This is a genomic window from Mesorhizobium sp. 10J20-29, from assembly GCF_054130485.1.
Genome location: NZ_CP199156.1, coordinates 1229951 through 1343861 on the forward strand (window position 1 = coordinate 1229951; position 113911 = coordinate 1343861).

103 protein-coding genes, 1 other RNA gene and 1 pseudogene (2 of these 105 cut by a window edge) are annotated in these 113911 nt (G+C 63.9%); 43 read left to right on the forward strand and 62 right to left on the reverse strand.

Annotated features, from left to right (window positions below; translation table 11 throughout):
• The 5 genes from ACT2BZ_RS05925 to ACT2BZ_RS05945 all read right to left on the reverse strand — a co-directional run.
• Positions 1-1019: the 5' portion of an ABC transporter substrate-binding protein gene (locus ACT2BZ_RS05925; RefSeq protein ID WP_457939923.1), read on the reverse strand. 16 nt of this gene lie to the left of the window's left edge; only the first 1019 of its 1035 coding nucleotides appear in the window; it begins with the start codon at positions 1017-1019; the stop codon falls past the left edge of the window.
• A 63-nt stretch (positions 1020-1082) separates the two neighbouring features.
• Positions 1083-1997 carry a sugar phosphate isomerase/epimerase family protein gene (locus ACT2BZ_RS05930; RefSeq protein WP_457939924.1) on the reverse strand — a complete coding sequence of 305 codons (915 nt, stop codon included), beginning with the start codon at positions 1995-1997 and terminating at the stop codon, positions 1083-1085.
• A gap of 42 nt (positions 1998-2039) precedes the next feature.
• Positions 2040-3509, reverse strand: a complete 1470-nt coding sequence (locus ACT2BZ_RS05935; protein ID WP_457941233.1) for a mannitol dehydrogenase family protein — start codon at positions 3507-3509, stop codon at positions 2040-2042.
• Positions 3510-3547: 38 nt separating this feature from the next.
• Positions 3548-4330: an SDR family oxidoreductase gene (locus ACT2BZ_RS05940; protein WP_457939925.1), complete on the reverse strand. Its 783-nt coding sequence runs from the start codon at positions 4328-4330 to the stop codon at positions 3548-3550.
• 64 nt (positions 4331-4394) lie between these two features.
• Positions 4395-5315, reverse strand: coding sequence for a MurR/RpiR family transcriptional regulator (locus tag ACT2BZ_RS05945; protein ID WP_457939926.1), 921 nt, complete (start codon positions 5313-5315; stop codon positions 4395-4397).
• 207 nt (positions 5316-5522) lie between these two features.
• On the opposite strand from ACT2BZ_RS05945, the pseudogene ACT2BZ_RS05950 reads away from it, so the two are divergent.
• Together ACT2BZ_RS05950 and ACT2BZ_RS05955 are read left to right on the forward strand one after the other, a co-directional pair.
• A pseudogene (locus ACT2BZ_RS05950) lies at positions 5523-6713 on the forward strand (Gfo/Idh/MocA family protein).
• Between the two features lie 120 nt (positions 6714-6833).
• Entirely contained in the window at positions 6834-8156 is a 1323-nt protein-coding gene (locus ACT2BZ_RS05955) for an NAD(P)H-dependent oxidoreductase (RefSeq protein WP_457939927.1), read from the forward strand.
• A gap of 2 nt (positions 8157-8158) precedes the next feature.
• Here the strand turns inward: ACT2BZ_RS05955 and ACT2BZ_RS05960 are convergent, their stop codons facing one another.
• From ACT2BZ_RS05960 to ACT2BZ_RS05980, 5 genes are all read right to left on the reverse strand, one after another.
• The gene (locus ACT2BZ_RS05960; protein ID WP_457939928.1) at positions 8159-9334 is read right to left on the reverse strand and encodes a serine hydrolase domain-containing protein; all 1176 of its coding nucleotides are present in this window, start codon (positions 9332-9334) and stop codon (positions 8159-8161) included.
• A gap of 95 nt (positions 9335-9429) precedes the next feature.
• Positions 9430-10464 carry an ABC transporter substrate-binding protein gene (locus tag ACT2BZ_RS05965; protein WP_457939929.1) on the reverse strand — a complete coding sequence of 345 codons (1035 nt, stop codon included), beginning with the start codon at positions 10462-10464 and terminating at the stop codon, positions 9430-9432.
• Positions 10465-10491: 27 nt separating this feature from the next.
• On the reverse strand, positions 10492-11241 hold the full coding sequence (locus ACT2BZ_RS05970) for an ABC transporter permease (RefSeq protein WP_457941234.1): 750 nt from the start codon (positions 11239-11241) through the stop codon (positions 10492-10494).
• Positions 11242-11290: 49 nt separating this feature from the next.
• Positions 11291-12214: an ABC transporter permease gene (locus tag ACT2BZ_RS05975; protein ID WP_457939930.1), complete on the reverse strand. Its 924-nt coding sequence runs from the start codon at positions 12212-12214 to the stop codon at positions 11291-11293.
• Between the two features lie 2 nt (positions 12215-12216).
• Positions 12217-13317, reverse strand: coding sequence for an ABC transporter ATP-binding protein (locus ACT2BZ_RS05980; RefSeq protein WP_457939931.1), 1101 nt, complete (start codon positions 13315-13317; stop codon positions 12217-12219).
• A gap of 216 nt (positions 13318-13533) precedes the next feature.
• Between ACT2BZ_RS05980 and ACT2BZ_RS05985 the strand changes: the two genes are divergently transcribed.
• Positions 13534-14565 (forward strand): histone deacetylase family protein, encoded by a 1032-nt coding sequence (locus ACT2BZ_RS05985; protein WP_457939932.1) that lies wholly within the window; start codon positions 13534-13536, stop codon positions 14563-14565.
• A gap of 67 nt (positions 14566-14632) precedes the next feature.
• Here the strand turns inward: ACT2BZ_RS05985 and ACT2BZ_RS05990 are convergent, their stop codons facing one another.
• The 8 genes from ACT2BZ_RS05990 to uxaC are packed head-to-tail and all read right to left on the reverse strand — an operon-like array spanning position 14633 to position 21734.
• On the reverse strand, positions 14633-14968 hold the full coding sequence (locus tag ACT2BZ_RS05990) for a cupin domain-containing protein (protein WP_457939933.1): 336 nt from the start codon (positions 14966-14968) through the stop codon (positions 14633-14635).
• Between the two features lie 9 nt (positions 14969-14977).
• Positions 14978-15742, reverse strand: coding sequence for a 2-dehydro-3-deoxy-D-gluconate 5-dehydrogenase KduD (kduD, locus tag ACT2BZ_RS05995; protein WP_457939934.1), 765 nt, complete (start codon positions 15740-15742; stop codon positions 14978-14980).
• A complete protein-coding gene (kduI, locus tag ACT2BZ_RS06000; RefSeq protein ID WP_457939935.1) occupies positions 15739-16590 on the reverse strand; it encodes a 5-dehydro-4-deoxy-D-glucuronate isomerase in 852 nt (283 codons plus the stop codon). The genes kduD and kduI overlap by 4 nt, the downstream gene beginning before the upstream one ends.
• A gap of 27 nt (positions 16591-16617) precedes the next feature.
• Positions 16618-17397 (reverse strand): FadR/GntR family transcriptional regulator, encoded by a 780-nt coding sequence (locus ACT2BZ_RS06005; RefSeq protein WP_457939936.1) that lies wholly within the window; start codon positions 17395-17397, stop codon positions 16618-16620.
• Between the two features lie 9 nt (positions 17398-17406).
• Positions 17407-18687: a TRAP transporter large permease gene (locus ACT2BZ_RS06010; protein ID WP_457939937.1), complete on the reverse strand. Its 1281-nt coding sequence runs from the start codon at positions 18685-18687 to the stop codon at positions 17407-17409.
• A gap of 1 nt (position 18688) precedes the next feature.
• On the reverse strand, positions 18689-19252 hold the full coding sequence (locus ACT2BZ_RS06015) for a TRAP transporter small permease (protein ID WP_457939938.1): 564 nt from the start codon (positions 19250-19252) through the stop codon (positions 18689-18691).
• A gap of 58 nt (positions 19253-19310) precedes the next feature.
• Complete coding sequence (locus ACT2BZ_RS06020; protein WP_457939939.1) at positions 19311-20288, reverse strand: TRAP transporter substrate-binding protein; 978 nt, start codon at positions 20286-20288, stop codon at positions 19311-19313.
• A 36-nt stretch (positions 20289-20324) separates the two neighbouring features.
• Entirely contained in the window at positions 20325-21734 is a 1410-nt protein-coding gene (gene uxaC / locus ACT2BZ_RS06025; RefSeq protein WP_457939940.1) for a glucuronate isomerase, read from the reverse strand.
• A 186-nt stretch (positions 21735-21920) separates the two neighbouring features.
• Here uxaC and ACT2BZ_RS06030 point away from each other — a divergent pair, with 186 nt between their 5' ends.
• From ACT2BZ_RS06030 to ACT2BZ_RS06040, 3 genes are read left to right on the forward strand one after another with little or no spacing between them, the layout of a single operon-like run.
• The gene (locus ACT2BZ_RS06030) at positions 21921-23405 is read left to right on the forward strand and encodes a mannitol dehydrogenase family protein (RefSeq protein WP_457939941.1); all 1485 of its coding nucleotides are present in this window, start codon (positions 21921-21923) and stop codon (positions 23403-23405) included.
• The gene (uxuA, locus tag ACT2BZ_RS06035; protein ID WP_457939942.1) at positions 23402-24580 is read left to right on the forward strand and encodes a mannonate dehydratase; all 1179 of its coding nucleotides are present in this window, start codon (positions 23402-23404) and stop codon (positions 24578-24580) included. Before ACT2BZ_RS06030 ends, uxuA begins: the two co-directional genes overlap by 4 nt.
• Before the next feature lie 6 nt (positions 24581-24586).
• The gene (locus ACT2BZ_RS06040; RefSeq protein ID WP_457939943.1) at positions 24587-25609 is read left to right on the forward strand and encodes a Gfo/Idh/MocA family protein; all 1023 of its coding nucleotides are present in this window, start codon (positions 24587-24589) and stop codon (positions 25607-25609) included.
• Between the two features lie 9 nt (positions 25610-25618).
• Here the strand turns inward: ACT2BZ_RS06040 and ACT2BZ_RS06045 are convergent, their stop codons facing one another.
• The 4 genes from ACT2BZ_RS06045 to ACT2BZ_RS06060 are packed head-to-tail and all read right to left on the reverse strand — an operon-like array spanning position 25619 to position 30280.
• The gene (locus ACT2BZ_RS06045) at positions 25619-25861 is read right to left on the reverse strand and encodes a hypothetical protein (RefSeq protein ID WP_457939944.1); all 243 of its coding nucleotides are present in this window, start codon (positions 25859-25861) and stop codon (positions 25619-25621) included.
• A 2-nt stretch (positions 25862-25863) separates the two neighbouring features.
• Entirely contained in the window at positions 25864-27105 is a 1242-nt protein-coding gene (locus tag ACT2BZ_RS06050) for an aminomethyltransferase family protein (RefSeq protein WP_457939945.1), read from the reverse strand.
• A gap of 3 nt (positions 27106-27108) precedes the next feature.
• Positions 27109-28674 (reverse strand): phytoene desaturase family protein, encoded by a 1566-nt coding sequence (locus tag ACT2BZ_RS06055; protein ID WP_457939946.1) that lies wholly within the window; start codon positions 28672-28674, stop codon positions 27109-27111.
• The gene (locus ACT2BZ_RS06060; protein ID WP_457939947.1) at positions 28661-30280 is read right to left on the reverse strand and encodes a phytoene desaturase family protein; all 1620 of its coding nucleotides are present in this window, start codon (positions 30278-30280) and stop codon (positions 28661-28663) included. Before ACT2BZ_RS06060 ends, ACT2BZ_RS06055 begins: the two co-directional genes overlap by 14 nt.
• A 235-nt stretch (positions 30281-30515) precedes the next feature.
• On the opposite strand from ACT2BZ_RS06060, the gene ACT2BZ_RS06065 reads away from it, so the two are divergent.
• The 6 genes from ACT2BZ_RS06065 (at position 30516) to gnd (ending at position 35769) form a co-directional block, all read left to right on the forward strand.
• Entirely contained in the window at positions 30516-31316 is an 801-nt protein-coding gene (locus tag ACT2BZ_RS06065) for a class I SAM-dependent methyltransferase (protein ID WP_457939948.1), read from the forward strand.
• Position 31317: 1 nt separating this feature from the next.
• A complete protein-coding gene (gene betI / locus ACT2BZ_RS06070) occupies positions 31318-32034 on the forward strand; it encodes a transcriptional regulator BetI (protein ID WP_457939949.1) in 717 nt (238 codons plus the stop codon).
• A gap of 28 nt (positions 32035-32062) precedes the next feature.
• Positions 32063-33145 (forward strand): substrate-binding domain-containing protein, encoded by a 1083-nt coding sequence (locus ACT2BZ_RS06075; RefSeq protein WP_457939950.1) that lies wholly within the window; start codon positions 32063-32065, stop codon positions 33143-33145.
• A complete protein-coding gene (locus tag ACT2BZ_RS06080) occupies positions 33142-34434 on the forward strand; it encodes a flavin monoamine oxidase family protein (protein WP_457939951.1) in 1293 nt (430 codons plus the stop codon). Before ACT2BZ_RS06075 ends, ACT2BZ_RS06080 begins: the two co-directional genes overlap by 4 nt.
• A gap of 4 nt (positions 34435-34438) precedes the next feature.
• Positions 34439-34678: an MFS transporter gene (locus ACT2BZ_RS06085; RefSeq protein ID WP_457939952.1), complete on the forward strand. Its 240-nt coding sequence runs from the start codon at positions 34439-34441 to the stop codon at positions 34676-34678.
• Positions 34679-34755: 77 nt separating this feature from the next.
• Complete coding sequence (gene gnd, locus ACT2BZ_RS06090; protein WP_457939953.1) at positions 34756-35769, forward strand: phosphogluconate dehydrogenase (NAD(+)-dependent, decarboxylating); 1014 nt, start codon at positions 34756-34758, stop codon at positions 35767-35769.
• Between the two features lie 18 nt (positions 35770-35787).
• On the opposite strand, the gene ACT2BZ_RS06095 is transcribed toward gnd, so the two are convergent.
• The 3 genes from ACT2BZ_RS06095 to ACT2BZ_RS06105 are packed head-to-tail and all read right to left on the reverse strand — an operon-like array spanning position 35788 to position 38598.
• Positions 35788-36861, reverse strand: coding sequence for an ABC transporter ATP-binding protein (locus ACT2BZ_RS06095; protein WP_457941235.1), 1074 nt, complete (start codon positions 36859-36861; stop codon positions 35788-35790).
• 7 nt (positions 36862-36868) lie between these two features.
• Positions 36869-37681 carry an ABC transporter permease gene (locus tag ACT2BZ_RS06100; RefSeq protein WP_457939954.1) on the reverse strand — a complete coding sequence of 271 codons (813 nt, stop codon included), beginning with the start codon at positions 37679-37681 and terminating at the stop codon, positions 36869-36871.
• Complete coding sequence (locus tag ACT2BZ_RS06105) at positions 37678-38598, reverse strand: ABC transporter permease (protein ID WP_457939955.1); 921 nt, start codon at positions 38596-38598, stop codon at positions 37678-37680. The genes ACT2BZ_RS06100 and ACT2BZ_RS06105 overlap by 4 nt, the downstream gene beginning before the upstream one ends.
• Before the next feature lie 247 nt (positions 38599-38845).
• Between ACT2BZ_RS06105 and ACT2BZ_RS06110 the strand changes: the two genes are divergently transcribed.
• A complete protein-coding gene (locus ACT2BZ_RS06110) occupies positions 38846-40264 on the forward strand; it encodes an aminotransferase (protein WP_457939956.1) in 1419 nt (472 codons plus the stop codon).
• A gap of 40 nt (positions 40265-40304) precedes the next feature.
• On the opposite strand, the gene ACT2BZ_RS06115 is transcribed toward ACT2BZ_RS06110, so the two are convergent.
• The 3 genes from ACT2BZ_RS06115 to ACT2BZ_RS06125 all read right to left on the reverse strand — a co-directional run bounded on the left by ACT2BZ_RS06115 (position 40305) and on the right by ACT2BZ_RS06125 (position 43218).
• The gene (locus tag ACT2BZ_RS06115; RefSeq protein ID WP_457939957.1) at positions 40305-40745 is read right to left on the reverse strand and encodes a YqaA family protein; all 441 of its coding nucleotides are present in this window, start codon (positions 40743-40745) and stop codon (positions 40305-40307) included.
• Between the two features lie 185 nt (positions 40746-40930).
• On the reverse strand, positions 40931-42130 hold the full coding sequence (locus ACT2BZ_RS06120; protein ID WP_457939958.1) for an aromatic ring-hydroxylating oxygenase subunit alpha: 1200 nt from the start codon (positions 42128-42130) through the stop codon (positions 40931-40933).
• Between the two features lie 206 nt (positions 42131-42336).
• Positions 42337-43218 carry a LysR family transcriptional regulator gene (locus tag ACT2BZ_RS06125; RefSeq protein ID WP_457939959.1) on the reverse strand — a complete coding sequence of 294 codons (882 nt, stop codon included), beginning with the start codon at positions 43216-43218 and terminating at the stop codon, positions 42337-42339.
• Positions 43219-43392: 174 nt separating this feature from the next.
• Here ACT2BZ_RS06125 and ACT2BZ_RS06130 point away from each other — a divergent pair, with 174 nt between their 5' ends.
• Positions 43393-44889, forward strand: a complete 1497-nt coding sequence (locus tag ACT2BZ_RS06130; protein ID WP_457939960.1) for a CoA-acylating methylmalonate-semialdehyde dehydrogenase — start codon at positions 43393-43395, stop codon at positions 44887-44889.
• 64 nt (positions 44890-44953) lie between these two features.
• On the opposite strand, the gene ACT2BZ_RS06135 is transcribed toward ACT2BZ_RS06130, so the two are convergent.
• On the reverse strand, positions 44954-45355 hold the full coding sequence (locus tag ACT2BZ_RS06135; RefSeq protein WP_457939961.1) for a DoxX family protein: 402 nt from the start codon (positions 45353-45355) through the stop codon (positions 44954-44956).
• A gap of 140 nt (positions 45356-45495) precedes the next feature.
• Between ACT2BZ_RS06135 and ACT2BZ_RS06140 the strand changes: the two genes are divergently transcribed.
• The 11 genes from ACT2BZ_RS06140 (at position 45496) to ACT2BZ_RS06190 (ending at position 60194) form a co-directional block, all read left to right on the forward strand.
• On the forward strand, positions 45496-46407 hold the full coding sequence (locus ACT2BZ_RS06140) for a dihydrodipicolinate synthase family protein (RefSeq protein WP_457939962.1): 912 nt from the start codon (positions 45496-45498) through the stop codon (positions 46405-46407).
• 39 nt (positions 46408-46446) lie between these two features.
• Positions 46447-47697, forward strand: coding sequence for an NAD(P)/FAD-dependent oxidoreductase (locus ACT2BZ_RS06145; protein WP_457939963.1), 1251 nt, complete (start codon positions 46447-46449; stop codon positions 47695-47697).
• 1 nt (position 47698) lies between these two features.
• Positions 47699-48700, forward strand: a complete 1002-nt coding sequence (locus ACT2BZ_RS06150; RefSeq protein ID WP_457939964.1) for a 4-hydroxyproline epimerase — start codon at positions 47699-47701, stop codon at positions 48698-48700.
• Positions 48701-49028: 328 nt separating this feature from the next.
• Entirely contained in the window at positions 49029-49931 is a 903-nt protein-coding gene (locus ACT2BZ_RS06155) for a branched-chain amino acid ABC transporter permease (protein ID WP_457939965.1), read from the forward strand.
• Between the two features lie 4 nt (positions 49932-49935).
• On the forward strand, positions 49936-51327 hold the full coding sequence (gene livM / locus ACT2BZ_RS06160; RefSeq protein ID WP_457939966.1) for a high-affinity branched-chain amino acid ABC transporter permease LivM: 1392 nt from the start codon (positions 49936-49938) through the stop codon (positions 51325-51327).
• The gene (locus ACT2BZ_RS06165) at positions 51327-52889 is read left to right on the forward strand and encodes an ATP-binding cassette domain-containing protein (RefSeq protein WP_457939967.1); all 1563 of its coding nucleotides are present in this window, start codon (positions 51327-51329) and stop codon (positions 52887-52889) included. The genes livM and ACT2BZ_RS06165 overlap by 1 nt, the downstream gene beginning before the upstream one ends.
• The gene (locus tag ACT2BZ_RS06170; protein WP_457939968.1) at positions 52889-53617 is read left to right on the forward strand and encodes an ABC transporter ATP-binding protein; all 729 of its coding nucleotides are present in this window, start codon (positions 52889-52891) and stop codon (positions 53615-53617) included. Before ACT2BZ_RS06165 ends, ACT2BZ_RS06170 begins: the two co-directional genes overlap by 1 nt.
• Positions 53618-53634: 17 nt before the next feature.
• Positions 53635-53982 carry a DUF6867 family protein gene (locus ACT2BZ_RS06175; protein ID WP_457939969.1) on the forward strand — a complete coding sequence of 116 codons (348 nt, stop codon included), beginning with the start codon at positions 53635-53637 and terminating at the stop codon, positions 53980-53982.
• Between the two features lie 133 nt (positions 53983-54115).
• Entirely contained in the window at positions 54116-55237 is a 1122-nt protein-coding gene (locus tag ACT2BZ_RS06180) for a branched-chain amino acid ABC transporter substrate-binding protein (RefSeq protein ID WP_457939970.1), read from the forward strand.
• Between the two features lie 168 nt (positions 55238-55405).
• Entirely contained in the window at positions 55406-58873 is a 3468-nt protein-coding gene (gene pyc, locus ACT2BZ_RS06185) for a pyruvate carboxylase (RefSeq protein ID WP_457939971.1), read from the forward strand.
• Positions 58874-59021: 148 nt separating this feature from the next.
• Positions 59022-60194, forward strand: a complete 1173-nt coding sequence (locus ACT2BZ_RS06190; RefSeq protein ID WP_457939972.1) for an MFS transporter — start codon at positions 59022-59024, stop codon at positions 60192-60194.
• 67 nt (positions 60195-60261) lie between these two features.
• Here the strand turns inward: ACT2BZ_RS06190 and ACT2BZ_RS06195 are convergent, their stop codons facing one another.
• Complete coding sequence (locus ACT2BZ_RS06195) at positions 60262-60420, reverse strand: DUF3309 family protein (protein ID WP_457939973.1); 159 nt, start codon at positions 60418-60420, stop codon at positions 60262-60264.
• A gap of 93 nt (positions 60421-60513) precedes the next feature.
• Positions 60514-61404 (reverse strand): LysR family transcriptional regulator, encoded by an 891-nt coding sequence (locus ACT2BZ_RS06200; protein WP_457939974.1) that lies wholly within the window; start codon positions 61402-61404, stop codon positions 60514-60516.
• Positions 61405-61502: 98 nt separating this feature from the next.
• Between ACT2BZ_RS06200 and ACT2BZ_RS06205 the strand changes: the two genes are divergently transcribed.
• Positions 61503-62462, forward strand: coding sequence for an NAD-dependent epimerase/dehydratase family protein (locus tag ACT2BZ_RS06205; RefSeq protein ID WP_457939975.1), 960 nt, complete (start codon positions 61503-61505; stop codon positions 62460-62462).
• 21 nt (positions 62463-62483) lie between these two features.
• Here ACT2BZ_RS06205 and ACT2BZ_RS06210 read toward each other — a convergent pair whose 3' ends face one another.
• The 16 genes from ACT2BZ_RS06210 to ACT2BZ_RS06285 all read right to left on the reverse strand — a co-directional run bounded on the left by ACT2BZ_RS06210 (position 62484) and on the right by ACT2BZ_RS06285 (position 80537).
• On the reverse strand, positions 62484-65654 hold the full coding sequence (locus ACT2BZ_RS06210; RefSeq protein WP_457939976.1) for an efflux RND transporter permease subunit: 3171 nt from the start codon (positions 65652-65654) through the stop codon (positions 62484-62486).
• A 6-nt stretch (positions 65655-65660) separates the two neighbouring features.
• The gene (locus ACT2BZ_RS06215) at positions 65661-66791 is read right to left on the reverse strand and encodes an efflux RND transporter periplasmic adaptor subunit (RefSeq protein WP_457939977.1); all 1131 of its coding nucleotides are present in this window, start codon (positions 66789-66791) and stop codon (positions 65661-65663) included.
• Positions 66792-67314: 523 nt separating this feature from the next.
• On the reverse strand, positions 67315-69249 hold the full coding sequence (ftsH, locus tag ACT2BZ_RS06220) for an ATP-dependent zinc metalloprotease FtsH (protein WP_457939978.1): 1935 nt from the start codon (positions 69247-69249) through the stop codon (positions 67315-67317).
• A gap of 94 nt (positions 69250-69343) precedes the next feature.
• Positions 69344-70672, reverse strand: a complete 1329-nt coding sequence (tilS, locus tag ACT2BZ_RS06225) for a tRNA lysidine(34) synthetase TilS (protein ID WP_457939979.1) — start codon at positions 70670-70672, stop codon at positions 69344-69346.
• Positions 70666-71727, reverse strand: coding sequence for a tol-pal system protein YbgF (ybgF, locus tag ACT2BZ_RS06230; protein ID WP_457939980.1), 1062 nt, complete (start codon positions 71725-71727; stop codon positions 70666-70668). The genes tilS and ybgF overlap by 7 nt, the downstream gene beginning before the upstream one ends.
• 158 nt (positions 71728-71885) lie before the next feature.
• Positions 71886-72386 (reverse strand): peptidoglycan-associated lipoprotein Pal, encoded by a 501-nt coding sequence (gene pal / locus ACT2BZ_RS06235; RefSeq protein WP_457939981.1) that lies wholly within the window; start codon positions 72384-72386, stop codon positions 71886-71888.
• Positions 72387-72599: 213 nt separating this feature from the next.
• Positions 72600-73916 (reverse strand): Tol-Pal system beta propeller repeat protein TolB, encoded by a 1317-nt coding sequence (tolB, locus tag ACT2BZ_RS06240; protein WP_457939982.1) that lies wholly within the window; start codon positions 73914-73916, stop codon positions 72600-72602.
• A 38-nt stretch (positions 73917-73954) separates the two neighbouring features.
• Positions 73955-75016, reverse strand: coding sequence for a hypothetical protein (locus ACT2BZ_RS06245; protein WP_457939983.1), 1062 nt, complete (start codon positions 75014-75016; stop codon positions 73955-73957).
• 3 nt (positions 75017-75019) lie between these two features.
• The gene (gene tolR, locus ACT2BZ_RS06250) at positions 75020-75475 is read right to left on the reverse strand and encodes a protein TolR (protein WP_457939984.1); all 456 of its coding nucleotides are present in this window, start codon (positions 75473-75475) and stop codon (positions 75020-75022) included.
• A gap of 9 nt (positions 75476-75484) precedes the next feature.
• Positions 75485-76195 carry a protein TolQ gene (gene tolQ / locus ACT2BZ_RS06255; protein WP_457939985.1) on the reverse strand — a complete coding sequence of 237 codons (711 nt, stop codon included), beginning with the start codon at positions 76193-76195 and terminating at the stop codon, positions 75485-75487.
• 228 nt (positions 76196-76423) lie between these two features.
• Positions 76424-76894: a tol-pal system-associated acyl-CoA thioesterase gene (gene ybgC / locus ACT2BZ_RS06260; RefSeq protein ID WP_457939986.1), complete on the reverse strand. Its 471-nt coding sequence runs from the start codon at positions 76892-76894 to the stop codon at positions 76424-76426.
• Positions 76895-76898: 4 nt separating this feature from the next.
• Positions 76899-77939 (reverse strand): Holliday junction branch migration DNA helicase RuvB, encoded by a 1041-nt coding sequence (gene ruvB, locus ACT2BZ_RS06265; RefSeq protein ID WP_457939987.1) that lies wholly within the window; start codon positions 77937-77939, stop codon positions 76899-76901.
• 43 nt (positions 77940-77982) lie between these two features.
• On the reverse strand, positions 77983-78603 hold the full coding sequence (gene ruvA / locus ACT2BZ_RS06270; protein WP_457939988.1) for a Holliday junction branch migration protein RuvA: 621 nt from the start codon (positions 78601-78603) through the stop codon (positions 77983-77985).
• Between the two features lie 13 nt (positions 78604-78616).
• Positions 78617-79126, reverse strand: a complete 510-nt coding sequence (gene ruvC / locus ACT2BZ_RS06275; protein ID WP_457939989.1) for a crossover junction endodeoxyribonuclease RuvC — start codon at positions 79124-79126, stop codon at positions 78617-78619.
• Between the two features lie 121 nt (positions 79127-79247).
• Complete coding sequence (gene rcdA, locus ACT2BZ_RS06280; protein WP_457939990.1) at positions 79248-79778, reverse strand: protease adaptor protein RcdA; 531 nt, start codon at positions 79776-79778, stop codon at positions 79248-79250.
• Positions 79779-80126: 348 nt separating this feature from the next.
• The gene (locus ACT2BZ_RS06285) at positions 80127-80537 is read right to left on the reverse strand and encodes a hypothetical protein (protein ID WP_457939991.1); all 411 of its coding nucleotides are present in this window, start codon (positions 80535-80537) and stop codon (positions 80127-80129) included.
• A 265-nt stretch (positions 80538-80802) separates the two neighbouring features.
• Between ACT2BZ_RS06285 and ACT2BZ_RS06290 the strand changes: the two genes are divergently transcribed.
• A complete protein-coding gene (locus ACT2BZ_RS06290) occupies positions 80803-81354 on the forward strand; it encodes a DUF2269 family protein (RefSeq protein WP_457939992.1) in 552 nt (183 codons plus the stop codon).
• Positions 81355-81383: 29 nt separating this feature from the next.
• Here the strand turns inward: ACT2BZ_RS06290 and ACT2BZ_RS06295 are convergent, their stop codons facing one another.
• Complete coding sequence (locus ACT2BZ_RS06295; RefSeq protein WP_457939993.1) at positions 81384-83024, reverse strand: acyl-CoA synthetase; 1641 nt, start codon at positions 83022-83024, stop codon at positions 81384-81386.
• A 50-nt stretch (positions 83025-83074) separates the two neighbouring features.
• Positions 83075-83848 carry a sulfite exporter TauE/SafE family protein gene (locus ACT2BZ_RS06300; RefSeq protein ID WP_457939994.1) on the reverse strand — a complete coding sequence of 258 codons (774 nt, stop codon included), beginning with the start codon at positions 83846-83848 and terminating at the stop codon, positions 83075-83077.
• Between the two features lie 179 nt (positions 83849-84027).
• On the opposite strand from ACT2BZ_RS06300, the gene ACT2BZ_RS06305 reads away from it, so the two are divergent.
• The 7 genes from ACT2BZ_RS06305 to ACT2BZ_RS06335 all read left to right on the forward strand — a co-directional run bounded on the left by ACT2BZ_RS06305 (position 84028) and on the right by ACT2BZ_RS06335 (position 90126).
• Positions 84028-84687: a thiamine phosphate synthase gene (locus tag ACT2BZ_RS06305; RefSeq protein WP_457939995.1), complete on the forward strand. Its 660-nt coding sequence runs from the start codon at positions 84028-84030 to the stop codon at positions 84685-84687.
• A complete protein-coding gene (locus ACT2BZ_RS06310) occupies positions 84684-85655 on the forward strand; it encodes a tetratricopeptide repeat protein (RefSeq protein WP_457941236.1) in 972 nt (323 codons plus the stop codon). Before ACT2BZ_RS06305 ends, ACT2BZ_RS06310 begins: the two co-directional genes overlap by 4 nt.
• A 129-nt stretch (positions 85656-85784) precedes the next feature.
• A complete protein-coding gene (gene efp / locus ACT2BZ_RS06315; RefSeq protein ID WP_457939996.1) occupies positions 85785-86351 on the forward strand; it encodes an elongation factor P in 567 nt (188 codons plus the stop codon).
• Between the two features lie 27 nt (positions 86352-86378).
• A complete protein-coding gene (locus ACT2BZ_RS06320) occupies positions 86379-87179 on the forward strand; it encodes an inositol monophosphatase family protein (RefSeq protein ID WP_457939997.1) in 801 nt (266 codons plus the stop codon).
• A 74-nt stretch (positions 87180-87253) separates the two neighbouring features.
• Positions 87254-87964, forward strand: a complete 711-nt coding sequence (trhA, locus tag ACT2BZ_RS06325; RefSeq protein ID WP_457939998.1) for a PAQR family membrane homeostasis protein TrhA — start codon at positions 87254-87256, stop codon at positions 87962-87964.
• A 107-nt stretch (positions 87965-88071) separates the two neighbouring features.
• Complete coding sequence (locus ACT2BZ_RS06330) at positions 88072-89094, forward strand: MotA/TolQ/ExbB proton channel family protein (RefSeq protein ID WP_457939999.1); 1023 nt, start codon at positions 88072-88074, stop codon at positions 89092-89094.
• Complete coding sequence (locus tag ACT2BZ_RS06335; protein ID WP_457940000.1) at positions 89095-90126, forward strand: peptidoglycan -binding protein; 1032 nt, start codon at positions 89095-89097, stop codon at positions 90124-90126.
• Here the strand turns inward: ACT2BZ_RS06335 and ACT2BZ_RS06340 are convergent, their stop codons facing one another.
• Positions 90127-90480 (reverse strand): DUF1304 domain-containing protein, encoded by a 354-nt coding sequence (locus ACT2BZ_RS06340; protein ID WP_457940001.1) that lies wholly within the window; start codon positions 90478-90480, stop codon positions 90127-90129.
• A gap of 98 nt (positions 90481-90578) precedes the next feature.
• Positions 90579-90800 carry a 50S ribosomal protein L31 gene (gene rpmE, locus ACT2BZ_RS06345; RefSeq protein ID WP_457940002.1) on the reverse strand — a complete coding sequence of 74 codons (222 nt, stop codon included), beginning with the start codon at positions 90798-90800 and terminating at the stop codon, positions 90579-90581.
• Between the two features lie 199 nt (positions 90801-90999).
• Here rpmE and ACT2BZ_RS06350 point away from each other — a divergent pair, with 199 nt between their 5' ends.
• The gene (locus ACT2BZ_RS06350) at positions 91000-92805 is read left to right on the forward strand and encodes an ABC transporter transmembrane domain-containing protein (protein WP_457940003.1); all 1806 of its coding nucleotides are present in this window, start codon (positions 91000-91002) and stop codon (positions 92803-92805) included.
• A 3-nt stretch (positions 92806-92808) separates the two neighbouring features.
• Here ACT2BZ_RS06350 and ACT2BZ_RS06355 read toward each other — a convergent pair whose 3' ends face one another.
• The 5 genes from ACT2BZ_RS06355 to ACT2BZ_RS06375 form a co-directional block, all read right to left on the reverse strand.
• Positions 92809-93957 carry an amidohydrolase gene (locus tag ACT2BZ_RS06355; protein WP_457940004.1) on the reverse strand — a complete coding sequence of 383 codons (1149 nt, stop codon included), beginning with the start codon at positions 93955-93957 and terminating at the stop codon, positions 92809-92811.
• A gap of 29 nt (positions 93958-93986) precedes the next feature.
• A complete protein-coding gene (locus tag ACT2BZ_RS06360; protein ID WP_457940005.1) occupies positions 93987-94676 on the reverse strand; it encodes a nitroreductase family protein in 690 nt (229 codons plus the stop codon).
• Positions 94677-94708: 32 nt separating this feature from the next.
• A complete protein-coding gene (locus ACT2BZ_RS06365; RefSeq protein ID WP_457940006.1) occupies positions 94709-96361 on the reverse strand; it encodes an FAD-binding dehydrogenase in 1653 nt (550 codons plus the stop codon).
• A 77-nt stretch (positions 96362-96438) separates the two neighbouring features.
• A complete protein-coding gene (locus tag ACT2BZ_RS06370) occupies positions 96439-97926 on the reverse strand; it encodes a carboxypeptidase M32 (RefSeq protein ID WP_457940007.1) in 1488 nt (495 codons plus the stop codon).
• Between the two features lie 110 nt (positions 97927-98036).
• A complete protein-coding gene (locus tag ACT2BZ_RS06375) occupies positions 98037-98786 on the reverse strand; it encodes a YebC/PmpR family DNA-binding transcriptional regulator (protein WP_457940008.1) in 750 nt (249 codons plus the stop codon).
• Positions 98787-98973: 187 nt separating this feature from the next.
• Here ACT2BZ_RS06375 and ACT2BZ_RS06380 point away from each other — a divergent pair, with 187 nt between their 5' ends.
• Positions 98974-99777, forward strand: coding sequence for an MBL fold metallo-hydrolase (locus tag ACT2BZ_RS06380; RefSeq protein WP_457940009.1), 804 nt, complete (start codon positions 98974-98976; stop codon positions 99775-99777).
• A gap of 15 nt (positions 99778-99792) precedes the next feature.
• Here the strand turns inward: ACT2BZ_RS06380 and ACT2BZ_RS06385 are convergent, their stop codons facing one another.
• The 4 genes from ACT2BZ_RS06385 to ssrS all read right to left on the reverse strand — a co-directional run bounded on the left by ACT2BZ_RS06385 (position 99793) and on the right by ssrS (position 102283).
• Entirely contained in the window at positions 99793-100545 is a 753-nt protein-coding gene (locus ACT2BZ_RS06385) for a TerC family protein (RefSeq protein ID WP_457940010.1), read from the reverse strand.
• A 70-nt stretch (positions 100546-100615) separates the two neighbouring features.
• The gene (locus ACT2BZ_RS06390; protein ID WP_457940011.1) at positions 100616-101440 is read right to left on the reverse strand and encodes a TIGR00282 family metallophosphoesterase; all 825 of its coding nucleotides are present in this window, start codon (positions 101438-101440) and stop codon (positions 100616-100618) included.
• Between the two features lie 7 nt (positions 101441-101447).
• Positions 101448-102035: a 5-formyltetrahydrofolate cyclo-ligase gene (locus tag ACT2BZ_RS06395; protein ID WP_457940012.1), complete on the reverse strand. Its 588-nt coding sequence runs from the start codon at positions 102033-102035 to the stop codon at positions 101448-101450.
• A 93-nt stretch (positions 102036-102128) separates the two neighbouring features.
• Positions 102129-102283, reverse strand: a non-coding RNA gene (gene ssrS / locus ACT2BZ_RS06400) — 6S RNA.
• 258 nt (positions 102284-102541) lie between these two features.
• On the opposite strand from ssrS, the gene ACT2BZ_RS06405 reads away from it, so the two are divergent.
• The 5 genes from ACT2BZ_RS06405 to ACT2BZ_RS06425 all read left to right on the forward strand — a co-directional run bounded on the left by ACT2BZ_RS06405 (position 102542) and on the right by ACT2BZ_RS06425 (position 108665).
• Entirely contained in the window at positions 102542-103318 is a 777-nt protein-coding gene (locus ACT2BZ_RS06405; protein ID WP_457940013.1) for an outer membrane protein, read from the forward strand.
• Between the two features lie 202 nt (positions 103319-103520).
• On the forward strand, positions 103521-104366 hold the full coding sequence (locus ACT2BZ_RS06410; protein WP_457940014.1) for an outer membrane protein: 846 nt from the start codon (positions 103521-103523) through the stop codon (positions 104364-104366).
• Between the two features lie 179 nt (positions 104367-104545).
• A complete protein-coding gene (locus tag ACT2BZ_RS06415) occupies positions 104546-105721 on the forward strand; it encodes a phosphoserine transaminase (RefSeq protein ID WP_457940015.1) in 1176 nt (391 codons plus the stop codon).
• A 120-nt stretch (positions 105722-105841) separates the two neighbouring features.
• Positions 105842-107440 (forward strand): phosphoglycerate dehydrogenase, encoded by a 1599-nt coding sequence (gene serA / locus ACT2BZ_RS06420; RefSeq protein ID WP_457940016.1) that lies wholly within the window; start codon positions 105842-105844, stop codon positions 107438-107440.
• A gap of 64 nt (positions 107441-107504) precedes the next feature.
• Positions 107505-108665 (forward strand): fumarylacetoacetate hydrolase family protein, encoded by a 1161-nt coding sequence (locus ACT2BZ_RS06425; protein WP_457940017.1) that lies wholly within the window; start codon positions 107505-107507, stop codon positions 108663-108665.
• Here ACT2BZ_RS06425 and ACT2BZ_RS06430 read toward each other — a convergent pair.
• Positions 108658-109569 carry a DMT family transporter gene (locus ACT2BZ_RS06430; RefSeq protein ID WP_457940018.1) on the reverse strand — a complete coding sequence of 304 codons (912 nt, stop codon included), beginning with the start codon at positions 109567-109569 and terminating at the stop codon, positions 108658-108660. The genes ACT2BZ_RS06425 and ACT2BZ_RS06430 overlap by 8 nt on opposite strands.
• 200 nt (positions 109570-109769) lie before the next feature.
• Between ACT2BZ_RS06430 and ACT2BZ_RS06435 the strand changes: the two genes are divergently transcribed.
• Both ACT2BZ_RS06435 and ACT2BZ_RS06440 read left to right on the forward strand, forming a co-directional pair.
• A complete protein-coding gene (locus ACT2BZ_RS06435; protein ID WP_457940019.1) occupies positions 109770-111065 on the forward strand; it encodes an adenylosuccinate synthase in 1296 nt (431 codons plus the stop codon).
• Positions 111066-111139: 74 nt separating this feature from the next.
• Positions 111140-112627 (forward strand): hypothetical protein, encoded by a 1488-nt coding sequence (locus ACT2BZ_RS06440; protein ID WP_457940020.1) that lies wholly within the window; start codon positions 111140-111142, stop codon positions 112625-112627.
• A 31-nt stretch (positions 112628-112658) separates the two neighbouring features.
• Here the strand turns inward: ACT2BZ_RS06440 and ACT2BZ_RS06445 are convergent, their stop codons facing one another.
• Positions 112659-113911 carry the 3' portion of an ABC-F family ATP-binding cassette domain-containing protein gene (locus ACT2BZ_RS06445; protein ID WP_457940021.1) on the reverse strand. The gene runs 568 nt beyond the window's last position, so the window shows 1253 of its 1821 coding nt (coding positions 569-1821); its start codon lies off the right edge, out of view; its stop codon occupies positions 112659-112661.

Genomic DNA, 113911 nt, shown 5'->3' on the forward strand with positions numbered 1-113911 from the left:
TTGCAGGCCACGATCTGTTCCTTGCTGTAGGTGGTCCAGTCCGGGATCGAGATGCTGACCGGCCATTCGGGGCTGAGCGACGGATCGGCGGCAGCCTTCAGCTGTGCCATGCCCTCGTCGGTGGTGTTTGCCCAGATCTGCGGATTGACCAGCACGGTCTGCTCGGCCGGCTTCTTGCCATTGAGAATCTGCAAGGCGAGCGTCACGCCGGCGCCGCCGATCGAACCCGGATTGGTGACCGCCGCGCCCTTGAGGCCCTCGACGGAGGTGAGCTGGCCAACGAAACCGGCGTTGTCGGCGCCGACGACCGGAACCAGCGGCGTTTGCGATTCAACCAGCGCGTCGACGATCACATTGTCGATGCCCGAGGTCCAGATACCGTCGAACGGCAGGCCGCTGGAAATGAAGTCCAGGATCTGCTGCTTGCCCTGGTCCTGCTGCCAGCCGGTGAAGACCTCATGCGCCACCGTGACATCCGGGAACTCGGCGAGGGCCCGCTTGAAGCCGGTATCGCGGTCGCTGTCTGCCGATGCACCGGCTGCGCCACGCATGTAGACCACGGATCCCTTGCCGCCGATCGTCTCGAACAGCCACTTGGCACCAAGATAAGCGTATTCCTCCTGGTTGTTGGAGATGATGTAGGCGGTCGGCTCGGTGACCGTCTGGTCAACCGCGACCACGACGATGCCGGCCTTGGTCGCTTCCTCGAGCGCCGCCTTGATGCCAGCCGGGTCGGCCGGGTTGACAACGATGGCATCGACACCGGCGCTGATCAGATTGCGCAGGTCCTCGAGCTGGCCCGAAGCATCGGTGTTGCGGTGCGCGATGTTCAGCTTGTCCACCTCGCCCGAGGCAAGCGCCTGGGCCTTGATCGCGCAGATCATTTCCTCGCGCCAGCCGTTGCCCTGGACGGTGTTCGAAACACCGATCGTATAGGGTCCCTCTGCATTCGAGGCGACGACCGAAGCCAGAAGTGCCGCGCCGCCGAGGTGCATTGCCAGATATCTTGAATTACGCATTGTCGTCTTCCTCCGAGTGTTGAACTGTTTGTTGTTCTTGGTCTTGGTTTCTCGTTTCCGCCGTCACTTGACGAAGGGGCGAAGAACGTCGCGGGCGAGGAGAAATCCACGCTTCACCTTATCATCGCTCCCTTCGAAACGCCGGTCCTCATGCTCGATGATGACAGGCCCGTCATAGCCGGCCCGGTAAAGGCCGGCGAAGAATCCGCTCCAGTCCACGTCGCCGAGACCCGGCATGCGCGGAACCTGCCATCCCATGCCGGCCGACAGGATGCCGCGTTCGTAGAGCCCGTCGCGGTCGATCATCAGGTCCTTGGCGTGGACATGCAGCATGCTCGCGCCGAACTCCCTGATGAACCTGTCCTGATCAATCATCTGCAGGACGAGGTGGGACGGGTCGAAGTTCATGCCGACATCGCCACCCCAGGCTTCGAGGATGCGGCGCCAGATGTAGGGCGCGTAGGCGATGTTGTGGCCTCCGGGCCATTCGTCGTAGCTGAAAATCATCGGGCAGTTTTCGAAGGCCAGCTTGACGCCGTTGTCGCGCGCGTGCGCGATCACCTCCGGCCAGACCTTGAGTGCGTCTTCCCAGTTTGCATCGACGGTCTTCGACGCGTCGCCGCCGCAGAAGGTGTTGACGACGCCGACACCCATGCGCGAGGCCAGGACGATGACCTTCTTGAGATGATCGATCACCGCCTGCCGGTGGTCTGCATCGGGATGCAGCGGATTGGGATAGAAGCCGAGGCCGGAGACAGTCACTCCCTTTTCCGACAGCGACGCAGCAATTTCCTTCGCCTGCGAAGCCGAAGTGCCGTCCGCGTCGATGTGACTGGTTCCGGCATAGCGGCGGCTCGCGCCGGAAGACTTCGGCCAGCACGCGATCTCCAACGCTTCGAAGCCGACTGAGATCGCCCAGTCGGCAACTTCGCCTAGCGATTGATCCGGGAACGGTGCGGTCAGCAGTCCTAGCTTCATATCCTCTCTTCCTCTTCGTAGTTCCAGATTGCTCCGGACGCTTCAACACGCCTGACGCGCGCAGATCCCCCTGATGAACTCAATGGGGTCGTCCGAGAGCAGTCCCTCCAGGCCCTCCGACACGCCGCGGCGAAATTTACCGTTCGCGGCTAGTCCGGGATCGAAGATCGTCTCGATCGACAAGATCCCTTCCGTCAGCGCCCTTACATCCTTGCCAGTCCGTTCAGCCAGCGCGGCTACCCTGTCCGCACAGGGATCCGAAACCTTCCATTTCGCGCCAAAACGCGCAGACGCCTTGATGAGATAGGCCATCCAGCCTGCGGCGGAAACGGAAAGAAGCGTGATGTCGCGTCCTGCCTGCAGACTTTCGCGGATCGGGTTGAGCAGCCTTTGCACGATCTTCTGCGAGCCGTCCGTCGCCACCTGGTGGTTGCGGTGGCGGATGGCGGTGTTCCTGAGACGCGCGAGGCTCTGCTCGACATAGGCCTCCGGCGAAACGCCGGGCACCGGCATCAGCGTCGGCAGCGTCCCTTCGACCAGCATGCGTCGCACGAAGGCTGCGAGCAGGGGATTGGCGATCGCGTCCGACGTGTGCTCGAGGCCGGCCAGGACGCCAAGGTAGCAAAGCGTCGTTTGCGCGCCGTTGAGCACGCGCATCTTGAGATGCTCGAACGGCGTGACATCGTTGACGAAGCTCGCGCCGACGAGATCCCAGCGCGGGAATCGGCCGGCGAATTTCTCTTCTATCACCCATTGGCGGAACGGCTCTCCGACGGCGACGGCATCGTCGCGATAGCCAAAGCGCCGCTCCACAGTCTCGATGTCGTCTGTCGAGGTTGCGGGCGCAATCCGGTCGACCATGGCCGACGGGAAGGTGGCGTTGTCCGCAATCCAGTCCATCAGCCCGGTGTCGCGACGGGCGGCGAGCGAACGCACGACATTGGCGAGCACCTTGCCGTTTGCCTGGATATTGTCACAGCTGAGCAGTGTGACAGGACGACCATGCGTCTTCCTGCGTTTGTCGAGTGCTTCCACCAATATGCCCGGCACGCTACGCGGTGCCCGGGGGTTGGCCATGTCGTGGACGATGTCGGGGTGGTCGAGATCGAGTTCGCCGCTCGATGGCCGGTGGCAATAGCCCTTCTCGGTGACGGTGAGCGTCACCACGTCGATATCGGATGTTGCCAGGGCATCAAGCGCCGGCTCGGCGCTCTCCTGGCTGTCGACGACCGACACGATGCTGCCGATGACACGCGCTTCCACGCGCTGGTCCTCTCGGATCAGTCGCGTGTAGAGACTGCCCTGGCCGCCCAGGGTCTTCGACAGGTTTGGCGGCCGGACATTGATGCCGACGACGCCCCAGCGGTCGAAGTGTCGAGCGAGGAGGTCGTCCGTGTATTCGGCCTGATGGCAGCGATGGAATGCGCCCACGCCGATATGTGCCATGCCTGGCTGCAGCTTCGCCCTGTCATAGGCTGGTCCCGCAATGCCGGCCGGCAGTCGCGCCAGCATGGCGGGGCCGAGCTTCTCGAGCGCTCCGGCGGGGGCGTTCACCGGTTTGCCCCCACCACCCATTGTTCCTGGTCGATCAGAGCGCCGGTCATAGGCCCGGCTGCATCCGAAAGCAGGAACACAGCGAGCCGAGCTACATTTTCGGCGGTAAACAGGCAACCGAAAGGCTGCGATGCCGATGCCTCGTCGAGCCAGCCCGGACCGTGGCCGAGCGTGTCGCCCTGCATGATGCGTTCGGCAGGCGTGTCGGTCCATCCGACATTGATGCCATTGACCCGGATGCGGTCGAAACGGTGTGCGTTGGCAGCGCTGCGTGTGAGTGTGGCGAGCGCACCCTTGCTTGCTGAATAGACGGCAAGCTCGGGAGTGCCGCAATGCGCGTTGATCGACTGGATGTTGACGATGGCGCCGCCCTCGCCCCGTTGGCGCATGGCCGTGATCGCCGCTTGCATGAGAAAGAAAGGCGCGCGCGCGTTGACCGTGAACAGCTTGTCCCAATCGTCGAGGTCGGCCTCGAGGAGGGAGACCCGGTCGGTCAGGCCCGCAGCATTGACCAGCCCATCGATGCGCCCGAACCGGTCGAGGCATGCTCGCACCAGACGGCCAGGCGCTCCCGCGTCCGAAAGGTCGGCGGCGACGAAGATCGACGGCGCCCCGACGTGCGAGAGTTCTTCAGCAACCGCCTGCCCCCGCACCTCGTCTCTGCCGGTGATCAGCAGGCCTCCGGCGCCGGAACGGGCGAGCGTCACGGCGATTGCTCGGCCGATGCCCTGCGTCGATCCCGTCACCAGAACCACCTTGCCGTCGAGTTTGATTTCCACCGGCCCTCCCAGAACACAGTTTCTATTTTTTAGAATATGGAATAACCATTCCGCTCCGTCAATCTCACTCCGGTCGCGATCCGCGGCGTGCGACGACGCCATGTACCAGCGCCATGCCGACGGCGAGCGACGCGGCAAGCGAACGGAACCCGGCAAAGTCCGACTCGACCACTTCCAGCCAGGTGTCCGACAACTTGACCAGCGGGCTGAAGGTGCTGTCGGTAATTGTGACGATACAGGCGTTGCGCTCGTTTGCGACGGCCACCAGGTCGGGCGTGATCGAATTGTACGGGCTGAAGGAGATCGCGAGCACGGCGTCCCGCCTGCCGATGCACGCAACCTGATCGAGCGCATTGGACCCGACATTGTCGACGAGCAGATTGCGCACGCCCTGCTGTGAAAGCGTCAGTGAGAGATAGGTCGCGACCGGGAAGGCCCGCTTGCTACCGATTACATAGATCAGTTCCGCCGCCGCCAGCTGCTCTACCATCGTATCGAAACTGTCGAAATCGAACTCGCTGTCCAGCCTGCCAAGCGAAGCGCGCGAAGCTCCCACCATGCCGGTAAGGAAATGGCCGTGCTCGCCGGTATCCGCAGTCCCCGGGCCGGCTCCTTCGCGGGCGGCCCCCTCTGGCCAGGATCCCTTGACGTGTTCCTTGAACAGGCCCTGGAAGTCGGAAAAGCCGGAATAACCGAAGGTCTTGGCGAAGCGCACCAGCGTCGAGGGCTGAACGCCAGCCTGCTCCGCCACCTGGACAATCGTGCCGAGAGCGACCTCGCTTGGGTGCTGCCAGAGGAAGATGGCGACCTGACGCAGCCGTTTCGGAAAATGCACGGTTCCGGACGACAGGACAGCGCGCAGTTCCTCGTAGGTCTGCGGCTTGGCGTGGCCAAGTGCTGCGAGTGATCGCGCCTTCTTGCCGCTCGCCGACTCTTCGCGACCACTGCCCGCCAGCTTTGCGGGGGTCTTGCGAGCGCCCCTCATGCTGCCGGCACGAGCGAGGTACCGCTTCTCGGACTGAAACTCACCCGAACCTCCTCCCGGCTCTTTCCGGCCCCGGCACTGCCGCAAGTTAGTCCCGCCATTCCAATTTACAAAATGAAAATTTGGAAATTGCGTTCGAAACTTTCGGATGCCACTTTATGATCGGTACAACGCTGCGCTGGCTACATGGGAAGGAGTACCGGGAGCATGGTCTATGCAACGACAGACAAGGTGGCGCATGATCGCCTGAGAGTTGGCATGGTCGGCGGCGGCCGCAATGCCTTCATCGGCGCCGTCCACCGGCTCGCCATTCGCCTTGACGACCGGATCTCGCTGGTTGCCGGGGCGCTGTCGTCCGATCCGACCAACGCCGCGGCCTCCGCCCAGGAAATCGGCATTGCGCCCGACCGCAGCTAGGCGGACTACCGCGAGATGGCACGTGCCGAGGCAGCCCGGGCGGACGGCATCGAGGCGGTCGTCATCGTCACGCCCAACCATCTGCATGCGCCGATCGCGACGGCCTTCCTAGAGGCTGGCATCGACGTCATCTGCGACAAGCCGCTGTCGGCGACGCTTGCCGATGCCGAGGCGCTCGTGGCGCTGGCCCGAGCGCGCAAGCGCCGTTTCGTCGTCACGCTGAACAACACGGGCTACGCCATGGTCAGGCAGGCGCGCGAGATGGTGGCGGCCGGCGAACTCGGCCGCATCGTTTCGCTGCATGCCGCCTACATCCAGGACTGGTTGACGTTGCCGATCGACGCGGAGGGCCAGAAGCAGGCAGAGTGGCGGACCGACCCGGCGCGAGCTGGCCAGTCGGCCGTGCTCGCCGACATCGGCGTGCATGCCTTCAACCTGGCGAGTTATATCTCCGGCTGCGAGGCCGAAGTGGTCGCAGCCGACCTTTTCACCGCCGTCCCGGGACGGCGCCTCGACGACAATGCCCATGTCATGGTGCGCTGGACCGGCGGCGCGCGCGGGACAATCCTGGCCAGTCAGACCTCGCCCGGCCACTACAACGATCTCTCGGTCCGCATTTTTGGCGACAAGGCCGGGCTCGAATGGTCGGGCGCGCGGCCGGAAGAACTGCGCTTCTCGGTCTATGGCGAGGAGACACGCACCATCGTGCGCGGCGGCCATGGCGCCTCCGCGGAGAGCCAGCGGGTCTCGCGCATGCCGGCCGCCCATCCGGAAGGCTATATCGAGGCCTTCGCCAACTTCTACTGTGACGCGGCCGAGATCATTCGTGCCCATCGCGGCGGCTTGGCGGTCGATCCAGCGCGGGCTGCCCAGGTACCTGACGTTGTCGACGGAGCCCGCGGCGTGAAATTCGTCGCTGCCGCGGTCGAATCCAGCCGGGCCGGCGGCACCTGGACACCGGCCCGGTTTCTGCCAGCCTGATCCGGACATCGGATTGAATCGCCAGGCGGAAGCTACAGAACTGTTGGAAATTTTCCCGGCTGCACATAGGAATGGCGGTTAAACGCCGGCGAAGGTTCGCCGGTCTGGGAGAGTTTACGCATGACGCATCTGCAATTTCCCGCCGAGCTGCAACAGCGCGCGGAACAACATGGCCCGATAACCATCGGCCTTGCCGGCGCGGGCCAGATGGGGACGGACCTTGTCGTGCAGGTTGCCCTGATGACGGGAATGCGGATCGGCGCGATCGCAGAGGTGCGCCCGCAGTCCGCCATCGACGCGGCGCTTCTGGCGGGCCATGAGCGATCGGACATCGTCCAGGCCGGTTCGGCAACCGACATCGACCGGGCGATAGAGGCGGGCAAGATCGCCGTGACGGAGGACCTGAAGGCGCTTGCCACGGCGGGGCGCATCGACGTCGTCATCGACGCCACCGGTAACCCCAACTCCGGGACACTGCTGGCACTCGAGGTCATCAGGAACGGCAAGCACATCGTCATGCTGAACGTCGAGGCCGACATCACCATCGGCCGGTTCCTGCATGAGGAAGCCCGCAAGGCTGGCGTCGTCTACACCGGTGCCGCAGGCGACGAACCGGCCTGCGCGCTGGAATTGATCGGCTTTGCCAGGACGCTCGGCTTCGGCATCGTCGCAGCGGGAAAGGGTAAGAACAATCCTCTCAGGATCGATGCCGTGCCGGCCGCCTACGAGAAAGAGGCGGCCGAACGCAACATGAATGCGCGCATGCTCGTCGAGTTCGTCGACGGCTCCAAGACGGCCGTCGAGATGGTCGCCATCGCCAACGCGACGGGCCTCGTTCCCGACGTGCCCGGAATGCACGGGCCGGCAGCGGGGCGGGACGAACTGGCGGACGTCCTATGCCCGCGCGAGGACGGCGGCATCCTCAACCGGAAGGGTGTCGTCGACTACTCGATCGGCAAGGGCGTCGCGCCCGGCGTGTTCTGCGTCATAGAGACGAAGCATCCGCGCGTGCTCGAACGGATGAGCGACCTGAAGGTCGGCAAGGGGCCCTATTTCACCCTCTTCAGGCCCTACCACCTGACCAGCCTTGAAGTGCCCCTCTCGGCTGCCCACGCGGTGATCTACAAGCGTGCCGATCTCGAGCCGCTTGACCGGCCTGTAGCCGAGGCCGTAGCTGTCGCCAAGCGCGATCTCGGCGCCGGCGACACGCTCGGCATGATCGGCGAGACCGACTACCGCGGCTTCGCGATGACCTGGGAAGATGCGCGTCGTGCCGGCGCGGTGCCGATCGGTCTCGCCGAGCGCGCCAAGGTTCTCCGGCCGCTCAAGACAGGCGAGTTCCTGACCTACGAAAACTGCGTGCCCGACGACTCCATGATCATTACGCAGATCCGTAAACGGCTTGACCAGGCCGACGGGCGCTTCGCAAGCAACGCTGCCTGAGCCTAGGAGAGCTCGGCGATCCGGGAAAACAGCGCGATGCACTCGAGATCCAGCGGGTCGTCGACAGGCTCCGGCTGGGACGAAAGGCGCACGACCACGACAGCCGCCTCGGGATCGACCCACAGCCATTGCCCATGGATGCCGATGGCGAAGAATGCGCCGTTTGCGAAGCCGGTCTGGTACCACTTGTTTCGGTAGCGGCCGTTCTCCAGCAGGTGCGCGAAGTCACCCTGTCGCCAGGCGTCTGCGTCGCCGCCGGTCAGCGTGTCCTGCACCCAGCTTTCCGGCAGAACGCGCTTGCCGCCCGTGACGCCGCCGTTGCGCATGAGTTCGCCGACGCGCGCAAGGTCCCGTGCCGTGACGCTGACGCCGCCGGCCGCGCGGGCGGTGCCTTCGCGATCGACCGTCACGAAGCCATCGGCCTTCGCACCCATCGGCTTCCAAAGGCGCTGGCTCATCAGCTCGGCATAGCGCCGGCCTGCTGCGCGCTCCACGACAATGCCCAAGAGGTCGGAGTTCGGCGAGCGGTAGCGGAAGGGTGCGCCGTGGTCGCCCGCCCCCTTCTTCAGCGAGGCGAGGAAGCCGAGCATGGCTTCCTCGGCCCGGCCCGGAAGCTGTGGGTTCCAGAGCATGGCTCGCCGGTAGCGCGCGAAATCGCTTTCCGGGTCGAGGTAGCTTTCGTCGAAATCGAGCGCGACCGCCATGTCGAGGAGGTGCCGCACCGTCGCGTCGCCATAGGCAGAACCGGCGACCTCCGGCACATGATCCGTGATCGGCGAATTGGGGTCGAGCGCGCCGTCCTCCTGCAACATTCCCGCAAGGATCGCGGTCAGCGATTTGCTGATCGAGAACACGATGTGGGGGGCTCTGGGAGCGTGGTGCGGCGCATGAAAGTCCGCCACGAACTTTCCGTTTTTCATGACGACCAGCGCATCGGTATGCGAGCGTCGCAGGAAGTCGTCGATCTTCTCCTGCGTCCCGTCCGCCCGCGTCTGCGCCAGCAGCCATGTGGGGTCGGCCGCGGGAGGCTCCGAACCGTCAGCAGCGGCGATCACAGCGCTCGGCACCATTTCGGCAGCGTTGTGAAACGACCATGCGCTGTAGGGAGCGAGCCGCCAGTTGGCGAGAGAAACCTCGCTGCGGGGAAAGCCGAAGCGGGTTGTAAACGCGTCAGTCAAGGATGGTCCTTCCGGCAAGGAGCGCCGCATATGTCTGGTGTCAGGGATTGGCCGCAAGTGCGGGCCCGGCGGTGATGCCGGGCCCGAGTGCCGAACTACTTCTGCAGCTCGGTCCAGATCCGCGAATAGAGATCGACCGTCTCCGGCGAGCAGCTCTTCAGGAATTCGCCTGCCTTTTCGAATTCGGCAGGCACCACCAGTTCAGGCGCCGTCTTCATGTCTTCCGGCATGAACTGCTCGGATCCCTTGATGCCGTTGGCATATTTCGCGAAGCTCGAAATCAACGCTGCATTTTCCGGGTCCATGATGAAGTTCATGAACAGCTTGGCGTTCTCGACATTGGCCGCGTCCTTCAGGATCGCTACGCTGTCCATGAAGATCGGATAGCCTTCCTTCGGGTAGCCGAACTTGATGTCGGGGTTGGCCAGCCGCGAGCGCATGATGGCGCCGTTCCAGTAATAGACGGCGGAGTAGTCGCCGGCAGGCAGCTTCTCGGTCACGCTGTAGTCCATCGCGAGCCACTTCGTCTTGGCCTCGACGACCTTGTCGCGAACCTTCTTGAGAAGCTCCCGGTCCTCGGTGCACCACTCGCCGCCGAAATACTTGATGGTTGCGAAGAGCACGTCGTTCATCTCGGGCGCGACGTTGATCTTGCCGACGAGTTCGGCCGGCGGATCGAGGAAGATCGCCGACGTGTTGATGTCACCGCCATAGACCTTGGAATTGACGCCGATGCCGGTCACGCCCCACTGCCACGGCACGGAGTAGTGGCGGCCCGGATCCCACGGCACGTCGACCCAGCGCGGATCGACATTCTTGAAGTTCTCCATCTGGTCGGGACGGGATTCGAGCAGAAGGCCCTCCTTCACCCAGATCGGCACGTAGTTGGCGGAGGGAACGACGATGTCGAAGCCGTGCCCGCCCGCGCGGACCTTGGCGAGCGCCGTGTCGTTGGAGTCGTAGTCGGTGATCGTCACCTTGACGTCGTTCGCGGCCTCGAACTTCTTGATCAGCTCGGGGCTCGTGTAGTCGCCCCAGTTGTAGATGTTGAGCGCGCCCTCCGCGTGCGTCGCGCCTGCCAGCGCCAGCAGCGCGATTGCTGTCGTCGTCATTCTCAGTGCAGTCTTCATGGTCGATCTCCCTGCTGAATTTGCACGCTATGCCTTTCGGCGGTTGATGAAAAAGAATGCGGTGACGAGAAGCACCGAAAACAGAAGGAACACCGTCGCAATGGCGTTCACCTCGGGCGTCGTTGCCCGGCGCAGTTGCCCCAGCATGTAGGTAGGCAGCGTATCCTGCCCGCCCGATTTCACGAACTCGGTAATCACAACGTCATCCAGCGAGATGACGAATGCCAGCATGAAGCCGGCAATGATGCCGGGCCGCAACAAGGGCAGCGTAATCCGGCGGAACACGAGCCAGGGCGTCGCGTAGAGATCGGCCGCGGCTTGCTCCAGCGTCAGGTTCATGTTCTCCAACCGTGCCCGGATCGGCAGGTAGGCGAAAGGGATGCAGAAGGCGGAGTGGGCGGCGATCAGGTAGCCGATGCCCGAATATCCAGTCCACACCTTGATGCGCGAGAAGACGATCAGCAGCGCCACCGCGGTGACGATTTCCGGCACCATCAGCGGCTGGTTGATGAAGGCGTATTTGAACGTCAGGCCCGGATAGGGCTTGGTCCGCGTCGTGGCAATGGCGGCCATGGTGGCGGCGATGCTGGCAACCGATGCAGCACACGCAGCGATGATCACAGACCGCAATGCGGCGTCCTGGACGCGCTCGTTGCTGGCCGCCGAATAGAACCAGCGCAGCGAGACGCCCTCCCAGATGGCCATCGAGTTGCCGGCGTTGAACGCATAGACAACAAGCGCCGCCATTGGCAGGTAGAGCATGAAGAAGGTGAACATCGCCACCGTGGCGAAGCCGGTCTGGTTGCGAAGATCGAACGCCCTTTTCCTAGCCATGCTGCACACCCGAACGTGTCGCGTTGCGCACATAGACCAGCAGGGCCAGCATGACGATGAGCATCACGGTGATGGACATCGCGGCGCCGAGCGGCCAGTTGCGGCCGGCCCCGAACTGCAGTTCGATCAGGTTGCCGAGCATCATGTTCTTGCCGCCTCCCAGCACACGCGGAATGACGTAGGCACCGAGCGAAGGGATGAACACCAGGATCGACCCGGCAATGACGCCCGGGCGCACAAGCGGAATGATGATGCGCCACAGCACGCGCGCCCTGGTCGCATAGAGATCGTAGCCCGCCTCGACCAGGCGGAAGTCCAGCTTCTCCATGCTGGCGTAGAGCGGCAGCACCATCAGCGGCAGGTAGACATAGACCATGCCGAACAGGATTGCCGCGTCGGTGTACATGATCTGCACCGGCTGATCGACGATGCCGGACCAGATCATCAGCGAATTCAGAATCCCTTCGTTGCGTACGACCTCCTGCATCGCAAAGGTGCGGATCAGGAGGTTCGTCCAGAAGGGAATGGTGATCAGGAAAACCCAGACCTCTCGGGTGCTCGGCGGCCGCGTCGCGATAAAATAGGCGGTTGGAAAACCGAAGGCGAGCGTCAGCGCCGTGGTGATGAAGGACAACCGGATAGAGCGCCAGAGAATGGAAAGATGCGCATCGGCAAGCCCGATCGTATCGTCGAAAATATCGCGCCAGAACAGGACGGAGAACCAGCCGTCGAGCGAGAATTCGCCGAAGCGGACGTCGCCGTAGTCGCCCTTCACCATGAAGGAGTATGCGACCATGACGAGAAGCGGCCCGATAGCCGCAAGAAAGATGATCACGAGGGCCGGGGCCGAAAGCAGCCAGCGGTTGCGGATGTCTCTCCGTTCGATCTGCTGGGCAACGTCCTGGGCCGACGTCATCGTCAATCCTTCAGTATCTGCGCGGCGTCGTCGCCGAGAATGACGCCGACGCGGTCGCCGGTGGCGAAGTTTATGCCGCTGCCACTGCTGTTCTGCTGCCGCACGATGAACGCTTCGCCGCCGTCTAGCCGAAGATGGAAATGCGTGTCCGTCCCGAGATAGACGAGATTGTCGATGACGCCGGCCAGGGTTGCGTCAGGGTCGGCGACAACGATTTGCGCCCTTTCAGGCCGCACCGCGAGGCTCACGCGGGAACCCGGCTGGAATCCCTCCGGCAGACCGGCCGGTATCTGCTTGCCGGACGGCAGCTTCACCGTCGCGCTGCCGGCAGAGGTGGCCACGACTTCGGCGTCCAGGAAATTCGTCTCGCCGATGAAGCCGGCAACGAAGCGCTCGGCAGGATGTTCGTAGATATCATGCGGCGATCCGACCTGAAGAATTTTGCCGGCCGACATGACGGCAATGCGGTCCGACATGGTCAGCGCTTCTTCCTGGTCGTGGGTGACGAAGATGAATGTGATGCCTGTCTCGTGCTGAAGCTGCTTAAGCTCGAGTTGCATCTCCTTGCGCAGCTTGTAGTCGAGCGCCGACAGCGGTTCGTCGAGCAGCAGCACCTTTGGCTGGGGCGCGAGCGCGCGGGCCAGCGCAACGCGTTGCTGCTGGCCGCCGGAGATCTCGCTCGTCTTGCGCTTTGCGAGTTCCTCCATCTGGACGAGCTTCAGCATGTCGGCGGTGCGCCCGTCGATCTCGGACCGGCTCTTTCCGAGCATCTCGAGCCCGAAGGCGATATTCTCGGCCACCGTCATGTGCGGAAACAGGGCGTAACTCTGGAAAACAGTGTTGACCGGTCGCCGGAAGGGCGGCAGCAGCGCGATGTCCTCGCCATGCAGCATGATCTGCCCGTCGGTCGGGAACTCGAACCCTGCAATCAGCCTGAGCAGCGTGGTCTTTCCGCAACCGGAGGGTCCGAGCAGCGTGAAGAACTCGTTTTCGCGGATGGACACCGAAACCGTGTCCAGCGCCGTTACCTGACCGTCGCCTGAGCCGAAGACCTTGCGCACGCCGCGGACATCAATGGCATTCCGACCGGCTGATTCAGACACGCATACGCCCCACTCTCCTGCCGGCTGCGCCTGCGGCAGCGCCGTCCCGCGCAATTGTCAGCATATGCCAATGGGCTTGGCAACAGAATGATTGGCCGTCCGCGACTTTTGCGAATGGCTGGCATAACTCCCGGCAACGCCACGGCCATTCAGGCCCTTGCGGCGCGCCTTGCGGCGCGGCTAGGGTCTTGCTCGATCGCGCAACGGATTCCGCTCATGAAAACTATCTACTCGCCGCTCCATCTCGGGCATTCCGGAACCATGGAATTGATCAGCGGTGCCATCGTGCCAGCCTTCGAGAAGCCGTCGCGGGCCGAAATCGTCAAGGCGAGGATCGAGAAGCAGGGGGTCGGGCCGATCCTGCCGCCCAATGTGCACGATGTCGCGGCAGCCGCGCGGGTGCACCGGGCCGACTATATCGACTTCCTGCCAACCGTCTGGCCGCTCTGGGACAAGACGGGCCGCGGCGGGTCGGCCATCCCCTTCACCTGGCCGACCAGGGGCCTGCGCGGCGATGTCCGCCCAAAGACGATCGACGCCCTGCTCGGCTACTATTCCTTCGACGGCGGCGCCCCCTTCGTCGAAGGCACCTGGCCAGCCGTCAAGTCGTCCTATGACGTCGCGCTGACTGCCGCCGGCCTTGTCAAGTCAGGCGAGCGCACAGCCTTCGCCCTCTGCCGGCCCCCCGGCCACCATGCCGGCTCGGCCTTCATGGGCGGCTACTGCTACATCAACAACGCTGCCGTGGTCGCCCAGTGGTACCGCGACCAGGGGGCGGCACGTGTCTCCATCCTCGATGTCGACTACCATCACGGCAACGGCACGCAGGAGATATTCTACAGCCGCGACGACGTGCAGGTGCTGAACCTGCATGCCGACCCCATGGTCGAGTACCCATACTTCCTGGGTCACGCCGACGAGCGCGGAGAAGGAGCCGGGCTTGGCTTCAACCACAACTATCCGATGCCGTTCGGCACGGACTGGGGTGGCTGGAGCGCCTCACTTGACGATGCATGCGGTCATCTCGCGGCATACGGCCCGGAGGTCGTGGTGGTGTCGCTGGGTGTCGACACGTTCGAGAAGGATCCGATCAGCCAGTTCAAGCTGCAGACGGACGACTTTCCGAAGATCGGGCGCCGCATTGCCGCGCTCAACCTGCCGACACTTTTCGTCATGGAAGGCGGCTACGCGGTGGAAGAGATCGGCGTCAACGCCGTCAGCGTGCTGGAGGGGTTCCTCGGCAGCTGATTGTTTAAAGCGGCAGCGCGGCTGCCGCTCCGGCTTCTTCCCGGTAACTTCCGGAATCTGAACGACGTTACAAGAAGTCGGCGCGGTGCGGCGTGAACGTGTCGACCAGCAGGCCGTCCTCGAGCGCCTTGACGCCATGCACGCGATTTGACGGCACGATGAAGCTGCCGCCGGCGGCGATTGTTTCCGTCACGCCGTCGATCGTCACCTCGAAACGTCCCTCGGCAACATAGCTCGACTGGACGTGCGGATGCGAATGCAAGTCGCCGACGCCATTCTTCTTGAAGGCAAACTGCACCACCATCAGTTCGTCCGTAAACAGCACCACGCGGCGCCGGTTGCCGTCAGGTGTCGTAACCCATTCGCCCTCGCCCGGCTGCGCAAAAATCTTCGTCTCTGTCATGTTCATATCCTATCGTGCGAGCCATCCGCCGTCGACGGGCACCACCGCGCCATGCATGTAGTCGGACGCCCGTGCCAGCAGGAACACGGCCGCGTCGCCAATGTCGTCGGGTTCGCCCCAGCGGCCGGCCGGAATGCGGCCAAGGATAGCCGCGCTGCGGTCAGGGTCGGCGCGCAGCGCCTCGGTGTTGTTGGTCTCAATGTAGCCCGGCGCAATGGCGTTGACGTTGATCCCCTTCGCCGCCCATTCGCAGCCCAGGAGCCGCGTCACTCCGAGAACCCCATGCTTGGCGGCGGTGTAGGACGCAACCTTGATGCCGCCCTGGAAGCTCAGCACGGAGGCGATGTTGACGATCTTGCCGCGTCGCCCCGGCTCAGCAAGCGCATGGCGCGCAAAGGCCTGGCTAAGAAAGAACAGCGACTTGAGATTGAGGTCCATGACGTCGTCCCAGTCGGCTTCGCTGAAATCGATGGCATCGGCGCGGCGAATGATGCCGGCATTGTTGACCAGCCCGTCTAGAGGACCTTCCTGCCACACGGCGTCAAGCATGGCCTGCGCGGCCTTGTGGTCGGCGAGGTCGCATCTGGCCGCTGTGAAGATGCCGCCAATGGCCGCAATCTTCGCGGCTGTATCATCCATGGACGAGCGCCCGACGCCGACAACCGCGCCGCCGGCCCGCGCAACCGAGACCGCAATACCCTGGCCGATGCCCGTGTTGGCGCCGGTAACCAGAATGCGCCTGCCCTCGAGGCTGAATGCAGACAGGTCGGTCATCGAAGGTCTGCCATGCCGACCGGGTCGACATCTGTATAGTCGACATTGTCGCCGGCCATTGCCCAGATGAAGGCGTAGTTCGATGTGCCGGCGCCCGAATGGATCGACCAGCCGGGGGACAGGATCGCCTCTTCGTTGGCGATCACCAGGTGGCGCGTCTCGTCGGGCTCGCCCATCAGGTGAAACACCCGCGCATCCTCCGGCAGGTCGAAATAGAGATAGGCCTCCGAGCGCCGGTCATGGACGTGGCAGGGCATCGTGTTCCACACCGAGCCCGGCGCCAGCTGCGTCATGCCGACAACCAGCTGGCATGTCTTTACGCCCTCCGGGTGGATGAATTGGAAGATCGACCGTTCGTTCGACGTCGCCTGGCTGCCAAGATCGATGCGCTTGGCGTCGTCGATCCTGATATGCTTCGTCGGGTGGGTCTGATGCGCCGGAGCGCTGAGAAGATAGAACTTGGCCGGCGAAGCTTCGTCAGCCGAAGCGAAGACAACATCCGCGGTGCCCATGCCGACATAGATCATGTCGCGCGTGCCCAAGTCGAAGGATTTGCCATCCGCGGTGACGCTACCCTTACCGCCCACATTGACGGCGATCAGTTCGCGCCTGTCGAGAAAGTTTTTCGTACCCGTCGGTATGATCGTCTCCAGCCTCAAGCTGGCCTTGCCCGGCATGGCGCCTCCGACAACCAGCCGGTCGTAATGCGCATAGGTCAGGCTGATGCGCCCTCCCGAGAACAGGCCCGCAATATGGAAATTGTGACGTAGCTCGTCGGTCCCCATGGTTGCGGCCGCGGCCGGGTCGATGGCAAAACGGGTGCTGTAGTCGACATGGCTTCGGGTCATGTTGCTCTTTCCTGCAAATTGTCGGCGTCAGGCGGTTCGGGAGGTTTTTCCCATGCCCGACATGTATTCGTCCTGCTGCCCGTTCAGCCGGGCGCGATAGCGTTCCTGGCTGGCGACGAGATGCGCGCGCATGCCATCGCGCGCGGCTTGCGCGTCGGCGTTTTGTATGGCGGTGAGAATGATCAGATGCTCACGCTGCAGTCCGACCTGATACTCGCGCGTAAGGACGCTTTCGGTTCCCCACGGTGAAGTGATGTCGCAGGGTATGGTGCGCGCGCCGAGCGCCTCGAGCACCTCGACGTAGAAGGGGTTGTTGGTTGCCGCGGCGATCGCCCGATGGAATTCGAAATCGGTCTTGCCGGTCGCCTGGTCGAGCCGGAGCAGTCTTTCAAACTCGAAGAAGGCCTCCTGGATCTGGGCCGCCTGCGCATTGTTTCGCCTCATCGCCGCCAGGCCGGCGCTTTCGATCTCGATCCCCATGCGGACTTCGAGAACATTGATCGCCTGCGAGATCTTGTTGCCGATTTCCTGTCCGATCGAACCAAAGGCGAGAGACGGTCGCTCCCGGACGAAGACCCCGGCGCCCTGCCGCGACTCGACCAGCCCGTCAGCCGCAAGGGTCGCCATGGCTTCGCGAATGACGGTCCGGCTGACGCCGAACGTCTCGGTCAGACGGCTCTCAGTGGGGAGTTTCTGACCGGCTGAAAATTCGCCGCCGAGGAGCTGCGACCGAAGCGCCGATACCACATGCTCGGATAGTTTCGGGCGCCTGTCGGCCTTGGGATCTGTTTCGATGTCAGCTGCCATGTCCCGTCCCTACTTGAAAACGCTCGGCAGCCACAGCGAAATCGCCGGGATGTAGGTCACCAGGCCGAGCACGACGATGCCGGCACCGTAGAACGGCCAGACCGAGCGCATCGCCTCCCAGACAGAGATCTTGCCAACCGCGCAGGCCACGAATTGCACTGCGCCCACCGGCGGCGTGTTCAGACCTATACCGAGATTGAGGATCATGATGACGCCGAAATGCACCGGATCGACGCCGTAGTGCTGCGCCACGGGCAGGAAGATCGGCGTCGTGATGATGATCATCGGACCCATGTCCATGAAAGTGCCGAGCAGCAGCATGAGGACGTTGAGCAGCAGCAGGATCATCAGCGGGTTCTGCGAGACGCTGCTCATCCAGTCGATCAGCATCGTCGGCACCCGCAGGTAGGCCATCAGCCAGCTGAAAGCTGCCGCTGTCCCGATGATGACGAGGACCATGGCGGTGGTGCGCACGGCGCCGAGCGTCGCATCGACGAACGCCTCCCAGCTCATCGCCCGATAGACGAAGACGGTGACGAAGAGCGCATAGAGAACGGCGATGCAGGAACTCTCCGTCGCGGTGAAGATGCCGGAGCGCACACCGCCGAAGATGATGCCGATGAGAAGCAGCCCCGGAATGGCAACCGCGCCGAGATGCAGGACCGCCTGGAAGCCCGGAAAGGCTTCGGTAGGATAGCCACGCTTGCGCGCCACCATGTAGGCGGTGAGCATTAGCGCAAGCGCCAGCAGCAGGCCCGGAAGTATGCCGGCCGTGAAGAGGTCGGCGATCGAGATCTTTCCGCCGGCCGAGATCGAATAGATGATCATGTTGTGCGACGGCGGCAGCAGGAGCGCGATAAGCGCCGCCATCGACGTCACGTTGACGGCGTAATCGGCGCCATAGCCGCGGGCCTTCATCTGCGGGATCATCAGGCCGCCGACCGCGGCGGCCTCCGCCACTGCCGATCCAGAGATGCCGCCGAACAGCGTCGCCGTGGCAATGTTGACTTGGCCGAGCCCGCCGCGCAGGTGACCCACCAGCGACCCGGCGAAGGCGACGATCCGGCTGGCGATGCCGCCCCTGACCATGAGGTCGCCGGCATAGATGAAGAATGGCACGGCGAGCAGCGTGAAGACACTCATGCCGGAATTGAGACGCTGGAAGATCACCAGCGGCGGCAGTCCCATGTAGAGGATCGTGGCGAAGCTGGCGGCGCCGAGACAGAAGGCGATCGGCGTGCCGATCAGCATCAGAATGACGAAGGAACCGAAGAGAATTGCAAGTTCCATTTCAGCCTTCCTTGGTCGCGACAATTGCCGGGACTTCCTCGAGATTGACGTCCTGGTCGATGTCGACGCCCGACCAGCGCAGCGCGATCCGCTCGATCGAGAAGAGCACTATGAGCACGCCGCCGACCACGACGGGCAGATAGTCGAAGCTGCCCGGCAGACCGAGCGATGGCAGCGTGGATGCCCAGGTCAGCATCACGAGCTGGGAGCCGTAGTAGATCATGCCCACGCCGAAAGCCCCGACCACGAGATCCGACACTGTCCGAAGAGCCGCCTTGCTTCCCCTGGGCAGGATGTAGAGCAGGACGTCGAAGCCGAGATGGAAATTTTCCCGCACGCCGACAGCGGCCCCAAGGAAGATGAACCAGCTCATCACCATCACGGCGCCCGGTTCGGTCCAGCTCGGAGAATCGTTTAGAACGTAACGGCAGTAGACCTGCCAGGCCACGAAGGCGGTCATCAGAACAAGACCCAGGCCCGCAAGCCACAGCGACAGACTGCAAAGGCGAGAAAGAATCCGTGTCACCACGGGCAGTGACTCTCGGTCTTGTGGGCTGATCGACATTTCGGGTGCCTCGGCGGGAAGGGTGCGGCGGCGCAGCCAAGGCGCCGCCGCCGAGAGCTTATTGGACGGCCTGGATGCGCGCCACGAGGTCCTTCAGCTTGGGATCGGTGACGTGCTTGTCGTAAACCGGACCCATCGCATCGATGAAGGGCTTCTTCTCAGGTGTCGTCACGGTCGTGCCGTTGGCTTCGACCAGAGCGCGGGACTCCTTCTCCTTGGCTTCCCACAGCGCACGCTGCTTGGCGACGCTGTCCTTGGCCGCCTGCCTGACGATTGCCTGGTCTTCCGGGGTCAGCTTGTCCCAGCTCGACTTTGCCATCACCAGCACTTCCGGAACTATCAGGTGCTCGTCCAGGGAGTAGAACTTGGCCACTTCGGCATGCTTGGCCGTGTCGTAGCTCGGCCAGTTGTTCTCGGCGCCGTCGATAACGCCCGTCTCGATGCCGGAATAGACCTCGCCATAGGGCATCGGCGTCGCATTGGCGCCGAGAGCGTTGACCATGTCGACAAAGATGTCCGACTGCATGACGCGGAACTTCATGCCCTTCAGGTCGTCGACGGAGTTGATCGGCTTCTTCGAGTTGTAGAAGGAGCGTGCGCCGCCGTCATAGAAAGCAAGCCCGATCACCCCGTGCGGCTCGAAGGCGGCAAGGATTTCGTCGCCGATCTCGCCATCCATCACCTTGCGCATGTGATCGATGGAACGGAAGATATAGGGAAGAGACGGCACGGTCGTTTCCGGGATCAGCCCGTTGAACGGTCCCATCGAAACGCGATTGAGATCGATGACGCCCGAGCGCACCTGCTCGATCGTGTCCTTTTCTTCGCCGAGTTGGGCGGAGTGGAACACTTCGACCGTATAGCGGCCATCGGTTCGCTCCTTCAGAAGCTCGCCGAAATACTTGACCGCCTCAACGGTCGGATAGCCGTCCGGATGGGTGTCGGACGAACGCAGCACCGTCTGGGCGCTTGCGACGCCCGCCATCAGCGAAGCGGCGACCAGCGTGGCCCCCGCCAGTTTCGAGAAATGCAACATGGTTTCCTCCCGTTTGCATGAGACGCCGCAGCGCCGTTAGAGCCGGTACGCCTTCTTTGCCAGCGTATAGGCCAGTTCCTGCGCCACCTCCCGCGCTTCGTCCTCGCCGAGCCTGTGCTCGGTGACGAGTCGTGCGAGAAAAGCGCAATCGACCCGGCGCGCGATGTCGTGGCGCGCCGGTATGGATGGGAATGCCCTGGTGTCGTCGTTGAAGCCGACCGTGTTGTAGAAGCCCGCCGTTTCGGTCGCCATTTCGCGGAAGCGGCGCATGCCCTCGGCGCTGTCGTGGAACCACCAGGGCGGCCCGAGCCTGAGGCAGGGATAGACGCCGGCCAGCGGCGCCAGTTCACGCGCATAGCTCGATTCATCGAGCGTGAAGAGAATGACGCTGAGATTGCGTTCCGTGCCCACGCGTTCGAGCAGCGGCTTGAGCGCCGCCACGTAATCGGTGCGGGTGGGAATGTCGAAACCCTTGTCGCGTCCGAAACGAGCCAACATCGACGCAGAGTGGTTGCGCCAGGAGCCGGGATGGATCTGGAGCACGAGCCCGTCATCGAGGCTCATCTTGGCCATTTCGGTCAGCATCTGGGCCCGGAACAGCGCGGCATCTCCCGGCTCGGTTTTTCCGCTGCGCACCCTGTCGAACAGTTGGGCTGCGGCGCTGTCGGAAAGGTTGGCCGTTTCGGCTGTCGGATGGCCGTGGTCGGACGAGGTCGCACCGAGGCCCTTGAAATAGGCCCGTCGGGCGCGGTGCGCGTCAAGATAACCGGACCAAGAGCCAGTGTCGCAGCCGGTGATCTCGCCAAGCCGGTCGAGATTGCCGTGAAAGCCGTCGAAGTCTGGATCGACCACGGAGTCGGGCCGGTAGGCAGTAATGACCCTGCCCGTCCAGCCGCTGTCACGGATTGCCTTGTGCCAGCGCAGATCGTCGAGCGCGCTTTCCGTGGTCGCGATCACCTCGATGTTGAAGCGCTCGAACAATGCGCGCGGCAGGAATGCGTCGGTGGCGAGGCTGGCTGCGATGCTGTCGTAGTGTGCGTCCGCATTGCCGGGGGTCAGAGGCTTGTCGATGCCGAACACGTCCGACAGGACATAGTCGAACCACATCCGCGTCGGCGTGCCGCGAAACAGGTAGAAATGTTCGGCGAAGCGCCGCCAGATCTTCCGACCGTCCGTCTCGACAGCCGTTCCATCGACGGTCGGCACACCCAGGTCCTCAAGCCGCACGCCCTGGCTGAAGAGCATCCGGAACACGTAATGATCCGGCACGATCAAAAGCTGGGCGGGATCGGGAAACGGCTGGTTCTCGGCAAACCAGCGCGGGTCGGTGTGACCGTGCGGGCTGACGATCGGAAGGTGCCTCACCTCGCCATACAGAGACCGCGCAACGGAGCGCGTCCTCTCGTCGGCCGGAAACAGCAGATCGGGATCGATCAGCGAACTCATGTGATTGTGGCACCTCCCAATGCGAGGTCGTATAGGTCGTCGACTTGTCTGATTTGTCAACATACAAAATTTCCGATCTTGTATGATGACTTGAGTTGCGCGCTGCCGCACGACGTTGTAGCGATTGGCCGCACAGAGCCGGGGAGGATTTCTTGATGCAGCGATACCGTCGGGCCGGGGCGTAGGATGATGCCCGGTCGCCTGTCCAACCAGACGCTTCGCGTGCTGCCCGACACCGTCAAGGTACCCGACTATGACCGCGCTGCCGTTTTGCCCGGCATCGTTCACCTTGGCGTGGGCGCTTTTCACCGCGCGCACCAGGCAGCCTATGTCGAGGATTGCCTTGCCGCTGGCGAAACCGGCTGGGGCATAGTCGGAGCCTCGCTGCAGAGCGCGACGACACACGACGCGCTGGCGCCGCAGGATGGTCTTTACACGCTTGCCGTGCGTAGCGGCGAAGGAGAAACCCTGCGCGTGGTTGGATCGCTGCTTTCCCTGGTCGTGGCGCCGCAGGACCTAGCGGCCCTGCTCGACATTCTCATTGACCCGCGCATCCGGATCGTCACGCTGACCATCACGGAAAAGGCCTATCTGCGCGATGGCGCGGGCAATCTCGACGCCAAACATCCAGCGATCATCGCCGACCTGGCCGCGCCTGACACGCCGCGCTCCGCGCCCGGTTTTCTCGTCGAGGCGCTGGCGCGCCGACGGGCCGCCGGCACACAGCCCTTTACGGTCCTGTCCTGCGACAATCTTCCGGCCAATGGCGAGACGCTGCATCGTCTGCTCGTGCAGTTCGCGGAACTCCGGGGCGATGCCGCTCTGCGGCGCCATATCGCCGAGGACGTTGCGTGCCCGTCGAGCATGGTCGACCGCATCGTGCCGGCCACCACCGATGCCGACCGCGAACGCATCTCCGCTTCTCTAGGCATCGAGGATGCCTGGCCGGTGATGACCGAGCCCTTCAGCCAGTGGGTGATCGAGGACCGCTTTCCGGCCGGACGACCGAAATGGGAGAAGTTTGGCGTCACCATGGTCGATGACGTTCGCCCGTTCGAGGACATGAAGCTTCGGTTGCTCAACGGGGCGCATTCGTCGATCGCCTATATCGGGCTTCTCAGTGGCCACGAGACCGTTGCCGGGGCCTTTGCCGATCCGGCCATCAGGCGCTTCATCGACGGCCTATGGCATGAAGCGATTCCGACACTGCCACAAGGCGCCGGCCTCGATCCCGACAGCTACATTTGCGCCCTGGCCACGCGCTTTTCCAATACCGCACTGGCCCACCGCATCGCGCAAATCGGCAACGACGGCAGCCAGAAGCTGCCGCAGCGCATAATCGCCTCGGCCATCGATCGGCTGGATTCGGACGCCTCGGCCAACCACCTGACACTGTCCGTCGCGGCCTGGATACGCGCCTGCGAACTGCGCGGCGCAAGCCTGGCGGAGGGCCTGTTTACCGACCCGCTCGACCAGAAGCTCGCGACCATTGCCCAGGCCGGCCTCCCTGGAGCCGAGACTGTGGTCGCCGTCTTCGATGCTGCAGGATTTGCGACGAGCAGCAGCCAGCGGAGCGCACTAGAGACGCTCATCGCCAACCATCTCGAAATCCTGCGGAAGGGTGGCCCTGGCGCCGCACTCGCCGCCCTTGCTGGAGATTCCGTGGCGTGAAGCAAACCTGGCGCTGGTTCGGCCCGGACGATTCCGTGGCGCTCGCACACATCAGGCAGGCGGGTGCCACGGGCGTCGTCACGGCCCTGCACCACCTCAATGACGGTCGCGCCTGGCCGGCTGACGAGATTCTGAAACGCAAGGCGACGATCGAGGCGGCGGGGCTGGAATGGCGCGTCGTCGAGAGCGTCATCGTGCATGAGGACATCAAGACGCGCACCGGTCGCTACCGCGACCTCATCGACAATTACAAGTCATCGCTACGGGCGCTGGCGGCGGCGGGCATCGATACGGTCTGCTACAATTTCATGGCAATCACCGACTGGACCCGCACCGACCTGGACGCGCCCATGCCGCATGGCGGTACTGCGCTGCGCTTCGATTTCGTCGATTTCTGCGCCTATGACGTTCTGGTCCTGAAACGCGAAGGCTCCGAGGGCGACCATCCCCCCGAGCGCATCGAAGCTGCCCGCACCAGACTACGCGCGATGAGCGAGAGCGATCTCGCCAGGCTGGAAGCCAACCTGATCGGTTGGGTGCCAGCACGCGAGTTCATCCACGATCGCGAGAGCTTTCGCCGGGCGCTCGATGTCTATCGCGACATGTCGGTCGAGGGTTTTCGCGACAACCTGATCGCCTTCCTGCGCGAGATCATTCCCGTTGCGGAGGAGGTCGGCGTGAGGATGGCGATACACCCGGACGATCCGCCCTTCCCGATCTTCGGCCTGCCGCGTGTCGTGTCGAGCGAGGCCGATGCGGCGGCGATCCTGGCGGGCTGCCCGTCGCCGGCGAACGGGCTGACGCTCTGCACGGGCTCCTACGGCGCCGGCGCGCATAACGACCTGCCGGCCATGGCCAGGCGCTTTGCCTCGGACATCCATTTCGCCCACCTGCGCAACGTGACGAAGGAGGCGGACGGTTCGTTCCACGAGGCTGAGCACCTGGAGGGCGACACCGACATGATCGCCGTGGTGCGCGCCCTGATGGCGGAGGAACGCCGCCGCAAGGCCGAGGGCCGCGCCGACTGGGAGATCCCGATGCGGCCAGATCACGGCCATGCCATCGTCGACGACATCGGCAAGAGGGTGAACCCCGGCTATTCGTGCATTGGCCGCCTGAAGGGGCTCGCCGAACTGCGCGGCGTGATGCGCACCATCGACGCGCTGGGAGGCTGACCGAGCATGAGAAAGACGCGCATCGCCATAATCGGGCTCGGCATGGCCGTCGCGCCGCATGCCAGGAGCCTTCAGGATCTTGCCGAGCGGGCCGAAGTCGTCGTGGCTTTTAGCCCGACGCAGGTTCGCCGCGACGCCTTTGCGCAAGCCTGGGGCTTTCCGGTCACCGGCGACCTCGACGGCATTTTCAGCGACGCCGGCATCAACGCGGTGATGATCCTGACGCCGCCCAACAGCCATCTCGACCTCGTGCGCAAGGCGGCTGGAGCGGGAAAGCATATCCTGCTCGAGAAGCCGCTCGAGACGAGCATCGCCAAGGCGGAAGAACTGGTCGCGACAGCCGAAGCCGCCGGCGTGAAGCTCGGCGTCGTGCTGCAGAACCGGTTCAAGCCGGCTAGCGTCAAGCTTGCCAGGCTGCTAGCCGAGGGCAGCCTCGGCACGCTTGTCTCGGCCTCGGCGCGAACCCGGAACTGGCGTCCGCAGAGCTACTACGACCAGCCGGGACGCGGCACCTTGGCGCGCGACGGCGGCGGCGTGCTGCTGACCCAGGCGATCCACACGCTCGACCTTTTCATCTCGCTGGCGGGACTGCCGGAAGAAGTCACCTGCTATGCCACGACCAGTTTGATCCACAGCATGGAAACAGAAGATCTGGCGATGGCCACGACGCGCTACGCCAATGGCGCGATCGGCACGATCAGCGCCACGACCTGCGCCTATCCGGGCTTTCCGGACGCCATCGACATCATCGGCACGCTGGGCACTGCGCAGCTCGACGATCTCGGTCTTACGGTGCAGCTTCACGACGGAACCTCTCTGTCGGAGACGGCGGTGGAAGCCGCCGGCGGCGCAGGCGCCGATCCGATGGCATTTTCGCACCAGCACCACCGCGCCGTTCTCGCGGACTTTCTCGATGCCGTGGAGGGGGACGGTCAGCCGAAAATCACCGGGCGTGAAGCGCTAAAGGTGCACCGCCTCATCGAGGCAATGCTGCGCTCCTCGCAGAGCGGGTCGCGCCAATCGCTTTGAAGAAATAACTCAGCCGGCGGCAACCCGCGCCAGCCAGTCCTTGCCGACGCCGCGGTCGCGGATCATCGACAGCGGGTCCTCGCTGTCGAGGCGTGAGCAGAGGCGATAGACCTCGAGAGTCTCGGCCGTCATCTCGCCGCGCTTGTAGAAATACATCGCCGCCGCATAGCGGGTACGGCCCGACCACGCCTCGCCGAGCGGCGTGTTGACCAGCGCCCACTGTTCGGCGGCTTCCGGATCGGCCTCGACCATGCTCAGAAATCTCCCGGCGGGTTGGCGGTGCGGCGCGCCAGCTTGACGAAGGGCCGCGGCACGATTTTCGCGCGCTTCATCATGCGCTCGTATTTCAGTTCGCGCATCGCATAAATCTCGACCCATAAATTGTCGGTGACCTTGTCGCCATAGGGCCGCGACAGGCTGGCCAGGGCGATGTTGCGCTTGGCGGTCGGCGACCAGATGGCGGCGCTGACCAGTCCGACCTCCTTCGTCTTGCGATAGTAGACGATGGCGTGTTCGGCAGGGATGTTGCCCTCGATTTCCAGCCCAACTAGCACATGCTGCATCGAGCCGCTGGCGCGGGCCTTGATGATGGCGTTGCGGCCGTTGAAATGGCCCTTTTCCAGGTCGATCATGAAGCCCAGCCCGATCTCGTCGGGCATGCGCACACGGTCGGCGCGCAGCGCATGGTCGGCGGTGGTGAAATCGGCATTGGCGACGATCAGCCCGGCCTCCAGCCGCGCCCGGTTGAGCGCCGCGTAGCCGATGGCGCGGATGCCGCGCAACTCTCCGGCCTTCCAGAGCCGGTCCCACAGGGACAAAGCGAGCTTTGCCGGCGCAAAAAGTTCGTAGCCGAGATCGCCAGTGAAGCCGGTGCGCGAGATGGTGACCTTGCCGCCGTCATGCGCGTACTCGCCAAGGTCGAAGACCTTCAGCTTCTCGACGCTGGAAAAGCCCGCCTCGCGCAGCAAGGCGAAGGAGGTCGGCCCCTGCAGCGCCAAGCCTGCGATTTCCTCGGTCTCTTCTGCAATCTTCACGTCGTAGCCGATGGCGCTGTCGAGCAGCCAGGGCAGGTGCCGCTCCTGGCTGCACAGCCGGAAGGACTGCGCGGCGAGGCGGAACAGCGTACCGTCGTCGAGCACATGGCCCTCGTCGTCGCACCAGGCCGTGTAATGGACCCGGCCGGGCTTCAGCTTGCGGACGTCGCGCAGGGTGACGCGGTTGAGGAAGGCCTCCGAATCCCTGCCCTCGATGCGGTATTTGACCATTGGCGAAATGTCGAAGAGTGCGGCCTGGCTGCGGATGGCGAAATATTCGAGCTCTTCGTCGAACACCGAATGCGGTGCCCGGTAGCCGGCCCAGTCGTACCAGTCGCTGGTCTTCATCAGCGCGTCGATGCGCGGCTGGAAGGGCGTACCGAGGCGCAGCATGCGGAAATGGTCCTGGCGTGCCAGACGGGCAGCCAGCGCCGTGTCGGTCTTTTTCGCGGCCTTGGCCATGGCCTATCCCTTCATCGCGATGATGCGCCGCGCGGCGTTCAGACCGGGTGCGCCGGACACGCCGCCGCCCGGATGCGAACCGGCGCCGCAAAGATACAGCCCGGCGACCGGCGTGTCGTAGCCGTCCGCCCCGAAGACCGGGCGCGACATCAGCATCTGGTCGGCCTGCAACTCCCCGTGATGCCAGTGGCCGCCCGGCATGCGGTAGCGCGCCTCGATGTCGGCGGGCGTCAGCAGTTCGGCGTGGCGGATGGTCTTGCCGATGCCGGGGGCGAACTTTTCGAGCTGCGCCAGGATGGCCTTCTGGAACTTTGGCTTTCCCCTGGTCCAGCCTTCCCTCAGCGCGTAGGGCGCGTATTGCACGACAGCCGACAGGACGCAGGCGCCATCGGGCGCAAGCGACGGGTCGGCGAGGCTGGGCAGCGTGATCTCCATCACCGGCTCGGGCGAGAACTCGCCATATTTGGACGGGTTGAAGGCGCGCTCGACATGGTTAGGCGATGGCGCGATGACCAGGCGACCGCGATGGCCAGCGGCGTCGACGCCGAGAAATTCTGGCGACCGGTCGAGCGCCAGATGCAGCTTGGCCGCATCGCCCTTCATGCGGATGTGGCTGACCTTGCGGACGAAGCCGGTGTCGAGTTCGCGCGGGCCAACCAGATCGAGGAAGGTCGTTGCGGGGTTGATCGCCGAGACGATGGTCGGCGCGCGCAGCTGTTCGCCGCCGGCAAGCTCGACACCAACGGCGCGGCCGTTTTCGACGAGGATTTTGTCCACGACTGTATTGGCGCGAACCGAGACGCCGGCAGCGCCGGCAGCACTGGCGATTGCCGCGACCACCGAGCCCATGCCGCCCTTCGGCATCATCTGGGCGCCGGGAAGGCCGCCGGTCTCGCCGGCCAGCCGGTAATAGAGCCCGAGCAGCGAGGTCGGCGAACGCGGGCCGAGATGGCTGCCAAGCGTCGCATCGAAGGCGAGCAGGCCCTTCAGCCGGTCATCCTCGAGCTGTTCGTCGAGCAGGTCGGCGACATTCATCAGGATGACGCGCAGGAAGTCGCGCATGTCTTCCTTGCCGAGCCGCTTCAGCGCCAGCGCCACCTGGCCGAGCGCCAGCGTCTCGCCGAGCGCCATGCCGTTGAGGTCGGGCGGCCGGCGGGAGAGCATCGGCTTCAGGATGCCGGCATAGCGGAAGAGCTGGGCGCGCAGTTCCTGCCAGGCGGCCTGCTCGCTCGCCGATGCGCCGACCAGAACCTCGCCATAGGCGCCGCGCAGGGTCAGCGGCTCGCCCTTCTCCGACAGCGCGACCGACGGCATGCCGCCGCCGACCAGCGTCTCCAATCCGTGCTTCTCGAGTTCGAGCGATGAGACGACGTCCGGGTGGAGCCGGTTCAGGACATGGGCGACCGACGACACGCGGAAGCCGGCAAAGAATTCCTCGCTGCGGGCCGTACCGCCGGTTTCGACCGCCGCTTCAAGGACAGTGACCTTGCGCCCTGCCCTTGCAAGTAAGGCGGCGCAGACGAGGCCGTTATGGCCGCCGCCGATGACGATCGCATCAGATGACGTCATGGGCCGGGCTCATGTGCTTGGATGAATGCTTCAGGCCGCGCAGAATCTCGACGGCGGCGTTGCGGCCGGGCGCCCCCATGACGCCGCCGCCCGGATGGGTCGACGAGCCGCAGATGTAGAGCCCGTCGACCGGCGAGCGGTATTGCGCATAGCCGGGCACCGGGCGGTTGAAGAGAAGCTGGTCGAAGGTCAGCTCGCCCTGGAAGATGTTGCCCTCTGTGAGGCCGACCTCGGCCTCGAGTTCGCGCGGCGTGCGAACCTCCATGTGGACGATGCGGTCGCGGAAGCCCGGCGAGTAGTCGGCGATCTGCGAGACCACCGTTTCGGCAAAGGCGTCGCGGTCGGCGTCTGTCCAGTCGCGGCCCTCGACCTTGGGTGGGCAGTACTGCACGAAGCAGCTCATGAAATGCTTGCCGGGCGGCGCCATGGTCGGGTCGAGCGTCGTCGGGATCATCATGTCGAGGAACGGATCGGCCGACCATTTGCCAGCTTTCCAGTCATCATAGGCACGGTCCATGCGCTCGACGGAATCGGTGAAATGCAGGTCGCCCCGGATAGATGGCGCGTCCTTGGGCAGGGCCGGAAACTCGGGCAGCGAATCCAGCGCGATGTTGACCTTGCCGGATGAGCCGCGGATCTTGAAGTTCTTCACCCGGCGCAGGAACGTGTCGGGCAGTTCCTTTTCCTCGACCAGCTTCAGGAATGTCCGCTTCACATCGGCGTTGGAGACCACCAGCTTGCCGGTGACTTCTTCTCCGCCCTCGAGCACCACCCCGGTGGTCTTGCCGTTCCTGACCAGTACCCGGTCGACGGCAGCACCCGTGCGTATCATACCGCCGGATGCCTCGAAACTGGCGGCAAGCGCCTTGGTGATGGCGCCCATGCCGCCGCGCGCATAGCCCCAGGCGCCGACAGAGCCGTCGACCTCGCCCATGTAGTGATGCAGCAGAACATAGGCCGTGCCCGGCGACATCGGCCCGAGTGCGGTGCCGATGATACCGGAGATCGAGAAATTCGCCTTGATGACGTCGGTCTCGAAGTACTCGTCGAGAAACTCCGAGATCGACATCGTCCAGAAGCGCAGGGTCTGCGCCATTTCGGCAGCACCCAGGCCGGAAAACTTCTTGCCGAGATAGAGCAGTTCGCCGAGGTCGCGCGGCTTCAGGCTTGTCGGGTCGGGTGCCGTACGCATCAGGAACGGCTGGATGAAGCGGCACTGCCTGGTGACGTCGCGGGCATAGCGGTCGTAGGCCTCGGCGTCGCGCGCCGAGAAGCGCGAGAATTCGCGCCGATGCGCGTGGTGGTCGCGGTAGTTGGCGAGGTAGTCGCCATCCTGCGTGAACACCGCGCCGCCCTCATAGGCGATGACCTGCAGCCCGAAGCGCGGCAGTTCGAGGTCGCGCATGATTTCCGGACGAAACAGCGAGCAGACATAGGAGCAATTGGAGTACAGAAAGCCCGGCGCCAGCGACCGGCTGACCGCGGCGCCGCCGACCCAGTCGTTTTTCTCGAGCACCAGCACGTCGAGCCCGGCCCGCTGCAGATAGCAAGCGTTGACCAGACCGTTATGCCCGCCGCCGATAATGATGGCGTCCCAGTTCTTCATCGATTTGCCATCCCGCCCGCAAATTTCGTGACTGCCGCGATCTCGCCGCTGGTCATGCTGCAGCCCGGTGACACTTCAAATGAAGCCTTCGACGCCGCTGCAATGACCGCAAATCTGACACGGACGGACCGCATGTGTCCAGCCGTATTGAATGAATGTTCAACAAACCAAGTTGCAATTTTCTCAAGAAGCGTTAGGCTTTGGCTCGCTTTCGACATTAGGAAACAGCTGCACGATGATCGAAACGGCTGACGCCGAACCTGAATATGACGATACGGCGATCCGCTTCCTTGAGGCGCTCTGGGGCGAAGGTTATCTGTCGCCCGGCGGCCCCGAAGAAGTCGATCGCGTGGTCGAGGGACTCTCGCTCGAGGGCAAGACCGTTCTCGACATCGGTTGCGGCGCCGGTGGCATCACCTTGCACCTCGTCGACAGGCACGGCGCTGCCCACGCAACCGGCTACGACGTCGAGGCGCCGGTGATCGAGACCGCCCGCCGCCGTGCCGAGGAGCGCGGTCTGGCAGACCGCACCACTTTCGTTCAGGCGCCACCCGGCCCCTTGCCCTTCGCCGATGCTTCCTTCGACGTCGTTTTCTCCAAGGACGCGCTGCTGCACGTGCCGGACAAGGACAGCCTGTTCGCCGAAATCTTTCGCATCCTAGCTCCCGGCGGGGTATTTGCCGCCAGCAACTGGATGATCGGGCATGACGGCGAGCCGTCGCCGGACATGAAAGCCTATATCGCCGCTGAAGGACTGAGCTTCTCCATGGCCTCGCCGCAACGCTATCGCCTCGCGATGGAGCGCGCCGGGTTCCAGGACATCACCGTGACGGACCGCAATCACTGGTACCGCGACGTCGCGCGCGAAGAGCTCGAAAGGCTGAAGGGGCCGCTCTACCAGCCGGTTTCCGCCGCCGTCGGCAGCGACTACGTCGACAAGAACATCCACACCTGGGAGGCCATGCAGAAGGTGCTTGACAGTGGCGAGCACCGCCCCACCCATCTGCGTGGATGGAAGCCGGCCGAGGGCCGGTAGGATGCGGGACATGGCGGCGACAATGAAGACTGCAGCGCTTGGAAGACTGGCACCCGAGATGGAAAAGTCCGGCGAAGGCGAGAAGCGCGGCCGCAAGGCCTCGAAGGAGGTGCGGCGCCAGCAACTGATCGAGGCGACGATCGATTCGCTTGCCAGGCGCGGTTATTCCGAGACCACCATGGCCGACGTCGCCGACGGCGCCGGCCTGTCGCGCGGCATCGTCAACTTCCACTTCGAGAGCAAGGAAAAGCTGCTCGTTGCGACGCTGAAATACATGGCGGACGAATATTCGGCGCATTGGCGCGCGGCCTACCAGAAGGCCGGCGACGACCCGGCCCGCCAGCTCGAACTTCTGGTGGCAGCCGACTTCGACCGCTCGATCTGCAACAGGCGAAAGCTCGCAGCCTGGTGCGCCTTCTGGGGCGAGGCCAAGTCGCGCCCCACCTACCAGGCGCTGTGCGGCTCGCGCGACGAGGCCTACCAGAACGTCTTCGTCGAGATCTGCGCCCGGCTGAAGGCCGAGAGCGGCTATGCCTTCGAGCCCTATGCCACTGCTGTCGGCCTCTGCGCCATGCTGGAAGGACTCTGGCTGCGCCTGATGATGGGTACCGAGGGCATGACCCGGGAATCCGCGCATCATGCAGCCTGCGAATACCTTGTTTCGGTCTTTCCGAAGCAGTTCACCCGCGCCTCTCTGGAGGCCCACAAGATCGCATAACCGATCAATGACGAAAAAGGGGAATACCATGACATCACTTGCTCGACGCCTCGGCGTAACCGTCGGCCTCGCAGTCGCCTTGTCGGCCTCCGCCTCCGCAATTGCGATGGCTGAGGACAAGGACCTGATCGTCTTCGACTGGTCAGGCTACGAAGACCCGGCTTTCCATCCAGGCTACATTGCCAAGGACGGCGACTCGCCGACATTCACCTTCTTCGGGGACGAGGACGAGGCCTTCCAAAAGATTCGCTCTGGCTTCAAGACCGACCTGGCACATCCCTGTTCGCAGAGCGTCGTGAAGTGGCGCGAAGCCGGGCTCCTGCAGCCCCTCGACACCTCGAAGATCGAGGGATGGAACGATCTCAATCCCGGCATCATGAAGATGAAGGATCTGGCGACCACAGCCGACGGCACGGCATGGTTCCTGCCGTGGGACTGGGGCAACACGCTCGTCACCTACAATTCCGAGAAGATCGACGAGAAGGACATCGCGTCGCTGAAGGCGTTCGCCGATCCCAAGTTCAAGGATCGTGTCTCGATCGGCGACAATGTCGATGACGCCTACGCGCTTGCCTCTCTCTCCATCGGCCTGACCGACTGGTCGGCGATGACCGACGCGCAGTTCGAGGAAGCTTCCGCCTTCCTGCGCGAGGTTCACAAGAACGTGCGGCTCTACTGGTCGGACACGACTGAGATCGTTCAGGCGCTGAGCGGCGGCGAGGTCGATCTCGCCTGGGCATGGAACGACGCGGCAGTTCAGTCGGCCATGGCGGGCGCGCCGATCAAGGCCAAGCGCGACACCGAGGAAGGTCTCTCCACCTGGGTCTGCGGCTATGTTCGCCTCAAGGATGCCCCCGGCAGCGAAGACAAGGCCTACGACTTCCTGAACTCGATCAACGCGCCGGAAGTTGCCAGCTACCTGCTGTCGGACTGGGGCTACGGCCACGCCAACGCCAAGAGCATGGCCACGGTCGACAAGGCCGTCGTTGAGTCCCAGGGCTATGGCGATGTCGACAAGTTCGTCGACAAGACGCTGTTCCAGTCGCCGGTGCCTGCCGAACTAAAGCAGAAGATGATCGCCGAGTTCGAGAAGATCAAGGCCGGCTATTGATCGGCCAGACTGCTCGAATTGATGTCGTCGTCGTCGGGGCCGGCTTTGCCGGCCTCGCCGCGGCGAACCAGATCAAGGCAGCAGGCGTCGATTGCCTGGTGCTTGAGGCGCGTGACCGCGTAGGCGGACGTGTCGAGGCCGGATCAAACGGGCTCGGTGAAACAGTCGATCTCGGCGGCCAGTTCATTTGCGACGACATGCCCGAGATCATGGCGCTGGCCCGGCAACACGGCAAAACCCTGGTGCGGGCCTATACTGTCGGTGCCGGTCTGGTTCAGCCCGTTCCACAGAATGCCGACGATCTCTATGGCCGGGTCACGGCAATGCGCGACCGCCTGAACGCGATAGAGCCGGACGATCCCTCCATCGCTGGCCTGAGTGTCGCCGCATGGACCGCTGCGCAAGCTGACGAAGAGGATGCCAAGGCCGGCTTTCTCTCGATGATCGAGGGCCTTTGGTGCCAGCCACCCGCCGACGTGCCGCTGTGGTACCTGATCGGCAATGACCGGCGCATCACCAATGAAGTACCGGAACTGCAGTATCTCCTGAAAGAAACGATCCATTCCCTGGCCGTCGATCTGGCACGCCCGCTGGGCGATGCGGTACGGCTGTCCGAGCCTGCCGAACGCATTGTGCAGGACGCTAGTGGCATCACCGTCAAGACGCCGCGCGGTACGATCAGTGCGCGAAAGCTGATCGTCGCCGTTCCGCCGGTCATGGCGGACAGGATCGCCTTCGATCCGCCGCTCCCCAAGAGCCTTGCCGATGCGCTCGGTGCATGGCGAAGCGGTCGCGTCATCAAGGCCTTCGTCCGCTACAAGGAACCCTTCTGGCGCGAGCGCGGTCTCAGCGGCATGGTCTTCTTTCTCGATCCTGCAGGGCTCTACGCCTGCGACGCCAGCCACGATGACGGGCATGCCGCACTGGTCGTCTTCATCGGTGGCCGCATTGCGAGCGAATGGGCGGCCGGCGGCAAGTCCGGGACGGCGGCCAGGATCGTTGCCAGGCTCTCGGCAGCCCTCGGGCCGCAGGCTGCGGATGCCCTGGACATAACGCTCAGGGACTGGTCGGACGACAGATGGAGCGGCGGCGCCTATTCCGACATTGTCATCGATTGCGCTGCCACCGACGCTGAGGCGGTGCTGCGCAGTGGCCTGGCCGACATAAGCTTTGCCTGCTCGGAACTGTCGCCATCCTATCCGGGCTATATCGAGGGTGCGCTCGTCGCCGGACGGGAGGCCGCGGCAGAGGTCGTCGCGCGGCTGGCCGGGAGCCTGCCTGCCGGCTGAACCCGTGTGCGGGACCGCCTTCGCCGCACTCGACGGTGTCAAGAAGCAGTTCAGCCTGAGTGCGCTTTTGGTTGAGGTGGTCACCAGCTGGCTGACGCTGATCGGCGCAATCGGCGTTTCCGTCACCTTCTGGCTGTTTGCCCTGTTCTGCCTTGCAGGCTGGATCTGGGTGCATCAAGAGGTGCCGGAAACCAAGGGCCGGTCGTTGGAGCAGATCGAGGCGAGCTGGACCGCCCCGGCCTAGTCGATTGTCAAACAGGCGCGAACGGGCTGGTATAGGGTCGATTAACCGGACGCCGTCCGACAGAGACAGGAGCGACCATGCAGATTGGGATGATGGGTCTTGGCAGGATGGGCGCGAACATGGTGCGGCGCCTGCTGCGGCATAGCCATGAATGCGTCGTCTACGACATAAGCCCCGAGGCGGTTGCGGAACTCGTCAAGGAAGGTGCGATCGGTGCCGCATCGATGGAGGACTTCGTCGCAAAGCTGGCGAAGCCCCGCTGCATCTGGCTGATGCTGCCTGCTGCCATCACCGGCAGGATCGTCGGCGATGTCGCCGCACTGATGGAGCCGGGCGACATCATCATCGATGGCGGCAATTCCAATTATCGCGACGCTGTCGACCATGCGGTTCTCTTGGCGCCGAAGGGACTGAGCTATGTCGATGTCGGCACCAGCGGCGGAGTCTGGGGCATCGACCGCGGTTATTGCCTGATGATCGGCGGTCCCGACGAGGCGGTGCGCCATCTCGATCCGATCTTCGCCGCGCTGGCGCCGGGATCAAACCCCGGCATCGACCCGGTCGAGCATGCCTCGGCCGATGGAACGGCGCAGTTGGGCTACTTGCACTGCGGCCCGAGCGGGGCCGGCCATTTCGTCAAGATGGTGCACAACGGCATCGAGTACGGCGTGATGGCGGCCTATGCCGAGGGCATCAACATTCTCAAGGCAGCCGACGCGGGAAAGCGCCACCGCACAAGGGATGCCGAAACCAGCCCGCTTTCCGAGCCCCAATACTACCAGTTCGACATCGATCTTCCCGCGGTTGCGGAGGTCTGGCGCCACGGCTCCGTCATCGGCTCCTGGCTGCTCGACCTCACGGCAGGGGCGCTGAAGGCAGATCCGGCACTGGAGAAATTCGGCGGCCGCGTCTCCGATTCCGGCGAAGGCCGCTGGACGCTGAAAGCCGCCATCGACACAGGCGTGCCGGCGCCGGTGCTGTCCTCGGCGCTGTTCGACCGTTTTGCGTCGCAGGGCGAATCCGAGTTCGCGGACAAGCTACTTTCCGCGATGCGCTTCGCCTTCGGCGGTCATGTTGAGAAGAAGGGGTAGGGACTTGGCTGGCGAGCTTCAGTCCGCCATCGCCACCAACGCGTCGGGGTCGTAGCCGAGGCGGATGGGCGCGCCGACCGGGATGTCGTCGGCGCCGAAATCGTTGGTCTCGGTCACCGAAAGGGGGTTTTCCAGGCCGTCCACAGCGACGACGAGCTGCGTGATCTCGCCGAAATAGTGCCGCTCGATGACCTTGCCGGCAACCTCGTGCTTGGCCTTCTCCTCGTCCCACAGCACGCGCAGCCGTTCCGGGCGGATGCCCAGCGTGGTCGATGCGCCATTGCCGGAAAAGCCGGCCGGCTTGGCCGTCGTGATGCGGCCGAAGCCCAGCGTCTCCAGCGTGATGGTCTCGCCGTTTACCTCGACGACATCCGCCTTGACGAAATTCATGCCGCCCAGGAAGTCGGCTACCTGCCGCGTCGCCGGGCGCTGGTAGATCACCTGCGGCGCGTCGACCTGAGCGATCTTGCCGCCGAACATCACGGCGATACGGTCCGACATGGCGAGCGCCTCGTACTGGTCGTGCGTAACCAGGATGAAGGTGATGCCGACTGCCTGCTGCAGCCGGCGAAGCTCGACCTGCATCTGCTCGCGCAGCTTCTTGTCGAGCGCCGACAACGGTTCGTCCAGCAGCAGCACTTTTGGCCGCATGACCAGCGCACGTGCCAGCGCAACGCGCTGCCTCTGACCGCCTGACAGTTCGGTGGCGCCGCGCTGGCCGAGCCCGGTCAGCGAAACCTGCTCCAGCGCTTCCTCGACGCGACGCTTTTCTTCGCCGGCGTCGAGTTTCAGCCGCTTCAGCCCGTAGGAGACGTTTTCACCGACATTGAGATGCGGGAAGATGGCGTAGCTCTGAAACACCATGTTGGTCGGGCGCCGGTTCGCGGCGATGCCGGCCATCGGCTGGCCGTCGATGAAGATGCTGCCGGAGGTCGGATTGTCAAAGCCTGCGATCATTCTGAGCAACGTGGTCTTGCCGCAACCCGATGGTCCAAGCAGCGAAAAGAATTCGCCCTCGCGAATGCTCAGATTTGCATCGTCGAGCGCCTTGAACGAGCCGTAGCTGCGCGTGACGTTACGGATTTCGATCATGGGGCGATCAGACAATCGCGCCTCCCTCGTTCTGGGTGCGCCGGGCCGCGCGGCGGCGGATCACTTCGGCGATGGTGACAAGCAGGAAGGAGCCGACGAGCAACAGGGTGCCGAGCGCCAGGACCCCGGGCAGTTTCGCCGCAAAGCGTAGCTGGCCCCAGATGTAGAGCGGCAGCGTCGCGTCGGTACCGGCGAGGAAGAAGGCAAGGATGAACTCGTCGAGCGAGATGGTGAAGGAGACGAGCAGGCTCGAAATGATGGCCGGCGCCACCATCGGCAACGTCACCCGCCGGAACGTGCCGAAGGCGCTCTCGCCAAGATCAGCGGAGGCTTCCTCGAGGCTGCGGTCAAAGCCCTCGAAACCGGAGGTCAGCACGGTCATCGAATAGGGTATGCAGATCAGGATATGGCCGAGCACGACTGTGAACAGCGACAGGCTGAAGCCGAGCTGGATAAGCACGATGAGCAGCGAGATCGCGACAATGATCTCGGGCAGCACGAGCGGCGCCATGATCAGCCCGTTGATGGCGGTGCGGCCCCTGAAGCGGTAGCGCGTGATGGCGCGTGCCGCGCAGATGCCGAGGATGGTGCTGAGGATAGCCGCTGCGACACCGACGATCAGGCTGTTCCAGGCGGCGTCGAGCAATGCCGGCGTGTTCGGCAGTTCCTCGTACCATTTGGTGGTCAGGCCGGAGAGCGGAAACTGCGGCACGGCCGATGTGTTGACCGAGAAGATCGGCAGGAAGATCACCGGCAGATAGAGGAAGACGATGTAGAGGAAGGCATAGACGGGCAGCCATCTGGACAGGAGCCGGTTCATCGCATCAGCCTCGTGGACCAGCGCAGCAGAAGCACGATGCCGCCGGCCATGGTCGTCACGACGGCCATGGTCGTTACCGAAAGGGCCGCCCCCAGCGGCCAGTTCGACGCCTTTCCGAACTGCGCCTGGATGGCGTTGGCGATCATCACGCCATCCTTGCCGCCCACCAGCTTGGGCGTGACATAGTCGCCGACGGTCGGGATCATGACGATGAGCAGGGCAGCGATGACGCCGGGCAGCGACAGCGGCAGCACCACGCGCAGGAAACGCCGCACCGGGCCGTCGCCGAGGTCGATTGCCGCCTCGATCAGGGTGCGGTCGATCTTCTCCAGGGAAACGAAGATCGGCAGCACGGCAAAGGCCGCCCAGGCGTGCGTCAGCGTGATGACCACGGCGGTGGTGTTGTAAAGCAGTGCTGTCGACGGTTCATCGATGATGCCCAGGCCCATCAGGCCCGAGTTCAGCACGCCATTGTACCCCAGGATGACCTTCCACGACATGACGCGCAGCAGGTAGCTGGTCCAGAACGGAACGGTGATGAGGAAAAGCCAGATGCCCTTGTGGCGGCCGCCATGGAAGGAAATGTAGAAGGCGATCGGATAGGCGAGGATCACGGTGAAGAAGCTGACGAGCAGCGATATCACCAGCGAGCGCATCAACAGGTCGCGATAGATCGGTTCGGTCAGCGCTATGCGGTAGTTTTCGAGCGTGAAGGTGCGGTCGATGGTCAAGTAGTCCTGGGTCCAGAAACTGTGCGCCACCACCACGATAATCGGTGCCACAAGCAGCACCAGCGCATAGGCGAAGGTCGGGCTGATCAGGGCGAAGCCCTTGGACTGTTCGGATTGCAGAAGAGCCTTGCGGTGCCCGCGCGTGGCGCGCGCCGGCGGCAGGGTCTCATCCGCCGCCTCCGTCATATCAGAGGCTTCCTCGCCGATCTGGCCTGTCGCATTGTTTCGTGCCCCACTGCCTTGCCGGCATTGCGCGTTCCCCGTCGCTTGCCGGCTATCTCGCATCATGTGCCCAAGCGACGATTGAAATCAAGTGGCATTTCTGCGATATTGATTGAACGGACATTCAAAATGGAGTGAATTGGCGCCTGAATTCGGGGGCTTGGACACTTCTGCAATCTGCGCGATCCGCGCGCAACAACGAGGTGACAAGATGGCGGCAATCAGGAATTTCAAGCCGGCGGAAACAGATGCTGCCGCTGCCGCGCAGTCTGTCGACCTCGCCAAGCGCCACCTCGTCCAGCCCTGGCCCTATGCCGGCACTGTCGGCGCCGAGGCGCGCAGCCTGATCGAGGGTGGCGAGGGCATCTACATCACCGACGGCGACGGCAAGAAGCTGATCGACGGACCCGCCGGCATGTGGTGCGTCAATGTCGGCCACCGCCGCGAGGAACTGGCGCGCGTCATGTACGATCAGGCCATGCAGCTGTCCTACAACACGCCGTGGTACACGATGAACAGTCCGTCGGCGGAGCTTGCCCGCCGCATCGCCGGTCACGCGCCGGGCGACCTCAGCCACATCTTCTTCACCACCGGCGGCTCGTCGGCCGTCGAGACGGCGCTTCGCTTCATGCAGTTCTACAACAATGTGCGCGGCCGCAGCGAGAAGAAGCTGATCATCAGCCGTGGCGGCGCCTATCACGGCTCGACCTATCTGTCGGCGTCGCTCAACGGTCGTGCGCGCGACCGCGACTGGATGGACGGCGCCCATGATCTGGTCGTCAAGCTGTCGTCGCCGGACCCGTTCCGGCGCCCGGCCGGCATGAGTGTCGAGGCCTTCTCCGACATGCTCGTTGCCGAATTCCGCGACACGGTGAACCGCATCGGCGCGGACAGGATCGGCGCCTTCGTTGGCGAGCCGGTACAGGCATCCGGCGGCGTCATCGTCCCGCCGCCCAACTATCTCGGGCGCATCCGTGAGATCTGCCGCGACAACGAGATCCTCTACGTCTCCGACGAGGTCGTCACCGCCTTCGGGCGGCTTGGTCACGTCTTCGCTTCCGAGGAAGTGTTCGGCATCGATCCCGACATGATTACCTTCGCCAAGGGCCTGACCTCCGGCTACTTCCCGCTTGGCGGCGTCATCATTTCGGAACGCCTCCTGGAGGAACTGCGGCGGTCCAACCATCCCGATGCTCTGTTCGGGCACGGCCTGACCTATACCAGCCATCCTGTCGGCTGCGCGGTTGCGCTGAAGAACCTCGACCTGCTGGAGGACGGCATCCTCGATCATGCCCGCGAGGTCGGTCCCTATTTCCAGGAGCGCATGAAGTCGCTCGAAGAGCTGGAGATCGTCGGCGAAGTGCGCGGCGCCGGGCTGATGGCCTGCGTGGAATGCGTCGCCGACCGCGAGAGCAACGATCCGCTCAAGCTCGACAAGGACGTCGGCAACCGCATCGATGCGCATTGCCACGAACTCGGCCTGCTGGTGCGGCCGCTGATCAACATGTGCGTGATGAGCCCGCCGCTGGTCATCACCCGCGAGCAGGTCGACGACATGGTGGGAATCCTGCGCGAGGGCATTTCGCGCACCATGGAAGACCTGCGCAAGGAAGGCGTCTGGCAGGGCTGACCGGCCTTCGCAGTCGGCGCGCTTGCGGCAGCTATAGCGCTTACGCCAGCACGCCAAGCGTGACGGCGGCGAGTACGGCATAACGCCCCGTCTTGGCGATCGTGACCAGCACCAGAAAGCTTCGCAGCGGTTCGCGCAACACACCTGCCGCAACCGTCAGCGCATCGCCCCCGATGGGCGCCCAGCTGAAAAGCAGGCTCCACCGCCCCCAGCGGTGGTACCAGCCGGTTGCCCGGTCAAGCGCGCGCGGGCTGACGGGAAACCACCGCCGGTCGCGAAACCGCTCGACGCTGCGACCGAGCGCCCAGTTGACCACGGCGCCCAGCACATTGCCGAGACTTGCCACCGCCACCAGCAGGATTGGCGAGTGCGTTCCCGCGACCAGGAGCGCAACGAGGGCTGCCTCCGACTGGGCCGGAAGGATTGTTGCGGCGATGAAGGCAATCGCGAAGAGCCCACCCAGAATGGCTAGATCGTCCATCGGCGGTGTCGTCTTTCGAACAGGCGGCAGACAGGCCGGACAGGGGGCCACAGGGATCAGGACAGCGCAGCCAGCAGCTGGGCGGAATCGATCCGCTCCGGAACCTCGCCGGTTCGCTCTCGAAACGTCCTATGCTCCGGAGGCCACCGGTGGCAAGATCAAAGCCTCCAGCCAGTGCCGGCGTCTCAGCCTCGGCTTTTCAGCGCATCGTTGAGGTTGGCCATGTCCTTTTCGTCCGGCGCTGATTCCAGTCCCAGCACCGGCAGCATGGCGCGCAGATGATCGTGATGCGTGCGCACGCCATATTCAAGATCGGACAGGTAGAACCCCTCGAAGGCTTGCGACAGCATGGACTCGTTCGACCACACCGAGAGCTGCACGTCTTCCGACATGGTCTCGCGATCGATGCGGAACGACAGGTAGCGCGCCGCCGCCTGCTCTCGGGTCTCCTCGCGATGCTTGTAGATGGCGCCGCGCAGCAGCGTCTCGCCGGTCGACAGCGGGAACTCCTGGTAGAACTGCACCGATTCCGGCATCACCGAAATCACCATATTGGGGAACATGCCGTAATAGACCCACGCCTTGCGCAGATGTTCCGGCAGATGCGTCGCCTCCGGCGCCAGCTTCACGTAGTTGCGCACGCTCCAGCGGCGGCCGGCATGCGGATTGTAGGTCGCGAAGGAGCGCGACACGCCGTTGACAAAGGGCTCGTCGAAATAGGTCGAGCCATAGAGATCCTGAAGCGCCGGATGCGCCATCGCCACGTGGTAGCCCTCGTTGTCGACATCGCGCACCGACTTCCAGTTGACCGGCGTGGTCTGCGACCAGATGCCGTAGGACGGCACCATCTCGGCGAACTTGTAGTGCGCGAGTTCCTCGGCGACCGGCGCCATCAGTTCGGTGACCGAAGGCTGCGGCCCCTTGCGGAAGCGGATAAAGATCAGCCCGTTCCAGATCTCGAGCTCGAGCGGCACGAGGCCGAACTCGGTCTTGTCGAGATCGGGGAAGGAACGCGGCCGCGCCGCGCCGCGCAGCGTGCCGTCGAGATTGTAGACCCAGCCGTGAAACGGGCAGACCAGCGCGTTCTTGCAATTGCCCTGATTGTCGGCAACGACGCGGGAGCCGCGATGGCGGCAGATATTGTGGAAGGCACGCACCTCGCCGTCCTTGCCGCGCACGACAAGCGCCCGCTCGCCGACCACATCCATGGTCAGATAGTCACCCGCTTCCTGCACATCCGAGACATGGCCGGCAATTTGCCAGTGATTGCGGAAAACATGCTCTTTCTCGAGCTCGAGAAGGGCGTCGCTATGATAGGCCCAGCCTGGCAGACCTCTCCTGTCCCAATCGTTGGGAATGGCCACGTCGAGGAGATGGTGGTTCATGTGCCGGCTCTATTATTGTTGAATGTTCATTCAATATGAGCATATTTTACATGCAATTGCAACAGTTTAAGGAATTCCGCCGGAGTGTGGTCGCGCGCCTTGCGCCTGTTCTGGCGGTCGGTCCGCCTACTTCCGCCGGCGCTGAAGGCGTGAATTGTTCCGGAATTTCCACGCCTTAGCGGGCGCGTCCTCGATCCGCTCGGCGCCTATTGAAACAGGCTCCGCTCGCGCTCCACTTCCGCGATGATGTGGGCCGCGACGATCTGGACACGGCGCAGCGGCCGAACCGATTCGTGATAGACGAGCCAGTAGGCGCGCCGGATCGGCTTGGCGGCCGTCACGGCAATGAGGTCCGGCATCGAACGCGCAATGAAGGCATGCAGGATGCCGATGCCGGCGTCAGCCCGCACCGCCTCCACCTGGCCGAGCGCCGACGATATCTCGAAGGCGGATTCCCAGCCCGGACTGAACTCCTGCGCGTAGGAGAGCGAGGGACTGGCGACCAGATCGGGCACGTAGCCGACCAGCCGGTGCTGAGCGAGTTGTGCCGGGGTTTCAGGCAGGCCATGGACCGCTGCATAGTCACGCGATGCAAACAGGCCGAGCGAATAGTCGACGAGCTTCTGCGCGACCAGCCGGCCTTCTTCCGGACGTTCCGTGGTGATGGCGATGTCGGCCTCTCGCCGCGACAGCGAAAAGGACCGCGGTACCGGCACGAGCTGGATCTTCAGGCCTCTGTGCTGTGCGGTGAGCGCGCCGAGCCGTGGCGCCAGGAAGGCCACGCCGAAGCCGTCCGGCGCACCGATGCGCACGGTTCCCGAGACATCGGAATCCTCCCCGGCTATCGCCCCGCGCGCGGCGATCATGTCGGCCTCCATGCGTTCGGCTATTTCCAGGAACCGTTCGCCGGCGGGTGTCATCTCGCTGCCGGTGGTCAGCCGGCGGAAGAGCTTGGCGCCAAGTGCCGCTTCAAGCGCCGCGACCCGGCGGGAAACAGTCGCATGATTAAGGTCGAGCCGCCGCGCCGCCCCTAGAATCTGCCCGGCTCTGGCCACAGCAAGGAAGATGCGCACGTCGTCCCAGTTCATCGTCGGATCGGCCCCGATTTGCCGGCTGTCTGTGCGCGCCAGCACCGCAACATTTGATGGACACTCATATTCGAACACCAATTTTTGCACAACGGTTGCGCGCCGCTGCGCGTTGCCAATGGTCGGCCAAAGCGCGACAGTGCCACAACGACAATGACGTTCAGGGAGAAGACCATGATCGAATACGGCCACTTCATCGGCGGCAAGCGCGTCGCCGGCACCAGCGGGCAGACCCATGAGGTTCTTCAGCCGATGGACGGCAGCGTTCGTGGCACCGTGGCCCTGGCGTCGGCTGCCGAGATGCGCGCCGCCGTCGAAAACGCCAAGGCGGCCCAGCCGGCCTGGGCAGCGACCAATCCGCAGCGCCGCGTGCGCGTGCTGATGAAATTTCTTGAACTGGTGAACCGCGAGTACGACGAACTCGCCGAGATCCTTGCCCGCGAACATGGCAAGACAATCGCCGACGCCAAGGGCGACATTCAGCGCGGCCTCGAAGTGGTCGAGGTATGCATCGGCGCGCCGCACATGATGAAGGGCGAATTCACGGACGGCGCCGGCCCCGGCATCGACGTCTATTCGATGCGCCAGGCGCTCGGCGTGGTCGCCGGCATCACGCCGTTCAACTTCCCGGCCATGATCCCGCTTTGGAAAATTGCGCCCGCCATCGCCTGCGGCAACGCCTTCATCCTGAAGCCGTCCGAGCGCGACCCGGGCGTGCCGATGCGCATTGCCGAACTGTTCATCGAGGCCGGGCTGCCGGCCGGCATCCTCAATGTCGTCAATGGCGACAAGGTCGCCGTCGACGCGATCCTCGACGACCCGGACATCAAGGCCATCGGCTTTGTCGGCTCGACGCCGATCGCGCAGTACATCTATTCGCGCGGCTGCGCCAACGGCAAGCGCGTGCAGTGCTTCGGCGGCGCCAAGAACCACATGATCATCATGCCGGACGCCGACATGGACCAGACAGTCGACGCGCTGATCGGCGCCGGTTACGGATCGGCAGGCGAACGCTGCATGGCGATTTCGGTGGCGGTTCCTGTCGGTCACGACACGGCCGAGCGGCTGATGAGCAAGCTGATCCCGCGCGTCGAAAGCCTGAAGGTCGGGCCCTCGACGGATTCATCCGCCGATTTCGGCCCGCTGGTGACCAAGCAGGCGCTGGAGCGCGTCAAGGGTTATGTCGATACCGGCGTCAAGGAAGGCGCGACGCTGGCCGTCGATGGCCGCGGTTTCTCCATGCAGGGCTACGAGAATGGCTACTATATGGGCGGCTGCCTCTTCGACAACGTCACCCCCGACATGAAGATCTACAAGGAAGAGATCTTTGGGCCGGTGCTGTCGGTCGTGCGTGCTCCGACCTACGAGAACGCCATCAAGCTCGCCAACGACCACGAGATGGGCAATGGCGTGGCGATCTTTACCCGCGACGGCGACGCCGCCCGCGACTTCGCGTCCCGTGTCCAGGTCGGCATGGTCGGCATCAACGTGCCGATCCCGGTGCCGATCGCCTACTACACCTTCGGCGGCTGGAAGGCCTCGTCCTTCGGCGACCTCAACCAGCATGGCCCCGATGCGTTCCGCTTCTACACCAAGACCAAGACTGTAACCTCGCGCTGGCCGTCCGGCGTCAAGGATGGCGCCGAGTTCGTCATCCCGACCATGAACTGATCGGGCGTACCGGATCCGTAACGAACCAGGGCCGCGGACATTCCGCGGTCCTTTTTCGTTCCGTCTACTTCCAGATCGGTCCTGTCCGCAAAGCCAGCCTTTCGCCCGGCCCGTGAACGGCCGCGAACAGAAGACCGGCCAGAAAGGTGAAGTGGTCGACGAAGAATCCAAACTCCGCCTGGTTGCCTGCCCAATGCGAAGGGCCGTGAAAAGCGAAGGCCAGGAAGACGACGTAGACCGCTGCCAGCAGCGAGACTTCCCTGAAGAACGCACCGCTCAGGAATCCGCAGACCAGTGCGACTTCAAACAGCGCAGCAATCCAGGCTAGCGTCAGCGGCAGGGGAAACCCGGCCGCAGCTATGTAATCGGCCGTCGGCGCCATGCCGAGAAATTTGAATGTGGCGACCATCAGGAATACCCCTGCGAAGGTCAGCCGGGCAATGATGATGGCGATTGTCTTCCCCATGGTGCACTCCTTCATCGGATGGAAGATTGCTAGGCTTGCCCTTCCAGGACGCTCGGTGCGGCCGCGGGCCGACAAAATCCCGATTGACAATTCAAATCTCGATGTAATATATCACTGATATATCAAGAGGAGCGATAGCCATGTGGACCGGTATATTCCCCGCCGTAACAACCAAGTTCACCGAAGACGACCGTCTGGACCATGCCGAGATGGAGCGCTGCTTTGCGTTGCAGATGGAAGCGGGATGCGACGGCATTATTGTCGGCGGTTCGCTGGGCGAAGGCCCGATGCTGAGCCATGACGAAGTGATCGAGGTGTTCCGCACCGCCCGCCGCGTGGCCGGCACGAAGCCCGTGCTGCTCACCGTCAACGAAGCCGGTACGCGTGAGGCCGCCAGCATCGCCAAGCGCGCCGCCAAGGAAGGCGCCGATGGCCTGATGGTGGTCCCGAGTTCGATATATCACACCAATCCCGAGGAGACGGTCGGCGCGCTGAAGGCCGTCGCCCATGCCGGCGGGCTGCCGGTGATGATCTACTCGAACCGCGTCGCCTACCGGGTTGATGTGACGATCGATGTGATGCGGGAACTGGCCTCAGATCCGCTTTTCGTCGCGATCAAGGAATCGTCAGACGACATCCGCCGCTCGACCGAAATCATCAATGCCTTTGGCGACCGCTTCGACCTTTTCACCGGCGTCGACAACCTCGCCTTCGAGGCGCTTTCGGTCGGCGCCATCGGCTGGGTCGCCGGACTGGTCACTGCTTTCCCGGCTGAAACGGTGGCGATATATCAGTTGCTGAAGCAGGGCCGCCGTGACGAAGCGCTGGCGATCTATCGCTGGTTCCGCCCTCTGCTCGATCTCGATGTCTCGACATACCTGGTGCAGAACATCAAGCTCGCCGAGGTGCTGGCGATCGGCACCAACGACCGGGTGCGCATGCCGCGCCGGCCGCTGTCGGGTGAACGGCGAACCATGGTTGAGAAGATTGTCCGTGACGCTCTTGCAACGAGACCCGAACTGCCGAAGCTTTCCGTGGCGAAGGCCGCCTGACGCAGCAGCGTTGGAGATTGGTCAACCGGGCAAGCGCGCATGAATGACGAGACTGTCTGCGACATTGCCGTCATTGGCGGCGGCATTGTCGGCATTTGCGCGGCAGCCTTCCTCGCAGAGGCGGGCAGCAGCGTCACGGTCATCGACCGGACAGGCATCTGCGAGGAAACGAGTTCCGGCAATGCGGCTGCCTTCGCCTTTTCGGAAGTTCTGCCGCTGGCGCACAAGGGCATGATGCGGCAATTGCCGAAATGGCTCGCCGATCCGCTCGGGCCGCTCAGCATTCCGCCGGCCTACCTGCCCAAACTGCTGCCCTGGCTTTTCCGTTTCTGGCGGGCCGGAGACCCGAAGCATTACGAAGCCGGCCTCGCCGCGCAGGCGGGGTTGATGAAACTTGCCGAAGCCGAGTGGTCGGGCCTTATGCAGCGCTCCGCCACGGGGCACATGCTGCGCGAGGACGGCTCGCTCGAACTCTACGACAGCGAGGCCTCGTTCAAGGCCTCGTTTCCCGGCTGGCTCTCACGCGAGCGGCATGGCATCGAATACCGCCATCTCGACCGGGCCGGGATTGACGGGTTGCAGCCGGGCCTTTCGCCGCGCTTCACTCGCGCCACTTTCCTGCCGGGCTGGAAGACCGTTGCCGACCCAAAGCTGCTCGGCAAGGCGATCTGGACCTACGCCGAAACCAGAGGTGCGCGCTTCCTCTCCGTCGACGTCGGGCTGGTACTGCCGTCGAACGGCCGTATCGCCATCCAGCTCAAGCAGGGGCGCACCATAATGGCCGAAAGGCTGGTGATCGCAGCGGGTGCCTGGTCGCATCTGCTGGCCCGCCAGTTCGGCAACAGGATCCCTCTGGAGACCGAGCGCGGCTACAACACCACGCTGCCGACATCGGCCTTCGACCTGAAGCACATGCTGACCTTTTCCGACCATGGCTTCGTCGTGACGCCGCTTGAAACCGGCATCCGGGTTGGTGGCGCCGTCGAACTCGCCGGCCTGTCGCGTCCGCCCAACTTCCAGCGCTCGAAAGCCATGCTGAAAAAGGCCAAGCTCTTCCTGCCCGATCTCGACACAAGCGGCGGCCGTGAATGGATGGGCTACCGCCCGTCGCTGCCGGACTCGCTGCCGGTGGTCGGACAATCGGCAAGCCATGCCAATGTGTTCCTGGCCTTCGGCCACGGCCATCTCGGCCTGACGCAGTCCGCGGCAACCGGTCGCTTGATCCGCGACCTCGTTCTCGGGCAGGCTCCGGCGATTAATCTTCAACCCTTCAGCCCGCAGCGGTTCTGACATGGCGCGACACTCATTTTTCTGCATCGACGGTCATACCTGCGGCAATCCGGTGCGGCTGGTCGCCGGCGGCGGTCCGCTGCTCGAGGGCTCGACGATGATGGAGCGGCGGGCGCATTTTCTCGCCGAATTCGACTGGATCCGCACCGGGCTGATGTTCGAGCCGCGCGGACATGATGTGATGTCCGGCACGATCCTCTACCCACCGACGCGGCCGGACTGCGACATTGCGATACTGTTTATCGAGACCTCAGGCTGCCTGCCAATGTGCGGCCACGGCACTATCGGCACTGTCACCATGGCCATCGAGCAGGGGCTGGTGAAACCGAAGACGCCGGGCACGCTTCGCCTCGACACGCCGGCCGGTCTGGTGGTGGCCGAGTACAGGCAGGTCGGGGACTATGTAGAGGAGGTGCGCATCACCAACGTGCCGTCATTCCTCTACGCCGAGAACCTCACCGTCGAATGCCCGACGCTTGGCGAGATCAGGGTCGATATCGCCTATGGCGGCAATTTCTACGCCATCGTCGAACCGCAGCAGAATTTTCGCGACATGGCCGATCATTCAGCCGGCGACTTCATCGCCTGGAGCCCGGTCGTGCGGGCGCGGCTCAACGAGAAATACGCCTTCGTTCATCCCGAGAATCCCGGCATCAACCGGCTGTCGCACATGCTTTGGACCGGCGCGCCGGTGTCGGCCGAAGCCGACGCGCGCAACGCGGTATTCTATGGCGACAAGGCAATTGACCGGAGCCCTTGCGGCACCGGCACCTCGGCGCGCATGGCCCAGCTGCACGCCAAGGGAGTCCTGAAAACCGGAGATGACTTCGTCCACGAGTCGATCATCGGCTCGCTCTTCAAGGGTCGGGTAGAGCAAGAGACGACTGTGGCCGACCGTCCGGCGATTGTTCCCTCCATCGGTGGCTGGGCTAGAATGACCGGCCTGAACACCATCTTCATCGACGACCGGGACCCCTTCGCGCATGGCTTCGTGGTGACCTAAAGGCAGCCAGCCGGGCTGCACTAACGGCGCACCTCAACCAAACGCGTGGTTGCAATTTTCATGCGAGAGACAGGCCATCCTTCGAACATTCTTCCATTCAAACTCGCTAGCGAGCCCGATTCATCAAGGACATTGCGCTGCGCCAATGGTAGCGTCCGGTTGGTCCAAGTATGAACCCGGTGCAAGCAACGCGGCGAAACGGAGCTGAACGAATCCCGTTTCGAGGCAGCAGATTGACGTTGCAATCCGGGCCCGACACTTTAGGACTAGGGGAAAGTACATAAGGAGCGCGCCCATCCGGGTGACGTTCCAGGGGAGCCGACTAGACATGGAATATTTCGTCCAGCAGCTTGTTAACGGGCTGACGCTGGGATCAATCTATGGCCTCATCGCGATCGGCTATACGATGGTCTACGGCATCATCGGCATGATCAACTTCGCCCATGGCGATGTCTTCATGGTCGGCGCCTTCATCGCGCTCATCGTTTTCCTCTTTCTGGTTACGGCGCTCGCCGGTGCAGGCGTCGTGGTCTTCTTGCTGATCATGATGATCGTGGCGATGTTACTGACCAGCCTCTACTCCTGGACCATCGAGAAGCTGGCCTATCGGCCCCTGCGCGGATCGTTCCGGCTTGCGCCGTTGATCACGGCCATCGGCATGTCGATCGTCCTGTCGAACTTCGTTCAGGTTACCCAAGGCCCGCGCAACAAGCCGATCCCGCCGATGATCTCGACTGTCTACGACGTGTTCGGCATCTCGATTTCAGCCAAGCAGATCGTCATCGTGGTGGTCACCGCCGTGCTGCTCACCCTGTTCTGGTACATTGTCAACAAGACGTCGCTCGGCCGCGCACAGCGCGCCTGCGAACAGGACCGCAAGATGGCCGCGCTGCTGGGCATCGACGTCGACCGCACCATCTCGATCACATTCATCATGGGCGCTTCTCTGGCCGCCGTCGCGGGCACGCTCTACCTGATGTACTACGGCGTCGTCGTCTTCTCCGACGGCTTCGTCCCTGGCGTCAAAGCCTTCACCGCCGCGGTGCTCGGCGGCATCGGCTCCATTCCTGGCGCCGTACTCGGAGGCCTGCTGATCGGCTTCATCGAAAGCATGTGGTCGGCATACTTCTCGATCGACTACAAGGACGTCGCCGCCTTCTCGATCCTCGCCATCGTGCTGATCTTCCTGCCGTCCGGCATTCTCGGCCGTCCCGAAGTCGAAAAGGTCTGATCTGATGGCAGTTCAAGGCAATACCCGCGACGGGCAGAACCTGTTCGCCAAGGCTTTCAAGGAAGCGGCTTACGCCGCCGCCATTGCGTTCGGCCTGTTCGTCCTGATGATCGGCATCAAGACCGACCAGAACATCCGCAACGAACTGGTGCTGGTGCCGCGCTGGGGCCTGCTGGCCGTAGTGGTCGCGCTCGTCGCGGCCGGGCGGTTCGTCACGGTCGCCTACCTGCAGCCCTATTTCGCAGCGCGCAAGGCGACCAGGGCCAAGGCGCCGGTTGTCGCGCCGTCGACCGAGAAGTCGCTGTTCTGGAAGCACTGGTACAAGATCGCCATCGGCGCTCTCATTCTTTACCCGGTCGCCATCGTCCTCCTCGTGGGCTTTCAGGGCTCGCTGAAATGGGTCGACAATTTCGGCATCCAGATCCTGATTTACGTGATGCTCGCCTGGGGTTTGAACATCGTCGTCGGCCTCGCCGGCCTGCTCGACCTCGGCTATGTCGCCTTCTATGCGGTCGGCGCCTACAGCTACGCCCTGCTCGGAACCGAGTTCGGATGGTCGTTCTGGATCCTGCTGCCGGCCGCAGGCGCCATGGCGGCGCTCTGGGGTGTCATTCTTGGCTTTCCGGTGCTGCGCCTGCGCGGCGACTACCTTGCCATCGTGACGCTGGCTTTCGGCGAGATCATCCGGCTGGTCCTGATCAACTGGCGTGAAGTCACCAACGGCACGGCCGGCATTTCGGGCATTCCCAAGGTCACCTTCTTCGGCCTGTTCTCGTTCGACGTGTCGTCGCCGCGCTACATCTCCAAGGTCTTCGACATCGCCCAGTCCGGCGCCTACTACAAAATCTTCCTCTACTACCTGATCCTGGCCCTCGCTCTGCTCACCGCCTTCGTGACGGTCAGGCTGCGGCGCATGCCGGTTGGCCGCGCCTGGGAGGCGCTGCGCGAGGATGAGATCGCCTGCCGCTCGCTTGGCATCAATACTACCACCACCAAGCTCACGGCCTTCGCCATCGGCGCAATGTTCGGCGGCTTCGCCGGCTCCTTCTTCGCCGCCCGCCAGGGTTTCGTCAGCCCAGAATCCTTCATCTTCCTGGAATCGGCGATCATCCTTGCGATCGTCGTTCTCGGCGGCATGGGCTCGCTCACCGGCATCGCCATCGCCGCGCTGGTGATGATCGGCGGAACCGAGATTCTGCGAGAGCTGGAGTTCCTGAAGGTCGTGTTCGGCGAAGGGTTTACGCCGGAGCTCTACCGCATGCTGCTGTTCGGCCTGGCAATGGTCATCGTGATGCTGTGGAAGCCGCGCGGTTTTGTCGGCAGTCGGGAACCGACGGCTTTTCTGCATGAAAGCAAATCGGTCTCAAGCTCCTTCACCAAAGAGGGCCACGGCTGATGAAAGTTCCCCACAAAGACGCGGTCCTCGAGGTCGAGCACCTGTCCATGAAGTTCGGCGGTCTGGTGGCCATCGGCGACCTGTCATTTCAGGCAAAGCGCGGCGACATCACCGCGCTGATCGGTCCGAATGGCGCCGGCAAGACGACGGTGTTCAACTGCATCACCGGCTTCTACAAGCCGACCGAGGGCATGATCAAACTGAACCGGAAGAACGGCAGGCAGTATCTTCTTGAGCGCCTGCCCGACCACGAGATTCCGGCCCGCGCCAAGGTTGCGCGAACGTTTCAGAACATCCGCCTCTTCTCGGGCATGACGGTGCTGGAAAACCTGCTGGTTGCGCAGCACAACAAGCTGATGCTGGCCTCGGGCTACACGGTTCTCGGTCTGCTCGGTTTCAGCCGCTACAAGAAGGCCTCTGCCGACTCGATCGACCTTGCGAAGTTCTGGCTGGAAAAGGCGGACCTCATCGAGCGCGCCGACGATCCGGCGGGCGACCTCCCCTATGGCGCCCAGCGCCGGCTGGAAATCGCCCGCGCGATGTGTACCGGGCCGGAGCTCCTGTGCCTTGACGAACCGGCCGCCGGCCTCAACCCGCGCGAGTCGCTTGCGCTCAACTCACTGCTCAACGATATCAAGGCCACCACCGGAACCTCGATCCTGCTCATCGAGCATGACATGTCCGTGGTCATGGAGATCTCCGACCATGTCGTCGTGCTCGAATATGGCCGCAAGATTTCTGACGGCAATCCCGCCCATGTGAAGAACGATCCCAAGGTCATCGCCGCCTATCTGGGCATCGACGACGAGGAAGTGGTCGACGTGCTTACCGAGGTCGGCGACACCGATGTCATCGAGAAATTCGACGGCGAGCCGGACCGTGCACACGGCCCGCACGATTCTGCCTCCATGATGGCCGGACCGGTCTCGGACTCCGTCGGCCACAGCGATGCGATGGGCGAGGTGGTCAGCATATCGCATTCGGCGTCCAAGGCAGACCAAGTGGAGCGGCGTGCGGCCAAGGCCAAGACAACCGCGCCAGCCAAACCCAGGCGTGCGAAGCCCGCAGCGGCGAAGGCGCCGTCAAAGGTCGAGCCCAAGCCGGCCGCGGCAAAGGCGACCCGCAAGCCGGTGGCTGCCAAGACTGTGACAGGAAAGCCGGCGAAGTTGGCAGCGGCCAAGCCGGCACCTGCGAAGGCTGCGGCAACGAAGCCTGCATCTGCCAAGGCGGCTGCAAAACCGACTTCCGCAAACGCGGCTCCCGCGCCGGCAAAGAAGCCTGCTGCCGCGAAACCCGCAAGGAAGCCGTCGGGTCCGCGCGGCGGCACCGCCGACAAGCTGACCCTGGTCAAGGGCATCGGCCCCGTGAACGAGCGCAAGCTGAACCAGCACGGCATCTACCATTTCGATCAGATCGCGGTCTGGACGAAGGCTGACATTGCGGCGGTCGAAGCCTACCTGGCCTTTGACGGCCGAATTGCCCGCGAAGACTGGATCGGACAGGCGAAGAAGCTCGCCAGGGCCCAGTCCAAACCGGCGCCGAAGACCAGGGGGGCTAAATAATGGCCGAGAAACCATTGCTCGAGATCGATGGCGTCGAAGCCTATTACGGCAACATCCGCGCCCTTGGCGGTGTCAGCATCAACGTCAACAAGGGCGAGATCGTCGCCCTGATCGGCGCCAATGGCGCCGGCAAGTCGACCATGATGATGACCATCTTCGGCACCCCCCGCGCCAGAAGGGGTACCATCACCTTCCAGGGCACCGACATCACCGAGATGCCCACGCACGAGATCGCTCGCATGCGCATCGCGCAGTCGCCGGAAGGGCGCCGCATCTTTCCGCGCATGACAGTGCTGGAAAACCTTCAGATGGGCGCCAGTCTCGACAAGCTCGAATTCTTCGACGAGGACGTCGAGAAGGTCTTCCATCTGTTTCCGCGTCTCAAGGAACGCGCGTCGCAGCGCGGCGGCACGCTTTCCGGCGGCGAGCAGCAGATGCTTTCGATCGGTCGAGCGCTCATGGCGCGGCCCAAGCTGCTCCTTCTCGACGAGCCCTCGCTCGGTCTGGCGCCGCTCATCGTCAAACAGATTTTCGACGCCATCCGTGAGCTCAATGCCTCACAGGGACTGACGGTCTTTCTCGTTGAACAGAACGCTTTTGGCGCCCTGAAACTCGCCAACCGCGGCTACGTCATGGTCAACGGCATGGTCACGATGAGCGGGACTGGCAAGGATCTTCTGGCCAACCCCGAGGTGCGTGCCGCCTACCTTGAAGGCGGCCGCCATTGATTTTTGGAGACTGAACCATGCAGGGAATTCTCTACGAGGAAGCCTCCATCTGGCAGTTCTTTTTTGTCACCTGCCTGCTTGGCGGCTGGGCGGCGTGGATGACCGGCAGGGCGAGTGCGCAGACCTGGCGGCCGTTGTCGAGCCTGATCGTCTTCTTGTTGTTGCTGGGCATCGGGGTACGGTTTATCCATCATGCGCTGTTCGACGGCACGATGTTCACTGCACAGTACTACGTGGTTGACACTATCGTCCTGATGATCATCGGTCTTCTTGGCTACCGTTACACGCGGACAAACCAGATGGTGACCCAATACCACTGGCTCTACGAGCGCGCCTCGATGTTGAGCTGGCGGGCAAAGAGTTGACGTTCATGATTAACCTCGCCTCGAGGTAAATGGGCGTGACAACTGCCGGAAAATCGGCAAAGTACGGCTTCTGCGATAGGGTGGGCATCGCATGAAGGCATCATCCGCCCACTCAGTAAATGGGAGTCAATCAATGAAGAAATCACTCTTGTCTGCAGTTGCCCTGACCGCGCTCATGGCGTTCAGCGGCTCCGCTTGGGCAGACATCCTGGTAGGCGTCGCCGGTCCGATCACCGGCCCGAACGCTGCCTTCGGCGCACAGCTCCAGAAGGGCGCCGAGCAGGCTGCCGCCGACATCAATGCAGCTGGCGGCATCAACGGCGAGATGGTCAAGGTCGTCGTCGGCGACGACGTCTCCGACCCGAAGCAGGGCATCTCCGTCGCCAACAAGTTTGTCGCCGATGGCGTCAAGTTCGTTGTCGGCCACTTCAACTCGGGCGTTTCGATCCCGGCGTCGGAAGTCTACGCCGAGAACGGCGTCTTCCAGATCACGCCTGCCTCGACGAACCCGACCTTCACGGAGCGTGGCCTTTGGAACACCTTCCGCACCTGCGGACGTGACGATCAGCAGGGCAAGGTTGCCGGCGATTACCTGGCTGCCAACTTCAAGGATGCCAAGGTCGCCATCCTGCACGACAAGACGCCTTACGGTCAGGGTCTGGCCGACGAAACCAAGAAGGCGGCAAACGCCAACGGCGTCAACGAAGTCATGTACGAAGGCGTCAATGTCGGCGACAAGGACTTCTCGGCGCTCATCGCCAAGATGAAGGAAGCCGGCGTCTCGGTCGTCTACTGGGGCGGCCTGCACACCGAGGCCGGCCTGATCATGCGTCAGCTCGCCGACCAGGGCCTGAAGGCCTCGTTCATGTCGGGCGACGGCATCGTCTCCAACGAGTTGGCCTCGATCGCCGGCGACGCTGTGGACGGCACGCTGATGACGTTCGCTCCGGATCCGCGCAAGAACCCGAACGCCAAGGAACTCGTCGAGAAGTTCCGTGCCGCCGGTTTCGAGCCTGAAGCCTACACGCTGTACTCCTACGCTGCCATGCAGGTCATCGCCGCCGCCGCCGCTGCCGCGGGCGAGAATGACCCGCAGAAGGTCGCCGAGGCCGCCAAGGCCAATGGTCCCTTCACCACGGCCATCGGCGAGCTCAGCTTTGATGAAAAGGGCGACATCACGCGTCCGGACTACGTCATGTACACCTGGAAGAAGGGTGACGACGGCAAGTACAACTACTTCGAAAACGAAATGTAATCCGGCAAGGTTTTTTTGCCCGAAATGCCCGGCGCTCCGCGCCGGGCATTTTTGTATGGGCCGACGGCCGGCTCGACCCCAAAGACCGAACGGGTTTTGGTTTGCACTGCAGCATTTTCCCGCTACACATGGGCTCCTGATCCGTAATTTCGTGCCTGGAGCGTCCCTGTGTCGATTACAAAAATTCTTGTCGCCAATCGCTCCGAGATAGCCATCCGTGTCTTCCGGGCCGCCAACGAGCTTGGATTGAAGACCGTCGCCATATGGGCGGAGGAAGACAAGTACTCCCTGCATCGCTTCAAGGCCGACGAGTCCTACCAGGTCGGCCGCGGGCCGCATCTCGCCAAGGAGATGGGCCCGATCGAGAGCTACCTGTCGATCGACGAGATCATGCGGGTGGCGAGGCTTTCTGGCGCCGACGCTATCCACCCGGGCTATGGCCTGCTGTCGGAAAGTCCCGAGTTCGCCGACGCTTGCGCTGAGGCCGGCATCACCTTCATCGGTCCCAAGGCCGAGACAATGCGAAGTCTCGGCAACAAGGTCGCGGCCCGCAACCTCGCCATTCGCGTCGGCGTGCCGGTCATCCCTGCGACGGAGCCGCTTCCCGACGATCCCGAAGCCATCAAGAAGCTCGCCGCCGAGGTTGGTTATCCGGTGATGCTGAAGGCTTCCTGGGGCGGCGGCGGACGCGGCATGCGCTCCATCCGCAGCGAGGACGACCTGCTGCGCGAGGTTACGGAGGGCAAGCGCGAGGCCCGCGCCGCCTTCGGCAAGGACGAGGTCTATCTCGAAAAGCTGATCGAACGCGCCCGCCACGTCGAGGTACAGATCCTCGGCGACACGCACGGCAACGCGGTCCATCTCTTCGAACGCGACTGCTCGATCCAGCGGCGCAACCAGAAGGTCGTCGAGCGGGCCCCCGCGCCCTATCTCGACGACGAACAGCGGGCCGAGCTCTGCGGCTACGCGCTGGCCATCGCCAACGATACCTCTTACATCGGCGCCGGCACGGTCGAGTTCCTGATGGATACCGACACCGGCAAGTTCTACTTCATCGAGGTCAATCCGCGCATCCAGGTCGAGCACACGGTGACCGAGCAGGTCACCGGCATCGATATCGTCAAGGCGCAGATCCACATCCTCGACGGCTTCGCCATCGGAACACCTGAATCCGGCGTTCCGGCCCAGGCCGACATCCGCCACACGGGCCATGCGCTCCAGTGCCGCATCACCACCGAAGATCCCGAACACAATTTCATTCCCGACTATGGCCGCATCACCGCCTATCGCGGCGCCACCGGTTTCGGCATCCGGCTTGACGGCGGCACCGCCTATTCCGGCGCCGTCATCACCCGCTTCTACGATCCGCTGCTTGAAAAGATCACCGCCTGGGCGCCGACGCCGGCCGAGGCGATCGCCCGCATGAACCGCGCCCTGCGCGAGTTCCGCATTCGCGGCGTCGCGACCAACCTGACTTTCCTCGAGGCGATCATCAATCACCCGAGTTTCGCCGACAACAGCTACACGACGCGCTTCATCGACTCGACGCCGGAGCTGTTCGCCCAGGTCAAGCGACAGGACCGCGCTACAAAGCTGCTGAATTACCTTGCCGACGTGAGCGTCAATGGCCACCCCGAAACGCGCGGACGGCCGGAGCCCAAGGCGGACGCGCCGCGCCCGGTCGTACCTTACCTCAACGGTGCCATCCCGGACGGCAGCAAGCAGAAGTTCGACGCGCTCGGGCCCGAGAAGTTTGCTGCCTGGATGCGTGCCGAGAAGCAGGTTCTCGTTACCGATACCACGATGCGCGATGGCCACCAGTCGCTGCTCGCCACGCGCATGCGCACGCATGACATCGCCGGCATCGCCGGCGTCTATGCCCGTGCCCTGCCCCAGCTTCTGTCGCTGGAATGCTGGGGCGGCGCGACCTTCGACGTCGCCATGCGCTTTCTCACCGAGGACCCTTGGGAGCGGCTTGCGCGGGTGCGCGAGGCTGCGCCCAACCTTCTGCTTCAGATGCTGCTCAGGGGCGCCAATGGCGTCGGCTACACGAACTATCCCGACAACGTGGTGCAGCATTTCGTCAAGCAGGCCGCGGCTGGCGGCATCGACCTGTTCCGCGTCTTCGACTGCCTGAACTGGGTCGAGAACATGCGTGTCTCGATGGACGCGATCGTCGCCGAGGGCAAGCTGTGCGAGGCGGCCATCTGCTACACCGGCGACCTGCTCGATCCCGACCGCGCCAAGTATGACCTGAAATATTACGTCGGGCTGACCCGCGAGCTCGAGGCCGCGGGCGCGCACATCATTGCGGTCAAGGACATGGCAGGGCTGCTCAAGCCGAATGCCGCGCGCGTGCTCTTCAAGGCGCTGCGCGAGGCGACCGACCTGCCGATCCACTTCCACACCCACGACACGTCGGGCCTGTCGGCCGCAACGGTGCTCGCGGCCGTCGACAGCGGCGTTGACGCCATCGATGCTGCCATGGATGCTTTCTCGGGCAACACCTCACAGCCCTGTCTCGGTTCGGTCGTCGAGGCGCTCAAGGGTTCCGAGCGCGATCCCGAACTCGACCCCGAATGGATCCGCAGGATCTCGTTTTACTGGGAGGCGGTTCGCAACCAGTACGCAGCCTTCGAGAGCGATCTCAAGGGTCCGGCCTCCGAGGTTTACCTGCACGAAATGCCGGGTGGCCAGTTCACCAATCTCAAGGAGCAGGCCCGCTCTCTTGGCCTCGAGACCCGCTGGCACGAGGTCGCGCAGGCCTATCACGACGTCAACCTGATGTTCGGCGACATCGTCAAGGTGACGCCGTCCTCCAAGGTTGTCGGCGACATGGCACTGATGATGGTCAGCCAAGACCTTACCGTGGCCGACGTCGAGAACCCGGCCAAGGACATCGCCTTTCCCGATTCCGTCATCTCGATGCTGCATGGCGATCTTGGACAGTCGCCCGGCGGCTGGCCCGAGAAGCTGCAGAAGAAGGCCCTGAAGGGCGAGAAGCCGATCACGGTGAGGCCAGGCTCCCTGCTCAAGCCGGCCGACCTGAAGGCCGATCGCAAGGAGATCGAGGAAAAGCTCGGCCGGCCGCTCAGCGAATACGAATTCGCCTCTTGGCTGATGTATCCGAAAGTCTTCGTTGATTTCGCCGGCCTGCAGGAGGTCTACGGGCCGGTCAGCGTACTGCCCACCCCGGTCTACTTCTACGGCATGCAGGCCGAGGACGAGATCTTCGTCGACATCGAGAAGGGCAAGACGCTGGTCATCCGTTGCCTGGCAATCGGCGACGTCGACGAAAAGGGCATGGTGACGGTGTTTTTCGAGATCAACGGCCAGCCGCGGCGTGTCAAAGTTCCGGACCGAGCGCATGGTGCATCGGCGGGCAAAGCCCGTCCCAAGGCCGAGTCCGCCAATGAGGCGCATGTAGGCGCCCCGATGCCAGGGGTTGTGTCGACGCTGGCCGTCGCGGCCGGGCAGAAGGTCAAGGCCGGCGATGTCCTGTTGTCGATCGAGGCAATGAAGATGGAAACCGCGCTGCACGCCGAACGCGACGGCACAATCGCCGAAGTGCTGGTCAAGGCGGGGGACCAGATCGATGCGAAGGATCTTCTGGTCGTCTTCGATGAAGCCGCCTAGCAGAGGCTGCGGAACGCATATCTGACCCATGCCGGATGTGACGATAGCCAACGGACTTGCACTGGCCCAAAACCTTTCGGTCCCCTTGTCTTGACACAGATCTAAACCGATTTAGGTTCGCGGTCGCTGGAACTGGGACCCTTCGACCATGCGTGCCGCCAACCAAGCCATCGCCGCACGCGGACGTTGGGCCATAGCTGCGATCTTCCTCGTCAACGGCTTCCTGATCGGCAGCTGGGCGCCGCAGATCCCGGTCTTTCTGAATCGCTTGGACATAACCGAGTTCACGCTTGGCCTGCTGATCCTGCTGTTCGGCGCCGGTGCCGTAAGCGCGATGGCCTGGGCCGGCCACCTGATCGCGCGCCATGGTTCGAAATTCGTCACCAGCCTGTTTGCACTTACTGGCTCGTTCGGTCTTCTCCTGGTTGCGCTGGCACCCAATGTGCCGGTCGCCGCCATCACCATGTTCCTGTTTGGCGGCATGATCGGCGCGATGGACGTATCCATGAACGCCAACGCCGTGACGGCCGAGAAGATGCTGGGACGCGCCATCATGTCCTCCTCGCACGGCTTTTGGAGCCTGGGCGGCTTCGTAGGCGGCGGCCTTGGCGGCATCGCCATTCAAAGTTACGGTCACCTCGTCCACGCTGCGCTGGTCACTGCAGTGGCGATCGTCCTGGTGGCGGTTTCGCTTCGCCACGTGGTCGCCGACGCACCGACGCCGCAGGAGCATCGGAGGTTTATCCTGCCGCGCAGCCCTGCAGTGTACCTGCTCGGATTGATGGCCCTGCTGTGCATGAATTCGGAGGGCGCCGTGCTGGACTGGGGAGCCCTCTACATGCGCCAGGAGCTTGGTGCCGACATCGCCACGGCGGGCTTTGCCTACGCAGCCTTTGCCGGCACGATGGCGGCGATGCGGTTTCTGGGCGATGCTGTCCGAAATCGCTTCGGTGCTGTCGCAACCTTCCGGATCTCGGCACTCGTGGCTGCGGCGGGAATGCTTGCCGCCGGTATTGCACCCTGGTCGTGGCTTGTAATTGCAGCTTTTGCAGTGAGCGGACTGGGCATCGCCAACATGGTCCCGATCCTGTTCTCGGCTGCCGGCAACCAGCCCGGCGTTTCGTCAGGGGCGGGCATGAGTGTCGTCACCACCATGGGCTATTCAGGTATTCTTGCCGCGCCGTCGCTGATCGGCTTTGTCGGCGAACGCACCGGGTTCTCGCCGGTCTTCGTCGCCATTGCCTTGCTGCTGGTGCTGGTCTTTATGATGAGCCAGCTGGCCAGCGCCGCGGAGTTTTCCGCGGACACATCACAGGCCTGACGACAGCGCCAGATGAGGAGAGGGGCGCGCCCCGGCTGGAGCGCGCCCCTATGAAATTCCCCAGGAATCAGATCCGGCCCATCAGTACCAGAATCAAGAGCACAACCAGGATGACACCGACGATACCCGAAGGCGCATAGCCCCAGGAGCGCGAGTGCGGCCAGGCTGGAATGGCGCCCAGCAAAATCAGGATGAGAACGATGATCAGGATCGTGGAAATGGTCATGGCAGCGGCCCTCGCTTGGTGTTGCAATTGCACAACAATGCGCAACATCGCCGCTGGTTCCCGGAACGCCGTCGAGAACTGCCCTTGGAGGTTTCAGTCAGATCTCGCGTAGGATCGCAACGCATCGTGCAGAAAGTCCGCGACACGCCGGATGCGCACGCTCTTGCGCACATCGCGGTGCATGGCCAGCCACACTGGTAAGCTGGGCAGCGGCACCTCCGGCAGCAGGCGCTCGATCCCCGGGTCCCGCTCGGCGAGCGGGAGCTGCGCGAAGCCGATTCCGTTGCCCGCCCGGATAGCCTCCCACAGCAGGATCTGGTTGTCGCTGCGGATGCGGAAGGCACTCCGTTCCAACATGAGCCCGAATGATGCAATGGCACGGATGATGTCGTCGCTGCGATCGAAGCCGATCAGGTCATGGCGCGCAAGCTCCGATACCGCCGAGGGGCGCCCGCGCCGGTCGAGATAGGTCTTCGCCGCGCAAGCACAAAGCTCGATGTCGGCGACCTTGCGTGCCACGAGTTCCTGCTGCGCCGGCCTGACCATGCGAATGGCGATGTCGGCATCGCGCCTGAGCAGGTTCTCGACCTGGTTCGAGGCAACGATCTCGAGTTCGAGCCCGGGCTCCTCGATACCGAGTTGCGCCAGGATCTCTGGCAACACGCAGGCAGCCACCACCTCGCTTGCGGCAATCCGCACCGTGCCTTCGATCGCTTCAACTGAACCTAACGCAAGATGCGAGAAGGCCGTCGCCTGCTCGCTGACGGCCAGACCCCGCTCGAAAAGAGCGCTGCCGGCCTCGGTCAGCACGTAGCCGCGCTTGCCGCGCCGGAACAGTGTCACGTCGATCGACTTCTCGAGTTCGGCGATATGGCGGCCGACCGTCGGCTGGCTGGACGACAGCCTGCGCGCGGCAGCCGACAGGCTGCCAGTCTCGGCCACCGCCACGAAACTCTTGATCAGGTTCCAGTCAAGCGCATCCATCTATTCAATATTGAATATCATAAGGCCACTTCTAGTCAATTTCCATTCGGGAACATGGACGTCATATGGGTGCCATATCAATCAATCGGAGACATCCCATGACCAGCATTGCAGTTCTCGGAGCCAAAGGCCGGCTTGGCCGCGCCGCTACCAAGGCCTTCCTGGCCAGTGGGTACGACGTGCGCGCCGTCACCCGGACGGGCGAATTGCCGGCCGCTCTTGAGGGCGCAACCGCCATCGCCGGCAATGCGCTTGACGAGGCATCTCTGATCGACGCGGCCAAAGGGGCCGACATCGTCCTGCACGCACTCAATCCCGTCTATTCCGACTGGAGCACGGTTCTGCCCATGGCACGCAACGTGCTGGCGGCATGCCGCGCGAACGGCGCCGTGCAGTTCTTTCCAGGCACCGTCTACAACTACGGCTCGCCGATGCCTGCCGTCATTGCGGAGGACACCCCGCAGCGACCGACGACGGAGAGGGGCCGCGTTCGAACCGAACTCGAACAGATGTTCAGGCGCGAAGCCGACGCCGGCAACGTGCGGACGGTCCTGCTCAGAGCGGGCGATTTCTTCGGCGGCACAGGCACGGGGTCATGGTTCGATCTGGTGACAGCCTCGAAACTCGGCAAGGGCGTCTACACCGCTGCAGGACCGGTCGATCTTGTGCATGAATGGACCTACCTGCCGGACTACGCCGCAGCTTTCGTTGCCCTGGCGGACAATCTGCACGGGCTGGAGGCGCACGAGGCGCTGCACCTTCCCGGACACGCTGTCACCGAGCTGCAGATGAAAGTGGCGGTCGAGGCTGCTGTAGGGCGTCCGCTGCGAATGGCTTCGATGCCTTGGTGGGTGCTGCGCGCCGGCAGCCCTTTCTCCGCCATGTGGCGCGAGCTCGTGGCGATGTCCTATCTGCGCTTCGAGCCCCACAGGCTGGCGTCAGCCCGCCTTGGGAGTGTGATCGGAGCGGTCCCGCACACGCCATTGGAAAGGGCCGTTGCCGGCGCGCTGCATAATCTTGAAGCGCTGCCCGCTCACGCCGTCAGACAGGCTGCCTAGCGGCTTTTGGCAAGGCGGCGGTTACTCCGCCGCCTTGGGAAGGGCTTCAGCCAGCTGACCGACGGCTACGGGCGCGGTGCCCGTCTCGGGCACTTTACGCCTGAACATCGAGAACAGGCGGCCGAGCAACCCGCGCTGCACCTTCTTGTGCTTGTCCCGCGTGAACACAATCAGCATGGCCGGCGTCACAACCAACGTCAGCACGGTGGCAAAGGACAGGCCGAACACGATCGCTGATGACAGTGCGATCCACCACTGCGTCGACGGCGCGTTTATCGTCGTCTCGTGGTGGAAGATCTCAAGCCCGAGGCCGAAGGCGATAGGCAGCACGCCGAGGATCGCCGACATCGCGGTCAGCACGACCGGCCGGGCACGTTCCCGGCAGGTCTGAAGCACAGCGTCATACTTGTTCCAGCCTTCGTCGCGCAGCCGGTCGTAGGTGTCGATCAGCACGATGTTGTTGTTGACCACAACGCCAGCCAGCGCGATCACGCCGATGCCGGACATCACGATGACAAAAGGCTGGCCGGTCAGCATCATGCCGAGCAGCGCGCCGATCGTCGCCATAACGACACAGGACAGCACCAGGAACACGCTCGTGAACTTGTTGAACTGCGCCAGGAGCACAATGAAGATCAGGAAGATCGCGGCACCGAAAGCATTGCTAAGGAAGGCGCTGGCTTCTTCGCTGTCTTCGTTGGAGCCGCCGAGCTTCCAACCGATGCCGGGCATCTCCATGCCGCCTACGAGCTCCGCCACTTCGGCTTGAACTGCGGAAACCTGATGCGAAGAGTCGACGTTACCAGCGATGGTAATGGTCCTTTTGCCATCGATGCGATTCAGCACGCCGACTGTCCGCTCGGGCTTGCGAGACACGAAATTCGAGATCGGCACGGAGCCCTGGGTCGTCTCGACACGCAACTGGTCGAGCGTCGCCAGCGTGCGCCGGTCTTCCGGAACGCGAAGCCGGATGTCCACTGAATCGTCGGCACCTGCCGGCCGGTAATCGGTCAGCTTGAGGCCGGTCGTCACCAGTTGCACGACAGTTCCGACCGACATCGGGCTGATGCCGTATTGGGCTGCCTTGGCGCGGTCGACCTCAAGGGCCCAGTCTATGCCCGGGGGCGGCAGGCCGTTCGCGACGTCGATAACGCCAGGCACCTTGGCGACTGCTTCCGCCACGCGGCGCGCCGTGTCGTTCAACTCGGCCGGGTCTTCCGCTGACAGCTCCACCTGTATCGGCTTGCCGCTCGGCGGACCGGCATCGGGAACCCGCACCTCGACATCGACGCCTGGAATGCCGGCCATCGCCACGCGCAGTTCGTCGAGAATGGTGTTGGCCGACTTGCGCTCGCGCCAATCGACGAATTCGTACTGTATGACGCCGACGACATCTTCCGGAATGTCGGCGCCGCCGCCACGGGTCTTGCCGACGCGCGTATAGACCGACTTGATGCCTGGCCAGCCGAGGATTCGCTGTTCGGCCTCGCGCGTGGCGATGTCCATCTCGGCGAGAGAGAGGTTGCCGCGGGCATGCACGTAGAGCAGGCCATAGTCAGGCTCGACCGACGGGAAGAACTCGACGCCCGCGCCGTACTTCGAATAGGCGACCGGAACAGCCACCAGCAACGCGACGGTCAGGACGAGAACCGTCTTGGGATAATGCACGGCGCGCTTGACGATCGCCATATAGGTACCGTCCTGCATCTCGCCTTCCTCATGTATCGGCGCCTTGCCGATCAGCGCGCCGATGGTCGGCGCGAAGATAAGCGCATAGGCCATCGAAGCCGCCAGCGTCACGATCAGCGTGATCGGCAGGTACTTCATGAAGTCGCCGATGATGCCGGGCCAGAAGAGCAGTGGCGAAAAGGCCGCGATGCGCGTCATCGTGGCAGCAATCACGGGACCAGCCATGCGCTTGGCTGCAAGTTCGAAGGCATCGACCCGGTTCATGCCTTCCGACATGCGCCTTTCAGCGAATTCGGTGACGATAATGGCGTCGTCGACCAGCATGCCGACCGCCAAGATCAGGCTGAAAAGAACGATCATGTTGATCGTGTAGCCCATCATCGCCAGCGCCAGGATACCCATCAGGAAGGAAGATGGAATAGCCAGTCCGATCAGCAGCGAAGCGCGGCCCGAAAGGGCGTAGAGGATAACGATGAACACCAGGATCACCGCGATCAGCACGTGATTCTGCAGGTCATTCAGCAGCGTGTTGACGAATACCGACTTGTCCTGGGTGTAGGTTACCTGCACGCCTTCGGGCATCGTCTTCACGAAGGCGTCGGCCACGGCCTTCGCCCCGCCGATGGTTTCGACGATGTTGGCGCCGATGCGCTTCTTGACTTCGATTGCGATCGCCGGCTTGCCGTCGAGACGCGTGATCGTTTCCGCATCCTTGAAGGTCGACCGCACGGTCGCAAGGTCGCGCACGCGGACCACAGCATTCGGGCCGGCGACCACCGGCAGGTTGGCGACATCCTGCGGCGTCTCGATCAGTGCCGGTACCTTGATGGCGTATTTTCCCTCGTCGCCCTCGATCGTTCCTGCAGCCACGAGGTTGTTCGACGCGCCGATGCCTTGGATCAGCTGGTCGAGCTGCAGCCCGTAGGACGACAGCTTCATCGGGTCGATGATCGCCTCGACGAGTTCGTCGCGCGAACCCTGGATCGAGCCCTCCAGCACGCCCGGGACTTCCTCGATCTGGTCGCGCAGCGTCTTGGCGGCGGCCGTCAGCACGCGTTCCGGCACGTTGCCCGACAGGGTGACCACGAGAACCGGGAACTCGGAGATATTGACCTCGTTGACGGTCGGCTCCTCGACGCCGGCGGGAAGATCGCGCTTGGCGTCCTGCACCTTGTTTCGGGTGTCGATAAGCGCATCGCCAAGGTCGGTCGAAGGGTCGAACTCGACGAGGACGTAGCCGCCGCCCAGATAGGCGGCCGACTTCATCTCCTTCAGGCCCTTGAGGTTCTTCAGCTGGGATTCGACAGGCCGCAGAAGCAGCCGCTCGGAATCCTCCGGCGAGATTCCCTGGTAGACCAGGCTGACATACATGACCGGAATGGCGACGTCCGGCTCGGCTTCCTTGGGCACCGACTGGTAGGCGAGCGCACCTGCCACGATCAGGAACAGCAGCACCGACAGTGTCAGGCGCGCGTTGCGTATCGCCAGCTTGACAATATCCATGATGGGCTAGGTCCCGTTGGTTGTTTCGCCGATCATCTTCCTGATCATCGTCTCGTCGGCCTCGACGGCCTTGACCTCGTCACCCTCTGTGACCAGGTCCTGGCCGGCGACGATGATCCGCGCATCGGCCGGGATTCCGGCTAGCACCAGCCCTGTCGGCGTGTCGTCGACGAGGTCGATCGGAAAGAAGACGACCTTGTTGTCCCTGTCGACGGCACGGATGCCGAGATCGCCTGCCTGGCTTAGCGTCACCACGGAACGCGGCAAGATCACCGCATCCGTGGATTCGCCGAGCAGCTCGATTTCTGCCGTCATGCCCGCCGGAAGCCGCTTGTCCTCGTTGGGGATGGCGACTTCGATACGGAAGGTGCGCGTGGCCGATGATGCGTCCCTGCTGATGTAGCGCAACGTGCCCTGCACCGTGTCGCCGTTGACCAGGCGCACATCGGCCCTGTCGCCGATGCTGAGATAGCGCAGGTCGCGTTCACTCACCTCGCCGATGGCGAGCAGCGGATCGAGATTGATCAGCGTTGCTACCTCTGCGCCAGCCAGGATGGTGCTGCCGCGCTGCACCGGAACCCGGTCGATGAGACCGTTGAACGGGGCGTGGATCACGTACTGGGCCAGTTCGGACTTGGCGCTCTCGAGCTGCGACTGGGCCGTCGCAAGCGCTGCGCGCGCCTGATCCGATTGCAGCTTCGGGGCGTTGCCGCCCTTGACCAGTTGCTCTGCCGCGTCTGCCTCCGCCTGGCGCTGCGCCACAACGCTTTCGGACATGCGCACGGCGGCTTCCTTGTCCGATGCATCGAGACGCATCACGAGGTCGCCCCGCTCTACGCGCTCGCCCTGCTTGACCGGCAAGCTGTCGATGACCCCCATTACGCGGGTGGCGAGCGTAACCCGCTTCTCCGCGTCTGTTTGGCCGGAGATGCGAATGGCGCGTGCATGCATGACGCGTGGCGGCGTAACCGTCGCCACCGTCCTCAGGACAGCCTCGGGCTGCTCGGTCTCGGCGGGCTTCTGCTCGCTCTCGCTCTGCGCGCTGCCGACCGAGGAAAACTCGCCCGACGCGACCCAGGCTGCAAACCCGATCAGCACGACCAGAGCGGCCAGCTTGTGAAATCTGAACTTAGCCATGCTTCCAATCCATTGCCCGGCCGTCGAACCCTGTCCGCCTTTCGGCTTTTCGGTGGATCGATCTTGGGTGGCACCGGGCCTGTTATGGTAGGTTCATACGCGAACCGGAGTGGTGCGAACCGGCGGCACTCTTACATCAAAGTTGCATTGCAATATAGTCACAAAAAATGCGGTGCGATGGGCAGCGGAGCATCGAGCCTGCGGTGCTGTGGTGCAACCGCAGATGGTTTGGCTCGAATTGCCGCAAACGCGCGGATCTTCAGGGCCCAAGGCCATTGGCAGCAGGCGTCAGCAGGATAATGCGGACTTGCCCGGCACCTCGATCTGATATGCACGGCAGGGTCGGCGCGGCATCGCTCGCAACCCTTCGGTGCATTGTGCAGCGCCAGCCTGACCAGTTCCCAAGAGCGCGTTTTGCCGTATGACGCAGATAAGCGGCAGTTGCAGACAGATCACCAGAAAGAAGAATGCCGCCGGCGAATTTCGCGGCGGCATTCTTTACTTGGTCTGAGTTATCCGTTCTTCAGCCCTGCGGCTGCGGCTCCATCCCGCCTTCCGGCTCGGATCCCTTCTTCGGCTTCTTGGAGGCGCCGGCCTTGGGCACTGCCGATCCGCGGCTTGGCGGCGTATCGTCGCCCATATCGCGCGATGGCTTCTTGCCCGCGATGAGCTGCTTGATCTCGTCACCCGACAATGTCTCGTATTCGAGCAGGCCCTCGGCGATGGCGATCCATTCCTTTTTCTTCTTGGTCAGGATCTTCTTCGCTTCGACATAGGCCTCGTCGATCAGTCGGCGCACCTCGGCGTCGATGATCTGGGCCGTTTCCTCCGAAACGTTCTGCGTCCTTGCGACGGAGTGGCCAAGGAAGACTTCTTCCTGGTTCTCGCCATAGGCGACGTGGCCGAGCTTGTCGGAGAAGCCCCAGCGGGTGACCATCGCCCGCGCAAGCTTCGTCGCCTGATCGATGTCGGAAGCCGCGCCGGAGGTAATGTTCTCCTTGCCGAACTTCATCTCCTCGGCAACGCGCCCACCCATCATGATGATCAGGCGCGACGTCATCCACTTGTAGCTCATCGAGTAGCGGTCGCCCTCGGGCAACTGCATGACCATGCCCAGCGCCCGGCCGCGCGGAATGATCGTCGCCTTGTGCAGCGGATCAGCCGAGGTGACGTTCAGTGCCGTGATGGCGTGGCCGGCCTCATGGTAGGCAGTCAGCTCCTTCTCGGCCTGCGTCATCGCGGTCGAGCGGCGCTCGGCGCCCATCATGATCTTGTCCTTGGCGTCCTCGAACTCGGCCATGGTAACGAGGCGCTTGTTGCGCCGCGCCGCCATCAGGGCAGCCTCGTTGACGAGGTTCATCAGGTCGGCACCGGAGAAGCCGGGCGTACCGCGTGCCAGAACCTTGAGGTCCACATTCGGCGCCAGCGGAACGTTGCGGGCATGCACCTTGAGTATCTTCTCACGTCCGACGATGTCGGGATTGGGCACTACTACCTGACGGTCGAAGCGGCCCGGACGCAACAGCGCAGGGTCCAGCACGTCGGGACGGTTGGTCGCCGCGATGAGGATCACGCCCTCATTGGCCTCGAAGCCGTCCATCTCGACGAGCAACTGGTTCAGCGTCTGCTCGCGCTCGTCATTGCCGCCGCCGAGACCGGCGCCGCGATGACGACCGACGGCGTCAATCTCGTCGATGAAGATGATGCAGGGCGCGTTCTTCTTGGCCTGCTCGAACATGTCGCGGACGCGGGATGCGCCGACGCCGACGAACATCTCGACGAAGTCGGAACCCGAAATGGTGAAGAACGGCACGTTGGCTTCGCCGGCGATGGCGCGGGCAAGCAGCGTCTTACCGGTACCGGGAGGTCCGACGAGCAGCACGCCGCGCGGGATCTTGCCGCCGAGGCGCTGGAATTTCTGCGGGTCGCGCAGGAACTCGACGATTTCCTCAAGGTCTTCCTTGGCCTCATCGACACCGGCAACGTCCTGGAAGGTCACGCGGCCATGCGCCTCGGTCAGGAGCTTGGCCTTGGACTTTCCGAACCCCATGGCGCGGCCGGAGCCTGACTGCATCTGGCGCATGAAGAATATCCAGACGCCCAGGATGAGGATCATCGGCAGCCAAGAGATCAGGTAACCGAAGATGGTATTCGACCCATCGGTTTCCGGCCTTGCGTTGATTGTGACGTTCTTTTCCTCAAGCCTGCTCACCAGCGAGGAGTCGCCCGGCGAGTAGGTCTGGAAACCGGTCGAACTGTCCGTATAGGTGCCGCTGATGCGATCGCCGGCGATGGTCACCGACTTGACGCGACCACTGTTGAGGTCGGTCAGGAACTCCGAATAGGCGACCTCGCGGGTCGAACCCCGCTGCTGCGGCGTCTGGAACAGGTTGAAAAGCGCGATCAGCAAGACGGCAATGATCGCCCAGAGCGCAAGGTTGCGATAATTCGGATTCATCGTTTGTCCTGTTTGGCGTCGGCACTGACGCGTTTTGTGTGCGCCTAACATAGGGAGGCGGCTTGGTATTGCCAAGCGCGACAGCCTGTCTCGGTTAAGGTTTAGCCCCAATGTGTTGACGGAAAGGCGACGCGGGAATTTTCGGCGCGCCGATAAGCGAGCCCACTGCGCGGGCCGGTGCGAGATCGAAACTGGGCAGGAAGCGCGCCCAGGGCGCCACGACGGGAACCGCCTGCACCCATCCGGCGCCCTGCTGCCCCTCGAGATGTGCCGGCTCGCGCGAAAGTGCAGCCTTTGCAAGGCTTTCCGGAACGGGAGCGGGACCGGAGTGTCCGGCGGCAGCGCTCGCGGATCGCCTCTCCGTTTCCTCGGCCTTGGCGACCAGGCGGTACCGTCCGTCCCAGATAGCGCCAATTTTCATTGCCGCCGCTCCGGGCAGATTGCGGGCTTCGCGCAGAAGAAAAATGCCGGCGTTCCGGCGATCGACCAGCGCCCGCGACAGAACGGCACGGACCGGACGGCCCGTCCGCAGGCGATCGCGCAGCGCAGAAGTCCGGCTCTGATCCGGCAGATGCGGCGTGCCGCCGGCAGTAGCGAGGAGAATTCGGAATGGATAGATGGCGACGTCCGTTGCCAGCCTGTCGAAGGCAGCCTGATCGACACGCAGCAGGCCAGGCGCCGGCCGCGTCACGTGCTCGTATATGAAGGTTGCTGCCACCTCTCCGAAACGCTCGCGCTGCGACGCGGCGTCGGAAGCCCTGTCGAGTGCGGCCGCCAGATCGCGCTCGCCACCAGCGGCGCCAAGTTGCTTGCGGACACGTGGCCGCTCGTACTTCTCGCTGGCATTGCTCGGATCATCGATCCAGCCGAAGCCGCGTTGCCGCAGATAGTCGCGCAGGTCCTGCCGCCGTGCCGCCAGCATAGGTCGCACGAACCACGTCCGACCGTCGTAAAGCGTTGCCGGGGCCATTCCAGCCAGTCCACGCCCCGCCTCGCGCGCGCCGCGCATCAGCACGGTCTCGGCCTGATCGTCGGCCGTGTGGCCCATCACGACCAGATCGCTCTCAAGCTCGGCGGCAGCATGCGCCAGCAATTCGTGCCGGGCCTCGCGCGCGGCGGCGGGCAAGCCGGTTGCAGGTTTGGCGCCTTTCCACGTCCCGATGACATGGGCGACCCCCAGCCAGGCACAGAGACGTGCGACCTCGTTCGCTTCGGAGGATGATTCTGGCCGCAGCCCATGATCAATGGTGATCGCCGCAAGGCGCGTGTCAGGTGCGTATTGTTGAAGATGGTCTTTGAGGAGGAGCAGCAGGGCGGTGGAATCGCTGCCGCCGGAAACTGCAACCGTCACGCATGTGCGCGAGGCAAAGTCGAAACGTGAGAACAGCCGGGCGAAGTCGCTGCCGGCCAGCTCACTCAGCACGCGGCGAGGGCCTGTTCCTGTTTGACGCGGTCCTTGAGCGGCGCGCTGATGCCGGGATAGCGCTTGCCGATTTCGGAGAAAGTTGCGCAGGCCACGTCACGCTGGTCGAGTCCGGCGAGCGAAACACCGAGCTTCAGCAGCATCTCCGGAGCCTTCTTGGCCGACGGAAACTCCTTGTTTGCGGCAAGGAAAATCTCGGCGGCGTCACGGTACTTTTTCTGGCCGAGCAACGATTCCCCGAGCCAGAAGCGCGCATCGGCGGCCTTCTGGTCGTTTGGAAAGCGCTCGATGTGATTACGGAAGCCGGCCTCGGCCGTGCCGTAGTCGCCCGAAAGGATGAATTCGTAGGAGTTGCGGTAGAGCTCGTCCGGGTCGTCCGTCGTCGGGAGTGCGGCGACCACGGTCCGGTCCGGTTTCGATGCCTCCTGGTCGGCAGGCGCGCTCGGTGCTTCGAGCGGCACCGACTGCTCGGCGGGTGCTTCTGCGATCTGGTCTCCGACGCTGCCGCCGGTCACATTGCCCTTTTCGTCGAAGGTGATCGTCCCGAAGGTACGCGGAGGTTCTCCAGACCCACCCGTCGTGCCGGCGGTCTGGCCGTCTTCCTCGATGATGATCTCATCGACCGAAGGCACGTTGCCCGGCGCAGCCTCCACTTCCGGCCGCGGCGCTACGTCGGACGGCGCGGCTTCGGCGACGCGGTTGTCGCCCGCCACACCCGCGTCGGTCTTCTTGCCCTCGAGTTCCTGGAACCGGAACTCGTTATCTTCCTGCATCTTGCGCATCTGCTCCTGCATTTGCAGGATCTGGAAGTTCAGCTCTTCAACCGTGCCGGCGAGCGAGCGGATCTGCTCTTCAAGCGCGGTGATGCGCGGGTCGCTGGCCTGCGCCATCTGAACGCTGCGGGCAGGTGGCTCCGAGCTGGAATTGCCGAACAGCTTCGGCAGGCCGATCTTCGGCAGTGAAAGGCCACCGTCCGACTGAGCGGCGGCCGAGGCTGCCGTTCCGGACAGGAGCATGATTGCGAGCATGGTGCTCAGGATCGTTCGATTGGGCATGGGCTTCTCACACGGGAAGGTCTTACGGTGCGCGGTCGCGCAGATGAACGTCCTTTTATCAGCACGGCAGACTTCGGCCAAATTTTGTTTTCAACTCTGCAAACGGCAGAAAGGCGGCCAATTGGCCGCCTTTCCGCATTGGATGTGGCCATTCAGCCTCAGCTGCCGGCACCGTTGAGCGCCGTCACGGCACGGCGGTTCTGCGACCAGCAGGAGATGTCGTCACAGACCGCGACAGGTCGCTCCTTGCCATAGGAGATCGTCTTCAGCCGGTTGGCCGAAACACCACGGGCAACGAGGTAGTCGCGCGTTGCTGCTGCGCGGCGCGCGCCCAGTGCCAGGTTGTACTCGCGGGTGCCGCGCTCGTCGGCGTGACCCTCGATGACGATCCCGTACTGCTTGTACTGGTTCAGCCACTGAGCCTGGCGGCTCAGGATGCCCTGCGCATCGGCACGGATCACCGAGCTGTCGGTGTCGAAGAAGATGCGGTCGCCGACATTGACCGTGAAGTCCTGGGACGAGCCCGGCGTCGCCGCGCCGCCCAGCCCGAGGTCGGCGGCACTGTTGGGGGTCTTCTTGTTTGCGCACCCCGCGATTGCGAGGCCCATGACCAGCGCTATCATGAGGGGATTTCTTATGAGTGCTGCGATGCCGCGCATGCCGGCCTCTCCTTCGCATTCGAGTAATTTCGTTGATCCACCAGTAACCACGTTTGGGTTAATCGGCGCTCAACGAACATGGTTAACATTTCGTGCCTGCCGCCCGTCCGTGGCAGGTCAAACCCGGGTTTTACAATGCTCGCCGCGCGTTGGCGGAAATAGGGCCGAAACGCGGCGCTGTGATGACCAGGACCGGGATGGTTAAGATTTTACCTATTCGAGAAGTGGCGACCAGGCGGGATCCGACGCGAAATTGGCGGTCGGAATAGCCTGTTCGTTTCGCCCCGTCAGGTCGATCGAGTAGAGGCGCGGTCCGCCAGAACCGGCGGCCTCTCTGAAGAACATGATGACGCGGCCGTTGGGCGCCCATGTCGGGCCCTCCTGCTGGAACCCGGAGGACAGGATGCGTTCGCCCGAACCATCCGTCTTCATCACGCCGATCTGGAACTCGCCGCCGGTCTGCTTGGTGAAGGCGATAAGGTCGCCGCGCGGCGACCATACCGGCGTCGAATAGCTGCCGCCGCCAAAGGAGATTCGCGTCTGGTTCGAGCCGTCGGCACCCATCACGTAGATCTGCGGCTGGCCGCCGCGGTCGGACGTGAAGACCACCTGTCCGCCGTCCGGCGAATAGGAAGGCGACGTATCGATGGAGTTGGAATTCGTCAGCCGCGTGGTGGTCCGGCTTCTCAGGTCCATGGCGAAGACGTTCGAATTGCCGTCGTCGCGCAGCAGGCTCATGATGACCTTCTGGCCGTCCGGCGAAAAGCGGGGCGCGAAGGTCATGCCCGGAAAATTGCCGACAAGCTCGCGCTGCCCGGTCTCGATCTGCAGCAGGTAGACCCGCGGCTGGCCGCTCTCATAGGACATGTAGGTTATTTCCTGCCGGCTCGGCGAGAACCGTGGCGTCAGGGCAAGCGAACTGCCATCCGAGAGATAGCGCACACCGGCGCCATCCTGGTCCATGATCGCCAGGCGCTTCTTGCGCTGGTTCTTGGGCCCGGATTCGTCGATGAACACCACGCGCGTGTCAAAATATCCCTTCTCGCCAGTCAGCCGCTCGTAGATGGAATCGGCGATGATATGCGCGACACGGCGGGAATTCGCCTTGTTGGCAAAGAACTGCTCGCCCACCAGCTGCTCGCCGGCGAAAGTGTCCCAGAGCCGGAACTCTGCCCGCAGCCTGCCGTCCGCCTCCTGCGTGACACGGCCGGTGACAAGTGCCTGTGCGTTGATCACCCTCCAGTCCTCGAACCGTGGGGCGGCGTCGGGATTGGAAATCTTCTCGATGAAGGCGCCCTTGTCGATCGGCGCGAATAGGCCGGAGCGCTTCAGGTCGGCCGAGATGATGCCCGTGATCTCGGCGCCGAGCCCGTCACTCGACAAGAAATCGGTGACGGCAACCGGCAACGGCTCGACATTGCCCTTGTTGACGTCGATCTCGACCAGCGCGCGGGCGGGCAGGGTCGCCACAGCATTCATCCCGGCAGCGATGGCGCCAGCCAGCAGAATCGTTCGGAGCAGAATCTTCATTCACAAAACCTCTCGGGGACTGATCGGCAAACGGACGTCTAGAACATCTCGCTCGGATCGAAATTGACAATGACGTCCGCCCAGGCGTCGTACTTGTCGGCGGGGAGATTGTAAGGTGCACAGCGAGCGACGGCACGGCGCGCGGCCTCGGCAGCAGCGCGCTCGACTCCGGCGGACCCGCCGCCGCTGATGATTTCGGGGCTGCCATCCAGCGAACCGTTGCGGTCCAGCTTGAACTTCACCGAGACGCGAAGGTTCCCGGCATCCGCGGCACCCGCAGGAATGTTCCAGCAGCGCTGCACCTGGCCGCGAAGCGCGTCCATCTCGCTCTGCGAGAGCTTCGAGCCACCCGTCGTCTTGTCGCCGCCCAGCGAGGCCGTCTCGGTCGAGCGCTTGGCGCCGCCGCCGGACGGCTTCTGCTTGTTGAGAAGCGCGGCGACCTCGTCGGCATCGAATTCCTTCTCGTCGGACTTCGGCTTGGACGCAGCCTGCTTGACCGGCTTCTCAGCATCCTTGCGGTCAGGGGCCTTTGCGGTCTGCGCCTTTGGTGGCTGCGGCTTGGCCTCGGGGGCCGGCGCCTCGGTCGGCAACTCGATCGGCTCGGCGCCTGTATCGGCGGCAGCGATTGCCTCGGTAACCGGGTCGGGCTTGACCTCTTCCTTGGGCTGCGGCTCGGGCGTCACCTCGGTCGCCGGCACCGCGGCGGGCTTCGGTTCCGGCTGCTTGACCGGCTCAGGCTTGGCTTCTTCGACAGGCTTGGGCTCGGGTTTTGGAGACGGTGCCGGAACTGCGGCCGCCTCTACCGGCTTCGGCCGTTCCTCGGGCGTCGCCTTCTTGTCGGTGTCGACCATCGCCTCGCCGACCTTTTCGGCGTCGGGCACGGTGTCCGGCCGCTTTGTCGGGACCGGTGCCGGCTTTTCGTTGACCGTCGCCTTCTTGTCGCCTTGCTGGATCTGGGTGATCGATTCCACGGGGATGATGTCGACCGGCAGTGACTCGACGTCTGCGACTTCGAAGGCGCGCGGAGCCGACAGCGAAAACAGCCCGAAGCCAAGCAGCGTCGCGTGCAATACCAGCGATGTCGTCAGCCCAGCTTTCATTCCCTATCGGTCGCTCTGTTCCTGCAGGGTCACCAGCCCGATGTTGCGGAAGCCCGCCGCCGATATGCGCGCCATGACCTGCATCACCGTGCCGTAGTCAGCCGTCTTGTCGCCGCGCACATAGATGCGCTCCTCGTAGCCGGCCGCCGCGATAGCGGTCAGCTTGGCCACGACCTCGTCGAGCGGAATCTCGGTCTCCTGCAGGTAGATCTGTCCCGCCTCGTTGATCGAGATGGTGATCGGCTGCGTTTCCGAGTTCAGCGCGTTGGCCTGGGTCTCTGGCAGGTCGATCGGCACGCCGACGGTAAGCAGCGGCGCCGCGACCATGAAGATGATCAGGAGCACCAGCATCACGTCGACGAAGGGCGTGACGTTGATTTCGGAGATCAGGCCGTGATGGCGGCCGCGGCGCCTGTGGCCGCGCCCACCCCGTCCTGCCGTCCCTAGCGACATTCCCATGGTTGTTCCTCAAGCCTTCTGCGCGACTTTTTCATCGATTTGGCGCGAGAGTATGGCGGAGAACTCGTCAGCGAAGCCCTCCATGCGCATGCCGATCTTGCCGGCGTCGGACGACAGCTTGTTGTAGGCGATGACCGCGGGAATGGCCGCCAGCAGGCCGATCGCGGTGGCGAGCAGCGCTTCGGCGATGCCGGGGGCCACGACGGCGAGGTTGGTCGACTTCGAACCGGCGATGGCCTGAAAGGAGGTCATGATGCCGACCACCGTGCCGAACAGGCCGATGAACGGGGCCGCCGAGCCGATGGTGGCGAGGAAGCCGAGACGTCCCTCGAGGCGTTCCATTTCGCGTGTCAGGGCAAGGTCCATCGCCTTGTCTATGCGGGTCTGCAGGCCGAGTGGCGACTTGGCGCCCTTCTCGAAGCTCTTCTTCCATTCGCGCATGGCGGCGACGAATATCGAGCCCATGCCGCTGGTCTTGCGCTCCGACAGTGTCTTGTAGAGCTCCTCGAGCGACTGCCCGGACCAGAAGGTCTGTTCGAAGCGATTGAGCGACGAGCGCATGCGCGCATAGGCGATGAGCTTGTCGACGACGATGGCCCAGGTCCAGATCGATGCACAGAGCAGGCCGATCATCACCAGTTTGACGACCCAGCCGGCTTGGGCGAACAGCGCCCAGATCGACAGTTGAACGCCGGGCTCGGCGAGAGGAAGGTTTTCCATGCGAGGTCCTTAAAAGATACTGGGCGTGGCTCTCGGCTGGCCCCTAGCGCGAATTCCGTAAGGTCCGGCAGCGGGAAGCGTCCGGGAGTCGCCCGAAAATGCGCGGTTGCGGCCTTTTCGGGGCAGATATTGGTGAAACGAAGGCGCTGGAACGCCGACAAATCTCACCAACTTCTTCATGGACCGTTATGGTTAATGATGAGTTAGGATTTGTGACGCCGAACTGCGTCAGGCCCCGGATTCGCGGGGCATGAAGGCGGCGATCCATTCCTTCGGAAAACGCTGCGGGCGCCCCTGTTCGCCGATGATGGCTGCCTCTACACGCGCCGTCACCAGGACCTCATCGCCGCGCTTCAGCTCCTGGGCCATGGTGATGCGGGCGCCCGAAATCTTCTCGGTCCGCGTATCGATCGTCAGGATGTCGTCCATGCGCGCCGACCGGACGAAGTCGATCTCCATGCGCCGCACGATCCAGACGATCTTCTCGCCACGGCTGCCGCCGGCCAGTTCAGCGTGATGCACGCCAGCCAGCCTCAGGAAATCCGAGCGCCCGCGCTCGAAGAATTCAAGGTAGCGCGCGTGATAGACGACACCTGAGAAATCCGTATCGGCGTAGTAGACGCGCGCCATAAGCCGGTGGCCGAAAGGGGTCAGGGCGCCCGACAACCCGGTCAACAATGGATCGGCGGCGTCGGCCATGCAGTTAGTCCTCTTCCTGGAACAGGTTGATCTGCTGCTGCGCAAGGTCTGCCGGCGCGTCGAGCCCGAGATGTTTCCAGGCGTTTGCCGTCAGCACCCGACCGCGCGGCGTGCGCTGGATGAAGCCCTGCTGGATGAGGAATGGCTCGATGATGTCCTCGATGGCGTCACGCGGCTCCGAGAGGCCCGCCGCGATCGTCTCGATGCCGACCGGTCCACCGCCGAAATTTCCGGCGATCATGCCGAGATAGCGGCGGTCGAGCTGGTCGAGCCCCAGCGCATCGACCTCAAGCCGCAGCAGCGCCTCGTCGGCAACCTTGCGCGAGACGTGGTCGACACCGGCGACCGAGGCGAAGTCGCGCACGCGCCGCAGCAGCCTGCCCGCGATGCGGGGCGTACCGCGTGCCCGGCGCGCGATCTCCAGCGCGCCGTCATCGCCAAGCGGCATGCCGAGAATGCGGGCGCCGCGTGTCACGATCTTCTCCAGTTCCTCGACCGAATAGAAGTTTAGCCGCACCGGAATGCCGAAACGGTCGCGCAACGGATTGGTCAGCAGGCCTAGACGCGTCGTGGCGGCAACCAGCGTGAACTTGGCAAGGTCGATCTTGACCGACCGGGCGGCAGGCCCCTCGCCGATGATCAGGTCGAGCTGGAAATCCTCCATAGCCGGGTAGAGGATCTCCTCCACCGCCGGGTTCAGCCGGTGGATCTCGTCGATGAACAGGACGTCCCGCTCCTCCAGATTGGTGAGCAGGGCCGCGAGATCGCCGGCCTTTGCGATTACCGGGCCGGAGGTAGCGCGGAAATTGACGCCCAGTTCCTTGGCCATGATCTGCGCCAGCGTCGTCTTTCCGAGGCCGGGAGGACCGACGAACAGGACATGGTCGAGCGCCTCGCCGCGCCCCTTGGCCGCTTCGATGAAGACCTTGAGGTTGGCGCGCGCGGCTGCCTGGCCGACAAAGTCGTCCAGCGATTGTGGCCGCAGGGAGACATCGGCATCCTCGCCGCGCAGTTCGGGGGTAATGATGCGGGGGGAGAGGCTCATCGGTCTCTCTTTACATGCAGGGATTCGTGTGACAAGGCGGTGCTCAGCGCGCCAGTTCCTTCAGACCGAGACGGATCAGCTTGGGGGAATCGGCATCCTCGCCGGCAGACTTCAATGCAGCGGCGATAGCGTTGGCGGCGATGTCGCGCGAATAGCCAAGGTTGACCAGCGCCGAGACCGCGTCGGAGATCGGCGCTGGCGCCACGCCCTCGCCCAGTTCCTGCTTCAGCCCGATCGTTCCCGACGCCTCTCCGGCGAAGGCCGGCGCCTTGTTCTTCAGCTCCGTGACGATGCGTTCGGCAACCTTCTTGCCAACGCCCGGCGCGCGGCTGACCGTTGCGACGTCACGCAATGCGATCGAATTGGCCAGGTCGGCCGGGGCAAGTGTCGACAGGATCGCCAGGGCAACCTTGGCGCCGACACCCGGAACGTTATTCTGCAGCAGCCTGAACCAGTCGCGCTCGAGCGACGTCTTGAAGCCGTAGAGCCGGATCATGTCCTCCCGCACATAGGTCTCTATGAAAAGCGTCACAGTTTCGCCGGGCCCTGGCAGGGAGGCCAGCGTCCGTACCGAGCAATAGGCGACGTAGAAGACGCCACCGACATCGACGGTACAGTAGTCCTCGCCGATCTCGTCCAGCGTGCCGCGCAGCTTGCCGATCATGTCGCTTGGCTCCTCACGCCATGGCGGCCAGCCTGGCGGCTGGGCTCTGCCGGTGATGCGCGTGGCAGATCGCGATGGCCAGCGCGTCGGCTGCATGTTCCGAATCAAAAACCGCCTTCGGCATCAGCACTTTCACCATCATGTGGATCTGCCGCTTGTCGCCATGCCCGACACCGATGACGGTCTTCTTGACCGCGTTCGGCGCGTACTCGGCTACCGCGAGACCGGCAAGCGCCGGCACCAGCATGGCGATGCCGCGCGCCTGGCCGAGCTTCAGCGTCGCCACCGCATCCTTGTTGACGAAGGTCGTCTCGACGGCCGCCTCGGCCGGCGCTTGGGCCCGCATGACCGCGCTCAGGCCGTCGTGAATCTGGCAAAGGCGAAGCGCCAGCGGCGCCTTGTCGTCGGATTTGACGGTTCCGGCAGCCACGAAGCGCAGCGAATTGCCGAGCGTCTCGACGATGCCCCAGCCGGTCCTGCGGAGGCCGGGGTCGATGCCGATGATGCGAATCGCGTGATCCATCGCGGAACTCTACCTTTCCGCCGAATCGATGCCAGTGAAATGTGAACAAACCGGCAACAGAGCGTGTTGTCGGCATCACCTGGCGGGGGATAACCGGTGCAGCAAGTGCGCCTGCAAGGTCTCAGCCGCGCGCGAAGGCCGTGTTGAGCAGGCTGATCTGATCGGAAACCGGGTTGGGTGCCGGCGCGGAGCCGTCCGAAGCCATGGCGTTCTTGCCGTAGATCTCGTCATCCATCCGCCGCACCAGCGACTGCAGATTGAGCGAATGGCGCACGAGAGCGACGAAATCTCCGGGAAGCTCGTCCCAGCCGGCGGCCTCTGCATTAGCCGACGCGGTGTCGAGCCGTACCTTGGATTTCTCGGCCGCGACCTGGTCGCGGCTCATTTCACCAGAGTTGGCGGCACGCTGCAGCAACAGCCAGGAGGCAATCTGCATGAGGCGCGTCGTCAGCCGCATCGATTCGGCTGCATAGAGGGTCGCGGCCAGACGAGAAAGATTCTTGGCTTCAAGGCGGCCCTTGCCGTCGAGATACTCGGCCGCCTGCTCCACCAGCCCCATGCCCTCGTCGTAGAGCGGCTTGAAGGATTGCGTGAAGACACGGCGCTCCGCGAGCTTGATGGTGTTGGCACCGTCCCTCGATGGCTCGCTCATACTTTACGCCCCCACGCTCTCGTCGCGAACTGTTCCCGGCTTCGTCGGCGACCGCGTTTAGCTGCCCCTGACGCCTACAGCAAGGAGGTTGAAAATGCGCTTCGGAGCCGTTCAAGGCAAGCCTATGTTTAATAAAAGGTTAATGGCGCGGTGCCCCGCTCCGGCCCTCCATGCCGCATTGCTGCGGCTCGAGACAAAAAAAGAGCCGCAGATGCGGCTCTCAGGAGTTAACAGGGAGGCGTCAAACGAAGTGGCTCCAGCCACTTGGTAAGAATCCAGATCACTGGATGCACACAGTAAACGCCCGTAAAGCTTAATGGACGGTTAACGCTCCCGTGATTGTTTGCTTCAACTTGCAGCGGCATTCCGCGGCGAAGCGACGGTGGTGCTCTTCCACATCGTTCCGAGCGCGATCCAGGCAAACAGCAACATGCCGACGAAGAAGGCCATCGACGCCACGGCCACGACGGGCTCGATGGACGGATTCCCGCCGATCATCATGAACAGGCCAGCGACCAGCACGATCCCGCTGATGCCGGAAAGCCAGAAGTGCACCGTCGCCAGCCGCGATGCTGCTGCGGGCACCAGATGGTAGAAAAAGGCAAAGACCGACGACATGATCCAGCCGAGCACCATGATGTGAGCGTGAGTAGGCATCTGGGCGTGGTCGTGGCTCATCGCCATCGACAGGCCCAGCAGCATTCCGACGATTGCGTAACCGATTGCCAGCGTGAAGAAATTGCGTGCAACGCCTTGCATGGGACATCTCCTTGAGTACCGCGACAACCGACCCCCTCGGTGCCGTCGAGCACTGCATCATTCTACACCGTTTCCCCATCATGTCGCACGGTCGCCGCAGTTGTTACACAACGCCACCGCCGGTCCACCGAAGCGCTTTCTGTCCCGAGGAAACAGGGCGGAAACCAAGCCGCTCGCGCTGCAACACTTCCCCGTTACGGCACCGATGCTAGTCCACCGCCGTCTGGCGGCCCGGGGCCGTCCTCGCTCTTCGAAGGGAATTGAAATGGACTGGTACTCGCTTGTTAAGTTCCTGCATGTCGCAGCCGCAGTGCTATGGGTGGGCGGCGGATTTGCCCTGATGCTGCTTGCCGTTCGCGCCGACATGGCTGGCGACGTGGGGCGGACGCTGAGCGCTATGGGCGCGGTCGGCGAACTGGGCAACCGCCTGTTCATGCCGGCCTCCGTGCTGACGCTCCTGTTTGGCCTCATCATGTGCTGGTTCTGGGTCGGCTTCACCCAATTGTGGGTGGTAATCGGGCTCGCCGGCTACGCCACGACGTTCCTTGTCGGTACGCTGATCTTCAAGCCGACTGCGGACCGGATGGGCGAGATCATCGCACGCGAGGGCATGACCCCTGCGGTTCTGATGGAGGGCAGGCGCATCCTCAGGGTGGCGCGCTTCGACTATGCCGTGATGCTGATCATCGTGGCGGACATGGTGCTGAAGCCGACCAGCGGGGACACGGCCATCCTCGCAGCGATGCTCCTGGTGCTGGTGCTCGGCACGGTAACGGCCTTCGCCCCGCAACGTCAGGCCTCGCCTGTCGGCGCCTGAACCGCGGCCCGGGCTGGGGGATGGCGGGCCTAGCCCGCCTTCGCCAGCTCCCGCAGCTTGAACTTCTGGATCTTGCCCGTCGAGGTCTTGGGTATCTCTGCGAAGATGATGTCCTTCGGGCACTTGAAGCGGGCAAGCAGCGTCCGGCAATGCCCGACGATCTCGTCGGTCGTCGCGGAGACCCCGGGCTTCAGCTCGACATAGGCGATCGGCACCTCACCCCATTTCTCGTCCTGCCTTCCGACCACGCCGCACGAGGCGATGGCGGGATGCTTGTAGAGCGCTTCCTCGACCTCGATCGACGAGATGTTCTCGCCGCCGGAGATGATGATGTCCTTGGAGCGGTCCTTCAGCTGGATATAGCCGTCGGGATGCATCACCCCGAGATCGCCGGAATGGAACCAGCCTCCGGCAAAGGCCTCGTCCGTCGCCGGCTTGTTCTTCAGGTAGCCCTTCATCACGATATTGCCGCGGAACATTACCTCGCCGATGGTCTCGCCATCCTCGGGTGTCCGCTGCATCGTTTCCGGATTCATCACGGTCAGCCCTTCGAGCGCTGCGTAGCGCACGCCCTGCCGCGCCTTCTTGCTTGCCTTCGCACCCTTGTCGAGTGCGTCCCAATCGGTGTGCCATTCGTTGACCACCGCCGGCCCGTAGGTCTCGGTCAGGCCGTAGAGATGGGTCACTGCGAAGCCTGCATCGGCCATGCCCGTAAGCACGGCCTCGGGCGGCGGTGCAGCCGCCGTGTTGAAGGTGACGGCCTGGGGAAAGTCGCGCTTGTCGCCGGCAGGAGCATTGATTAGCACCGACATCACGATAGGCGCGCCGCACAAATGCGTGACCCCGTGATCGGCGATGGCGTCGTACATCTGCTTTGCCCGCACCCAGCGCAGGCAGACATGGGTGCCCGCCTGCACGGCGAGCGTCCAGGGAAAGCACCAGCCGTTGCAATGGAACATCGGCAGCGTCCACAGATAGACGGCATGCTTGCCGAGTCCGGCATGGATCGTGTTGGTGTAGGCCATCAGCGCGGCACCGCGGTAGTGGTAGACCACGCCTTTCGGATTGCCGGTGGTTCCCGAGGTGTAGTTCAGAGAAATCGCATCCCACTCGTCGTCCGGCATGGACCAGGCGAAGTCGGGGTCGCCGCCCGTGAGGAAAGCTTCGTAGTCCAGCGTGCCGATCCTCTCGCCTTTCGGATAGGGCGCATCGGCCGGATAGACCGGGTCGTCGTAATCTATCACCGTCGGCCGAACCTTGGCGAGCGCAAGCGCTTCCTTCATCACGCCGGAGAACTCGCGGTCGACGATGACGATCTTCGATCCGGCATGGTCGAGCTGGAAGGCGATGATCGCGGCGTCGAGCCGGGTGTTCAGAGAATGCAGCACCGCCTTGACCATCGGCACGCCGTGATGCGCCTCGAGCATGGGCGGCGTGTTGGACAGCATCACCGTCACCGTGTCGCCCTTGCCGATGCCATGCCGGGCCAGCGCCGATGCTAGTTGCCGAGACCTGCTCCAGAAGTCGCGGTAGGTCATTTGGCGGTCACCGTGGATAACGGCGACATGATCAGGGTAGGTCCTGGATGCGCGCTCTAGGAAGCTGATCGGCGTCAGTGGCTGGTGGTTCGCCGGCTGACGGTCGAGGTTTTGTTCGTACTGGTTTGCCATGATCTCCTCCCCGGATTCTTCCTTATAATCACGCGCCGCCGCCGGCGTCATTATCCGAAGAAGTCCCCCATCGCGTCGTATATCAGCTTGACCGCGATCAGCGCGACCGTGGCGTAGGTGAACGGATAAAAAACCTCCGGCTTCATCCGCCTGACCAGCCAGGCGCCGGCCAGCGTCGCCAATGGCGCGATCGGCATCAGAACGGCCGAGGCGGTCAGGTTTGTCGTGTCGAACTGGCCGAGCGCGAAATAGGGGATCAGCTTCACGGCATTGGTGATGGCGAAGAAGATGGCGGCAGTGCCGCTCAGGACCTTGGGGTCGAGCCGCAGGGGCAGCGTATAGACCTGGAAGGGCGGCCCGCCGACATGGGCCACGAAGCTCGTAAAGCCCGAAACGGTACCCCAGCCGAGCGCCGCTGCCCGGTTCGGCGCCGCGACGTGGTGCGCGCCGTGCCGGAATTGCTGATAGGCCCAGCGCGCCACGAAGACCAGCGCGACCGTCCCGACGATGAACCGCACCATGCCGGCGGTAACGACGGCCGCCGTCAGCCAGCCGACCGCGATGCCGACCATGGCTCCGGGCAGCATCGAACGCAGTACCTTGCGGTCGTAGACGCCGCGCCACGTCCACAGGGAAACCACGTCGGCGAGGACGAGTATCGGCAGCAGGATGGCCGCCGCCTGAACCGGTGGCATCACCAGCGCCATCAGCGGCACGCCGACGAAACCGACGGCACCTCCGAAGCCGCCCTTCGACAGGCCGACAAGAATGACCGCGGGAATGGCGGCCGCATAGAACCAGGGATCGGCGAGAAGACCAGTCATCGAGGGAAGGGCATCCGAGGAAGTGTCGCGGCTGGAATAGACCGAAAATCGCTGCGGCGCGACTGCAATCTCGCTTCAAGGTGGCGCGCCGCCTGCTGTTCAAGCCGATCCGCTTCGTTTATGCCGCATTCCAACCAACATCGCGCGGCATAGCCGAACGCCATCCGGAATTGACGAGAATGAACCAGACCACGCCCCCGAACCGCTGCCGCATCGTACTGATTGCCCCACCCGGAGAGACCTCCGCAGGCTTTGCCCGCCGGTTTGCCGAGGCGATATCGGGCGGCGATGTCGCGTCGATCATACTGCCTTCCAACGGCATGGACGAGGCGAGCTTCCAGGACTTCGCAGAGAGCGTCGTGCCGCTGGCGCAGCAGGCGGACATCGCGGCGATAATCGCCGAGGACACGCGGATCGCCGGACGGGTCAAGGCCGACGGCGTTCACATCGAGGGCGGCAAGGAAGCGCTGGCCGAGGCGATCGGACATTTCCAGCCGAAGCTCGCCGTCGGTGCCGGCGGTGCCAAGACGCGCGACGATGCGCTGGAGCTCGGTGAGGAGCGTCCCGATTATATATTCTTTGGCCGCTTCGGTTATGACAACAAGCCCGAGCCGCATTCCCGCAACCTGTCGCTCGGCGCCTGGTGGGCAGAGATGATCCAAATCCCGGTAATCGTGCTTGGCGGCTCCGACATCGCAAGCGTCCAGTCGGTCGCCGCGACCGGCGCGGATTTCGTCGCATTGTCGAGCGCAGTCTTCGGCGAAGGCGTCGACCCGAAGGAAGCGATCGCCCGCGCCAACGCCATCCTCGACGAAACCGCTCCTCGCTTCGAGGTCTGATCGTGCCGGCCGTGCGCTCCGTTCTTGCAGTTCTGGCCCTCCTGGCCATCACGGAACAGTCGTTTGCCGTCGACGGTCAGCCGAAGGCCGGCGAAGCGCGGCCTCTGGCGCAGAATGTCGACCCCGAGCGGTTCGGCGCGCCGCCTGCCGATGCTGCCTACGGTGCTTTCCAGCGCGGCCTCTACATGACGGCCCTCAACCTGGCGCTGCCGCGCGCCGAGGCCGGTGACCCGGCCGCGCAGACGCTGGCAGCCGAGATCCTGTCGCGCGGCCTTGGCACCAAGCGCAACGAGGCCGAGGCGGCGAAATGGTACCAGCGCGCCGCCGAGCAGGGCGTGCCCGAGGCGCAGTTTCAGTATGCGCTGCTGTTGCTCGACGGGCGTTTTGTCAAGAAGGACCCGCAGGGCGCCTATGCGCTGATGGAAGCCGCGGCGGCAGCGGGCAACCGCTTCGCGCAGTTCAACTTCGCCCAGATCCTGGTCGACCGGGAACCCGGCTCGACGGGCATGGCCAAGGCGGTGTCCTACTACGAGCGGGCGGCCAAGGCCGGTCTCGCCGATGCCCAGTACGCCATGGCACAGATCTACGCGAACGGCGCCGGCGGCAGGAAACTCGACGAGGTCGAGGCGCGGCGCTGGCTGGTCCTCGCTGCGCGCCAGAATTTCGATACCGCGCAGGTCGATCTCGGCACCTGGCTGGTCGAGGGGCGTGGTGGCCGGCGCGACCTGAAGGAAGGCTTCGGCTGGATCAAGCGCGCGGCCGAGGGCGGCAACGTCGCGGCGCAGAACCGGCTGGCTAAGCTCTACTGGGGTGGCATCGGCACCGAGCCGAACGCCATTGATGCTGCCGCTTGGTATTTCCTGGCGCGGCGCGCCGGACTGGTCGATCCGGAGATGAACGATTTTCTCGGCGGCCTGACGGACGAAGAGCAGAAGCAGGCGCTGGAACGCGCCAACCGGCTGCGCTAGATTCCCCGTTGGCGGACGTGCCGGCGACGGCGCCGGAGAGCGTCGTCTCTTGCCTACCCGCGCATTTTATGTTCATGAGCAGCCGAAACCGCCTGTCTGGCGAAGCAAACCTCTTCCGGAACATCGAAAATGGCCAAGATCAACGGCAATGAAATCCGTACCGGCAACGTCATCGAACATGATGGCGGGCTCTGGGTCGCGGTCAGGACCAACCATGTCAAGCCCGGCAAGGGCGGCGCCTACAACCAGGTCGAGCTGAAGAACCTGATCAACGGCACCAAGCTCAACGAGCGGTTCCGGTCGGCGGAGACGGTTGAGAAGATCCGCCTCGAGCAGAAGGACTTCTCCTACCTCTACGAGCAGGGCGATGCGCTGATCTTCATGGACACCGAAAGCTACGAGCAGCTCGAACTGCAGAAGGATTTCGTCGGCGACCGCGCCGCATTCCTGCAGGACGGCATGATGGTGACGGTCGAGCTCTACGACGAGCGCCCGATCGGCATTTCGCTGCCCGACCAGGTGACCCTGACGATCACCGAGGCCGACCCGGTCGTAAAGGGCCAGACGGCCGCCTCGTCCTACAAGCCGGCAATGCTCGAGAACGGAATTCGCGTCCTCGTGCCGCCCTTCATCGGTTCGGGCGAGCGCATCGTCGTCGACACCAACGAAATCACTTACGTCCGCCGCGCGGACTGACCCCGCGCGAAACGGAGCAGCAGCACGATGGCGCGTTCGGCGATCCTCAATGTCATGGTCCAGGCCGCAATGAAGGCCGGCCGCTCGCTCGCCCGCGATTTCGGCGAGGTGCAGAACCTGCAAGTCTCGCTGAAGGGCCCGGGCGACTATGTCAGCCAGGCCGACCGCAAGGCCGAGGAAGTCATCTTCACCGAGCTGTCGCGTGCCCGCCCCGGCTACGCCTTCCTGATGGAAGAGCGCGGCGAGGTCGCCGGTGAGGATGACCAGCATCGCTGGATCGTCGACCCGCTGGATGGCACGACCAACTTCCTGCACGGCCTGCCTATCTTCTCTATCTCCATCGCGTTGGAGCGTCAGGGCCAGATCGTCGCCGGTGTCATATACAACCCCGCCATGGACGAGCTCTACACGGCCGAGCGCGGCGGCGGCGCCTTCATGAACGACCGCAGGCTCCGTGTCGCGGGCCGCAACAAGCTGTCGGATTCGGTCATCGGCACGGGCGTGCCGCATCTCGGACGCGGCCACCATGGCGAGTTTCTCGTCGAGATGCGCAACATCATGGCCGAAGTGTCGGGCATCCGCCGCCTCGGTTCGGCGGCGCTCGACCTCGCCTATGTAGCGGCCGGCCGCATGGATGGCTTCTGGGAAGGCAACCTGTCCCCCTGGGACGTTGCTGCGGGCATCCTGATGATTCGCGAGGCTGGCGGCTTCGTCTCCGACAAGTCGGGCGGCCAGGACATGTTCGGCAGCGGCCAGATCGTTGCCGGCAACGAGCAGATCCACAAGGCGCTGCTGAAGGCGCTGAAGCGTCCAGTCTCTGCGCGCTGAGTCTCGCCGGCCCGCCGGTCCGCGACGATAGGCGCGCCCTTCGCGGCTTGATTTGAAGGCCTGATGCGCGTCACATGGGCGACGTGACGCCGACGATGAGCGAAAATTCTGCACCACACTACGCCAGCCCGCCCTCCTGGGGCAGGTTTCACTACTCGCGCGCCGAACTCATCGCCGACGGCATCGTTCACGCAGTCGGCATCGTCCTGGCCATAGCCGCCGGCTCTGCCCTGCTCTCTCTATCGGCCTTTCACGCTGCGCCGGGCGAGTATCTCGCCGCGATTTTCTATGTCGTGTCGCTGCTGACTGTCCTGTCGATTTCGCTCGCCTACAACATCTGGCCGCACACGCCGGCGAAATGGGTCTTGCGCCGCTTCGACCACGCGGCGATCTACCTGCTTATCGCGGCAACCTATACGCCGTTTCTCGCGCAGCTTCAGGATCCGGCCGTCACGGGGCGCATGATCGCCCTGGTGTGGGGCGCGGCTGCAGCCGGAATCGCGATCAAGCTGCTGCTGCCCGGCCGATTCGACCGGCTGGCGGTGATCTTCTACCTGGCGATCGGCTGGAGCGGCATTGCCGTCGCCAAGCCCATGCTCGACACGCTGCCGGCCTTGACACTGGGCCTCATCCTCGCCGGCGGCATTGTCTATTCCAGCGGCGTCGTGTTCTTTGCCTGGCAGCGCCTGCGTTTCCAGAATGCGATCTGGCACGTCTTCGTGGTCACCGGCGCTGGCCTGCATTTCGCGGCCGTCATCGACTGCCTGGTCGTGGCCAGGCTCTGAACACGCCTCCCGCGAGCGCCGCTGCCCGCCAAGTATCTTCCATTTTTGACATATTTCCGCTTAGAGTCGTCGACAGGTTGACTGCCGGCAACGGAATCGGGGCGAGAATGGGCATTTTGAGATCAATCGGACTGGTCGGTTCGTCCGACGTGATCGAGTACGATCCACACAGGCTGTCGAGCCCGCAGGTATTTCTCCTGTCGATGGTGGTGTTTCTCGCCATCGTCGCCTTCATCGCAGCCATCCTGGCGCGCCAGATATCGACCGCCTTCGCAACCAATCCCGGCCTGAACGGACTGATCGCCGGCATCTTGCTCATCGGCATCGTGCTGACCTTCCTGCAGACGCTGCGCCTGTTTCGTGAAGTCAGGTGGATCAACTCGTTCCGTGCAGGCTCCGAGGTCAACGAACCGGTCCTGCTGGCGCCGATGAAGGCGCTGCTGTCGCGTTCGTCCACAATGGCCTTTTCGACAAGCTCGATGCGCTCGATGCTCGATTCGATCGCCACGCGCCTCGACGAAAGCCGCGACATCTCGCGTTACCTCATCGGCCTGCTGATTTTTCTCGGCCTGCTCGGCACCTTCTGGGGTTTGTTGCGCACCATCGGCTCGATCGGCGAGACCATCCAGTCGCTCGACCCAGGGTCGGGCGATACCGGCGCAGTACTCGATTCGCTCAAGGCCGGACTGGCGGCACCGCTCTCCGGCATGGGCACGGCCTTTTCCTCGTCGCTTTTCGGCCTGTCCGGCTCCCTGGTGCTCGGATTTCTCGACCTGCAGTCCGGTCGCGCCCAGACCCGCTTCTACACCGAACTCGAGAACTGGCTTTCCTCGGTCACCGACCTTTCCTCGGACATCGCCGTGGTCGACACGTCGAAGGGAGATTCCTCCGACGAGATCCGCGCCCTGTCGGAACGGCTCCGCAACCTCCAGGAGTCCGGCGGCTCCAATCCACGCGTCGCGACCGCGATGGCCAATCTGGCCGACGGCATTTCGGGCCTCGTCAAGAACATGCGTTCCGAGCAGCAGATCATGCGTGATTGGGTCGAGGCCCAGTCTGAGGAACAGCGGGCGATGCGCGAGACGCTCGAGCGCCTCGCCGACACGCTGAAGAAGCGCGAGATGAACTAGGTGGCACTCGCGCGCAACAGGCGAGCAGACCGCCACGTCGACTACTGGCCGGGCTTCGTCGACGCGCTGTCGACGATGCTTCTGGCGATCATGTTCCTGCTGTCGGTCTTCGTGCTGGCGCAGTTTCTGCTCAGCCGCGAGATCAGCGGCAAGGACGAGGTGCTGGCGCGCCTGAACTCGCAGATCAACGAACTGACCCAGCTCCTGGCGCTCGAGAAGGGCAGCACGCAGGACGCCCAGGATTCGCTCGCTAACCTCGAAGCCTCGCTATCGGCCGCGGAGAGCGAGCGGTCGCGCCTGCAGCAGCTGCTCGAGCAAGGCGCCGGCGCCGATGCTGCAGCCTCCGAAAGGATCGCCACCGTTACCGGCGAGCTCGACGAGCAGCGCCAGATCAGCCAACGCGCGCTGTCGCAGGTCGAATTGCTGAACCAGCAGATTTCCGCGCTGCGCAGGCAGATTGCCGCGCTAGAGGATGCGCTCGAAGTCTCGGAAGCTCGCGACCGCCAATCGAACACCAAGATCGCGGATCTCGGTCGCCGCCTGAACGTGGCGCTGGCCCAGCGCGTGCAGGAGCTCAATCGCTATCGTTCGGACTTCTTCGGGCGGCTGCGCGAAATCCTCTCCGACCGCGAGAACATCCGTATCGTCGGCGACCGCTTCGTGTTCCAGTCGGAAGTCCTGTTCCCCTCCGGCTCCGAGGACATCAACAGCGCCGGCAAGGTCGAGATGAAGAAGCTCGCCGACGCCATCATCGAGCTGCAGCGCGAGATCCCGCCGGAGATCAACTGGGTGCTGCGCGTCGACGGCCATACCGACAACATCCCGGTGTCCGGCAACCGGCGCTACCGCGACAACTGGGAACTCTCCTCGGCGCGCGCCACCTCTGTCGTCAAGTTCCTGATTGAAAGCGGCGTGCCGGCAAACCGGCTCGTGGCCGCTGGCTTCGGCGAGTTCCAGCCGCTCGACGAGACCGACAGCGACGAGGCGCGCACCAGGAACCGTCGCATCGAACTGAAGCTGACGGAGCGCTGACTACCAGCCGGCCAGAACGGCGACCAGCGCCGCCACGGCGGGCAATGCCTGTACGTAGAGAATGCGCCGGCTGACGGTTGCCGCGCCGAACAGCCCGGCGACGACGACGCAGCCGAGAAAGAAGGCGCGTAGCGCGAATCCGTCGGGGCCGAGGTAGAGGCCCCACAGCAGACCGGCCACCAGGAAACCGTTGTAGAGCCCCTGGTTGGCGGCCAGAGCCTTGGACGCGCCGGCAAACTCCGCGGTGGTGCCGAACACCCGGCGACCGAGCGGTCGCGTCCAGGCGATCATTTCGAGATACATGAAACCGAGATGGAGCAGCGCCACCGCCGCCGTCAGGATCACTGCGATCATTGCCTTCCCTCCGCAATTTCCGAGCCTGGCAACGCCTCCAGACGAAAAAGCCCGCCATGGAGGCGGGCTTTCCGGAAAATCTCGGCAGAAGCCAAGGCCTAGATCGTCAGGCCTTCGTAACGCTTCTTGAACTTCGACAGGCGACCGCCGCGGTCGAGCAGGTTCTGCTGTCCGCCGGTCCACGCCGGATGCGTGTTCGGGTCGATGTCGAGGTTCAGCGTGTCGCCTTCCTTGCCGTAGGTGGAACGCGTCTCGTACTGGGTGCCATCGGTCATAACGACCTTGATGGTGTGGTAATCGGGGTGAATCTTGTCTTTCATCGGTCTGTTCCTGGCTCCGGCACTGGCAGTTCAGGCCACTGGCCTGCGTCGATGCGCCTGTTTTGAAAAACGTCGAGCCGGAGCTATTGAGGTGCCACGGCTTCAAAAACGGTCGGCGAGCCTATACATCAGCCGAAATTGAATCACAAGGCCGCGCCCGAAGCATTGGCGAACCGGGCGAACGGGAGGGAAACGGGAGATGGCTGTGACGATGGCTGAGGCCGACGAACGCAGCAGGCGATCGCTTCGTCCCTTGCGGCGGATCCTGCCCTATGTCGGGCGCTACCCGCGCCTCGTCGTCGGCGCGGTCGTTTCGCTGGCCGCCGCCGCGGCGACCACGCTGACGCTGCCGCTTGCGGTGCGCCGGATGATCGATCACGGCTTCTCCAGCGCCGACACGACCTTCGTCGCCAATTATTTTTCCATGCTGGTGGTGATCGCCGCCATTCTCGCGCTGGCATCGGCCTGCCGCTATTATTTCGTCATCACGCTCGGCGAGCGGGTCGTCGCCGATCTCAGGAACGACGTCTTCGCGCATGTCACCGAACTGTCGCCGGCCTTTTTCGACACGGTGCAGTCGGGCGAGATCGTCTCGCGCCTCTCGGCCGACACCACGCAGGTCAAGTCGGCAGTCGGCGCCACCGCTTCGGTCGCGCTGCGTAACACCATCCTCGGGCTTGGCGCTCTCGGCATGATGGTCATCACCAGCCCGAAGCTGTCTAGCCTCGTCATCGCCGCGATCCCGCTGGTCGTGCTGCCCCTCGTTGCCTTCGGCAGATCTGTGCGCCGCAAGTCCCGCTTGGCGCAGGATACGCTTGCCCAGGCGACCGCCTATGCCAGCGAGCAGATTTCTTCGGTCCGCACGCTGCAAGCCTTCACGAACGAAAAGCTCGTGACCGGAAAATTCTCGCGCGCCGTCGAGGCTGCCTTCCAGGCTGCCCGCTCATCCGTCAGGGCGCGCGCCGTACTCACCTTCGTCGCCATCTTCACCATCTTTGCTTCGGTCGTCATGGTGCTCTGGTTCGGTTCGCGCGACGTGCTGAACGGCACGATCTCGCCGGGAACGCTCGGCCAGTTCCTCATCTATTCTGTCTTCGCGGCAGGTGCGCTTGGCGCGCTGTCGGAGGTCTGGGGCGAGCTTTCCCAGGCAGCGGGCGCTGCCGAGCGTCTGACGGAAATCCTGGCCGAGGAGCCGGCGATTTCCGCACCCGCCAACCCGGTGCCGCTACCGGCGGTTGCCGAAGGGGCGGTCAGCTTCGACCGGGTCTCCTTCGCCTATCCCGCGCGCCCGGACCTGCCGGCACTGCATGAGCTGTCCTTTAGCGTGAAGCCCGGCGAGACAGTCGCCATCGTCGGCCCGTCGGGCGCCGGCAAGAGCACCGTTTTCTCGCTGATCCTGCGCTACTACGATCCCCTGGAAGGAGCGGTCACCATTGACGGCATCGACGTCAAGCGGGCCGACCCCAGGGATGTCCGTTCCCACATCGCCATCGTGCCGCAGGACGTCACGATCTTTGCCGCGACGGTCGGTGAGAATATCGGTTTTGGCAGGCCGGGCGCTTCGCCCGAGGATGTTTCGCAGGCTGCCCGCGACGCGCAGGCCGACGAATTCATCGAGCGCCTGGAAAACGGCTTCGACACCGAGGTTGGCGAGCGCGGCGTCATGCTTTCGGGCGGCCAGCGCCAGCGCGTCGCCATTGCGCGCGCCATCCTGCGCGACGCCCCGATCCTGCTGCTCGACGAAGCGACCTCGGCGCTCGACGCGTCAAGCGAGACGCTGGTCCAGACCGCGCTCGAACGGCTGATGAAGGGGCGCACCACCATCGTCATCGCGCACCGGCTCGCGACCGTACTCAAGGCCGACCGCATCCTCGTCATGGACGGCGGCCGGATCGTCGAGGAAGGCACGCACGCCACGCTCGTCAAGAAGGGCGGCATCTACGCCCGTCTGGCCAAGCTACAGTTCGAAACGGGCGCCAGCGTCTTTCGCGGCGCTGCCGAGTGATGCTCAGCCGAGCAGGTTGCGCACGGTCCGCATGAACACCTTCGCCCCGATCGGGATCAGGTCGTCGGGGAAGTCGTAGTCGGGATTGTGCAGCGCCGGGTGGCGCTCGCCCGACCCGAGGAAGAACATCGCCGACCGGGAGCCGTGGCCGAACCGGCCGAAGTCCTCGGAGGCGCGCATCGGCAGCTCGGCCTCGTCGTGGCTGATGCCTTCGGCGTCGAGCGCGGCGCGCAGGTGGCCGACCGCCTCCGGCGCGTTCAGGCTGGCAACGAATATCTCGTGATAGTCGATCTCGCAGGACAGCCCTTGCTGCGCGGCTATTCGCCGGGCTAGCGACTCGGCGGCCTCGCAGAGATCGGCCATGCGCCCGTCCAGCCGCGTGCGCAGCGTGGCCCAGACCTCGGCGCGACCGGGCGCGATGCCGAACACAGCCTCGCCCATCGAGGCGTGGGTGACCGTAAGCATGGAGAAATCGTCTTCGGCAAAGCTGCCGCTGCCGAGCGCCGGCAGCGCCGGCATCAACTCGCTGATCGCCGGCATCGGCGATGTGCCGGTTTCGGGCATCGAGGAATGCGCCGTCTTGCCGGTCAGCACGATGCGCATGCCGCGCGAGGCGCAGTTGACGACGCCTTCCTTCAGCCGGACATGGCCGAGCGGCGTTCCCGGCAGATTGTGCAGCGAGAAGGCGAAATCGGGCTGGATCCGCTTATAACGCGGGTCGGTCGTGACGCCTGCGGCGCCATTGCCGGTTTCCTCTGCCGGCTGGAACATCAGCACGACGCGGCCGCGTGCGGTCCTCCGGCGGCCAAGCTGCCGTCCGACTGCCGTCAGGATTGCGGTGTGGCCGTCATGGCCGCACATGTGCCCCCTGCCGACAATCTGCGAGCGGTGCGGGATATCGGAAAGTTCCTCGATCGGCAGCGCGTCGAGCTCGGCCCGCAGAAGTACCGTCGGCCCTTCCGCTCCGCTGTCGTAGATGGCTGCCACGCCATGGCCGCCGAGGCCGGTCAGCACCTCGTCGGGACCCGAATCCTTCAGGAACGACACCACCGCGCGCGCCGTGTTCTCCTCTTCGTTCGAGATCTCGGGAAGCTCGTGCAACTGGCGCCGGAAGGCGACAAGCTCGACTAGGTCCTGGTTGCTGAGAGACATCGTCAATGATCCTTGGTTGCTGCGGCCGCTCACAGGAAGCTGGCGATTTCCTGGAGCGGCTTCTTGTGCATCGCGTGTTCGGGGATCGTGGCCCCCTCCTTCGGATAGCCGACCACCATCAGAATGTAGCATTTGTCCTGCGGTTCCCGGCCGCAGATTTCGTTGAGGAAACCCATAGGGTTTGGCGTGTGGGTAAGCGTCGCCAGACCTGCCCGATGCAGCGCGGTCACCAATATGCCTGTCGCGATGGAGACGGATTCGGGAACGTAGTAATTCTTGCGCATCACGCCGTCGGCCGACCGGCTCTTGCGCTCGCCGAAGATGCAGATCAGCCAGGGCGCCTCTTCCAGGAACAGCTTTTCCGGATCGGTTCCGAGCGGCGCCAGCGCCTTCAGCCATTCCTCTCCCGCGCGTCCCTCGTAGAAGGCGCGCTCCTCCTGTTCGGCGGCGAGGCGGATCTTGCTCTTGATCACCGGGTCGCCGATCACGCAGAAGTGCCAGGGCTGGTGGTTGGCGCCGTTTGGCGCTGTCCCTGCGGCAAGGATGCAGGTCTCGATGATGTCGCGCGGCACCGCGCGGTTCGAAAACTCCCGCACCGTGTGCCGCCTGCGCATGTCCTCGTAGAAGGCCGTAGCATTGGCGCGCATCTCGTGGTGCGGGAGTTCCTCGAAGTCTGGCAGGGGTACGGGGCGATAGGCATCGCCGGATCGGTCACTCATGCGGGCGGCTCCAGCAGTTAGGCACGCAGTGTTCATCTGGCAGCGTGTCGTCCGGCGCTGCGGCCCGAGAAGATACAGCCGCCGAGGAAGGTTCCTTCCAGCGCATTGTAGCCGTGGTAGCCGCCGCCGCCGAAGCCGGCAACCTCTCCGGCCGCGTAGAGGCCGGGTATCGGCTCGCCGACCTCGTCGAGCACCTGTGCGTCCAGATTGGTGTGCAGGCCGCCGAGCGTCTTGCGCGTCAGCACGTGCAGCCGGACCGCGATCAGCGGCCCGACCGCCGGATCCAGAATCCGGTGTGGCTTTGCCGTGCGGATCAGCCTGTCTCCGAGATAGGCGCGGGCACCTCTGATGGCAGCGATCTGTGCATCCTTCGAAAAGGGATTGGCGAGTTGACGGTCGCGCGCCTCGATCTGGGCAATCAGGCGGTCGTGGTCGATCAGGCCCTCGCCGGTCAGCGCGTTCATCCCGTCAACGAGTTCGCGCAGAGTGTCGTGCACGATGAAATCCTCGCCCTTCTCCTTGAAGGCCTCGACAGGCGGCGGTGCGCCTCTCGCACGACGGCTTTTCAGCACCGCGAGCCAGCGTCCGGAGGTCAGGTCCGGGTTCTGCTCGGAGCCCGACAGCGCAAATTCCTTTTCGATGATCTTCTGGGTCAGCACGAACCAGGAATAGTCATGGCCGGTCGCCAGAATGTGCTTCAGCGTGCCAAGTGTATCGAAGCCCGGCAGGCAGGGCGCCGGCATGCGATTGCCCAACGCATCGAACCACAGCGAAGACGGGCCCGGCAGGATGCGGATGCCGTGGTTCGGCCAGATCGGCGCGAAGTTCCTGACGCCCTCGGTGTAGTGCCACATGCGGTCGGCATTGATCACCGCGCCGCCGGCTGCCTGCGTGATCGCGACCATGCGGCCATCGACGTGATGCGGTACGCCGGCGACCATCGTCTTCGGCGCAGGGCCGAGCCGCTTCGCCGGCCAGTTGCGGCGCACAAGTTCGTGGTCACCGCCTATGCCGCCCGACGTGACGATCACCGCGTCAGCGCCGGCCTCGAACTCGCCGACCGCTGCGCGGCCGGACCTCTCCCCCCGCTGGACGGTCGATGGCTCGAGTATCTCCCCGGCAACGCCGGTGACCGCGCCATTCGTCTTCACGAGACGACTCGCCCGGTGGCGGAACTTCAGAACCGTCGTGCCGCGCGCGACGTGCTCTCCGACGCGGCGGAGAAACGGCGCAAGAACGCCCGGGCCGGTCCCCCACGTAACGTGGAAGCGCGGCACCGAATTGCCGTGGCCATGCGCCATGCCGCCGCCGCGCTCGGCCCATCCGACCACCGGGAACCAGCGCATGCCCTGCTGGTGCAACCAGGGCCGCATCTCTCCGGCGGCGAAGTCGATGAAGGCTTCCGCCACCTCGCGCGGCCAGCGATCCTCAGGACGGTCGAACTGCGCCGACCCGAGCCAGTCCTGCAGTGCCAGGTCGCGGCTGTCGCGGACGCGCATGCGGCGCTGCTCCGGACTGTCGACGAAAAACAGGCCACCTAGCGACCAGAAGGCCTGGCCGCCGAGCGAGTTCTCGCCTTCTTGTTCGAGGATGACGACACGCTTGCCGGCATCACCAAGCTCGGCGGCTGCAGCTAGCCCCGCCAGCCCAGCGCCGACAATAACGGCATCGGTATGTTCCCCCATCGGCTCCCCCGCATCCCTTCAACCGACGCGAGTGTGGGTGCCCGCGGCCGGTCGATCAAGCCCGCATGCGGGTTCTCTCACGAAGAACCGTAGCGTGCCCTGAGATGATCGATGAAATGCGCCGCGTTGAGGCGCTCCCCGGTGGCTCGCTCCAGCAGGTCCGGCGTCGAATGGCGCGAGCCCTGCGACCAGATCTTCGCGCGGCGCCATTCGTTGACCGTGTCGAACCGTCCAGTGGCGATCTCGTCGTCAATGGCCGGATGTTCTGCCTTCAGCGCCGACCATTGCTGCGCAGCCATCATGGCCCCTAGAGTGTAGGAAGGAAAATAGCCGAACGCGCCGGAAGGCCAGTGCACATCCTGCATCGGGCCGTCGGCGAAATTGTCGACGGTCGACAGGCCGAGATAGTCGCGCATGCGGGCATCCCAGGCTTCCGGGATATCGGTCGCCTCGAGCCGCCCCGCGACAAGTTCCTGCTCCAACTCGTAGCGCAGGATGACGTGCAGCGGGTAGGTGACCTCGTCGGCATCGACGCGGATCAGGCCCGGCTGGACGAAATGCACATGCGGCAGGATGTCCTGGATGCTCCAGGCCTCGCCGAGATGCTTCTCCACCTCGGGCAGGGCCCATTGCCAGAAGGCCGGGTTACGACCGAGCTGCTTCTCGACGAACAGGCTCTGGCTCTCATGCATCGCCATGCCGCGCGCCTTTCCGAGCGGCCAGTGCGACCACTCCTTCGGCAGGTTCTGTTCGTAGAGAGCGTGGCCCGTCTCGTGCAGCACACCCATCAGCGCGGACAGAAACTCCGTGCTGCGATAGCGCGTGGTGATCCGCACGTCGCTCGGCACGCCGCCGCAGAACGGATGATGCGACACCGCCAGACTGCCATGCGTGAGGTCGAACCCCACGGCTGCCATCATGGCGAGGCCAAGCTCGCGCTGGCGCTCGATCGGATAGTCGCCCGACAGCGGCTTCAACGGCGTCCGTGCCAGACGTTCCTGCTGGACGGCCAGCGCCTCGGGCACGAAATCGCGCAGGAAGCCCTTCAGGTCGGTGAAGACCGGCGTGATCTCGGCGGCCCGATTGCCGGGATCGTATTGCTCCATCAGCGCGTCGTAGGGATCGAGACCCGTCGCCTCGGAACGCATCTGCGCTTCCTCGCGGACCAGCGCAATCACGCCCTCCAGGGCTGGCAGGAAGTTCGCCCAGTCGTTCTTGCCGCGCAGGTCGCGCCAGAGCTGTTCGCAACGCATGCGCGCCGTTGTCTGACGTTCGACGAACTCGGCGGGCAGGCAGGTCAGGTTGGCGTGGTGCCGGCGGAATTCGCGCAGCGCCGCAGCCTGCTCCTCGTTCAGGCTCTCCGTCTCTGCGGCCGCGATCCAGTCGTCGATTTCGGGCGCCGTCGCCTGTCGGTGGTGCATGCCGGCCAGCACCGACATCGCCTCGGCCCGCTTCTCGCCGCCGCCGACCGCCATGTGGGTCGCCTCGTCGGCGCCGAGAATGGCCTGCGCATGCTCGAGCGCCTCGAGTTTGCGCCCCAGTGCGTCAAGCTTGGAGAAAGACATCGTTCTGGACCTGGTTGCTTGCGGCACGAGGCACCGCAAAGGAGACACGTTCAATTGACAGCGAAGTGCCCGGCGGCCGACGACCGCCGACCAGCGGGGCGGCAGTCAGCTCAATCGGCGCTGAGCTTGGCCATCGTCTCTTCGTCGACCTCGAAATTGGCGTAGACGTTCTGCACGTCGTCGTCATCCTCGAGAACGCCGACCAGCTTCATCAGCGACTGCGCACGTTCCTCGTCGACCGGGATGCTGTTTTGCGGCTTCCACACGATCTTCACCGATTCGGCCTCGCCGAGCGCCTCCTCAAGCGCCTTGGAGACGTCGCCGAGGCCTTCGAAGGTGCACAGGATCGTGTGGCCGTCCTCGTCGGACTGCACGTCGTCGGCGCCAGCCTCGATGGCGGCTTCCATCATCTTTTCGGCATCGCCCGCGGAGGCCGGGTAGAAGATCTCGCCGACGCGGTCCCACATGAAGGACACCGAGCCGGTTTCGCCCAAGGCACCGCCGGCCTTGGTGAAGGCGGCCCGAACGTTCGAGGCCGAGCGGTTGCGGTTGTCGGTCAGCGCCTCGACGATGAGCGCGACGCCGCCGGGTCCGTAACCTTCGTAGCGCACTTCCTCGTAGTTTTCCGCATCGCCCATCGAGGCCTTGCTGATGGCGCGGGCAATATTGTCCTTCGGCATGGACACGGCCTTGGCGTTCTGTACCGCCAGCCTGAGGCGCGGATTCATCGCCGGGTCGGGTGCCCCGGACTTGGCCGCAACGGTGATCTCGCGCGCCAGTTTGGAGAACATTTTCGAACGGACCGCGTCCTGGCGGCCCTTGCGGTGCATGATATTTTTGAACTGTGAATGGCCGGCCATGGCGTCCCTGTCGTCTTCCAGCAGTGTTCGGAATGGCGGGCTTATAGTTAAGTCGGGGAGAAACGTCCAGCCGACAGGCGTTTGACGGCTCGCGAAAACGTGACCCGGCCAGCGCACTGCCCACTGGTCAAGCGTCGCACAGCGGTTATCGTTTCGGATCGCGCCAATCCGAATTCGGGAGACAGTCATGCTCCGGCGGACCGCAGCCGTTCTGGTAACGTCGCTTCTCTGGCCGCTCGCAGCAGCGGCGCAGGACCAGCCGCCGCCGTCGAAATGCGTGGCGATCGCTCAGGCGCTGCCGTCCGTTACCTATGCCAGCTTCACCCCGGCCCAGCTCTTCGTCGATGGCGACGTGACGATCACCTATGCCGGCCACTCGACCTACATCATCGAGACGCCGGCGGGCGTCAGGATCGCCACGGATTTCTCTGGGGTGTATGGCAGAGAGCCTCTGCCGCGCGTCGTCACCATGAACAAGGCCCACCGCACCCATTTCTCGGACACGCCGGACCCGGGCATCGAACACGTATTGCGCGGCTGGAACCCCGACGGAGGCGCAGCGCGCCATGCACTCGTGTTGGACGATGTCTACATCCGCAATGTGCCGACCGACATAAGGCGTTTCGGCACGCTCGAGGCCGACGGCAACTCGATCTTCATCTTCGAAGTAGCGGGCCTCTGCATAGGCCATCTCGGCCACCTGCACCACCATCTGGAAGATGCCCACTATGGCGCAATCGGCCGGCTCGACATTGTCATGGTGCCGGTCGACGGCGGCATGACACTGTCCCTCGACCGCATGAGCGAGATAACAACCCGGCTCTATTCCTCGATGATCCTGCCGATGCACAGGCATTCGACCCCGATCGGCGAGTTCACCAGCCGGATGGGCAAGGATTTCGCAGTCGATTTGCGAGCCAGCCGTTCGCTCAAGGTGTCGCTTAGGACCTTGCCCGACCGGCCGACGATCATCGTTCTCGAGGGCGTGTAGCAGTCCCTTGGCGGACTAGTGATCGACCTTCTTTCGACGGTTCCTGGCCAGCATGTTGAGCGCCTCGACCAGGGCCGAGAAGCCCATCGCCGCATAGATGTAGCCCTTCGGCACATGGTAGCCCATGCCGTCGGCGATCAGCGTCATGCCGATCATCAGCAGGAAGCCGAGCGCCAGCATGACGATTGTCGGGTTCTTGGCGATGAAGTTGGCAAGCGGGGTGGCCGCCAGCATCATGGCGGAAACCGCGATGATCACCGCGATGTACATGATGGCGATCTCGTCGGTCATGCCGACCGCCGTGATGATGGAATCGATCGAGAAGACAAGGTCGAGCAGCAGTATCTGGAAAATCGCGGCACCGAGCGAAAGCTGCACCGTCTTGCCGATCATCGAGTCCTGGTGGTCGTCCGGATCGACAGTGTGATGAATCTCCTTCGTGGCCTTCCAGACCAGGAACAGGCCGCCGGCGATGAGGATCAGGTCACGCCACGAGAAACCGTGGTCGAACAGGGTGAACAGCGGCGCAGTGAGCTGCACGATGAAGGATATCGTCGCGAGCAGGACAAGCCGCATGATCAGCGCCGCGCTGATGCCCAGCCTGCGTGCACGGGCCTGCTGCTCCTTCGGCAGCTTGTTGGTCAGGATCGAGATGAAGATCAGATTGTCGATACCGAGCACGATCTCGAGCACGATCAACGTCAGCAGGGCTACCCAGGCGGTCGGGTCGCTGGTCCAGAGGAAATGCGGCGCAAGAAATTCGATCATGTGGGCGGCTCTTTTGGGTCGTCCGGAGAATGTCAGGCAGAGTTAGGTTTGTAAGCGGCTCAGGTCAACGTCATGACCAGAAGGCAGGTTCCGTTTCCTCCAGCCGCGGCCCGCGGCGAAACGGCGCAACCCTCTCGGCAAGTCCGGTCCTGTCCGAGATATCGACGCCGACGCCACAGATCGTCGCCGGCCCGTTGGCCGCCTCGAACCGGCCCTTCGGCACCTTCGACAGGAAGCGGTTGAGAGGCTCCTCCGTGTCCATGCCGAGCGAGGAATCATAGTCGCCGCACATGCCGGCGTCCGTCAGATATGCGGTCCCGCCGTTCAGAATCTGGTGGTCGGCGGTCGGCTGGTGCGTGTGCGTGCCGACCACGAGGCTGGCCCGGCCGTCGACGAAATGCGCAAAGCACATCTTCTCCGACGTCGCCTCGGCATGAAAATCGATCACGGCCGCGTCCACCTGGTCGCCGAGCGATGCTGCCGCCAGTTCGCGCTCGCCGCAGTGGAAAGGATCATCCAGTTCCGGATGCATGAACACCCGGCCCATGATGTTGGCGACCAGGACGCGCGCGCCGTTCTTAGCCATGAAGACGCCGGCGCCGCGGCCGGGCGTACCCTTGGGATAGTTGGCAGGGCGCAGGAAGCGCTCTTCGCGCGGCGCGAAGGTCAGCGCCTCGCGCTGGTCCCAGACATGATTGCCGGTGGTGACGACGTCGGCACCGGCCTCGATCGTGTTGCGAAAGATTTCTTCGGTGATGCCGAAGCCACCCGCCGCGTTCTCGCCATTGACGATCACGAAGTCGAGCCGGAAGTCCGAGATCAGCCCGGGGAGCTGCTCCCACACCGCCGTCCGTCCGGATTTGCCGACCATGTCGCCGAGGAAGAGAAGCCGCATGGTCCTTCTATAGGGACGCTTCGAAACGGCGCAAGCCGGTTTCGGTCAGGATTTCTGGAATGATGACGTCATGCGGTTCCTCCGGCACCCGTTCCACCTCCTGGCAATCGAAGGCGATGCCCACCAGGCGCGGTGTCAGTCCCTTGCCGGCCAGCCTGGCTATGGCGCGGTCGTAGTATCCGGCCCCGTAGCCGATGCGGTGGCCGCGCGCATCGAACGCCGCCAGCGGCACCAGCATTACCGACGGATCGAGGACGGCGTGTTCCTCCCCCGGTCCGGCCGTGCCGTATCCCATGTCGACGAGCGCCGCGCCGCGCACCAGTTCGCGAAAGACGATGGTCGTGCTGTCGATGATGGCCGGCAGGCACAATCTTGCACCGCGCTCGCGCAGACCGAACATCAGCGGCCTCACGTCGACTTCCGACCGCATCGGCCAGAAACCCGAGACAATGGAGGTTCCGTCGACCGCTATGCCGTTGCGTGCCAGATCGGCCATCTCGAGCGAGGCCTCGATGCGCCAGAACGCGTCAAGCGCGTCGCGTCGCGCCAGCGCCTGCTTGCGCAGTTCACGTTTCAGCTCTTTGGCAGATGTCATGCAGCGACAATAACAGGATGATGGCGGTCGGGCATCTTGCAAGCGACGCTGGATGGCGGATCGCAGGCCGGCAGGCGGACCGCAGGTGAAGAGCGACGATCCACACAACCGGTGGAAAAGCGATCCCGGGAACCTACAAAGTAGGTGGGCGCCGTATGACCGAACCCACGGGCCCGGCCAGGGACAGCTCCCTAGGGATCAATAAGGCCCCGGGGAATATGATTTCCTGCCGGGAAGCACAGATCGTCAATGCAGATATAGGCCTCCACGGCCTCCACGCCAAGGACTTCGCGCATCGGCACGCACGATTGTTGTCCTCCCCGACAGGTGCTCTGGCAGCTTCGGAAGCCAAGGCTCTCCCCAAGCCGGCAACGCCATGCCCTGCAAGCATTTCTTGGTTAAGCGACAGGGTTAAGTGGCGCTTAACTTTTCCGGTTCATTATCCCTAACGAGTTCAATCGAGTTCGGGACGATACATGTTCCGATTCTATACAGAGGTGACGCGCATGTTTGATTTCGCAAGGAAGGCACTGTTCGCCGCGCTGCTCGCCGGCGTTGCCGGCCCGGCAATCGCCGCAGACTACTACGAGCCACCGGTCGACATCCCGCCGCCGCCCGTGGTTGGCGGCTGGTATATCCGCGGTCACATCGGCATGAGCAACCAGCATTTCGACGGTTTGACGTCGAGCCTCTACCTGGAGCCAAGCGTTGCCGCCTACGGATGGCATGACAGCGGCGGCTTCAGCTCCGCTCCGATCTTCGGCGGTGGTGTCGGCTACCAGTTCAACGACTACCTGCGCGGCGACCTGACCGTCGAGTACCGTGGCAAGTCGGATTTCGAGGCCCTTGACTGGGTTGACGACGGCACAGACGTCACGACCAACGATTTCCGCGCCAAGAAGTCCGAGTGGCTTTTCCTCGCCAATGCCTACGCGGATGTCGGCACCTTCTACGGCATCACGCCCTATGTCGGTGCGGGTATCGGCGCATCGCGCAACACCATCTCGAATTTCCGGGACATCAACATCATCAACGGCGGCGGCGCCTACGCAGACGAAGAGACCAAGTGGAACTTCGCCTGGGCCCTGCACACCGGCATCGGCATCAAGGCCACTGACCGCATGACGATCGATCTGGGATACAGCTTCGTGTCGCTCGGCCACGGGCAGACCGGTGTTCTGCAGAACGACGACCCGGCCTTCGACATTCCCAATGACGGGTTCAAGTTCAATGACCTCTACTCGCACGACCTCAAGCTCGGCGTGCGGTATTCGCTGAACTAGACCAGAACCAATTTCTTCCAAAAAAGGCCCCGCATCAGCGGGGCCTTTTTCGTTTCCCTGGACACCCGCAAGCGCTTCGCGGCGAAAATGCGCATTTGCCGTAAACCGGCCGTTATCCTTAACCCGCACTTAACCACTATGGTTAACAATGCTCCCGATCAGGTCGCTTATTGAGACGGCGCCACTTCGGGAGTCTGAAAAGATGAGATTCACACAGCGCATAATGCTTGCACTGGCAGCATCGGTCGGCACGCTGGCTGCCGCCCAGGCAGCTGACTACGATCCGCCGATCTATGTCGAGCAGGCTGCCGAGTACGTCCCGGTCGAGGTCGGCTCCGGCTGGTACCTCCGGGGCGACGTCGGCTACGTCTTTGACGCCAGCATCGGCCAGGTCGACTATCGCACCTACGATGGGTTCACTTACGATGCCGCCTCCTTCGACACGCAGGACATCAGCACCGACTTTTCATGGGGCGGCGGCTTCGGCTATCGCTTCACCGATTACTTCCGCGCCGACGCCACGGTCGATGGCTTCAGGGCCGACTTCAGCGGAACCACATCGAGCGCCACCTCCTGCGTCCAGCCTCCGGCTGACGACACGACCTGCCGCAGCGAAGACAACTCGGAAGTCTCCGCCGTCAGCGTCATGGCCAACGGCTACGTCGATCTCGGCACCTATGTGGGCATTACGCCCTATGTCGGCGCCGGCATCGGCTACAGCTACGTGAGCTGGTCCGCCCTCAACAACTCGACCTACTGCGTCGACGGCGCCGTCGATGCCTGCGCGACGCCCGGTGTGGTTTCCACCACGCAGCATGGCGGCGTCGACGGCTGGCGCTTCACCTATGCCCTCATGGCCGGCTTCGCCTACGACCTCACCCAGAACTTCAAGCTGGACGTAGGCTACAAGTATCGCCAGATCGACGGCGGCGACATGTTCGCATGGGACGCCGGCAGCGCGGGACTCGGTGCGACCGGCGCTCAGGGCACCAGCGGCGACATCAAGACCCACGAATTCAAGGTCGGCCTGCGCTACGAACTCTGGTAGGAAACAGCACCGGGGACGGGACGAACGGCGGGCTATGGCCCGCCGTTTTCGTTTGTACATGGCAACGTGCGCGCTCTACCGGGGCTTTCCTCTTGACGCCGGCACGCCGGTCGAATATCGCCGTCCGTGGGCCACCCCTCCCCAACGAGGGGCCTGCTATCTGGAAGGATAGAACCACGATGACGAACCAATCCAAGCCCGGACTCCGTCCGGCAAACCCCAATTTTTCCTCGGGTCCATGTGCGAAGCGTCCAGGCTGGACGCCCGAAGCGCTGGGCAATGCCGCACTCGGCCGGTCGCACCGCGCCAAGATCGGCAAGGCCAAGCTGGAACAGGCCATCGCCCTGACCCGCGAAATCCTGCAGGTGCCCGCCGACTATCGCATCGGCATCGTTCCCGCATCCGACACAGGCGCCGTCGAGATGGCGATGTGGTCGCTGCTCGGCGCACGCGGCGTCGACATGGTCGCCTGGGAGAGTTTCGGCGCCGGCTGGGTTACCGATGTCGTCAAGCAGCTGAAGCTCCCGGACGTGCGCAAGATCGAGGCGGGTTATGGCGAACTGCCCAACCTCTCGACGATCGATTTCGACCGTGACGTGGTGTTCACTTGGAACGGCACCACTTCCGGCGTGCGCGTACCGAACGGCGATTTCATCCCGGCCGATCGCAAGGGACTGACCATCTGCGACGCCACCTCGGCCGCCTTTGCCCAGAAGCTCGATTTCGACAAGCTCGATGTGGTCACCTTCTCCTGGCAGAAGGCGCTCGGCGGCGAGGGCGCGCATGGCATGCTCATCCTGTCGCCGCGCGCGGTCGAGCGCCTGGAAAACTACAAGCCGGCCTGGCCGCTGCCGAAAATCTTCCGTCTGACCTCGAACGGCAAGCTCATCGAGGGCATCTTCAAGGGCGAGACGATCAACACGCCGTCGATGCTCTGCGTCGAGGACTATCTCGACGCGCTCAACTGGGCGAAGGCGCTTGGCGGGCTCGACGCACTGGTTGCCCGCGCCGACGCCAACGTCGCGGTCATCGACCGTTTCGTGGCCGGCTCTCAGTGGGCTGCCAACTTGGCCGCCGACAACGGCACGCGCTCCAACACCTCTGTGTGCCTGCGCTTCACCGATCCGGATATTGCCGGGCTCGACGACGCCGGCCAGCAGGCCTTCGTGAAGGGACTTGCCGCGCTGCTCGAGACGGAGCGGGCCGCCTATGACATCGCGGGCTATCGCGACGCGCCGCCCGGCCTGCGCATCTGGTGCGGTGCCACCGTCGAGACCTCCGATCTCGAAGCCCTGATGCCTTGGCTCGACTGGGCGTTCGCGACCCAGAAGGCTGCGCTGAAGGCCGCCGCCTAGGCTTCGATACCACCGGCGCGCCCCCGCCATTCCCCTGTCGTCCTGCAGCGCAGCGTCGACGGGCGGCAGGCAGGAGGAAGGCGCCGCAGCAACAACACTCTTCATCCAAGGATCACGTCCATGCCCCGCGTTCTCGTTTCCGACAAGCTGTCGCCCACCGCCGTCCAGATCTTCAAGGATCGCGGCGTCGAGGTCGACTATCTGCCCGATCTCGGGCCCGACAAGGAGAAGCTGCTCAGCGTCATCGGCCAGTATGACGGCCTCGCCATCCGCTCGGCGACCAAGGTCACCGAGAAGCTGATTGCCGCGGCGACCAACCTCAAGGTCATCGGCCGCGCCGGCATCGGCGTCGACAACGTCGATATCCCGGCTGCCTCGCGCAAGGGCATCATCGTGATGAATACGCCCTTCGGCAATTCGATCACCACCGCCGAGCACGCGGTCGCGCTGATGTTCGCTCTGGCACGCCAGATCCCCGAGGCAAACGCCTCGACGCATGCCGGCAAGTGGGAAAAGAATCGCTTCATGGGCGTCGAGATCACCGGCAAGACGCTCGGCATCATCGGCTGCGGCAACATCGGTTCCATCGTCGCAACCCGCGGCGTCGGCCTCAAGATGCACGTCGTCGCCTTCGATCCCTTCCTGTCCGAGGGTCGGGCCTCCGAACTCGGCGTCGAGAAGGTCGAGCTGGAGGAACTGTTTGCGCGTGCCGATTTCATCACGCTGCACACGCCGATGACCGAGAAGACCAGGAACATCATCAATGCGGATTCGATCGCGACGATGAAGGACGGCGTCTTCATCATCAATTGCGCCCGCGGCGGCCTGATCGTCGAGTCGGACCTGGTTGCTGCCCTCAAGAGCGGCAAGGTCGGTGGCGCGGCCATCGACGTCTTCGAGGTCGAGCCCGCAAAGGAAAGCGCGCTGTTCGGCCTGGAGAATGTCGTCGCCACGCCGCATCTTGGCGCTGCCACCAGCGAGGCGCAGGAGAATGTCGCCCTGCAGGTTGCCGAGCAGATGTCGGACTATCTCATCAAGGGGGCGGTTTCGAACGCCATCAACATGCCGTCGATCACCGCCGAGGAGGCGCCGCGGCTGAAACCCTTCGTAAAGCTGGCTGAGGTTCTAGGCGCCTTTGTCGGCCAGGTCACCGAGGACCCGATCAAGGAAGTCGAAATCCTGTTCGACGGATCAACCGCCAGCATGAACACCAGGGCACTGATCAGCGCGACGCTCGCCGGCCTGATCCGCCCGCAGGTCTCGGACGTCAACATGGTTTCGGCGCCGATCATGGCAAAGGAGCGGGGCATCCGTCTCACCGAGCTCAAGCGCGACAAGTCGGGCGTCTTCGACGGCTATATCAAGCTGACAGTGGTGACGGAAAAACAGACGCGCTCGATCGCCGGCACGGTCTTCTCGGACGGCAAGCCGCGCTTCATCCAGATCAAGGGGATCAATCTCGACGCCGAGGTCGGCCAGCACATGCTCTACACGACCAACGCCGATGCGCCGGGCATCATCGGCCTGCTCGGCACGGTGTGCGGAGAGAACGGCGTCAACATCGCCAACTTCCAGCTCGGCCGCAACCGGCCGGGCGGCGACGCCATTGCGCTGCTCTACCTCGATGCGCCTTTCCCCGAAGACGTGCTCGCCAAGGTACGCGCCCACAAGTCGATCGATTCTGCCAAGCGGCTGCAGTTCGATGTAGCCGAGGCCTAGGTCCGACTTGACGTGAACGGGCCGGGGCTGCCATGCAGCCTCGGCAGAATGGGGGAGCGGCCAGATGACCGGATATGAGACGAGCCTGCCTGAAGACGGCGTATTTCTCGGGCGTGCCATGGCAAACGGTTGGCCGCACCCGGCGATCGTCACCGTCCGTGACGGCGAGGTGTTCGACATCACGTCGAAGCAGGCGCCGACATCGCGCGACGTCTGCGAGCACGCCGACCCGGCCGCCTTCGTGCGCGCCGCCCCCGGCAGGCGCGTCGGCAGGCTTGCCGATGTGATGGCAAACAGTGCCGCCACCGCCCGCGAGCCAGGCGGGGCCTACCTGCTTTCCCCGGTCGACATGCAGGCCGTCAAGGCCGCTGGCGTCACCTTCGTGGTCTCGCTGCTGGAGCGCGTCATCGAGGAACAGGCGCGCGGCTCAGCCGACAAGGCCGACGCCATCCGTGCCGACATCGCCTCGCTGATCGGGCATGATCTGTCGAAGCTGAAGCCCGGCTCCCCCGAAGCCGCCGAGATCAAGGCGAAGCTGATCGAACGGGGCGTGTGGTCGCAGTATCTCGAGGTCGGCATCGGGCCCGACGCCGAGATCTTCACCAAGTGCCAGCCAATGGCCTCGGTCGGCTATGGCGCCGATGTCGGACTGCACCCGATCTCGACATGGAACAATCCGGAGCCGGAGATCGCCGTCCTGGCCAGCAGCACCGGACGCATAGTCGGCGCCACGCTCGGCAACGACGTCAACCTGCGCGACGTCGAGGGACGCTCGGCCCTGCTGCTCGGCAAGGCCAAGGACAACAATGCCTCGGCGGCATTGGGCCCGTTCGTCCGTCTGTTCGACGAGACCTTCTCGCTGGGCGATGTGAAATCCGCCGTGGTTCGCCTGAAGGTCGAGGGCGACGACGGCTTTGTTCTGGACGGCTCGAGTTCAATGGCAGAGATCAGCCGCTCGCCGGAGGAACTCGTCGCCGCGGCGATCGGCCCGCATCACCAGTACCCCGACGGCTTCGCCCTCTATCTCGGAACGATGTTCGCGCCGGCCAAGGACCGCGGCGAGGCCGGCAAGGGTTTCACCCACAGGATCGACGACATCGTGACAATCTCGTCGGACAAGCTTGGATCGCTGGTCAACCGGGTGCGGCTGTCCACCGACTGCCCGGCCTGGTCCTACGGCGCCACCCACCTGATGCGGGACCTGGCAAAGGCCGGCCTTATCTGACGGGGAGCGGCATCTGCGCGTCGGCTCGTCGTCCGCTGGCTTCCGCCAGCCAGATGCCGCCGAGCACCAGCACCATGGCGATGCCGTGGTAGAGGTGGAAGGTCTCGCGCAGGATCATCACCGACAGAAGCGTCCCGAAAATCGGCACGAGGTTGATGAACAGCCCGGCCCGGTTGGCGCCGATCATCTCAACTCCCTTGATGTAGAATATCTGCGCCACGATCGAGGGGAAAAAGATGGTGTAGGCCACGACGCCCAAACCCTGAACGTCCGGCACAATGCCGGCGCCGGCGTAGAATTCGGCCGCCACGAAGGGAAGCGTTCCGACGAAGGCGACGCCCGTCAGCACGATCATCAGGCTCTGCCAGTGGATCGCCGGCTTGAGACGCAGCGCCACCGTATAGGCCGAATAGACGATCACCCCGATCAGCATCAGCAGGTCGCCAAAATTGACGTTGAGGGCCAGAAGTTCGCGCGGATCACCATGGCTGGCTGTCAGCGCAACGCCGGAGATCGACAGCACGAAGCCGACGATCTGCAGCCACGTCACGCGCAGGCGAAACAGCAGGAAGTTCGCCGCGAAGATCAGCATCGGCATGGCCGCCTGTTCGATGCTTACATTGATGGCCGTGGTATACAGAAGCGCCGAATAGAGCGCGATGTTGAACACCGCGAAGCCGAGGAAGCCGAGTGCCATCAGCAGCGGCAGATTGCCCCTGACGAGTTGCCAGTCGATCCGAAGCTGCTTGTGTCCGATCAGCCACAGGACCACCATGGCTACGCCCCAGCGCAGGGCCGTCAGCAACATCGGGGAGACGTGGCCGATCGCCAGCTTGCCGGCAACGGCGTTGCCGCCCCAGAACAGTGTGGTAAGGACCAGCAGCAGATAGGCAGTACGGTGCATGGAGAGATATCCGCGAGGAAGAACCCAACCGCACCTAGGGCGCAGCGCCCGGCAAGTAAATGATTCGATTGTCGGCAAATCGTTGTGCCTGAGGCACTTCGGCAGACAAACAGCTATCGCGCTCGCCACACCTTGCGGTTATAGAGGCGGTTCGATTTGCAGCAAGGCTGCGTTTTCCGCACGTTCCGGAGGAAAGAAATATGGCCAATGTGGTGGTCGTCGGCTCGCAATGGGGCGATGAGGGCAAAGGCAAGATCGTCGACTGGCTGTCCGAGCGCGCCGATGTCGTGGTGCGGTTCCAGGGCGGCCACAACGCCGGCCACACCCTGGTCGTCGACGGCAAGGTCTACAAGCTGTCGCTCTTGCCCTCGGGCGTGGTGCGCGGCGGCAAGCTGTCGATCATCGGCAACGGCGTCGTGTTCGACCCGCATGCCTTCGTTTCCGAAGTGGCGAATCTTCGCGGCCAGGGCGTTGAAGTAACACCCGAGCGCCTGAAAATAGCCGAAAACACCGCGCTAATCCTCTCCCTGCATGGGGAACTGGACCGGATGCGCGAAGCAAACGCGGCCAAGGGCACGAAGATCGGCACGACGGGACGTGGCATTGGCCCGGCCTATGAGGACAAGGTCGGCCGCCGTGCGATCCGCGTCATGGATCTCGCCGACACAAGCACGCTGCCGGCCAAGATCGATCGGCTGCTTGCCCATCATAACCCTCTGCGCCGCGGACTTGGCGAGGCCGAGGTTGCGCCCGAGACCGTGCTCGACGAACTGAAATCCGTCGCCGACCAGATCCTTCCCTACATGGACCGCGTCTGGAAGGTGCTCGATGATCGCCGCCGTGCCGGCCAGCGCATTCTTTTCGAAGGCGCGCAGGGAACCCTGCTCGACATCGACCACGGCACCTATCCCTTCGTCACCTCCTCGAACACGGTCGCCGGCCAGGCTTCGTCCGGCTCCGGCGTCGGTCCTGGCGCGATCGGCTATGTCCTCGGCATCACCAAGGCCTACACGACACGCGTCGGCGAAGGACCCTTCCCGACCGAACAGGACAACGAGGTCGGCGAATTCCTCGGCACGCGCGGCCACGAGTTCGGCACCGTGACCGGCCGCAAGCGCCGTTGCGGCTGGTTCGACGCCGTGCTGGTGCGCCAGGCGGTGGCCGTCAACGGCATCAAGGGCATCGCGCTGACCAAGCTCGACGTGCTCGACGGCATGGAAGAGATCAAGATCTGCACCGGCTACCGTCTGGACGGCGAAATGATCGACTACCTGCCGGCCAGCCAGGCGGCGCAGGAGCGCGTCGAACCGGTCTACAAGAGCCTGCAGGGCTGGACGGGAACGACAGCCGGTGCGCGTAGCTGGAATGACCTGCCGGCCCAGGCGGTCAAGTATGTCCGTTACATCGAGGAACTGATCGGCGCGCCCGTCGCGCTGCTCTCCACCAGCCCCGAGCGGGAAGACACAATACTTGTGACAGACCCGTTTCAAGACTAGGTATGGCCCTCCGGAAGGTGTCGCAGCAACGAGCCGAGGCACAAGCCGGAACAAGGATATAGGTCGACAACAGCATGGCAGATTTCGTCGCGGTTCTGAGAAAGACGCTGGACGGGCTCGGGGAAACCACCCCGGAGATGCGCGAGCGCGTCTATGAGAAGGCGCGCGCCACGATCGCCTCCAAGCTCGCCGCGATCAACCCGCCGCCTCCGCCATCGGTAGCCGATCGCCAGAAGCGCACCCTCGAGGAGGCAATTCGGCAGATCGAGCGGGACTACGCGGCAACGTCCGATCCGCTTGCCGAACTCGAGAATGTCTTTGCTTCGCTGAAGAATCCGCAGCCGAAAGAACTGCCGCAACCGGCAGTCAAGTCGAGCGTCATGCCGCGTGCAACGCCGGCGCCGCCGCCGCCGCGGACATCGAATGGCGTGGAGCGCCAGGCGTCAGCGGCTCCGGCCGCACCCGGGCCCCGCACCACGGCCGCTCCCGCGCCGGCGCCCGCGCCGCAACGGCGCGCGCCGATGGCGCCGCCGCCGGAGGAGCTTGACCAGGACAATTTCGTCCCGCAGCGGCAGGACGCCGTTCGCCGGCGCAGCTACGGTCCGCTCCTCGTCGCCGCATTGGTACTGGCTGTACTTGCCGGCGGCGGTTATGGGGTATGGCTGAACCGCGACGCCTTCAGCGGTCTGTTCGGTGGCGACGCTCCGCAGAACGTGGCGGCTTCGACACCCGATGCCGCCGAACCGGAGCCGCAAGCTCCCGCGCCCGAGACCGGCGCACCCGCGACCGCCGAGGAAGGCAAGTTCACGCAGCGGCTCACCCCCGATGGCAGCGAGACCAACCCCGGTCCGGCCAATGGCGGCGCAGGAGTCGGCGAAGGAACCTCCGTATCCGCGCTGACGCAGCAGCCGGGCGAAGCCCCGGCCGGTGCGCTGACATCCGACCAGGCCGCCGAAGCTCCTGCGGGCGCCGACGCCGGCCAGCCTACCGCGTCCGAGACCGCTATCCCCGTCGGCCAGAAGGCGATTTTCTACGAGGAACGCACCGGCACGTCGGAGGGATCGGCCGAGCCAGGCTCGGTCGTCTGGTCGCTGGTCCAGGAGTCGCCCGGCGCCAACCTGCCGCCGGAAGCGGCGATCCGCGCCGAGGCGGCGATCCCGGGCAAGAACATCCAGCTGCGCATGACCATCAAGCGCAATGCCGACAAGTCGCTGCCGGCCAGCCATATCATCGAGATGATCTTCCTGACGCCTGAGGGCTTTTCGGGCGGCGGCATAGAGAACATTCTGCGTGTCGCCATGAAAGGTTCCGAGCAGGAGGCCGGCAATCCTCTGATCGGCATTCCCGCCAAGATCGCCGACGGCTTCTTCCTTGTCGCGCTCAACGACACCAAGGCGGAGATCGACGCCAACATGACGCTGCTGCGCAGGCAGAGCTGGATCGACGTGCCGATCGTCTACAAGTCGGGCCGCCGCGCACTGTTCACCCTGGAAAAGGGCATTCCCGGCGACAAGGTGTTCGACGAGGCGCTCAAGGCCTGGACGACTGCCAGCGCCGGCTGAAAACCGTGCAAGCGCGCCGCAGACCGGCGCGTCAGCCCTCTTCGAGTTCTTCCCGAAGCATCTCGAGTTCCAGCCATTCCTCCTCCATGGCAGCCAGTGTCTTGCGCTCCTTGTCGAGCGCCGCAATGGTCTTCTGGAATGACGCCGGATTGCGCGCATAGAAGTCGGGATCCGCGATGTCGTTCTCGAGTGCCGAGATGGCGGCCGACACCGCAGCCATCTTCTCCGGCAGCGTTTCGAGCGCAAATTTCTGCTTGAACGACAATTTCTTGCTGGCAGCCTTCGGCGCCTGTGCGCTGCTACGCCCGGCACCGCCGCCCTCCTGCGGAAGCTTGGCGACCGCCTTGCGGTCCGCCAGCTTGGTCCCGCCGCGCTGCGCCAGCATGTCCGAATAGCCGCCGGCATACTCGACCCAGCGACCGCCCCCGTCCGGTGCAATGATGCTGGTCACCGTGCGGTCGAGGAAGTCGCGGTCGTGGCTGACCAGGATGACCGTGCCGGCGAAGCCTGCGACGAGTTCCTGCAGCAGCTCCAGCGTCTCCATGTCGAGGTCGTTGGTCGGTTCGTCGAGTACCAGGAGGTTGGCCGGCCGCGACAGCACCCGCGCCAGGATCAGCCTCGCCCTCTCCCCGCCCGAAAGCTCCCGCACCGGTGTGCGCGCCTGCTCCGCCTTGAAAAGGAAGTCCTTCATATAGGAGACGACATGGCGTTCCTCGCCATTGACGACGACGGTCTCGCCGCGCCCGTCGGTCAGATACTGCGCAAGCGTCTCCTGCGGATCGACGGCCTCCCGCTTCTGGTCGAGCGCCGCGATCTCGAGATTGGTGCCCAGCCTGACAGATCCCGAATCCGGCGCCAGTTCGCCGGTCAGCATCTTGAGCAGGGTCGTCTTGCCGGCACCGTTAGGACCGACCAGGCCGATACGGTCGCCGCGCTGGATGCGGATCGAGAAGTCCTTCACGATCGTCGTGTCGCCGTAGCTCTTGGCGATGTTGCGCGCCTCGATGACCAGCTTGCCGGACTCGTTGGCATCGCTTGCCTGGATCGTCGCCACGCCCTCCGCGCCGCGATGACCGCGGAACCGGCTGCGCATTGTATGGAGTTCGCCGAGCCTGCGCATGTTGCGCTTGCGCCGCGCGGTCACGCCATAGCGCAACCAGTGCTCCTCGCGCACGATCTGGCGGCCCAGCTTGTGCTGTTCGCGCTCCTCTTCCTCAAGGATGGTGTCGCGCCATTCTTCGTAATGCGCGAAACCCTTCTCGAGGCGTCGCGTGCGTCCACGGT

Bases quoted from the DNA above. Each gene is read 5' to 3' on its own strand.
- ACT2BZ_RS05930 (WP_457939924.1), bottom strand. From the start codon at position 1,997: ATGAAGCTAGGACTGCTGACCGCACCGTTCCCGGATCAATCGCTAGGC.
- ACT2BZ_RS05935 (WP_457941233.1), bottom strand. From the start codon at position 3,509: ATGCTGGCGCGACTGCCGGCCGGCATTGCGGGACCAGCCTATGACAGG.
- ACT2BZ_RS05945 (WP_457939926.1), bottom strand. From the start codon at position 5,315: ATGAGGGGCGCTCGCAAGACCCCCGCAAAGCTGGCGGGCAGTGGTCGC.
- ACT2BZ_RS05955 (WP_457939927.1), top strand. From the start codon at position 6,834: ATGACGCATCTGCAATTTCCCGCCGAGCTGCAACAGCGCGCGGAACAA.
- ACT2BZ_RS05965 (WP_457939929.1), bottom strand. From the start codon at position 10,464: ATGAAGACTGCACTGAGAATGACGACGACAGCAATCGCGCTGCTGGCG.
- ACT2BZ_RS05970 (WP_457941234.1), bottom strand. From the start codon at position 11,241: ATGTTCACCTTCTTCATGCTCTACCTGCCAATGGCGGCGCTTGTTGTC.
- ACT2BZ_RS05975 (WP_457939930.1), bottom strand. From the start codon at position 12,214: ATGACGTCGGCCCAGGACGTTGCCCAGCAGATCGAACGGAGAGACATC.
- ACT2BZ_RS05985 (WP_457939932.1), top strand. From the start codon at position 13,534: ATGAAAACTATCTACTCGCCGCTCCATCTCGGGCATTCCGGAACCATG.
- ACT2BZ_RS05990 (WP_457939933.1), bottom strand. From the start codon at position 14,968: ATGACAGAGACGAAGATTTTTGCGCAGCCGGGCGAGGGCGAATGGGTT.
- kduD (WP_457939934.1), bottom strand. From the start codon at position 15,742: ATGACCGACCTGTCTGCATTCAGCCTCGAGGGCAGGCGCATTCTGGTT.
- kduI (WP_457939935.1), bottom strand. From the start codon at position 16,590: ATGACCCGAAGCCATGTCGACTACAGCACCCGTTTTGCCATCGACCCG.
- ACT2BZ_RS06005 (WP_457939936.1), bottom strand. From the start codon at position 17,397: ATGGCAGCTGACATCGAAACAGATCCCAAGGCCGACAGGCGCCCGAAA.
- ACT2BZ_RS06010 (WP_457939937.1), bottom strand. From the start codon at position 18,687: ATGGAACTTGCAATTCTCTTCGGTTCCTTCGTCATTCTGATGCTGATC.
- ACT2BZ_RS06015 (WP_457939938.1), bottom strand. From the start codon at position 19,252: ATGTCGATCAGCCCACAAGACCGAGAGTCACTGCCCGTGGTGACACGG.
- ACT2BZ_RS06020 (WP_457939939.1), bottom strand. From the start codon at position 20,288: ATGTTGCATTTCTCGAAACTGGCGGGGGCCACGCTGGTCGCCGCTTCG.
- uxaC (WP_457939940.1), bottom strand. From the start codon at position 21,734: ATGAGTTCGCTGATCGATCCCGATCTGCTGTTTCCGGCCGACGAGAGG.
- ACT2BZ_RS06030 (WP_457939941.1), top strand. From the start codon at position 21,921: ATGATGCCCGGTCGCCTGTCCAACCAGACGCTTCGCGTGCTGCCCGAC.
- ACT2BZ_RS06040 (WP_457939943.1), top strand. From the start codon at position 24,587: ATGAGAAAGACGCGCATCGCCATAATCGGGCTCGGCATGGCCGTCGCG.
- ACT2BZ_RS06045 (WP_457939944.1), bottom strand. From the start codon at position 25,861: ATGGTCGAGGCCGATCCGGAAGCCGCCGAACAGTGGGCGCTGGTCAAC.
- ACT2BZ_RS06050 (WP_457939945.1), bottom strand. From the start codon at position 27,105: ATGGCCAAGGCCGCGAAAAAGACCGACACGGCGCTGGCTGCCCGTCTG.
- ACT2BZ_RS06055 (WP_457939946.1), bottom strand. From the start codon at position 28,674: ATGACGTCATCTGATGCGATCGTCATCGGCGGCGGCCATAACGGCCTC.
- ACT2BZ_RS06060 (WP_457939947.1), bottom strand. From the start codon at position 30,280: ATGAAGAACTGGGACGCCATCATTATCGGCGGCGGGCATAACGGTCTG.
- ACT2BZ_RS06065 (WP_457939948.1), top strand. From the start codon at position 30,516: ATGATCGAAACGGCTGACGCCGAACCTGAATATGACGATACGGCGATC.
- betI (WP_457939949.1), top strand. From the start codon at position 31,318: ATGCGGGACATGGCGGCGACAATGAAGACTGCAGCGCTTGGAAGACTG.
- ACT2BZ_RS06075 (WP_457939950.1), top strand. From the start codon at position 32,063: ATGACATCACTTGCTCGACGCCTCGGCGTAACCGTCGGCCTCGCAGTC.
- gnd (WP_457939953.1), top strand. From the start codon at position 34,756: ATGCAGATTGGGATGATGGGTCTTGGCAGGATGGGCGCGAACATGGTG.
- ACT2BZ_RS06095 (WP_457941235.1), bottom strand. From the start codon at position 36,861: ATGATCGAAATCCGTAACGTCACGCGCAGCTACGGCTCGTTCAAGGCG.
- ACT2BZ_RS06100 (WP_457939954.1), bottom strand. From the start codon at position 37,681: ATGAACCGGCTCCTGTCCAGATGGCTGCCCGTCTATGCCTTCCTCTAC.
- ACT2BZ_RS06105 (WP_457939955.1), bottom strand. From the start codon at position 38,598: ATGACGGAGGCGGCGGATGAGACCCTGCCGCCGGCGCGCGCCACGCGC.
- ACT2BZ_RS06110 (WP_457939956.1), top strand. From the start codon at position 38,846: ATGGCGGCAATCAGGAATTTCAAGCCGGCGGAAACAGATGCTGCCGCT.
- ACT2BZ_RS06115 (WP_457939957.1), bottom strand. From the start codon at position 40,745: ATGGACGATCTAGCCATTCTGGGTGGGCTCTTCGCGATTGCCTTCATC.
- ACT2BZ_RS06120 (WP_457939958.1), bottom strand. From the start codon at position 42,130: ATGAACCACCATCTCCTCGACGTGGCCATTCCCAACGATTGGGACAGG.
- ACT2BZ_RS06125 (WP_457939959.1), bottom strand. From the start codon at position 43,218: ATGAACTGGGACGACGTGCGCATCTTCCTTGCTGTGGCCAGAGCCGGG.
- ACT2BZ_RS06130 (WP_457939960.1), top strand. From the start codon at position 43,393: ATGATCGAATACGGCCACTTCATCGGCGGCAAGCGCGTCGCCGGCACC.
- ACT2BZ_RS06135 (WP_457939961.1), bottom strand. From the start codon at position 45,355: ATGGGGAAGACAATCGCCATCATCATTGCCCGGCTGACCTTCGCAGGG.
- ACT2BZ_RS06140 (WP_457939962.1), top strand. From the start codon at position 45,496: ATGTGGACCGGTATATTCCCCGCCGTAACAACCAAGTTCACCGAAGAC.
- ACT2BZ_RS06145 (WP_457939963.1), top strand. From the start codon at position 46,447: ATGAATGACGAGACTGTCTGCGACATTGCCGTCATTGGCGGCGGCATT.
- ACT2BZ_RS06150 (WP_457939964.1), top strand. From the start codon at position 47,699: ATGGCGCGACACTCATTTTTCTGCATCGACGGTCATACCTGCGGCAAT.
- ACT2BZ_RS06155 (WP_457939965.1), top strand. From the start codon at position 49,029: ATGGAATATTTCGTCCAGCAGCTTGTTAACGGGCTGACGCTGGGATCA.
- livM (WP_457939966.1), top strand. From the start codon at position 49,936: ATGGCAGTTCAAGGCAATACCCGCGACGGGCAGAACCTGTTCGCCAAG.
- ACT2BZ_RS06165 (WP_457939967.1), top strand. From the start codon at position 51,327: ATGAAAGTTCCCCACAAAGACGCGGTCCTCGAGGTCGAGCACCTGTCC.
- ACT2BZ_RS06170 (WP_457939968.1), top strand. From the start codon at position 52,889: ATGGCCGAGAAACCATTGCTCGAGATCGATGGCGTCGAAGCCTATTAC.
- ACT2BZ_RS06175 (WP_457939969.1), top strand. From the start codon at position 53,635: ATGCAGGGAATTCTCTACGAGGAAGCCTCCATCTGGCAGTTCTTTTTT.
- ACT2BZ_RS06180 (WP_457939970.1), top strand. From the start codon at position 54,116: ATGAAGAAATCACTCTTGTCTGCAGTTGCCCTGACCGCGCTCATGGCG.
- ACT2BZ_RS06190 (WP_457939972.1), top strand. From the start codon at position 59,022: ATGCGTGCCGCCAACCAAGCCATCGCCGCACGCGGACGTTGGGCCATA.
- ACT2BZ_RS06195 (WP_457939973.1), bottom strand. From the start codon at position 60,420: ATGACCATTTCCACGATCCTGATCATCGTTCTCATCCTGATTTTGCTG.
- ACT2BZ_RS06200 (WP_457939974.1), bottom strand. From the start codon at position 61,404: ATGGATGCGCTTGACTGGAACCTGATCAAGAGTTTCGTGGCGGTGGCC.
- ACT2BZ_RS06205 (WP_457939975.1), top strand. From the start codon at position 61,503: ATGACCAGCATTGCAGTTCTCGGAGCCAAAGGCCGGCTTGGCCGCGCC.
- ACT2BZ_RS06210 (WP_457939976.1), bottom strand. From the start codon at position 65,654: ATGGATATTGTCAAGCTGGCGATACGCAACGCGCGCCTGACACTGTCG.
- ACT2BZ_RS06215 (WP_457939977.1), bottom strand. From the start codon at position 66,791: ATGGCTAAGTTCAGATTTCACAAGCTGGCCGCTCTGGTCGTGCTGATC.
- ftsH (WP_457939978.1), bottom strand. From the start codon at position 69,249: ATGAATCCGAATTATCGCAACCTTGCGCTCTGGGCGATCATTGCCGTC.
- ybgF (WP_457939980.1), bottom strand. From the start codon at position 71,727: ATGCCCAATCGAACGATCCTGAGCACCATGCTCGCAATCATGCTCCTG.
- pal (WP_457939981.1), bottom strand. From the start codon at position 72,386: ATGCGCGGCATCGCAGCACTCATAAGAAATCCCCTCATGATAGCGCTG.
- tolB (WP_457939982.1), bottom strand. From the start codon at position 73,916: ATGAAGATTCTGCTCCGAACGATTCTGCTGGCTGGCGCCATCGCTGCC.
- ACT2BZ_RS06245 (WP_457939983.1), bottom strand. From the start codon at position 75,016: ATGAAAGCTGGGCTGACGACATCGCTGGTATTGCACGCGACGCTGCTT.
- tolR (WP_457939984.1), bottom strand. From the start codon at position 75,475: ATGGGAATGTCGCTAGGGACGGCAGGACGGGGTGGGCGCGGCCACAGG.
- tolQ (WP_457939985.1), bottom strand. From the start codon at position 76,195: ATGGAAAACCTTCCTCTCGCCGAGCCCGGCGTTCAACTGTCGATCTGG.
- ybgC (WP_457939986.1), bottom strand. From the start codon at position 76,894: ATGGCCGACGCCGCCGATCCATTGTTGACCGGGTTGTCGGGCGCCCTG.
- ruvB (WP_457939987.1), bottom strand. From the start codon at position 77,939: ATGAGCCTCTCCCCCCGCATCATTACCCCCGAACTGCGCGGCGAGGAT.
- ruvA (WP_457939988.1), bottom strand. From the start codon at position 78,603: ATGATCGGCAAGCTGCGCGGCACGCTGGACGAGATCGGCGAGGACTAC.
- ruvC (WP_457939989.1), bottom strand. From the start codon at position 79,126: ATGGATCACGCGATTCGCATCATCGGCATCGACCCCGGCCTCCGCAGG.
- rcdA (WP_457939990.1), bottom strand. From the start codon at position 79,778: ATGAGCGAGCCATCGAGGGACGGTGCCAACACCATCAAGCTCGCGGAG.
- ACT2BZ_RS06285 (WP_457939991.1), bottom strand. From the start codon at position 80,537: ATGCAAGGCGTTGCACGCAATTTCTTCACGCTGGCAATCGGTTACGCA.
- ACT2BZ_RS06290 (WP_457939992.1), top strand. From the start codon at position 80,803: ATGGACTGGTACTCGCTTGTTAAGTTCCTGCATGTCGCAGCCGCAGTG.
- ACT2BZ_RS06295 (WP_457939993.1), bottom strand. From the start codon at position 83,024: ATGGCAAACCAGTACGAACAAAACCTCGACCGTCAGCCGGCGAACCAC.
- ACT2BZ_RS06300 (WP_457939994.1), bottom strand. From the start codon at position 83,848: ATGACTGGTCTTCTCGCCGATCCCTGGTTCTATGCGGCCGCCATTCCC.
- ACT2BZ_RS06305 (WP_457939995.1), top strand. From the start codon at position 84,028: ATGAACCAGACCACGCCCCCGAACCGCTGCCGCATCGTACTGATTGCC.
- efp (WP_457939996.1), top strand. From the start codon at position 85,785: ATGGCCAAGATCAACGGCAATGAAATCCGTACCGGCAACGTCATCGAA.
- ACT2BZ_RS06320 (WP_457939997.1), top strand. From the start codon at position 86,379: ATGGCGCGTTCGGCGATCCTCAATGTCATGGTCCAGGCCGCAATGAAG.
- trhA (WP_457939998.1), top strand. From the start codon at position 87,254: ATGGGCGACGTGACGCCGACGATGAGCGAAAATTCTGCACCACACTAC.
- ACT2BZ_RS06330 (WP_457939999.1), top strand. From the start codon at position 88,072: ATGGGCATTTTGAGATCAATCGGACTGGTCGGTTCGTCCGACGTGATC.
- ACT2BZ_RS06340 (WP_457940001.1), bottom strand. From the start codon at position 90,480: ATGATCGCAGTGATCCTGACGGCGGCGGTGGCGCTGCTCCATCTCGGT.
- rpmE (WP_457940002.1), bottom strand. From the start codon at position 90,800: ATGAAAGACAAGATTCACCCCGATTACCACACCATCAAGGTCGTTATG.
- ACT2BZ_RS06350 (WP_457940003.1), top strand. From the start codon at position 91,000: ATGGCTGTGACGATGGCTGAGGCCGACGAACGCAGCAGGCGATCGCTT.
- ACT2BZ_RS06355 (WP_457940004.1), bottom strand. From the start codon at position 93,957: ATGTCTCTCAGCAACCAGGACCTAGTCGAGCTTGTCGCCTTCCGGCGC.
- ACT2BZ_RS06360 (WP_457940005.1), bottom strand. From the start codon at position 94,676: ATGAGTGACCGATCCGGCGATGCCTATCGCCCCGTACCCCTGCCAGAC.
- ACT2BZ_RS06365 (WP_457940006.1), bottom strand. From the start codon at position 96,361: ATGGGGGAACATACCGATGCCGTTATTGTCGGCGCTGGGCTGGCGGGG.
- ACT2BZ_RS06370 (WP_457940007.1), bottom strand. From the start codon at position 97,926: ATGTCTTTCTCCAAGCTTGACGCACTGGGGCGCAAACTCGAGGCGCTC.
- ACT2BZ_RS06375 (WP_457940008.1), bottom strand. From the start codon at position 98,786: ATGGCCGGCCATTCACAGTTCAAAAATATCATGCACCGCAAGGGCCGC.
- ACT2BZ_RS06380 (WP_457940009.1), top strand. From the start codon at position 98,974: ATGCTCCGGCGGACCGCAGCCGTTCTGGTAACGTCGCTTCTCTGGCCG.
- ACT2BZ_RS06385 (WP_457940010.1), bottom strand. From the start codon at position 100,545: ATGATCGAATTTCTTGCGCCGCATTTCCTCTGGACCAGCGACCCGACC.
- ACT2BZ_RS06390 (WP_457940011.1), bottom strand. From the start codon at position 101,440: ATGCGGCTTCTCTTCCTCGGCGACATGGTCGGCAAATCCGGACGGACG.
- ACT2BZ_RS06395 (WP_457940012.1), bottom strand. From the start codon at position 102,035: ATGACATCTGCCAAAGAGCTGAAACGTGAACTGCGCAAGCAGGCGCTG.
- ACT2BZ_RS06405 (WP_457940013.1), top strand. From the start codon at position 102,542: ATGTTTGATTTCGCAAGGAAGGCACTGTTCGCCGCGCTGCTCGCCGGC.
- ACT2BZ_RS06410 (WP_457940014.1), top strand. From the start codon at position 103,521: ATGAGATTCACACAGCGCATAATGCTTGCACTGGCAGCATCGGTCGGC.
- ACT2BZ_RS06415 (WP_457940015.1), top strand. From the start codon at position 104,546: ATGACGAACCAATCCAAGCCCGGACTCCGTCCGGCAAACCCCAATTTT.
- serA (WP_457940016.1), top strand. From the start codon at position 105,842: ATGCCCCGCGTTCTCGTTTCCGACAAGCTGTCGCCCACCGCCGTCCAG.
- ACT2BZ_RS06425 (WP_457940017.1), top strand. From the start codon at position 107,505: ATGACCGGATATGAGACGAGCCTGCCTGAAGACGGCGTATTTCTCGGG.
- ACT2BZ_RS06430 (WP_457940018.1), bottom strand. From the start codon at position 109,569: ATGCACCGTACTGCCTATCTGCTGCTGGTCCTTACCACACTGTTCTGG.
- ACT2BZ_RS06435 (WP_457940019.1), top strand. From the start codon at position 109,770: ATGGCCAATGTGGTGGTCGTCGGCTCGCAATGGGGCGATGAGGGCAAA.
- ACT2BZ_RS06440 (WP_457940020.1), top strand. From the start codon at position 111,140: ATGGCAGATTTCGTCGCGGTTCTGAGAAAGACGCTGGACGGGCTCGGG.